The following is a 113,481-nucleotide window of genomic DNA, read 5'->3' as shown; positions in this document are numbered from 1 at the left end:
CGGCCCTGGTAGTCAGACGCTGATGTCGGATTCTCGCCAGCCTCGTCCCCTCGGCTGAGGAATCCTTGAGGGCATGCACACCGACACCGAGCGCTGTCTGCGCGCCGTGCAGTCCAAGGACGCCCGATTCGACGGCTGGTTCTACACCGCCGTGCTCACGACCGGAATCTACTGCCGGCCCAGCTGCCCCGTGGTGCCGCCGAAGCCCGAGAACATGTGCTTCTACCCGAGCGCGGCCGCCGCCCAGCAGGCCGGGTTCCGGGCCTGCAAGCGCTGCCGCCCGGACGCCAGCCCGGGGTCGCCGCAGTGGGACGAACGGGCCGACCTCGTCGCCCGCGCCATGCGGCTGATCGCGGACGGCGTCGTCGACCGCGAGGGCGTCCCCGGACTCGCCGCCCGCCTCGGCTACAGCACCCGTCAGATCGAGCGCCAGCTGCTTGCCGAGCTCGGCGCGGGACCGCTCGCGCTGGCCCGCGCGCAACGCGCCCAGACCGCCCGGCTCCTGGTGGAGACCACCGCGGTGCCGATGGCCGACGTCGCGTTCGCCGCAGGATTCGCCAGCATCCGCACCTTCAACGAGACGGTACGGGAGGTCTTCGCGCTCTCCCCGACCGAGCTGCGCGGCCGCGCCCGGCCCGGCCACGAGGCCGCCGCGGTCCCCGGCACCCTCTCCCTGCGGCTGCCCTTCCGCCGGCCCCTGAACCCGGACAACCTCTTCGGGCATCTCGCGGCCACTGCCGTCCCCGGTGTCGAGGAGTGGCTCGACGGCGCCTACCGCCGCACCCTGAGCCTCCCGTACGGGCACGGCATCGTCGCCCTGTCACCCCGCCCCGAACACATCGACTGCCGGCTCGCCCTCACCGACCTGCGCGATCTCGCGGGTGCCATCGCCCGCTGCCGGCGGATGCTGGACCTCGACGCGGACCCGGAAGCCGTCGACGGGCTGCTCCGGGAGGATCCGCAGCTGGCCCCGCTGGTCGACAAGGCGCCCGGCCGCCGGGTGCCGCGCACCGTCGACGCCGACGAGTTCGCGGTCCGCGCCGTACTGGGCCAGCAGGTCTCCACCGCCGCGGCCCGTACCCATGCCGGACGCCTCGTCGTCGCGCACGGCGAGCGGATCGACGACCCGGGCGGCGGCCTCAGCCACCTCTTCCCGTCCGCCGCCGCGCTCGCCGGACTCGACCCGGAGTCCCTGGCGATGCCCCGTAGCCGCCGCGCCACCCTCACCGGCGTCATCGACGCCCTCTCCTCCGGCGCGCTGCAACTGGGCGTCGGCAGCGACCGGGAGGCGGCCCGCGCCGGGCTCGCGGCGCTGCCCGGCATCGGCCCCTGGACCGTCGAGGTCATCGCCATGCGCGCGCTCGGCGACCCCGACGCCTTCACACCCACCGATCTCGGCCTGCGCCGCGCCGCCGCCGGCCTCGGCCTGCCCGCGACCCCCGCGGCCCTCATCCGCCACTCGTCGGTCTGGCGCCCCTGGCGCGCCTACGCCGTCCAGTACCTCTGGGCCACCGACGACCACCCCATCAACCACCTCCCCACGAACTGAGCTCACAGCCATGACCGTTGACCCCACCGCCGCCCGGCAGACCGCCCCCCTCACCCACACCGTCCTGGCCGACACCCCGATGGGACCGCTCACCCTCGTGGCCCTCGGCGACGCCCTCACCGGCCTCTACATGTCCGGTCAGCGCCACCGCCCGCCGCAGGAAACCTTCGGCACCCCGGCCGACCCCGACGATCCTCCGTTCGCCGAGACCATCGCCCAGCTCCAGGCGTACTTCCGCGGCGGACTGACCGCCTTCGACCTCCCCCTGGAACTCCGCGGCACGCCCTTCCAGCGGCGCGTCTGGGCGGCGTTGTGCGCCATCCCGTACGGCGAGACGGTCAGTTACGGCCGGCTCGCCGAACAGCTCGGCGTACCCTCGGCGGCCCGCGCCGTCGGCCTGGCGAACGGACGCAATCCGGTCGGCATCATCGTCCCCTGCCACCGTGTCGTCGGTGCCAACGGCAGCCTCACCGGTTACGGCGGCGGACTGGACCGCAAGCGCCTGCTGCTGGCCTTCGAGCGGACGGACAGCGCGCTGTTCCCGGTGGAGGACTGCGGCTGACGCCGGATCAGGGGTCGGGGCAGCAGGCGCCCGACGCGACGACCTTCGGCCACGCGGTCGGCATCAGCCGCTGAGCACACAGCTGCCGGTCGGGTGCTATCCGAAGAGCGCGGTCAGCTTCTGGAACAGCTTGGCGAGCGGGCGTCGGCGGACGGTGGAGGTGTGCGCCACGGCGGGCGCCGACGAACCGGTCTCGGTGACCGTTGGATCGCTCGGCGACTCCGGCTCGGGGGTGTCGGCCCGCGCGCCGGCGGGCTTCGATACGGTGCGTGCGGCCTCGGCGCGTACGAGTGCGCCAAGCGCGGCAAAAATGTCGATGGGCATGCCGATCTCCTGCAGTGTGGAAGTCCCGAGAGCTGATGACGGCAGGCCGCGAACGCCCCATGCGCCGACTGCGGGCGCGGGTACGCGAAGGCGGCGGCGGGTCGGATCAGCAGCGCAGGACGACCGTTCGCGAGGGAGATTCGGCAGCGGCGATCGTGACGGCGGCTCCGCGGGCGGCATCTCCCGATGCCGCGATGGCGGTGTGGAGGGAGGAGCCCCCGATCGCCTTGCCGCAGGTGCCGGTGGGTGCCTGAGGGCGCAGCTGGCAGCCCGACGCCTGGCTGGTGCGCCGTACGCCGCCACCCGGGTGATGCTTCTTGCCGCCTGCCGTCGACGTCAGTTCGGGCCCCGCCGTGACGCAGTGCCCCACGGCCGTGCCGGACATGGCGGAAGCGCCGGCAGGGATGCGGCAGCTGTCGGCGTGGGAGGACGGCAGATGGCAGGTGCCGACGATGAGCGCGGAGTACAGCAGCGCCAGCAACGCGACGCACAGCAGAACGCGCGCGTCACCATCGTCCGCAGAGCGGCTTCGGCTCACGGTGGCGCGCATGCAGATCTCCCAACGCTCTTCCACGAGGGGCTCCCCGGAAAGAGGTCGAGGCACTCCAGTGACAGCAAAAGAGGCGATATTTCCACCTGATCCGGGCATGAGATCGCACATATGTCTCTATCGGATACGTTCTCCCCGCCGGTAACGGTCCCGGGCCAGGGGTCAGGGGCCCGCGCTGCTCCGCTCCCCCCCGGAGTTCTCCGCGGCGTTCCCCACGCCAGGCCCGGCCACGGTCTGCCGCCCCGCCCCGCCCCGCCACCCCCTCCCCACCCCTCCGTCCGGCTCCGCTCATGACCGGCGGCACGGCCCCTAGGCCTCGACGACCGCGCGCACCTCCTCCACCAGCCGCTCCATCTCCGCCAGCGAGAGCCCCAACTCCTCCCCGCTGGAGCCCAGTTGACCGAGCAGGGCGGTGGCCCGGGGGCCGAAGTCCGCCGGGGTTTCCGGCAGGGCGGAGGCCGCAGCGAGGGCGCCCTTTTCGTTGAGGCACCAGACGCCGTGGTGGGCGTGCAGGGCCTGGACGAGGTTGCCGACGGCCCGGGAGAGGCACAGGGCGGAGTGCAGCACGTCGCCCGTCGCGTACGACTTGCTTGCCATGGCCGCCGAGAATCCCGCATCCCACACCGCGCCGCCGGTCAGCGACTTCCGCAGCGCCTCGGGGTAGTGCCGGGTCTCCTCCCTGAGCCGGGCCAGCTCCCCGTCGGTGTCGGCGAGTATGTGCCCCAGTGCCACCTCGCCCGGATAGGCGGGGGACCAGAAGCCCAGCGGATGACCGGCCTGTATCCCGGTCTCGAAGCGGCCCGCGCGGCAGTCTTCCCACACCCCTCGCACCCGGTCCACGTCCCGCAGGATCCAGTCCACATGGCTCCCGTCGGGCAGCACGAGCCAGGCTCCGCCGTTCACCCACGCGCCCCAGGCCCCCGGCCCGTACACCTCCACGGGACCGCCAGTCACCTCCGCGGCCAGTGCCTCCAGCGCCGGCAGGTCCAGCTCGCCCCGGTAGTAGACCCCCAGATCCCAGTCGGAGTCCGCCCGGTGCGTCCCCCGCGCCCGGCTCCCGCCGAGCATCACCCCCACAACTCCCGCCACCCGCACGGTCCTTGCCGCGATAGCCGCCATTCCTTGGAGATCATTCATGGCAGCCACACTAAAACGTCCGGGCGCCCGGCGAATCAACCCACGGTTCTCAACCCGACGTACTACGCCGCGCGGTCCCCTCCGGCGGCAGCCCGTCCTCCAGTTCCGCCGGTCCGCGGCCGTCGGTCAGCGCATCCAGCGCGGCGCGGATACGCAGCCGCATCCCCTCGTTCACCATCGTCGCGGCCTCGTCCCAGTGCACCAGCCGCCAGGACAGCAGCTCCTCCTCCTGGAGCCGGATCGCGGCGAGCTGGGCCTCGTCCAGTACCCCGCCGTCGTAGAGGTACGACACCAGCGGTGGGCGCGCCTTCCCGCGTACCCAGTCGACGGCGAGCAGCGCGCCCAGCTCCACGTCCAGGCCGATCTCCTCGGCGGTCTCGCGGCGGGCGGCCTGGCGGGGCGACTCGCCGGTGTCCGACTCGACCGTGCCGCCGGGCAGGATCCAGGTGTCGCGGTAGTTGGGCTCCACCAGCAGGAGGCGGCCCTCCGCGTCGCGGAAGACGGCGCCCGCGCCCGCGAGAACGCGGGGCAGGCCGGCGATGTAAGCGGCGTAATCCGTGGTTGTCACGGCGCGAGCCTATGGGGTGGGCGGGCCGCCGCTGAAGGGCGCCGGCCGGGTCCTGCGGAGCGAGATGCCCTGTTCGCCGGGCCTCTCGCCGGATAAGGTCACAGCGGCGCGACTGCCAGTTCGAAAGCAAGGGGAAACACGGTGGCGGACGCAGCAAGGACACACACCGCACGGGTGCTGATCGCCGCGGACAAGTTCAAGGGTTCGCTCACGGCCGTAGAGGTCGCCGAGCACGTCACGGCCGGTCTGCGGCGTGTGGTCCCCGAGCTGGACGTGGCGGCCATCCCGGTCGCGGACGGCGGCGACGGCACGGTCGCCGCGGCGCTGGCGGCCGGTTTCGCGCGCCATGAGGCGCGGGTCATGGGCCCCACCGGCGAGCCGGTGACGGCCACCTTCGCGCTGCGCGAGGACGGCACGGCCGTGGTGGAGATGGCGGAGGCGTCCGGCCTTCAGCACCTCCCGAAGGGCGTTTTCGCGCCCCTGACGGCCACCACGTACGGCACCGGGGAGCTGCTGCTCGCGGCCCTCGACGCGGGCGCGACCTCGATCGTCTTCGGTGTCGGCGGCAGCGCCACGACCGACGGCGGCGCGGGCATGCTGGCGGCGCTGGGGGCGCGGTTCCTGGACGCGGACGGCAAGCCGGTCGCCCCCGGCGGCGGCCCGCTGGCGGACCTCGCCACGGCCGACCTGTCGGGTCTGGACCCGCGGCTGGCCCGTACGGACATCGTGCTCGCGAGTGACGTCGACAATCCGCTCACCGGCCCCAAGGGCGCGCCCGCGGTGTACGGGCCCCAGAAGGGCGCGAGTGCGGCCGACGTGGCCGCCCTGGACGCCGCCCTGGCGCACTTCGCCGAGGTGCTTCAGACCGCGGTCGGCCCCAAGGCCGCCGAACACGCCCTGGCGCCCGGTGCGGGCGCGGCGGGCGGCATCGGATACGGCGCGCTGGTCGGCCTGGACGCGGCGTTCCGGCCCGGCATCGACGTGATGCTCGATGTGCTGGGCTTCGCGCCGGCGCTGGCGAAGGCCACGTTCGTGATCACCGGCGAGGGCTCGCTGGACGCGCAGACGCTGCACGGCAAGGCGCCGGCCGGTGTCGCCGCCGCGGCCCGTACGGCGGGCATCGACGTGGCCGCGGTCTGCGGGCGGCTCCAGCTGCCGCAGGAGGCCCTGAGCGCGGCCGGTATCCAGCGCGCGTACGCCCTGACGGACCTGGAGCCCGACCCGGCCCGCTGTATGGCCGAGGCGGGCCCGCTGCTGGAGCGGGCGGCGGAGAGCCTGGCCCGCGACTTCCTGGTCTGAGCGGCCAGGGCGCCGGAACAACGCCGAGGGCCCCGAGCGAACGTTCGCTCGGGGCCCTCGGCGTTGTCGTACGAAGGGTTACGGCAGCTGCGCGGCGCGTCCCTCGGCCCGCGACTCGCGGCGGTTGTCGCGGAAGGTGTTGACCCTCCGGGCCGTCGCGAACAGCGGGATCATCGCCCCCAGAACCACCTGCAGCGAGCAGCCGGTCTGCAGCAGCAGCTGACCGCCGGGGGCGTCCAGCGCCCAGGCCGCCAGCATGCCCATGCTGAGCACGATCCAGCTGAGCATCGCCACCGCGAGGCGGCCCCGCGGCTTGGGGTACTCGACCCGGCTCACCATCAGCCAGGCCACCCCGATGATCGCCAGCAGCGTCGGCAGGAACGGCAGCTCCAGCAGCACGATGGCGACGACGGTCAGGGCACCGAACGGGCTCGGCATGCCCTGGAAGATGCCGTCGCGCAGCGTGACACAGGAGAACCGGGCCAGCCGCAGCACCACCGCCAGCAGCACCACCACCGCCGCGACCACCGAAACCCGCTGGTTGGCGTCCTGGGCGACCATGCCCCAGGTCACCACGAAGTACGCGGGCGCCAGGCCGAAGCTGATCAGGTCGGAGAGGTTGTCGAGCTCGGCCCCCATTGCCGAGGCCCGGAGCTTGCGGGCGACCAGCCCGTCGAAGAGATCGAAGACCGACGCCATCAGCATCAGGATCACGGCCACCGCGGCGCTGTGCCGCGCCATGCCGCCGTCCTCGGTGCCCGTCAGATGCGGGATGAGGACGCCGGTGGTCGTGAAGTACACGGCCATGAAGCCACAGATGGCGTTACCGAGAGTGAGGGTGTCCGCTATTGACAGCCGCGTGGACAGCGGCATGTCATCCCCGTCCTCTTCGGTCTCGGGTGCCCAGCCCGCCTGTGTCTCGGGATCAATCACGGTCAAGACGAGTCACCCCCGCGGTGGTGGCCTGGCCGACCTCGACCGCGGCCTCGACGCCCTCGGGGAGGTATACGTCGACGCGCGAGCCGAAGCGGATCAGGCCGATGCGCTCGCCCTGCTCGACCTTGGTGCCCTGCGGCACGTACGGGACGATGCGGCGGGCCACCGCGCCGGCGATCTGCACCATCTCGATGTCGCCGAGCTCGGTGTCGAAGTGCCAGACCACCCGCTCGTTGTTCTCGCTCTCCTTGTTGAACGCCGGAACGAAGCCACCGGGGATGTGCTCCACGGACGTCACCGTGCCGGCCAGCGGCGCGCGGTTGACATGGACATTCAGCGGGCTCATGAAGATCGCGACGCGGGTACGCCCGTCCTTCCACGGCATGATGCTCTGCACCACACCGTCGGCCGGGGAGATGACGCGGCCCTGGGCGATCTCTCGCTCGGGGTCGCGGAAGAACCACAGCATGCCCGCCGCGAGTGCGGTGGTGGGCACGGCGACGGCGGCCCAGCGTCCCGAGCGACGGGAGCGGGCCAGGCTGACCGCTGCCGTAGCCACGGTCGGGAGGAGCCACGGCGACGCTCCGCGCGCGAGGCGGACGCGACCGCGTGGTGCAGAGGATTGGCTGTGGGGCATGGATGACCTTCGTAGCGGAGGATGCCGCGTATGGATACGGGGGACGGCGGCTTTCCGGGGATGCTATCGGGTGCGGGCGGCAACTGGCCAAGAGCCAGCGCCAATCCGTGGCCGAAGAGCGATGACGGGGTGTGATCTTTGTCTAGACGAAAACGCCCCAAACGGGGCGTTCACCCCTGGATTCGGTACTCCTCCAGTAGCCGTCGACCAATGATCATTTTCTGGATCTCGGCGGTACCTTCACCGATCAGGAGCATCGGGGCCTCGCGGTAGAGACGCTCGATCTCGTACTCCTTGGAGAAGCCGTAGCCGCCGTGGATACGGAAAGCGTCTTCGACCACCTCCTTGCAGTACTCGGAGGCCAGATACTTCGCCATGCCCGCTTCGAGGTCGTTTCGCTGGCCGGAGTCCTTTTTGCGAGCAGCGTTAACCATCATCGCATGGGCCGCTTCGACCTTTGTTGCCATTTCGGCCAGTTTGAACTGGATGGCCTGATGCTGGGCGATCGGCTTGCCGAAGGTGTGTCGCTGCTGGGCGTACGAAACGCCCAGTTCGAACGCGCGCTGGGCGACGCCGCAGCCGCGTGCGGCGACATTGACCCGGCCGACCTCGACGCCGTCCATCATGTGATAGAAGCCACGTCCGGTCTGGCCGCCGAGCACCCGGTCGGCCGGGATCCGGAGGCCGTCCATGATCAGCTCGGTGGTGTCGACGCCCTTGTAGCCCATCTTGTCGATCTTGCCCGGAATGGTGAGTCCGGGGCGGACCTCGCCGAAGCCCGCCTCCTTCTCCACCAGGAAGGTCGTCATCGACTTGTGCGGCGCGGTGCCCTCCGGATGGCCCTCGTCCGTACGGCACAGCACCGCCACGAGCGTGGACGAGCCGCCGTTCGTGAGCCACATCTTCTGGCCGTTGAGGACGTAATCGTCGCCCTCCCGCACGCCCTTGGAGGAGATGGCCGACACGTCCGAGCCCAGCGCCGGCTCCGACATCGAGAAGGCGCCGCGGATTTCACCGGCCGCCATCTTCGGCAGGAAATAGTCCTTCTGCTCCTGTGTGCCGTGCTGCTTGAGCATGTACGCCACGATGAAGTGGGTGTTGATGATGCCCGACACGCTCATCCAGCCGCGGGCGATTTCCTCGACGGTGAGCGCGTACGTGAGAAGAGACTCACCCAGGCCGCCGTACTCCTCGGGGATCATCAGCCCGAACACGCCGAGTTCCTTCAGGCCCTCGACGATCTGCGTCGGGTATTCGTCGCGGTGTTCCAGCTCCGTGGCGACCGGCAGGATCTCCTTGTCCACGAAGTCGCGGACGGTGGAGAGAATCTCCCGCTGAATGTCGGTCAGGCCCTCGGTCTGCGCGAGACGCGTCATGGCTACTTCTCCTTCTTGGCCGGGGCCTGCAGCTCCGGGCGGCCGGGCTGTTCGCCGCCGCGCTCCTTGATGTACGTGGCCGTGGGGACCATCACCTTGCGCCGGAAGACGCAGACCAGCGTGCCGTCCTGCTTGTAGCCCTTGGTCTCGACATACACGATTCCGCGGTCCGACTTGGACTTCGACGGCGTCTTGTCGAGCACGGTCGTCTCGCCGTAGAGCGTGTCGCCGTGGAAGGTCGGCGCCACATGCTTCAGCGACTCGATCTCCAGATTGGCGATGGCCTTTCCGGAGACATCGGGTACCGACATGCCCAGCAGCAGCGAGTAGATGTAGTTGCCGACGACGACATTCTTTCCGAAGTCGGTGGTCTGCTCCGCGTAGTTGCTGTCCATGTGCAGCGGGTGATGATTCATGGTGAGCAGACAGAAGAGGTGGTCGTCGTATTCCGTGACGGTTTTCCCGGGCCAGTGCTTGTACACATCGCCGACGGTGAACTCTTCATAGGTACGGCCGAACTGCATCGCGCTTACGCCTCCGGGGCCTCGAACTTGGACGTACGGGTCATGCCGGCGGCCCGGCCCTTGCCGGCGATGACCAGGGCCATCTTCCGGCTCGCCTCATCGATCATTTCGTCGCCGAGCATCGCGGAACCCTTCTTCCCACCCGCCTCCGAGGTGCACCACTCGTAGGCGTCCAGGATCAGTTCCGCGTGGTCGTAATCTTCCTGCGAGGGCGAGAAGACCTCGTTGGCGGCCTCGACCTGGCCCGGGTGCAGCACCCACTTGCCGTCGAAGCCGAGAGCGGCCGCGCGCCCGGCGACCTCGCGATAGCCGTCGACGTTCTTGATCTGAAGGTAGGGGCCGTCGATGGCCTGGAGGTCGTGCGTACGGGCGGCCATCAGGATCCGCATGAGGATGTAGTGGTAGGCATCCGCCGGGTAGCCCGGGGGCTGCTCGCCGACCACCAGCGACTTCATGTTGATGGACGCCATGAAGTCGGCCGGGCCGAAGATGATGGTCTCCAGGCGCGGCGAGGCACCGGCGATGTCATCGACGTTCACCAGGCCCTTGGCGTTCTCGATCTGCGCCTCGATACCGATCCTGCCGACCTCGAAGCCCATCGTCTTCTCGATCTGGGTCAGCAGGAGGTCGAGCGCCACGATCTGCTGGGCGTCCTGCACCTTCGGCAGCATGATGCAGTCGAGGTTGGGGCCCGCGCCCTCGACGACCGTGATGACGTCCCGGTACGTCCAGTGCGTCGTCCAGTCGTTGACCCGCACGACCCGCGTCTTGCCGGTCCAGTCGCCGTTGTTCAGCGCGTCGACGATGTGGTGCCGGGCGCCCTCCTTGGCGAGCGGCGCGCAGGCGTCCTCCAGGTCCAGGAAGACCTGGTCGGCCGGCAGGCCCTGGGCCTTCTCCAGAAAGCGGGGGTTGCTGCCGGGGACCGCCAGACAGGAGCGGCGCGGGCGCAGCCGATTGACGGGCGCGGTCATGCGGGGACCTCCAGAGGGTCGAGCTGGTTCGCTTTACGGATCTCGTCGACGATACGGCCGATGATCTCCGTGATACCGAAGTCCTTGGGGGTGAAGACGGCCGCCACTCCGGCTTCACGGAGGGCGGTGGCATCGGCGGAGGGGATGATTCCGCCGACGATGACGGGGACGTCGTCCACGCCGGTACGGCGCAGCCTGGTCAGTACGTCCGGAACCAGTTCGGCGTGCGAACCGGAGAGGATCGACAGCCCCACGCAGTGCACGTCCTCGGCGACGGCCGCCGAGACGATCTGCTCCGGAGTCAGCCGGATGCCCTGGTAGACGACCTCGAAGCCCGCGTCCCGGGCCCGTACCGCTATCTGCTCGGCGCCGTTGCTGTGCCCGTCCAGGCCGGGCTTGCCGACCAGCAGGCGCAGCTTGCCGCTGCCGAGATCGGCCGCGGTCTTGGCGACCTTCTCGCGGACCACTGCGAGCGGCGTGCCCGCCTCGGCCGTGACGGCGAGCGGCGCGCCGGAGACACCCGTGGGCGCCCGGAACTCACCGAAGACATCCCGCAGCGCCCAGGACCACTCGCCGGTCGTCACGCCGGCCCGCACGCACTCCAGCGTCGCCGGGAAGAGGTTGGCGTCGCCCGCCGCGGTCTTCTTCAGGACCGACAGCGCCTCCTGCGCCCGCGTCTCGTCACGGTTGTCCCGCCAGCCGTGCAGCGCCTTGACGACCCGCGCCTCGTTGGCCGGGTCCACCGTCATGATCGCCGTATCGAGGTCGGCGGTGAGCGGGTTCGGCTCGGTGGACTCGTAGCAGTTGACGCCGATGATCTTCTCCTCACCGGCCTCGATACGGGCCCGCCGCTCGGCGTGCGAGGAGACCAGCTGCGACTTGAGGTAGCCGGACTCGACGGCCGCCATCGCGCCGCCCATCTCCTGGATGCGCTCGATCTCGGCCAGACACTCGTCGACGAGGGCGTCCACCTTGGCCTCGATGACGTGCGAGCCGGCGAAGATGTCCTCGTACTCCAGCAGATCGCTCTCGTGTGCCAGCACCTGCTGGATGCGCAGCGACCACTGCTGGTCCCAGGGCCGCGGCAGCCCCAACGCCTCGTTCCAGGCCGGGAGTTGGACGGCGCGGGCGCGGGCGTCCTTGGAGAGGGTGACGGCCAGCATCTCCAGCACGATCCGCTGGACGTTGTTCTCCGGCTGCGCCTCGGTCAGCCCCAGCGAGTTGACCTGGACGCCGTAGCGGAAGCGGCGGTGCTTGGGGTTCTCGATGCCGTAGCGCTCGCGGGTCACCTGGTCCCAGATGCGGGAGAACGCCCGCATCTTGCACATCTCCTCGACGAACCGGACGCCGGCATTCACGAAGAACGAGATCCGGGCCACGACATCGCCCTTGCGGTCCTCGGGGACCTGGCCCGACGCGAACACGGCATCCAGCACCGCGATCGCCGTGGACATCGCGTACGAGATCTCCTGGACCGGCGTGGCCCCCGCCTCCTGCAGGTGGTAGCTGCAGATGTTGATCGGGTTCCACTTCGGGATGTTGTTGACCGTGTACGCGATCATGTCGGTGGTCAGGCGGAGGCTCGGCCCCGGAGGAAAGACATGCGTCCCCCGCGACAGGTACTCCTTGACGATGTCGTTCTGCGTCGTGCCCGACAGCTTGGTGATGTCGGCGCCCTGCTCCTCGGCCACCACCTGGTACATGGCCAGCAGCCACATGGCGGTGGCGTTGATGGTCATCGAGGTGTTCATCTGGTCCAGCGGGATGTCCTGGAACAGCCGCCGCATATCGCCGAGATGGGACACCGGGACCCCGACCCGGCCGACCTCGCCGCGGGCGAGGATGTGGTCGGGGTCGTAACCGGTCTGCGTCGGGAGGTCGAACGCGACCGACAGGCCGGTCTGGCCCTTGGCGAGGTTGCGCCGGTACAGCTCATTGGACGCCTCGGCGGTGGAGTGCCCGGCGTACGTCCGCATCAGCCACGGACGATCCTTCTGACGCTCAGTCATGTGTGACCCGTATCTTCGTCGTTCAGCCGCTTGGCTGCGTCAGACGTTGCGGAAGCGGTTGATGGCGTCGAGGTGCTTCGCGCGCATTTCCTCGTCGCGCACTCCCATGCCCTCCTCGGGCGCCAGCGCCAGCACGCCGACCTTGCCCTGGTGCAGATTGCGGTGCACGTCGTACGCCGCTTGCCCGGTCTCCTCAAGGGTGTACGTCTTCGACAGCGTCGGGTGGATCTTCCCCTTGGCTATCAGGCGGTTGGCCTCCCACGCCTCGCGGTAGTTCGCGAAGTGCGAGCCCACGATCCGCTTGAGCGACATCCACAGGTAGCGGTTGTCGTACTCGTGGTTGTAACCGGAGGTCGAGGCGCAGGTGACGATGGTGCCGCCCTTGCGCGTCACGTAGACGGAGGCGCCGAACGTCTCGCGGCCCGGGTGCTCGAAGACGATGTCGACGTCCTCGCCGCCCGTCAGCTCGCGGATCCGCTTCCCGAAGCGCTTCCACTCCCTGGGGTCCTGGTTGTGCTCGTCCTTCCAGAACTTGTAGTCCTCGGCGTTGCGGTCGATGATCGCCTCGGCGCCCATCTTCCGGCAGATCTCCGCCTTCTTGTCGCTGGAGACCACGCAGATCGGGTTGGCGCCGCCGGCCAGTGCGAACTGGGTCGCGTACGAGCCGAGCCCGCCGCTCGCGCCCCAGATCAGGACGTTGTCGCCCTGCTTCATCCCCGCGCCGTTCTGCGAGACCAGCTGGCGGTACGCGGTCGAGTTGACCAGACCGGGCGCCGCCGCCTCCTCCCAGCTCAGGTGCTTCGGCTTGGGCATCAGCTGGTTGGACTTGACCAAGGCGATCTCGGCGAGGCCGCCGAAGTTGGTCTCGAAGCCCCAGATGCGCTGCTCGGGGTCGAGCATGGTGTCGTTGTGGCCGTCGGAGGACTCCAGCTCGACGGACAGACAGTGCGCGACGACCTCGTCGCCGGGGCCCCAGGCGTTGACGCCGGGCCCGGTCCGCAGGACGACGCCGGCCAGGTCGGAGCCGATGACGTGGTACGGGAGGTCGTGCCGCTTGGTGAGCGGCGAGAGGCGGCCGTAGCGCTCCAGGAAACCGAACGTCGACACGGGCTCGAAGATCGAGGTCCAGACGCTGTTGTAGTTCACGGAGGAGGCCATCACGGCCACCAGGGCCTCGCCGGGCCCCAGCTCGGGCACCGGCACGTCCTCGACGTGCAGCGACTTGCGGGGGTCCTTCTCCTTGCTGGGGACGCCGGCGAACATCTCGGCCTCGTCCTTGTGCACGGTCACCGCGCGGTAGGACTCGGGGAGGGTCAGCGCGGCGAAGTCGTCGCGGGTGGTGTCGGGCGCGAGGATCGCGTCCAGGATTTCATTCACGGATTGCCTCCGGCGGAAGGGGTCTCCCCTGCTCGAACGGAGTTGAGAGCTTGGGGAAGCGCTTGAAGAACGGCTTGAGGGAACGTCGGGGGTGGTGCGGGTGGTGCCGTCGGTTCGGCCGGGGTGGCGCCGTGTCCTCGTCCGCCGCGGTGTTGCGGAGGCCTCGGTCGCGATGCCTGGCAGCGCTGGTGAGCGCGGTGTGATGCCTGTGACGCAGGCGTCCGGGCGGGCAGCCGCGAAGGGTTGCTGGGACAGCCGGTGCACGAGGTGTGCCGTGCGCCGGTCGACCGGACACTCTCAACGTATGACACCGCGTGCCATCTGACAAGACACTGAGTGCCATGAATTTCTCGGTTGAGTGGCACGGGGTTCAGATGAGCGGGATGAGCGATGATCGTTCAAATGGAGCGGTGGGCCGAGGCCGGTACCGGACGAGGGGTGGCGGCCCCGGCGTCGGTGCGGATACCCGTGTGCGGCCCGAGCGGCAGCATCATCCGGGCGTCTTCGGGCGCCGGCGCGCCCAGGGAGGATTCGAATGTCACGCCCATCCCCAACTCCGTTGTGCGGTCAGCGCGTTGGCGCAGGGCCGCCAGGGTGGGCAGCGGGCCGCCGCCGTCCTCCTCGATCCGGGCGGCGGCCAGGGCGAGTGCCAGGGGTAAGTGCCCGCAGAGAGCGGCGAGTTCATCGAGGAGCGGCTCGGCGTCCGGGAGGTCCGGCGCCACTTTCGCGCCGAGCACCCGCCGCGACTCGGTCTTTCCCTGTGCCGCCCTGGCTGCAGAGGGCCAAGGCGGCGGCCGTACCACCGGATGCGGGCCGCCGCCGTGGGCGCCCGCTACCGCTTCTTCAGCGCCCGTTCGATCGTCCGCATGACCTCATCCAGCGGCGCATCCGTGCGGGCCACCGCCACCAGCACCTCACCCTGCCGCGAAACCGTCGCGGGCGCCGCGGCCTCCCCGGTGGCGGTGCGGCCCGCGCCGATGCCCGTGCCGAAGGTCTCGCGGACGATCCCGAAAGCGTGGTCCAGCTGGGCCTCGACATCGCCCTCCGCGCCCGCGCGCAGCCAGCGGCGCAGGACGTGGTTGTGTGCGGTGACCACGGCCGATGCGGCGACCTCGGCGAGCAGGGGGTCGTCGTCGCCCTCGTGGTGGGCACCCTCGTCGAAGTGGCCGAGGAGGTAGCGGGTGAAGAGCCGTTCGTAGCGGGCGACCGAGGCGATCTCGGCCTCGCGGAGGGTGGGGACTTCGCGGGTGAGGCGGTAGCGGGCGACGGAGACGGCCGGGGAGGCCGCGTACATCCGCATGACTTCCTTGATGCCGCGGCAGACCGTGTCGAGGGGGTTCTCGTGCGGCGGGGCGGCGTCCAGGACCGCCTCGGCGCGGACGAGGGTGTCGTCGTGATCCGGGAAGATCGCCTCTTCCTTGGAGCGGAAGTGGCGGAAGAACGTGCGGCGGGCGACGCCGGCGGCGGCCGCGATCTCGTCGACCGTGGTCGCTTCATAGCCCTTGGTCGCGAACAGCTCCATTGCCGCCGCCGACAGTTCGCGGCGCATTTTGAGCCGTTGAGCGGCCGCGCGGCGGGTGCCTGGAGTGCTGGTGTCGGATGCGTCGGAGGTCGGCGTACGAGCGGGCTGGGACATGTGGGGACGGTACTGCATATTTACTCGGCCCGCGGCATCAGGTACCGGCCGCGCCCCCGTGACCTGGGACGGACCGCCGGCCGAAGGCTCCAGCAGTCCGCCCCACGTTCCCCCGGCGCGTGGCCGGGAGTGCCCCCGCCCGTCAGCGCTTGGCGTACTCACGGAAGCCGCGGCCGGTCTTGCGGCCGAGGCAGCCCGCCGCGACGAGATGCTCCAGCAGCGGCGCCGGAGCGAGCCCCGGGTCGCGGAACTCCGCGTGCAGCACCTTCTCGATGGCCAGGGAGACGTCCAGGCCGACGACGTCGAGGAGTTCGAACGGGCCCATCGGGTAGCCGCCGCCCAGCTTCATGGCGGCGTCGATGTCGTCCAGGGAGGCGTAGTGCTCCTGGACCATCTTGATCGCGTTGTTCAGGTACGGGAAGAGCAGCGCGTTGACGATGAAACCGGCGCGGTCGCCGCAGTCCACCGGGTGCTTGCGGACCTTGGTGCACACCGAACGGACCGTGGCGTGCACGTCGTCGGCCGTGAGGACCGTACGGACGATCTCGACCAGCTTCATGGCCGGGGCCGGGTTGAAGAAGTGCATGCCGATGACGTCCTGCGGGCGCGAGGTGGCGCGGGCGCAGGCGACGACCGGCAGCGAGGAGGTGGTCGTCGCGAGCACCGCACCCGGCTTGCAGACCTTGTCCAGGGTCGCGAACAGCTGCTGCTTGACCTCGAGGTCCTCGGCCACGGCCTCGACCGCGAGGTCGACGTCCGCGAAGGCGTCGAGCGAACCGGCCGGGGTGATCGCGGCCAGCGCGGCATCGCGGGCCTCGGCGGTCAGCCGGCCCTTGTCCACCGACCGGCCAAGAGACTTGGCGATCCGGGCCTTCGCCGTCTCCGCCTTCGCCAGGCTGCGGGCGGCCAGCACCACATCGAAGCCCGCCTTGGCGAAGACCTCGGCGATGCCGCTCGCCATCGTTCCGGAACCGGCGACGCCGACGCTGGAGACCGTACGGCCGGCAGCCGACGCATCGGCGGCGGCCGGGCTCTCGGCGTCCGGGACGGCCGTGGCACTGCCGGGCGCCTCGTAGGTGTAGAAGCCGCGGCCCGCCTTGCGGCCGGTCAGCCCCGCCTCGGCCAGCTGGCCCAGGATCGGCGCGGGGGCGTGCAGCCGGTCGTGGGATTCGGCGTACATCGCCTCAAGGACCGTACGGGCGGTGTCCACGCCGATCAGGTCGAGCAGGGCGAGCGGGCCCATCGGCAGGCCGCAGCCGAGCCGCATGGCGGCGTCGATGTCCTCGCGGGTCGCGTACTTGGACTCGTACATCGCGGCGGCCTGGTTGAGGTAGCCGAAGAGCAGGCCGTCGGCGACGAATCCGGGGCGGTCGCCCACCGCGATGGGGTCCTTGCCCAGGTCGCGGGCGAGAGCGGTGACGGCCGCGACCGCGGTCGGGGCGGTGAGCACCGAGGAGACCACCTCGACCAGCTTCATGGCCGGTGCGGGGTTGAAGAAGTGCACGCCGAGCACCCGCTCGGGGCGCTGGGAGTCGGCGGCCAGCCGGGTCACCGAGAGGGCGTTGGTGCCGGTGGCCAGGATGGTGTCCGGGCGGACGATGGCGTCGAGCGCGCCGAAGACCTGCCGCTTGAGCTCGTAGTCCTCGGGCACCACCTCGATGACGAGGTCGGCGTCCGCGGCGGCCTGCAGATCGGTGAAGGTACGGAAACGGGACAGAATGTCCTGCCGCTCCCGCTCGGTGATCCGCTCGCGCTGCACACCGCGGGCGGTGGCGGCCTCGAGGGTGGCGACGGCGTGCCGGGCCGCGGCCTCGTCGGTGTCGATGCCGATGACCTCGCGGCCGGCCCGGGTGAGGACCTCGGCGATGCCGGTGCCCATGGTGCCGAGGCCGACGACGGCCACGGTGGAGAGGGACAGCGGAGAAACGTCGGGTGAGAGATCTGGGGTGGACTGAGGGCCCATCGCGAGACTCCAGAGGGTGTTCCCCTGAGGGCAGGGGAGAAGTGACGACTGAGGGGTATCCGCGCGGTCGCGGCCGTACGCAGCGCGCAGCGGCTTGGGGATACGGCGGGTGAGCCGCGGAAAGCCGCAGCACTGCGGGCAGTGCCGGCGGAGCGGGAGCCGTGGCGGGCCCTGTCCCGGGGCCGTGCCGTGTGCTTCCCGAAATGTCGTGCTGTGCGGTGCCGAACCGACTTCGAACCGACTTCACTTGCTGGCGGCTGCGTCACCGGCCGCCCGAGCAGGGGTGCTGCTCGTTCCAGCAGGTTAACCGGTGGGTAACCGGAGCGCCAGGGGTAGTGCGGGTCATTAGGCTGTGGCGCAGGCCACGTCGGCGGAACCGGGGCGGCCCGGCGGGAGGGGTGCAACAAATGGAAGAGGAATTCCACGAGTTGACGGACCGGGTGCGGGCCGAGCTCCGCTCCCCACAGGATCTGGTCGCCTACGAGCGGCTGCTGGGCCTTGCCCGGAAGAACACCCAGGCCGGACGCGAGGAACTGGCCCGGATACTCGTCGCCGTCGAACGCCCCCTGTGGGCCCGGGAGATCGCGGCCTTCATCCTCGGCTGCGCCGGCGACAAGCGCGCCTTCGAGACCCTGGTGCTGCTGCTGAACTACCGCGAACCCGTCCGCTGCGCCACCGCCGCGCACGCCCTGGGCCGCCTGGGCGACCCGCGCACCGCCCGCGCCGCGGCCGCCCTCGCCACCAACCCGCTGCGCACCGCCTACGCCCTGCACCCCGTACGGCTCCTCGCCGAACTCCGCGCCCCGCAGTCCGTACCGGCCCTGATCTCGACCCTGGAGCGGCTGCTCACCCCGCACAACCCCTACTGGCGGGTGGCCCTCGCCTGCGTCGAGGGCCTGGGCGCCCTGGGCGACCGCCGCGCGGTCCCCACCCTCACCGCCGCCCTCCCGCATCCCCGCCTGGCGGCCGCCGCGGCGGCGTCGCTGGCGCGGCTGGGGGTGCATGAGGAGGCGCCCGGGAGCGATGGCGCCGGCCGTCGGGAAGGCGGGGCTTGACCCTGACCCTGGGGGCAGGGTTCGAGACTCCCGGCATGGAACACGCAACGCGCAAGATGCAGGACCCCGCGCCCGCCCGGGTCGTGATCGTCACCGGTGCCGGTACGGGCATCGGCCGGGCCACCGCCCGCGCCTTCGCGGCCGAAGGCGCGCGGGTGGTGGCGGTCGGGCGGCGCAGCGCTCCCCTGGAGGAGACGGCACAGGAGTGCCCCGACGGCGGCGCGATCATGCCGTACGCCGCCGATATCACCGAGGACGGTGCGCCCGAGGAGATCGTGCGCTACGCGGCCGAGACCTACGGCCGGGTGGATGTGCTGGTCAACAACGCCGCAACGGTGGGCGAGGGCGCGCTCGGCAGGTACACCAAGGAACTGATGGCACCGCAGCTCGCGACCAACCTTGTCGCACCGGTGCTGCTGACCCAGGCGGCGGTGCCGCATCTGGAGCGGACCGGTGGGGTGGTGGTGAACCTCAGCACCTCGGTCGGGCAGCGGGGCTGGCCGGGCAACTCGGTGTATGCCGCGACCAAGACGGCGCTCGAACTGCTCACCCGCAGCTGGGCGGTGGAGCTCGCGCCGCGCGGCGTACGGGTCGTCGCCGTCGCACCCGGCGCGATCGAGACCCCGATCGCACTGCACCAGGGCTGGTCCCCGGAGCGGCGCGAGGCCGTCCGTCAGTGGCAGATCGAGCACACCCCGATGGGGCGGGTCGGGCGGCCCGAGGAGGTGGCCTGGGCGATCACCGGCCTGGCCGCCCCGTCCGCATCGTTCGTGACCGGGGTCGTGCTGCCCGTCGACGGGGGCGCGGTGGTCGGCTGACCGGTGCCGGGTGCCGGGTGCCCGGCTGCCGCCTGGTAGAACGGCCGCGGAGGTGGTCCGGTGCGGATCGGGGAACTAACACGGCTGACGGGGGCGTCGCCGCGGGCGCTGCGCAACTATGAGCGCGAGGGCCTGATCGGCTCGGAGCGGGCGGCCAACGGCTATCGCGACTACGACGAGCGGGCGGCCGTCCGGGTCCGCAACATCCGGCATCTCCTCGACGCCGGCCTCACGCTCGCGGACGTACGGTGCTTCGCGCACTGCCTGGACGGCGATATGTCCACCGCGCCGCCCTCACCCGAGGGTCTGCGGATCGCCCGCGAGCGGCTCGCCGTCATCGATGCGCGGATCGCCGCCCAGGCGGCGGCCCGCGACCGTCTGGCGCGCGCCCTGGCGGCCGTGCCCGAGGCTCACAACAGCGTCAACTGCGTGGGCGCGGACGGCTGATCGGCCGGGCCTGCGGGCGCTGCGGCGGGCGTGGACGGGACGTTGCGGTGCTCGCCGGGGCGGTACGGGCCGATGCCGAACTCCCGGGCGAGTTCGTGGACCTGGCGGGTGATGCGGCGCTGATACCAGGTCGGAGCGTACGAGCCTCCTGCGTACATCCGCTCGTAGCGGTGAACCAGATGCGGGTGGTGGTGGCCCAGCCACGCCATGAACCACTCGCGGGCGCCGGGCCGCAGATGCAGCACGAGCGGGGTGACCGACCCGGCGCCGGCCTCCGCGACGGCCCGGACCGTGGCCCGTAGCTGGTCCGGGGCGTCGCCCAGGAAGGGGATCACCGGCGCCATCAGGACGCCGCACGCGATGCCGTGCGCGGTGAGCGTGCGCACCACGTCGAGGCGGCGTTCGGGCGCGGGCGTGCCCGGCTCGACCGTGCGCCACAGCTCGCTGTCCAGAAACCCGACGGAGACGGAGATGCCGACGTCGGTGACCTCGGCCGCCTGTTGCAGCAGTTCCAGGTCACGCAGGATCAGCGTGCCCTTGGTGAGGATGGAGAACGGGTTGGCGTGGTCGCGCAGCGCCGCGATGATGCCGGGCATGAGGCCGTAGCGTCCCTCTGCCCGCTGATAGCAGTCGACGTTCGTCCCCATGGCTATGTGCTCCCCGCGCCGGCGCCGGGCGGTCAGCTCGCGGCGCAGCAGCTCGGGGGCGTTGACCTTCACCACGATCTGGGAGTCGAAGCCGAGCCCGGTGTCCAGGTCGAGATAGCTGTGCGTTTTGCGCGCGAAGCAGTAGACGCAGGCATGGCTGCAGCCGCGGTACGGGTTCACGGTCCATTCGAACGGCATCCGGGAGGCGCCCGGGACGCGGTTCACGATCGAGCGGGCGCGTACCTCATGGAAGGTGATGCCACGGAATTCGGGGGTGTCGATCGTCCGGCTGACGACGTCCGTACCGAACAGCGCGGCAGGGCTTTCACCCAGATTGTCCCAGCGCATCGGGCCTCCTTCAGGGTCCTGTCGAGCCCCCGTTCTCGATAATAGAACATATGTTCCCTTGTTGGTTGTCACCCCGGATTTTGGGCGTGCCGCCCAGTGGTGGTTGGCTTGGCGGCGCACCGCAGGATGTGCAGCCGACTACTGGAGGAAGACACACATGGGTCAGGTCGAGGCCACCACGCAGCGCGAGATCGCGGCGGACCCGGAGGACGTGTTCGACGCGCTCGCCGACTACAGCGGCACGCGCCAGAAGCTGCTGCCCGAGCACTTCAGCGAGTACGAGGTCCGCGAGGGCGGCGACGGCAAGGGCACCCTCGTCCACTGGAAGCTCCAGGCCACCAGCAAGCGGGTGCGTGACTGCCTGCTGGAGGTCGACGAGCCCACCGACGGCCAGCTCGTCGAGAAGGACCGCAACTCCTCCATGGTGACCACCTGGGTCGTCACTCCGGCGGGCGAGGGTCGCGCCAATGTCGTCGTCACCACGACCTGGCAGGGCGCGGGCGGTATCGGCGGCTTCTTCGAGCGGACCTTCGCCCCCAAGGGTCTCGGCCGGATCTACGACGCGATCCTCGCCAACCTCGCCAAGGAGACCGAGAAGTAGCGCGGTCACCGGTTCGGGTGGTTTCCGTGGCGCCACGGTGTCCGGCCCTTTGGGTCGGCGCCGTACGGAAACCCCTGATGGGAGCCCAATAGGCGCCCCGGGCAACGTACTTGACGCCCTCTCCCGCCCCGCACGCCCCCTTTCGTCGTACTTGTTCGCCGTTGTCGCCTGATGCGAGAAATGGGCGGTGGTGCAGGTGTGACGAGGGAGGCAGTACGTGGGCGGGACCACCCTGACGGACCGGGGCGAACGGACCGAGGCGCCGGCAACTCCTGTTGCCGGCCCGGATTTTGCCGGTCCGGATGACGTCGAAACGGTCCCCCTCGGGCCCGGCCGGGTACGGATGATCTTCGTCGGGCTGCTGCTGACGCTGCTGCTCGCGGCCCTCGACCAGACCATCGTCGCCACCGCGCTCCCGAAGATCGTCGGCGAGCTGCACGGCCTGCCCAAGATGTCCTGGGCGGTCACCGCCTACTTGCTCGCCTCCACCATCGGCCTGCCCGTCTACGGCAAGCTCGGCGACCTCTTCGGCCGCAAGCCCGTCTTCCTCTTCGCGATCCTGGTCTTCGTCGCCGGCTCGGCGCTGTCCGGCTGGTCGCGTTCCATGGACGAACTGATCGCGTTCCGGGCCGTCCAGGGCGTCGGCGGCGGCGGCCTCATGATCGGCGTCCAGGCGATCATCGCCGATGTCGTGCCGCCGCGGGCCCGCGGCCGCTACATGGGCCTGATCGGCGCGGCCTTCGGACTCGCCTCCGTGGCCGGGCCGTTGCTCGGCGGCTTCTTCACCGATCACGCCTCCTGGCGCTGGTGCTTCTACATCAACGTCCCCTTCGGCGTGCTGACGTTCCTCGTCATCGCCCTTGTCCTCAGGCTCCCCAGGCCCCGGGGCCGCGCCAAGCTGGACATCGCGGGCGCGCTGCTCCTCGCCGCCTTCTCCACCTGCCTCGTTCTGCTGACCAGTTGGGGCGGCACCGAGTACGCCTGGGACTCGCGGGTCATCATCGGGCTCGGCGCCGGGGCGCTCGGCACCGCGCTGCTGTTCCTCGCCGTCGAGCACTTCGCCGCCGAACCGCTGATGCCGCTCCGGCTGTTCCGCGACTCCATCTTCAACATCACCGGGCTCGTCGGCGCGGTCGTCGGCATCGCGCTCTTCGGCGCCGCAAGCTATCTGCCGACCTTTCTGCAGATGGTCGACGGCGCGACGGCCACCGAGTCCGGGCTGCTGATGCTGCCCCTGATGGGCGGCATCGTCCTCGCCTCTCTCGTCTCCGGCCGGCTCATCAGCCGTACCGGCCACTACAAGATCTTCCCGATCCTCGGTTGCGCGGCGGCCGCGGAGGGAATGTGGCTGCTGTCCCGGATGGAACGCGACACCCCGCGCGGCGTCTACAGCCTCTGGATGGGCATCCTCGGCCTCGGCATCGGCTTCGTCATGCCGGTGCTGGTGCTCGCCGTGCAGAACTCCGTACGCCGCCGCGACCTCGGCACCGCGACCGGTGCCAACAACTACTTCCGGCAGATCGGCGGCAGCGTCGGCGCGGCCATCTTCGGCACCCTCTTCGCCAACCGGCTCGCCGGTCAACTCGCCCATCAACTACCGGAGTCGGCGCACCTGCCCGACCCGGATTCCCTCACGCCGCAGCTGGTGCGCGCCCTGCCCGCCGGACTGCGGGACGGCTACATCGCCGCGTACGCGAACGCCATGCCGGGGATCTTCCTCTACCTCGTGCCGGTGCTCGTCGTGGGCTTCCTGCTCGCCATCTTCCTGAAAGAGAAACCACTGGTGTCCCACGCCTCTCATGCATCGCAGGCCCCCCAGACCTCGCACGCGCCGTACGGCGATGCCGAGGACCCCTCGACCGGCGTGCCCCGGGCGCGTTCCGCCGCCAACGGCTATGGCTCCGCCGCCGGTTACCCCGCGACCTCGGCCGGCGTCCCGGTGTGCGGCACGGTCCAGCACCACGACGGCAGCATCGTGCCGCGCGCCGCGCTCACCCTCATCGACGTCGCCGGGCGGCAGATCGGGCGCGGCGCCACCGGCGAGGACGGGCGGTACGCGCTGAGCACACCCGGCGCCGGCTCGTATGTGCTGATCGCGGCCGCGGGCGGGCACCAGCCGCAGGCCGTCACCGTCACCGTCGGCGAGCGGCCGGTCGACCTGGATGTGGTGCTCGGCGGCGCCGGGCGCCTCGCGGGCACCGTCACGACGGGCGACGGCACGCCGGTACGCGACGCCATGGTCACCCTCACCGACGTACGCGGCGAGGTCGTCGCCACCACCCGCAGTGGTCGCGAAGGCGCCTATGTCATCGGGGAGTTGGTGGCCGGCGAGTACACCCTCGCCTCCAGCGCCCCGGCCTTCCGCCCCGCCGCGCTGCCGGTCACCGTCCAGGCGTCCCGCGAGACCCGCCAGGACATCGAGCTCGCCGGCGGTGCGGTGCTGCGCGGGACCGTACGGGCCGGCGGCGGCCGCCCGGTGGAGGACGCGCGGGTGACTCTCCTGGACGCGGCGGGCAATGTCGTCGACACCGCGACCACCGGACCCGACGGCCTGTTCCGCTTCGTGGATCTCTCGGCCGGCGAGTACACCGTGATCGCCGCCGGATATCCGCCGGTGGCCACCGTCCTCCAGGTGGCCGGCGGCGGCCGCACCGAACGCGACCTCCAGCTGGGCCACGAGGACTGAGCCCGCCGCCCGGCCGGATTTCCGGTGCGCGGGCGCACGTCAGCCCCCCGCTGCCCCGGACAGGTCCTGGCGGCCCTCCGTCGCCCCGAACCGCAGCCGTGTGATGAGCGGCCGGTCGCCGCGCAGCAGGGGTACGGCCGCGGCACGCGGGGCGAGGAAGCCGAGGAGGCCGCGGCCGGCGGGGAGAGGGATATCGGTGACCTCGGTGACGGCCGGATGGGCGGTGCGCAGCTGCTGTCGCTGGGCTGCGTCCATGCCCCACGGCATCGGCGGCAGGCGATGGCCGCCCGGCCCCCGTACCCCGTTGCGGGAGCGCGCGCTGAAGCGCCGTGACACGCTGTCGAACACCATCGTGCCGCCGGGGAACGCCGCCGCGCAGGCGCCGATCAGGCCCTGCGCCTGGGCGGGCTGCAGATACATCAGCAGGCCCTGGGCGGTCACCAGCACCCCGCGGGAGGTGTCGATGCCCGCCATCCAGCGGTTGTCGCGGGCATCGCAGGCAACCAGACGCTGGCGCGCGCCGTGCGGGAGGAGGCGCTTGCGCAGCGTCAGCGGATCGGTCAGATCGACGGTGATCCAGCGGACCCGGCCGTTGTCCACCCGCCAGAACTGCGTCTCCAGGCCTTCCCCGAGCGCGATCACGGTGCCGTCGGGGTGCAGGGTGAGGAAGGTGCGCACCGCGCCGTCGAAGGCCAGAGCGCGCAGCGCCATGGCCTGTGCCACCCACGGCCGGGCGGCGCCGAGCCGTTCCCGGAAGGGGAAGTCCACCTCGGCGACCAGCTGGACCGCGCGGGGGTCGGGCAGCACGGTGTCCGGCCGGGCGGCCTCGGCGGCCCGGTGATAGACGGTCCACAGGGCCGTTTCGGGGATTCCCCGGAGGTCTGCCGCGATGCGGCCTGACACCGGCTGGTGGCGCACGTCCTCGATCATGTGGTGTTGATATCGGGGGATCGGTCCCGTATGAGGGCGATCGGGGCGCCGGTCACCCGGGGGAGTGCAAAGTCGTACCGGCGGTCAGCGGGGCGGCGGGGCGGCGGGGCAGCGGGTCCGCGCAGACGAGGCGGACACGTACGCGGCCGCCGAGCGGACCACCGGGTCGTCGCCGCGCCCCAGCGCCTCGGCGGCCCGTAACACCTCCGCCAGCACGGCCAGGTCGCGTGCCTGGACGCAGAGCACCAGCAGCGGAGTGAGGTGCGCCGCCCAGGCCTCGCGCACCGAAGGCGGGGCCGCGGCCGCTTCCCGGGCCCATCGCCGGACCTCCTCGGGCGCCGCGCACGGGAGTTGGGGGCCGCCGGCCACATGCCGCCCGCCGCCCCGTTCCGCCCGTACCGCCGCGGCCAGGCCCGAGGCCAGAGTCGTGTGATAGCAGGTGCCGAAGAGATAGGCCGCGGCCTTGTCGCCGGTGAGTTGGGCCAGGACATCGGGCCGGTGTACGGGGCTGGGCACCGCGCCGTCCGGTCGCTGGGCGCGGGCCGGCGCGGTCCAGCCGTAGTGCGTCGGCGTGTCCGGGCCGGGCCCCAGCGCCGTGGCGCACAGCAGCAGTTCCGCCACCAGGTCCAGGCTCCCGCGGGCGAGATGGACGGCCAGCAGCACCCGTACGGTCTCGCGCAGCCCGGCTCGCTCGTCCGGGAGGTCCACGAGAGGGCGGCCGCCGAAGTCCGTGGCGTAGAACAGCACATGGGTGAGGGCGTAGGTCTCGCTCTCGGTGAGATGGAGGACGTCCGGGCGCAGGGCGGGCAGGCTCTCGCGGTAGAGGGTGGCTACGTCGGGCAGCGGGGCGGGAGCGGGGAAGCCGCCACGGTCGAGGAAGTAGCGCAGCTCGATCCGGCCGAGCACCGGCTTGTACGGCCGGGCATGGCCCCCGGCGCCCGCCGCCAGCAGCCCCTCGCCGAGCGACCGCAGGGCGGGCTGTGGGCGGCCGAGCAGCTCGAGCAGGGCGATGAGGTTGAGGTGATACGGGAAGAGGTCGTCGGCGCGGCGCAGGCCGCGGGAGAAGTCCGGGTCGGACGCGGCGTGTTCGGCGAGATCCAGGGCGCGCGACGGCAGCGGTGCGTCCTTGGGGAGGCGGCCCGAGCGATCCAACAGACGTACCAGACCCAGGAGTTCGAGCAGCGGGCCGGGGCGGAAGGGGCGGCGCGGCAGAAATTCCTCCCAGCGGTGCGGCGCGAACCACTCCAGATGGGCGTCGAGCCACCGCAGCGCCCCGGACAGTACGCGGTCCGCCGCCTCGTCCTCGTCCAGGGGCGCCCCGAACGGCCGGGCGTGCGCGGGTAGCGGCGCCCAGGAGGCCGCCGGGCCGTCCGTCGCGCTCACCGCCCGCTCCGTACCCGCAGCAGCACCAGCACCGCCGCCAGGATCGCGCCCAGCGCGGCCAGATCCGCCCACCACGCCAGCAGTCCGCCGCCTCCGAGCAGGGTCTGCCGGGCCAGATCGACCGCGTACGTCATCGGGTTGAGGCGCATGATCAGCGCCAGCCAGCCCGGCGCGTCCTGGGGGCTGAAGACCGAGCCGGACAGGAACAGCATCGGAAACATGGCCAGTTGGACGGTGGCCTGGAGGGTCTGGACCCGGGTGATGACCGTGGCCAGACAGAGGCCGATGACGCTGAAGACCGTGGCGGCCAGTGCGTAGCAGCCGACCGCGGCCGCGAACCGTACCGCCGTCAGATCCACTCCCATCAGCGGCGAGAAGGCCAGCATGATGACGCTCTGTACGGTCACCATGCCGGCGCCCGCCGCCACCTTCCCCAGCGGCAGACAGATCCGCGGCACCGGGGCGACCAGGAGTTCGCGCAGCACGCCGTACTCCCGGTCCCAGGCGTAGGTCTGCCCGGAGGCGACACCGATGGAGACGACCTGGATGGCGATGATGCCGGGGAAGACGTAGGCGCTGAAGGGGACCGCGCCCACGGCGGGGATCATGCCGTCGAAGCCGACGGCGTAGACCAGGACGAAGAAGACGATCTGTACGCCCTGACTGAAGAGCACGCCCGGCCGCTTGACCTGGCGGAGCAGATCGCGGTGCGCGATCACGGAGATGGCGCGGAGCGCGACGGACAGCCGTCCTTCGGTCCCGGCCGGGACGGGGGCGCTGGGGGCGCTCACTGCGGTCACGGTGTCCGCACCTCCTCCCGCGCGCTCCCGTACGGCTCGCGCGGCCCGTCCTGCCCGGCGGCGGCCAAGTAGACGTCGTTCATGGACGGATGGCGTACGGACACGGTCAGGCCCGGCACATCCAGCGCCCGCACCACCTCCGCGATCCGGGCCTCGGGCTCGGCGCAGTGCACGGTGACCCCGTCGGCCCCGAGCAGCGGCTCGAAGCCCACGGCGCGCAGCTGACGGGCGGCGGCGTCGTTGTCCGCGCAGCACACCACGATCCGGGACGAGTCCAGGCTGCTCTTGAGCCGGTCGACGCTGCCCTGCCGGACCACCCGGCCCTTCCGCAGGATGACGATGTCGTCGGCGTACTCCGCCTCGTCCATGTAGTGGGTGGAATACAGGACCGTGACGCCCAGCTCGTCGCGCAGTCGCAGCAGATCGGCCCATACGGCGCTGCGCGCGGCCGGATCCAGGCCGTTGGTGGGCTCGTCGAGGATGAGCAGACCGGGGCGGTGCAGGAGGGCGCGGGCGATCTCCACCCGCCGGGACAGCCCGCCGGACAGCTCTTCGACGGGGTCCCGGCGGCGGTCGGTGAGGCCGAACAGATCCAGCATCAGGCCGATCCGGGCGCGGGCGTCCGCGCGCTGCATGCCGAACAGCCGGGCGTGGAACCACAGATTGCGCTCGACGGACAGCTCCTTGTCGAGGGTGCGCTCCTGGAAGACCAGCCCCAGGCGCGTACGGGCGGCCATCGGCGCCTCACGGACGTCATGCCCGAAGATCCGTACGCTGCCGCCGTCCGGCCGTGCCGCGGTCGAGAGCACCCTGAGCAGGCTGGACTTCCCGGCGCCGTTGGGGCCGAGGAGCGCGGTGATCCGGCCGGGGGCCGAGCTGAGGGACACCTCCTGGACGGCGGTCAGCTTGCCGTAGCGCACGACGAGACCGGTCACCTCGAAGGCCGGCGTCGGGGACATGGCAACTCCCTTCGTTGGCTCCCGGCTCATGCGAGCCCCAGGCAGCGGTCCCAGGGCAGCGGATCGCCGCCGACCGGCAGCAGGGCGAGGGCGACGCCGGCGGCGCCCTCCAGCATGCCCGCGACGTTCACCGCCCGGTGCGGGACGCGCGAGCGGGCGGCGGCCGGGAAGCGCATGAGGTGGCGGAAGGCGAAGGGCGCCGCGTCGTCGGCGCACCCCAGCACCTTGCCGGCCAACCGTTCGCGTCCGGCGTACAGTCCCGGGTCTCCGGAGGCCGACGCGACCCGGGCCAGGACCCGCAGCAGGCCCGCGTACCCGTGGCAGACGGTCGGGCCCTCGATCGCCCACCGGGACTCGTCCCGGCGCAGTGCGGCGCGCAGCGCCTCGACGGCGGCATCGCGCCAGCGCGGCCGGCCCAGGGCGGTGCCCGCGCGGTACAGGGCGGCGGCCACGCCAGGGGTGCCGTAACACCAGGCGGTACGGGTGAACAGCGCGCGCGGCCGGTGCGCCGCCAGCTCCTCGTCCCAGCCCGCGCGGGCGGGCCAGTACGTGCCCGCCTCGTCCCGCAGCGTCCAGCCCAGCAGCCACTCGGCGATGCGCTCGACGGCCTCGCGCATGCCGGGCACCTCGCGGCCCGCCTCGTACGCCGAGCAGAGCACCGCCAGCGGGCCGCTGATCCCGTGGGCCATCCCGAGATTGAAATCTCCGCGCGGGTACTCCGCCCGGTCGCGGTCGCTGATCTGGAGCTCGGGGGGCACCCACCAGCCGGGGATGCGGTGGCCGTCGACCCGGATGGGCTCGCTCAGCGCGACGAGATGCTCCAGCGATGCGGTGAGCGCCGACTCCACCGCCGGGCTGCGCTCCGCCGGGTCGGCCGCCGAGTCCAGCAGCAGACGGGCCGTCCCCGACAGCCCGTTGACCAGGTCGTACGCGGCCCAGTCGACGCCGGCGCCGCCCTCCAGGGCGCGGATACCCAAGGCCCGCAGCCGCTGCGTCTGGTCCTCGGCGATCCAGGTGGCCAGCCCGCGCCGCAGTGAGCCGTAGTGCCCCTCGCCCCCGGCGCAGGTCTGCGCGGCGGCCAGCAGTGCGGCCGGCCCGGAGAACAGGCCCCGGCCGGGCGCCGACGCCATGACCTGGCCGGCGGCCGCCAGGTGGCGGTGGGCCACCGGACGCCAGGAGTCGTCGGTACGGGCCAGTTCGCCGTAGAGGAGGGCGGTGCCCGGCAGGCCGTTGGCGAGCGTGAGCGGGCCCCACATCACGGCGTCGTACACGGGGTCGCGGTTGTCCTCGTGGGAGGCCACGGCGGCGGTGTGCTCGGGGTCGGCGAGCCGCTCGGCGACCAGGGCGATGGTCCCCTCCGTCAGGGTGGCTGTGGTCACAGCTGGTGCCTCCGGCGGTTGAGATGGTCCTGTACGGCGCCGCGGGCGATGCCCAGCACGGTCAGCTCCCGGGCGCCGGAGCCGCCGAACAGCCGGTTGCAGACCATGTGCAGCAGGCTGCCGACGACCCGGCCTTCCGGTGTGGCGCCCGACTGCCTTACGTGGTCGGCGAGTTGGCATACCGCCTCGTCCCGCGGGCGCAGCGCGGCCAGGACCCGGGCGCCGGCCGGGTCCGCAAGGAGGCCGGGCCAGCCGCCGTACGGGTCGATGATGCGGCGCCACCGGGCGGCGTTCGTCCGGAACTCGGCGGGCAGGTCGCGCCGCGATCCGGTCATCGACAGCCAGGCCGCGGCGCCGTCCCCGTCGCAGTCGTCGGTGGCCGGCGGACTGCCGGGTGCGGGCGGCCCGAAGGCGTGCGCGAGGGCGGCGCAGGAGATGACGGCCAGATCGTCGACGTCGTAGTCGTTGTCCGGGGCCTTGGCCAGCCGCAGCAGTTCGAGAGCGGCCTCGCTGTCGAGCCGGAAGACCCGCTCGGCCGGCTGCTGGGCGGCCGGGCCGCCGTACCGCTCGGTCTCCGGGTCGTACTGGGCGAGGCTGTGGCTGCGCAGCAGTCCCGTTCGCTGCCACCGCTGGAGGAGGCGGCCGACCTCGGGGGTCAGCGTGCCCCACACCTCGCGCGGGTCCGCGCCGTGCAGCCGCAGCCGCAGATGGTGACCGCCGTCGTCCGTATAGCGGATGAAGAACCAATCGTCGGCACCCAACTCGCCTGCCAGAGCGATGAGTTGGGGCAGATGGTCGCGCAGCAGGTCGTCCTGGGCGCGGGCGGAGCCGTGCAGTTTGAGGTAGAGCCAGTTGCCGCCGAGGCCGTGCGCGGCGCGGCCGGACTGGAGGCGGCCGGTGTACGGGCGGCGGCGCGGTACGCCGCTTTCCCGGCGGACCAGCGGGACCACCAGCTCGCAGACATGACCGGCGAGCGGGCCGGCCGGCCGGCCTTCGTACTCACCGGGCACCTCCTGCGCCATCAGGTCGGGATGGCGCAGCACCTGGTCGAGGAGCAGCTCGCGGTGCCAGGTGAGGTCGAGGTCGAGCAGCAGGCGCTGGTCGGCGGTGACGGCGAGGATCTGGCGCGGCACGTCCCAGGCCTCCCGCCAGTCCGCGACCACCCGCGCCCACCTGGCCCCGCCCGCGTCGCCCCCCGCCGTACGGAGCCGCTCGGCCGCCGTACGGACCTCGTCCAGCCGCCAGACGGCGCAGGCCAGCACGAACCGGCCGTGGCGTACCCGTGGCACGAACGGTGCATCCGCGAGCGGGCCCCAGTTCCACGGCTCCCACAGCCGCTGGCCCTCGAGCCCGATCTCCCACAGCAGCCGGATGGCGTTGGGGGCCTGGGCGGGGGCGCTGACCATGTTGCCGAGCACCGGGGCCAGTTCGCGGCCGGTGGGCAGGTGGACGGCGGTCAGCCGGTCCAAGGTGGCGCCGATGCCGATGTCGGACAGGCGCAGCTCCTCGATGCCGGGGGCGTCGGGCACACCGACGCTGATCCGGCGGCCGGTGGCCGGGATGGTGTGGGCGAGGTTGGCGGCCCGCCCGGAACGGGTGCGGAAGGCGAGGTCGACCGGGAGGGCGTCCTCGATGTGCACCGGGTTGTCGCGGTGCAGCGCGGCGAACGCGTCCCGCCGGCCGGGGTGGTGGTCGGCGAACCGGGCGAAGGTGGCGCCCGCCCGGTGCGAGCCGGGCGACGGCGAGAGGAAGACCCGGAAGTCCCCGCCGGCCAGCGCGTCCGTCGAGGGCGCGACGACCTGCACCGTCACCTCGCAGCAGTTGGGCAGGTCCGCGGGGTCGGCGCGGTCATGGCACAGCTCCTCCAGGTCGGCGTCCTGGAGGACGACCTCGCGCCGCCCGTCCCGTTGCGCGGCGGCCGCCAGCCGGGCCATCGCGCGGTCGCGGCGGGCGGTACGCGGATCGTCGGGCGGCACCGGCGCGGCCTCGCTGTTGGGCCAGCCGTAACCCGCCGGTGCCCCCAACCCCCGGGAGTCGTCGAGGAGTTGGAGGATCGGCACAAGCCGGTCGGCCCCGTAGGCATCGAGGAAGCGGCGGTGGTAGTCGCGCAGCGCGAACAGTCCGAGCTTGGGGCGCGAGAGCCGCCACATCATGCCGGTCGCCGCCTCGACCACCTCGCGCACCGCGTACGGCAGACGCAGCTCGGTGTCCAGCCGGGTGTCGATGTGCAGCGGCGTGTCGTCGGGCTCGAGGGACCGGGCGGACGCCAGCAGGCGGCGCAGCGCGGCGCGGCCGTCGCCGACGGGCAGGTCGTCGTACGCCCGTCGCTCACGATCGAGGGCCAGCAGCGCCTCGCGGATCCGGCGGGTCTCCTCGCGGGGCCCGGCAACCGGGGCGAGCAGCCCGAGGAGATGCCGCAGCGGGTCGCCGCCGTCCAGGGGCGGTCGCAGGTCGGTGATCAGGATCTCCTGGCGTACGAGTTCCGCGAGCAGGGCACGGATCCGGTCCACCGGGGCCGTGGGGAAGGCCGCGGCGGTACGGCGGACCAACTCCTCGTACGGCAGCGGCTCGACGGCCTCGGCGACCGCCCGCGCCACGACCGGAGTCCTGCGTACGGACACCGAGGAACGTCCCTCGCCGCTCTCGCCGGGGGCGACGCCCTGCGTGGAGGGCGAGACGAGCACCAGCCGGTCCCCGGCGCAGACCAGAGCCTGGTGGGCCTGCACGGTGAGCGCGGCCAGTACGGCCGGATCGCGCTCGAGGCGGTGGCCGACCCTGGTGAGCCACTGCATATCGGCGTGCGTGCGGGTGCGGTGCGCACGTCCGCGTTCGACCTTGGCGGTGGCGTCGAACCTGCCCGTCGCCACACCGGCGAACAGGCCGAAGGGCGTGGGCCGGGTCCGCATCCGGATGTCGTAGCGCAGCACGGCGAGCGCGCCGCGGCGCAGCTGACCGGCCTTGATTCCGCCGGCGCCGCGCTCGGCGACCCGGCGGACCAGGGCGCTGAGGCTGGGGGAGGCGAGGTCGAGCGCCTCGCTCAGCGCCGGGTTCTCGGTGACCGAGATGAGCAGCGCGGCACAGGCGTCGAGGTCCTGGGGGCCGCCCTCCTGGGGGAGGGGCAGGCCCGGCGCGCCCGGCGCCAACGGCGCGCGCAGCAAGAAGATGTCCCGCGCCGCGAACGGCGCGTGCGGTGTGTGTGCTTCCCCCATGGCTCCCCCGTATCTCGCTGGCCCTGCACCGACGCGAACGGCCGGTGGGGCCGGGCGAGCGCCCGCCCGCCCCACCGGCCGGTGAGGTCAGCAGCAGTGGCTGCAGCCGGAGCCGCCGCCGTCGCTGGTGCACCCGGGGGTGCAGTAGGAGATGCTCGTGACGGCGGGGCCGGCGACGGACTTCTCCACGCCGATCTCCAGGTCGAGGTCGAACAGGCCGTCGTCCTGCGGCTGAGCGGGGCCGTTGATTCCCATCGTGTCCTCCGTTGAAATCGAATGGACGTTCATGGATCGCGATCCGGGCTTTACGCAATCACGGACATTCGCGGCTGTTCAACCGATCTGATCAGGCTTGGCAGTCTTGGCAGTTCCGCGGCAGAAGAGCGGGAGCGCGGCAGTCGTGGCCGAATTCGGTCGTACACCAGATCATCTTGGTGAATCCGTGAACCGATCCCGGATTCCTGGATACGTACCTGGTGTGTGTTCGGACGAAGCTCTGCTGACCGCCGTCGCCCGCGGCGACCAGACAGCCCTGCGGACCCTCTACGAGAGGCATGCCGCCGCCATGCTCCGCCTCATCCGCAGACTCACCTCGGACCAGGGGGTCGCGGAAGAGGTCCTGCAGGAGACGTGGCTGGCCGTGTGGCGCTCGGCGGGCGGCTTCCGCGGTGATTCCTCGGTACGGGGCTGGCTGCTGGGCGTGGCAAGACGGCAGGCCCACAATCAGCTGCGGAAATCGCGGCCGCAGCTGACGGATCTCGCCGAGGCGCACGATGTGCCGGACCCGGCGCCGAGCGTCGAGGACCAGATCGTGCGGGACGCCGACCGCACGGCCCTGTTGACAGCGGTGCGGGCGCTTCCCGAACATCTGCGCGAGGTCCTTGTGCTGGTGCTGGTCGAGGACCTGGCCTACCCGGAAGTGGCCACCGTGCTGGCCATCCCGGTGGGCACCGTCAAAAGCCGGATGTCCCATGCGCGACGGCGGCTGGGCACCATGCTCGCCGCCACGCGGCTGGAAGGATCGGGACGACGATGACACCTCACCTCGCGGACGACGCCCTGGCGCGTCTCTCCCGCCCCGGAGCGCTCCCCGCGCAGCATCAGCGGCACCTCGACGACTGCCTCGACTGCCGTACGCGGATGGCAGTGTGGCAGGACATCGGTGAAGCGGCGCGGACGGATGCCATGGAACAGTCCGTCGCGGTCCCCTCGTTCGACGTCCTCATGGGGCCTGCGCCGGCAGCGGCCGACCAGGAGGGGGCCGCCCCGCAGACCGTGGCGGCCCCACGGCCCGCCCGCGGCTTCCGGCCGGCCCGCGGCTTCGCCGCGCCCTGGCGGCTGGCCGGACTGCTGGCGCTGCGCCAGGCCGCCCTGCTGCCCCGGATCTGGGCGCCGCTGAGCGCCTTCGGCATCGTCGGCGCGGCGCTGCTCGCCTCGACCTTCACCCAGGAACGCCTCGTACTCCGGGTGTTCGGCGGCGTCGTCGTCCTGCTGATGCTGTTCGGCGCACTGCTGGTGGCCTCGCCCCGCCGCGACCCCCGGCGCGAGCTGCTGTTCACCCTGCCGGTGCCGCCCGCGGCGGTGTTCCTGGCCCGGCTGACGGTGGTGCTCTGCGTCGACATGGCGCTGGCCCTGGCCTGTTCGGCGCTGGTGGAGGGGCCGGGATGGGGGACGGTGGTGGCGAGCTGGCTCGGCGAATCGCTGCTGGCCGCGTCCCTCGCGCTCGCGCTGTCCGTACGGTTCGCCCCGGCCGTGGGCGCGGCCGCCGGCGGAACGCTGTGGATCCTCGGCGTGCTCAGCGGGCCGCAGGGCATGTTCACCACACCGCTCCAGAGCGTGCTCGGCACACTGCTGTCGACCACACCATGGACGCTGGTGGCCGCTCTTGCGCTCCTGGCATGGGCCGCCACGGCCATGCGCCCGTCCGGCGGCCCGGCCTCCGCAAAATAGCCGGGTCCCCTGCTCCTCCGCGCACAGGTGAACCGCAGCGGGCCGGGACGCTACGTACTGTCCGTACCGCCCGCTTGCCGCGGGACCGCATGGGAGGAAGTGTGCAATGACCGCTGCGACTTGGTGGCCCCACGAGGTCCGCCGCTGTGGGCGGCAGGCATCCGTGCTGCCGGTCCTGGCGGCCCTCGTGGCCTACGCGGCGACGGCCGCGCGCACGGGCGACGGAATGCTGCTCGGCCGCGCGCTGGTGACCTGCGCGCCGCCCACCGCCGCGGCCCTGGCCTGCGCGGCCGTGGTCGCCCGGGAGCCGATGGCCGAGCTCCATCTGTCGCTGCCCACCGCCTACGCCCGCACCGTAGCCCGTCGCCTGGCCTGGCCCGCCGTCGTCACCGCGGCCGCCATCCTGGCCGTGACCGCCGCGCTGGCGGCCACCGGCCATCGCCCCGACCTCGCCGTCACCCTCGTCGAGCCGGCCGGGCTGACCGTGCTGCTCGCCGGCTGCGCGGTCTGGGCAACGGTACGGTTCGGCTCGGCCGCGCCCGCCACCGGACTGGTCGTCGCGACCGTACTGGCCAAGCTCCTGCTGATCGACCGGGTGGTCCCGGAAGGGGCCGCGCAGGCGGTGCCCGCGATAGTGGCCGGCGGCTGGCTGACCGCGCTGGCGCTGCGCGCCCTGGGGCCCGGCGGCCGCCAGGGCGCACGGCTGGGCACCGCAGGCGGCTTCGGCCCCGGGGAGGCCTGATGACCGCCCTGATCTGGACCCTTCGCTACGAAGCCCTGATGGCTGCCCGGCGTAAAGCCGTCTGGGCCGCCGTCCTGCCACTGGCCCTGCTGAGCCTGCTGCTCGCCGCCACCTCACCCGTCGTCACCGGACACAGCGACCCGGCGGCCCGATGCGGCGCGGCCGCAGTCCTGGTCAACACCCTCTGCACCCTGGGCGTGGGCCTCGCGCTCACCGACCGGCTGCGCCGCTCCCTCGAGGCGCGCGGCATGCCCGAGCTGCTGACCGCCACCCCCGCCGGCCTGCTGCCGCGCACGGCCGGCACCCTGATCGGCCCCCTGCTCACCGCTCTCGCACCGGTCGTCGTCCTCTTCCTCCTCTACGGAGCGGTGATCTCGGCGATGGCCGGCTCGGCGGCCCCGCTGGCCTCGGCGGCGGTCGCCCTGGTGGTGGCCGTACTGCCCGCCGCGCTCCTGGTGACCGCGTTCGCCGGCCTGCTCGGGGTGCTGATGCCGGTCGCCGCGGCGCGCGCCGTCACGGTCGTGGTGTGGCTGTGGGCCCTGCACTTCCCGCCGCGGTTCTCCCCGCTGCCCACCGCCACCGGCACGGTCCTGTCCCCGCTCGGCGGCTATCCGCTGGTCGCCTGGGCGCACGCCCCCGAGGTCTGGGCCAACCGGCAGGGCACCGGCCCGCTGCGCCCCGACGCCACCGACGCCACCGCGCTGCTGAACCTCGTCCTCGTCCTGGCCATGGCCGCGGCCTGCTACGCCCTCGGCCATCTCGTCGCCCGACTACGCCGACACGGAGCATCATGAACATCACCACTGAGCGACTGACGAAGGTCCACCCCGGTGGCCGCCGCGCGCTGGACGCCGTGGATCTGCATATCGAGCGCGGCACCGTCGGACTCCTGGGCGCCAACGGCGCGGGCAAGACCACGCTGCTGCGCATCCTCACCGGCGTACTGCGGCCCACTTCCGGGCGGGTGACCGTCGCCGGTCACGACCTGTCCACCAGCCACGGCCTCACCGCCGTCAAACGCACCCTCGGCTACCTCCCGCAGGAGCTCTCCCTCTACCCCGATCTGACGACCCGTGAGTTCCTCGACTACATCGGCGTTCTCAAGGGCATCCGCGACAAGCGCACCCGCCGCGCCCAGGTCGAGGCCAAGATCGCCGAGGTCGCTCTGGAGGAGCGCGCGGACGAGCGGCTGGCCGGGTTCTCCGGCGGGATGAAGCGCCGGGTCGGCATCGCTCAGGCGCTGATGGGCGACCCGTCCGTACTGATCGTCGACGAGCCCACCACCGGACTCGACCCGCACGAACGGATGCGTTTTCGCGCCCTGCTGGCCGGTCTCGGCGGCGGCCGTACCGTGCTGCTGTCCACCCACATCCTCGACGACGTCGCCCAGACCTGCCCCGAGGTGGCCGTTCTCACCACGGGCCGGCTGGTCTTCCACGACACCACGGCCGCGCTGGTCAGCCAGGCCGCGGGGTGCACCTACGTCATCAAGGCGGCCGGACCGCCGCCCGGCGCCGAGGTGGTGAGCGCGCTGACCACCGCCGAGGGACCCGAATACCGCATCGTCACCACCAACCCGCCCGCGGGGGCGCGCCCGGTCGAGCCGTCGCTCGAAGACGGCTATGCCGCGCTTCTGTGCGCCGACGGAAAGACCAACACTCCAGAACGCGCCGATTCTTCACATTCGGCCAGTTCGGCCAGTTCAGCCATTTCAGACAGCTCGGACAGCGAGGTAGCCAACAAGTGAGCGCATACACCCGACGATCCCGGCACACCCCGCGGGGCCCGCACGCCCGGTCCGCCGTGGTCTCGGCCCTGGCCGGGCTGGCGTTGCTGGGCCTGACCGCCTGCGGGGGCGGCGGCCGTAGCGAACCGCACACCACCGACCCCGTCCCGCTTCCCAGCCCGACCGCCGCCAAGCAGAAGATGAGCGAGAAGAACCTCGGCTACACCTGGCCGCTCAAGGTCGACCACGGTACTGCCGAATGCAGAAAGGACAACCAGGCGGTCTTCACCGCCCCCGACGGCACCACCTACGCTCTCAACGACCGTGCCCGTAATGCCGGATACCGTGACATCGGTCCGTTGCGTGCCTCCGGCGACGACGGCGACCAAGTGAGCCTCGGCTCCCTGCTCAGCAAGACCCTCAAGCTCTGCCGCGCCGCTCACTGACCCGAGCCGCCCGGCCCACGCACCACCAAAGGAAACACCGCACGAACGCAACAAACGGGGGGCACCACCATGCAACAGCATCAGCACGCCTCGTCAGCCACCGGCCTCCATCTCCTGGCCCAGTGCGGCCTGCGCGCACAATTCGAATCGCCACACTCCCCGCTCAGCGGACTCCGTCCCGGACTGGACCGTGTCGACTTCGTCGAGGACGCGGATCTCACCGCCCCCGGCATCGCCCTCGATCTGCCCGTCCTGATGCCCGTCACCAGCGAATTCCAGGCCGAGGGGCTGCGCGCCGTACGGATCCGGCATCCCCTCGCGCTGCTCGTCGCCGTCACCAACGATGTCTCGGGCCACCAGACGTACTACGCCATCCGCTCCGGCGCGAACTTTGTGCTCAACCTCGCCATCCCCGGGGAACGCCAGATCGACATGCTGTACGCGCAATGCCGGGCGCACCGCGTGGCAAGCTCCGTCGACGGCTCCGCCACCTGGCTCCGGTCCGTCCCGGGCGACCACGGCGGTCACGGCGGCCATCATGGTGTGCACGACCGCGGCCACCCCGGCTGGGAATCCCCCCTCGCACCGGGCGCCCGGTCGCACGGTTTACGGCTCCCGGCTCCCGCCCTGGCCGATCCCGTCGCCAGGGCCCGGTCGGCGCTCGACACGGCCTGTGAACCGGCTCGTGGCACCGCCCCCGATCCGGCTTCCGTTCCCGAACAGCTCCGCACCCCCCGGCCACCGCACGATCCGCCGGCACCGCACGATCCGCCACCGCCGCACGAACCGCCATCGCCCCAGCTGCCGGACTGCGACCGGGAACTGCTGCACGTCCTCTGTACGTCGGCGACCGTGTCCGAGATCGCGCGGCGCCATTACTGTTCCGAGCGGTCCATGTACCGCCGCATCCGACGTCTTTACGACGACCTCGGCGTCGCCGGCCGGGCGGAGCTGCTCACGCTGGCCGCCGGCTGGGGCCTGGCGCATCCGGTCCCGGCACGCGCCTGCTGACGCCCTGCCCGACGGCCCTGCGGAGGGCCGTCCGGGCGGCCCGGGTGGCGCTCGCCACCGGGGCCGCCGGGCAGGGGCCATCGCGGATCCCGCATCAGCGGATCGCCGTATCCGCGGTCTCCAGCAGCCGGAAGAATCCGGCCTCCACATCCCCGTCGAGGGCCAGCCCCGCCAGCGGTCCTTCGAAGCGGGTGCGCCCGGCGACCAGCACCTGCACCCGGTCGCAGACCTGGGCGACCTCTGCCAGCTGATGGCTGGCGATCAGCACCGCCACGCCCTCCCCGGCCAGGGAGCGGATGATTTTGCGCATCTCTCGGATACCCACCGGGTCCAGACCGTTGGTGGGCTCGTCCAGCACGATCAGCCGCGGCTTGGCCAGCAGTGCGACGGCGATCCCCAGCCGCCAGCGCATACCGAGGGAGTACGCCCCGACCTTGCGGCTGCGTGCATCGGTCATCTTGACCAGACGCAGCGCCGGCTCGATCCATTCCTGCGGCACCCCGCGCAGCTTGGCATGGATCTTCAGCGTCTCGTCGGCCGTCAACGTCGGCCACAGGCCCGGGACTTCGATCAGCGCGCCGACATCGGCCAGCGACTGCCGTCCCACCGGCCGGTCGAAGATCTCGATGCTGCCCGAGGTCGGCCGCTGCAGCCCCAGCAGCGCCTTCATCAGGGTCGTCTTGCCGGCGCCGTTCGGCCCGAGCAGGCCGTAGACCTCGCCGACCTGGACCGTCAGATCCACGCCGTCCAGGGCGCGGTGCGCGCCGTAATGCTTGTGCAGCTGACGGATCTTGAGTGCCGTCGGCATCTGGCCGGTCGGCATGCCGGAGTATCCCGGTGTCATCGCGGTCAGTCGGGTAGCCGGGGCATGTTGCCATGCCCCGGCCCCCTCAGAACCGGACGTGCGGCTGTTCACCGCATCCGGCTCAAGCGGGCCCCTTGGGCTGCGATCAGCGTTCATACTTGCTCGACCTTCCTGTGATCTCCAGCGTGATGCTGACGGTGACATTCAGCGTGTACGAGGCGAAGATTGGTCCCATCGTCCGATCCGCCATTCCGCCTATACACGAAGTGATGCTTGTGAAGCAGCTTCATGGATGCCGAGAACCAGGTTGCCCATTCACGGGGACTGTCAGGTTCGTACTCGGCACCAGAGATCAGTGGCTGTTTACACAGAGCACAAACCCCTTTTTGGCGGGCTGCCAGCGTGACCGACATTCTGTCCGATACGGCTGCCAGTTTTTTTACGTGCGCGGTTCGCCCAGTAGATCTCTAGACTTGGATCGTCTCGGGAGTTAGCCCCCTTGACGGCCACATGCCTTTCAACTCTGGTCCAGTTGAACTTGTGGAGGTAGCTCCCGGTTACCCGGTCGCCAAACACACTTGTCTTTCCGGGACGGATGGAACTCGCCGAGGGTATTTGAGCGTGATCGCATCATGAGTTTCTGCAAGTTTCGGACCTTCTTCAGGTCCCCCGCCTGCGCTGCCGTGAAGATTCGCTGTCGAAGTCGCCGTACGGACGCTTCGGCCTGGGACCAGTCAATACTGCTCCATGCCTGCGCGTAGTCTTCGGGTCCGTTCACCGGAGAGGCGGACGTGGTCGCCTGAACGTCTACGGTCATACCTTCCTCCGGCATCTAACTTTTCCCTCAGTTCTGGTTTCCAGACAGTTCTTCTTCACAGGCCTACCTGATCCGCGTGGGCTCCCTTTCGGGCCGGGCACAAGTCCCGTATCCGGCGGGTTATGCAGCGGTACTCCGCTGCTTTCCCCCGGGCTTTCGCCCTGCCGGCATTCGCTTCTCGGATCATCCTGTCCCGCTGGAGAGTTGGGCCTTCGTTGCCTCCGGCTTACCGGGCGTCGCCCGGACTCCAACGGGGTTTCCACGTTCCACTCCTCTGAGATACGGATGGGGTGGGCGCCCTCTTAATCCCGGGGCCTGCGGTGTCCGCTCCCCTCCTGACCAACTGAGGGGGTCGCATCGCGCTCTTCCGCGCCAGGCCCTATGACCGCCGATTACGTCGCCATCTGCGCGGCGTGGAGATAACGGGACGTCATCAAGGGTTCACTCGCGTTCGCCCGTCCATCCTTCCCCTTCACCTGTGGCTGTCCGATGGCCTGGACCGCTCTTGGGCTTTCCCGCTCGGCTTCACACCCCGCCGTTGCCAGCGACGCATGCGAGCGTGGGGACGGGCCTGGACACTGGCCCGGGACGATCTGTTCACTCCAACTCCTCACAGATCGCCCGCTCTTCGGGAGCGACTTCGTGTCGCACTGGTCAGATCTCCTTACGGCTCACGTGGTTCAGGTGGCTCACGTGGTTCAGGTGGTTCAGGTGAGTCAGGTGGCTCATGCGTCAGATCTCTTTACGGCTCATGTGCAGGCTGCCGACGAACAGCAGGACCACCGTCAGGACGGCGGCGAGGCCGATGGCAAGGGGGATGGCCGACGGGTCGGTGACCGGACTGTCCTTCGGCAGCGGTACGCCGTTGGGCCCGATCCCGGCCAGCGGCAGCACCACCCGCATCGGCCAGGCGAACGGCACCGCGTACCAGAAGACCTTGTCCGAGATGAGCGCCCCGGACAGCAGGCCCGCAACGCCCACTCCGATGCTGGGCCCCATGCCCCACATCACCGCGACCAGCACCGCCAGCGCCGTCATGGACAGCCCCACCAGCCACGGCAGATAGACCGCGGCGACGACCGTGCCCATGGCGTCGGGGAACTTGCCGCTGAGCATCGCGCCGAGCGACAGCATCACCAGCAGCACCGTGGACGAGAGGAAGCCGAGCACTCCCAGCGCGGCCACCTTGCCGACGAAGTAGCGTCCGCGCGGCACGCCGTACGAAAGGAGCAGCCGCCAGGCGTCCTGGTCGGCGCGGACGGACAGCGCCGCCGCCAGACCCGCCGTCATCGGCACCAGCACGCCCCAGAACTCCAGCGTCACATTCCGGAACACCTCGAAGGTCTGGCCCGCCTTGGCCTCGGAGGAGCCGAGCGACCCGAGGAAGAGCGGGACGGTGATGATGACCGGCGCGAGGAGGTGGTACCAGGGCACGAACCCCCGGCGGTTCCGGGCGAGCTCGGTGCCCAGCACCGTGGCCGGCGAGGGGTTGTCGCGCTTCCCCGCGGGAGGCGGGGCAATCGTGTCGTGTGTCATGCGTTCTCCCACAGATGGCATCCGGTGACGCCCTGTACGTAGCGGCCGCCGGCGACTCGGTTCACCGTGCGTTGCACCCGATCTCCGCCACGTGAGCCCAGCCACCTGAACGGGCCATTCGCGCAGCCGCATACGGGAAGTGGCCCGTCCCGGCAAGGCGGGGCGGGCCACTTGGGTGGGCGGCGAGGGTCGGGCCGGGCGTGGGCCGGCTCAGATCTCCTCACCGGAGAGCAGCGGCTCGAACCTCTCGTAGGACGCGTAGTCGCGGAAGTGCCGGGTGTAGAGATCGGCGTCTTCGGTCAGATCGGTGTCCTCGGCCTCCTTGACGTCGACGATCGTCCGCAGCCGCCAGGTGAGGGTCTCGCCGCGGTCGTTGCGATAACTGGTCTCGGCCTCCTGGGCCCGCCGCTCGACCCGCTCCCGCGCGGTCTTCTCGTCCGGCGCATGCACCAGCAGGAAATTCTCCTGGAACAGCGGCGGCCGGCCGGCCGCGTCGGAGTGTGCCTCCATCAGCACGATCGCCACATGGGGAATGTTCCTGCCGGTCATGGCGGACTCCTTGCCCGGTCGGTGTCGGCTTCGCGCCGTCGCGGTCGGTTCGTACGGCCGCAGGGCTCGCAGCTATCCGTTCCCCGCGGCCGGCCGATTTCTCACCGGTTGCTCATTTGTCGAACCGGCGGTCGTTCAGCAGCTTCCATGCCTTGACGTCGTCCTGGTCACCCCTCAGCTTCCCGTCGTAGATCTGGCCGAGGGAACGGGACAGCCGGTCGCTGGGGAATTCCCTGCGGATCGACCCCTTCTTGCAGCGGGAGATGAACTTCGCGGCGATCTCGCTGTGGTTGTCGGCGGCACGGCAGCTCAGCGCGGCCGACACCGTGGTGGCCCGGGTGCCCGCGACACCGGCCGGGGCGGCGGAGGCGGCGGGCGCCACCAGGCCGCCCAGGGCGAGCGTGAGAACTCCGGCGATGAACGCACGGCACAGCGTCTTCATGGTCTTCCTCCCAGAGCGCGATGGCGACTGACGCACCGGACCGCACGAGCCACGGGGGGAGACCCGGGCGGCCCGGCGCTGACAAAGACCCTTGCACCTCATACGGCCAGGTAGCCGCGTTGGCAGGGAGGTTGGCAGTCGGGTGTCAGGCCCCCGCCACGCAGCGGCGGTCGTGCGCTGAAGTGCGCTCCAGCGCATAGCGTCTGCCGTACGGACCGCCACTGCAGCTTGATCACCGGACAGAGCACTCGATCCGGGGCACGGCCTGACCGAAGGGGAACACGGTGCGCTACACACTGTTCGGCAAGACCGGCCTGCGGGTGAGCGAGTTGAGTCTGGGCACCATGACCTTCGGCGAGGACTGGGGCTGGGGCACCGCCAAGGACACCAGCGCCCGCATTCTCCAGGCCTACGCGGATGCGGGCGGCAATTTCCTCGACACCGCCAATATCTACACCGGCGGCAGCTCGGAAACGATTCTCGGTGAACTGCTCGAGGGCCGCCGGGAGCAATTCGTCCTGGCCACCAAGTACACCTGCGCGACCCGTGACGGCGATGTGAACTCGGCGGGAAATCACCGCAAGAACCTCTTCCGGTCACTGGAGACCAGCCTTCGCCGGCTGCGTACCGACCATGTCGACATCCTCTGGGTGCACGCGCGGGACCATTTCAGCCCGGTCGAGGAAGTCATGCGGGCGCTCGATGACGTGGTACGCGCCGGCAAGGTGCTCTACGTCGGGGTCTCCGACTGGCCCGCCTGGGAGATCGCGCAGGCCAACACACTCGCCGAACTCCGTGGCTGGACCGTCTTCGCCGGTTCGCAGCTGCGCTACAACCTGCTGCAGCGGGAACCGGAGCGCGACCTGCTCCCGCAGGCCCGCGCCTTCGATCAGGCGGTGCTGGCGTGGAGCCCGCTCGCGGCCGGCAAGCTCACCGGCAAGTACCGGCGCGGCGAGACGGGCCGGCTGGACAGCCCCGACTGGACCAACCGCGCGGACCACAACGAGGACGAGACCATCACCGCGGTCCTGGAGGTCGCCGAGAAGGGCGGCTGGCGCCCGGCCCAGGTGGCGCTGGCCTGGCTGCGCAGCCGCCCCGGCAACATCATTCCGATCATCGGCGCCACGAAGGAGGCCCAGCTCGCCGACAACCTCGCTTCCGTGGACATCGAGCTCGACGCCGACGCCCTGACCCGCCTCGACGCGGCGAGCGCCGTCCCGCTCGGCTTCCCGCACGACTTCCTGCGCGATCCGGGAATCCAGCAGACCGTCTACGGCGACCTCCGGGCGGAGATCGACGACCGGCGGTCCACGTACCGGCGGACGACGATGGGGATGTGCTGACGGATGCCGTGCGGCCGGGCGGCACCGGTCGAACGAACGGTGGCGGCCCGCCTTTCTACTTCAGGCGCTGGATACGGCGCGCCACGCGCGCATGTTCCCTCAACTTCTCCTCCAATTCCGGGAGTTGAGGCTCACCCTGCTCGACCAGAACGCGTCCGCCGACGATCGTGGTCCAGGCGCGGGACGGCCCGCAGCGCAGCCAGGCCTCGACCGGATCGGTGAACGAACCCGCGAGCGCCACCTCATGGGTGTTCCATACGACGAGGTCGCCGCAGGCGCCGGGCCGCAGATGTCCGAGCTCGTCCTCGCGGCCCAGGCAGCGGGCGGAGCCTCTGGTTGCCATGTCGAGGGCGTCGCGGGCGGCCATCGCCCCGGGTCCGCCGCGGTAGCGGGCGAGCAGCAGGGCCCCGCGGGTCTCCATCCACAGCGAGGCGTGGTCGGTCGAGGCGGAGCCGTCGCAGCCGATCCCCACCGGCATGCCGAGCTCGCGCATCTCCCGGATGGCGGCGGTGCCGCCGCCGATCAGCATGTTGGAGCTGGGGCAGTGCGCGACGCCCACGCCGGCCGCGGCGAGCCGGGCGCGCTCGTCGTCGTCCGGGTAGATGCAGTGGGCGACCCACGTACGGTCGCTCATCCAGCCGACGGAATCGAAGTACTCGACGGGGCGGCAGCCGTGGGTCTCCAGGCAGAAAGCGTCCTCGTCCCGGTCCTCGGCGAGGTGGGTGTGCAGCCGTACGTCGAGCCGCTCGGCGAGCTCGGCGGTCTCGGTCATCAGCTCCTTGGTCACCGAGAACGGTGAGCAGGGGGCCAGCGCGACGCGGATCAGCGCGCCGGGGGAGGGGTCGTGATAGGCCGTCACCACACGTTCGCTGTCGGCCAGTACCTCGTCATCGGTCTGGGTGACGGAGCGGGGCGGCAGCCCGCCGTCCTCGACGGAGCGGGTCATGGAGCCGCGGGTGGCGTGGAAGCGGAAGCCGATGTCCTGGGCCGTGCGGATCTCGGCGTCGACCAGGCGCGGGCGCGGATGGACGTAGAGGTGGTCCATCGAGGTCGTACAGCCGCCCATCAGCAGCTCGGCGATGCCCACGTAGGTGGAGAGGTGGACGGCCTCCGCGTCGAGGGCGGACCACAGGGGGTAGAGCGTGGTGAGCCAGTTGAAGAGGGTGCCGTTGACCGCCGGGGCGAAGGAGCGGGTGAGGTTCTGGTAGAGGTGGTGATGCGTGTTGATCAGGCCGGGTGTGACGAGACGGCCCGCGGCGGAGACCGTACGTGCCACGCTGTCCGGTTCGGTGCCGGGCCCGCCGACCGCGGCGACGCGGCCGTCGCGGAGCGCGATCCAGCCACCGGCGATCTCGGTGGCGTCGTCGACGACGAGCAGTTGGGAATCCTTGACGAGCAGGTCGTAGTCGTACATGGGCTTGGGCATGCGGATTTCTCCCGTGAATCGGTGTGCCGACGTGGCACAAGGACTGCATCGAGCGCGCAGTTGCCCTGTACCGGTGTCATGCGCCGACCCCGGATCGTCACCACTCGCGGACGCGGGCGGACGGGCGTTGTTCCCCTGGTCTCCCGTCGTCTGCCCGCTATCCGCCTCCCCTATCCCGCCTCCGCCGGCTGGATATCGTGATTCACAGTCACGGCGGGATCCAACAGGAGGCACGGGCACGGCAGTTGAAGAGACCGTGGTCGTCGGAGCCGGAGCGGTGGGGGCCTCGGTCGCCCACCACCTGACCGGGTGACCGCCCTGGCTGCCGAAGCCGGCGTCCGGCTCCCGATGGTGGGCGTCCAGCATCCCTCACCCGACGTGATCCACCGTCCGAGATCACTCCGAGGACGGACCCTGGGCCTCACGGGCTGCGGAGGTGAGGGACATGTCCGCGTAGCGGTCACCCGCTACCTGGCCGGCGATCGGCTCCAGCAGCGCCAGCTCTTCGGAGGTCAGCGTGATCCGGGTGGCCGCGGCGTTCTCCAGGAGGCGGCCGCGCTTGCGGGTCCCGGGGATCGGTACGACGGTCAGGCCGTGCACCTGGGCCCGCTGCTGCAGCCAGGCCAGGGCGATCTGCGCCGTGGTGGCGCCGCGCCCGGCCGCGATCTTGTGCAGGGGCTCCAGGAGCGCGGCGTTCACCTTGGCGTTGTCGCCGGAGTAGCGCGGCATCAGCTTCCGGAAGTCGTCGTCGGAGAGGTCCTTGCCCGCGTCGGTGAAGGCACCGGTCAGAAAGCCCCTGCCGAGCGGCGAGTACGGCACGAAGGCGACCCCGAGCTCGGCGGCCGCGCCGACCACGCTGCGCTCGACGTCCCGGCTGAAGACCGACCACTCCGTCTGCAGGGCGGTGATCGGGTGCACGGCGTGCGCCTCGCGCAGCTCGGCACCGGTGACCTCGCTCAGGCCGAGGTGCTTGACCTTGCCCTCCCGCACCAGTTCGGCCATGGCGCCGACGGACTCGGCGAGCGGGACGGCGGGGTCGCGGCGGTGCATGTAGTAGAGGTCGATGACATCGACGTTCAAGCGGCGCAGACTCGCCTCAACGGCCTTCTTCACGTAGGCGGGGTCGTTGCGGATGGACCGCCGGCTCGGATCGTCGTCCTGCCACGCGAAGCCGAACTTGGTGGCCAGCGTGACCTCGTCGCGGTGCGCGGCGACGAACGGAGCGAGGAACTCCTCGTTGGCACCGACGCCGTACATGTCGGCGGTGTCGATGAGGGTGACGCCCGCCTCGACGGTGGCCTCCAGGGTGTCGCGGGCCGCCGCGTCGTCCGTCTGTCCGTAGGCGGCGCTGATGCCCATGGCGCCGAAGCCCTGGACGCCGACGAGGGGGCCGCCGTGGCCCAGCTCGACCTTGCTGATCTGTTCGATGGTGTTGCTCATGATGGCTCTCAGGCCCTTTCCGACGCCCGGGGGGCGCCCGCATAAAAGTCGATCTTGGCGTCGAGTACGGCGACGGTGTCCTGCAGCTCCGCGATGCGCGTGACGACCTCGCGTCGGGTCTGTTCCAGAATCTCCCGGCGTTCGTCGAAGGTGGCCTCGCCCTGGCGCACCAGATCCGCGAAGCGGACCATGTCGGCGACCGGCATCCCGGTCAGCCTCAGCCTGCGCACGAAGGTGAGCCAGTCCAGATCCCTGTTGCCGAAGAGACGCTGGCCGTTGTGCGAGCGCTCCACGTGCGGCATCAGCCCGATCTCCTCGTACCAGCGCAGGGTGTGAGCCCTGAGCCCGGTGAACGCCGCGACCTCGCTGATCGTGTAGCGGTCCTGGCCGTCGGGTCGCGGATGCGCCGTCCCCGCGGACACACAGACGTCCACGGGCGGGGACTTCACGGGGGTGCTGTCGATCGCCGTCATGCCGCAGACGCTAGAGCGTTCAAGTGCACTTGAAGCAAGTGGGCTCCGCGCGGCGCCTCCTGGGTCGGCCGCGTCCTCGACGCCGTCGCCGTGGTCGTCGCCGCCGGCCGCGGTCAGAGCCCTTTTCGGGGAGCGCCAACAAGGGCCCGTGCCGGTGCCATTCCGCTGCTGAGGTGAAGGGCTGGAAGTCTGCCCGGACTGTGTGGGGCATCTCCTTCTTGCTGCCGGTCACGGTATCGGGAGCTCCGGTGTGTGACCCGGGTCCTCACCTGGCCATGAGCTTCACGGAATCACGGTCAGTGCCTTCCAAGTCCCCACCTCTCACCGCGTATACGGACCTGCTCATGTTGGCTCCGCACTCGCCGGTTGTCCTGACCGGCGATGAGAGGATCGCCGCCTGCCCGGATCAGGGCGTTGGTGAGGTCGGGCACGGGAGCGTGCAGTGGGGCTGGGAGCAGTGGTCGTCACCGGGGTCCTGGTCGACGGGATACCGATCGCGACGACCAGGCGGCCGGCTCACCGGCTACGGCACAACCTTCAGGCGCGGTGCACCGGGAACGGCGCGAAACTCTGCGCGACCGGCATCAGTTCCAGGCTGTTGACGTTCACATGCGCCGGCTGTGACGCGACCCAGTGCACCGACTCCGCGATGTCCGTGGCGTCCAGGGGCTGCATCCCCGCGTAAACGGCCGCGGCCTTCTCCGTATCGCCCTCGAACCGCACCGTGGAGAATTCCGTCCCGCCGCAGATCCCCGGCTCGATACAGGTCACGCGCACGCCGGTGCCGTGCAGGTCGGCGCGCAGATTGAGGCTGAATTGCCGTACGAATGCCTTGGTGGCGCCGTAGGCGTTACCGCCGGGATAGGGATAGGAACCGGCAACGGATCCCATAGTGATCACATGTCCACGGCCCCGGCCGACCATTCCCGGCAGCAGTGCCCGGGTGCAGTACAGCACCCCCTTGCAGTTGGTATCGAGCATCCGCTCCCAGTCGTCGAGATCGGCCCGCTGCGCCGGTTCAAGGCCCATCGCGAGGCCGGCGTTGTTGACCAGGACGTCGACCTCGCCGAATTCCGCCGGCAGGGAGCCGAGGGCCTGCTCGACCGCCGCTCTGTCCCGTACATCGAGGGCCAGGGGGAGGAGAGAGGGGCCCAGTTCCGCGGCGAGTTCCGTCAGCCTGTCCGCCCTTCGCGCCGCGGCGATGACGCGCGCGCCCGATGCGGCGAATCGCCGCGCTATCGCCGCCCCGAATCCGCTGCTGGCGCCCGTCACGAGCACGGTGTTCCGATGATCCGGCACGGTGTTCACTGATTCACCGTGGTTTCGGCCGGCAGGGACTCGAGGAATTCCTGGAGCGCCGCATTGAAGGCATCCGGCCGTTCCAGGTTCGGCATGTGTGCCGCCTGCGCAATGACCTTGAGCGTGGCGTGCGGTACGCGGTCGGCGATGAGCTCGGCGTCGCTGACGGGCGTGAACTCGTCCTCCTCGCCCACGACGACCAGCGTGGGAACCGCGATGCGGGCCAGCAAGTCGGTGTAGTCGCGCCGCTCGGCGCGGCCGCGCAGTGCGGCGGCCGCACCCGCGGGGGACGTGCCCGCCATCATTTCCAGAACGTGGTGGGCCATGGCCGGCCGGCTCTCGATGTTCCGCGGCGAGACCATCTTGGGCAGCACCTCGTGTGCGTAGCCGGACATTCCCTCGCGGAGCAGGCGTTCAGCCGTGTCCCGGCGGACCGCCTTGCCCTTCTCGGTATCCGCGGCGGCGAATGTGTCGGCGAGCAGCATTCCCCGGATACGGTCCGGGAAAAGCCGGTGGAACTCCATCGCGATCTGTCCGCCCATGGACAGCCCGCCCAGGACGAAGCGCTCGACGCCGAGCTCATCGAGCAGGCCGACGATGTCCCGTACGAAGATGTCGAGTGTGGTTTTTTCCGGCGCCGGTGATTCCGCTGCGGGCGTTCCGAAGGCCGAATTCTCGCCGTAGCCGCGAAGGTCCGGGGCGATCACCCGCCATCCGGCCCGGCGGAAATGCTCGATCTGTGGGCGCCACATGGAGCGATCGAAAGGATGCCCGTGGATGAGGACGAGTGCCTCACCGGAGCCCTCGTCCTCGTATCCGCCATCGGTCATGGTGCCTTCCCCCTTCTGCGGCGACTGCCGCTGACTTGACGCTTCGATGCTATAGAGGGCAATCTCTCGGTGCAATGAAAACAATGTGCTCGGTGCAATATTTTCTGGGCGTCCACGCGAGCAACGCGGGCGCCGCAGGGAATGGGCGAACCGCGGGGAATGGTCGCCCCGTTGGGAATGGTGGGAAGGGGGGACCGCACGGTGGACGACTATCGCGTGATCGCCGATGAGCTCGCGGCCGACATCGCGTCGGGGCGGCTGGGGCCGGGGGACCGGCTGCCGCCGCTGCGCCGGTACGCCCGTCAGCGCGGCATCGCGAGTTCGACCGCAGGGCGGGTCTACCGGGAACTGACCCGGCGCGGGCTGACGGTGGGTGAGGTCGGACGGGGGACCTTCGTACGGACATCGGCGCCGGCCGCCGAGCCCGCGCTGGCCGAGCCGGGGGAGGCGCGGATCGATCTGGAGCTGAACTTCCCGGTGCTGCCCGAGCAGCCGGCGAAACTTGCCGCGAGCCTCCAACACCTGCTGCGTGCCGAGGCGTTGATCCCGGCGCTACGGCCCGTCGGCGCGGCGGGCACCACGGCCGCCCGCCAAGCCGCCGCCGCCCACCTGGCACGGGGCGACTGGAGGCCGGACCCACGGCAGCTCCTCTTCGCGGGCAACGGCAGGCAGGCCATCGCCGCGGCCATCGCCACCCTCGTCCCGGCCGGCGAACGCCTGGGTGTCGAGTCACTCACCTACCCGGTGGTGAAGGGCATCGCCGCCCGTCTCGGCGTCACACTCGTCCCGCTGGCGATGGACGAACACGGTCTCGTCCCCGAGGCGATCGACGCCGCCCCGCCGCTCCGCGCCGTCTACCTCCAGCCCGCCCTGCACAACCCGCTGGGCATCACGATGCCGGGCGCACGGCGCGGGCAACTCGCCGAAACCCTCCGCCGGCACGACATCTTCGCCATCGAGGACGCCATCTACGGCTTCCTCCGCAACGACCTCGGCCCCCTCGCGGCTCTCGCCCCCGAGCGCACCGTTGTCGTCGACAGCCTGTCCAAACGCCTCGCCCCCGGCCTGACCCTGGGCTTCTTGATGACACCCGCAGGCCGGACGCAGGACTTCGCGGCGGCCCTGCGGTCGGGGACCTGGGCGGCCGGCCACTTCGCCCTCGACGCGGCGACGCGCTGGTTGGCCGACGGTACCGCCGCCGCCATCGAGGAGGAGAAGCGCGGCGACGCCGCGGCCCGCCAGCGGCTCGCCGCCGAACTCCTCGCCCCGTACGCCGTCCAGGCCGACCCGCACGCCTACCACCTCTGGTGGCAACTCCCCGACCCCTGGCGAGCCGACACCTTCGTCGCGGCCGCCGCCCGCCGCGGCATCGCCGTCACCCCCTCGGGCGCATTCGCCGTCGGCCAGGGCCATGTCCCCAACGCCGTACGCCTGGCCCTGGCCTCCCCGCCCCTCGACGCCCTGGCCGACGCCCTCGGCGTACTGGCCCAACTGGCCCATGGCACGCCGGAGGACGCGGGGGCGGAATAGCGGTTGGCGGCGCTCGGCTGTCGGCGGTGGTTGGCGCGGTCGTCCGACGAGCTCAGTCGGCGTGCGGGTGGTGGTGACCGAGGACATACAGCTCGGGCAGGTTGACCACGATGGCTTCCTGGGTGCTGCGGGCGATCACCACGACGGCCTCTTCGTCGGGGCTCGGGTTCTCCTCGCGGTGTGGGACGTACGGCGGAACGAAGAGGTAGTCACCGGGAGACGTACGGAGCCGGATTTCCTCGGGGGTGCCGTTGGAGTCGTCGAGGAAGACGAATTCCGGGTGTCCCTTGACGACATGGATCGCCGTTTCGGACGCTCCGTGGTGGTGATTGGCGGAGGCGGTCTCCGGCGCGACATGGGTCTGCCCCATCCACAGGCGCTCGGCGCCGACGGTCCGGCCGCTGATCGCGGCGAGACGCCGCATACCGCCGGTCTGAGCGGTGTCGCCGTCGAGCGCATCGGCGCGGATGTGGTGCAGCCGGGCGCGCAACGGCAGCGAGCTGCCGCCGGCGCCTGGGTCATGGTCCGGGAGGTCGGGGTGGAATGCGTCGTGCGAGGTCATGGGGATTCCTGCTCGTCGGCGTCGGTCAGGGGCGGCGTCGTGCCCTTCGTGTCCATTGTCCGCCTCGCCCGCCCTGTGCCCGCCGGCCCGGCCGGCCCCGCGGCGTGCCGCCAGGCGGGCCACGGTACGGAGCGGAGCGGTGCGCCGACCGACCGCGCACCGCTCCGCTCCGTACCGTCACCCGCAACCTCCCGCCGACGGCCGACTGCCATCGCCGGTGGTCCGACCGGTCCCGGCTACTTCACCGAACCGGCCATGATCCCCTGCACGAACTGCCGTTGGAACGCGAAGAACACGATCAGCGGCACGATCAGGGAGAGGAACGCGCCCGGCGCCAGCACGCCGATGTTGCTGCCGAACTGCCGCATCTGCGACTGCAGGGCCACCGTCAGCGGCTGGGACTCGTTGTCGGCGAAGAGCAGGGCGACGAGCATGTCGTTCCACACCCACAGGAACTGGAAGATGGCCAGGCTGGCGATGGCCGGCCGGCCCAGCGGCAGGACGAGCTGGGAGAAGATCCGCCACTCGCCGCCGCCGTCCATCCGGGCCGCCTCCAGCATCTCCTTGGGGATCTCCGCGAAGAAGTTGCGGAGAAGGAAGATGGCGAAGGGAAGACCGTAGGCGGTGTGGAAGAGGACGACACCGGGGATGGAGCCGAACAGCCCGAGCGCGCCGAACATCTTGGCCACCGGCAGCAGCCCGATCTGGACCGGCACCACCAGCATCGCGACGACCAGCAGGAAGATCCAGTCCCGGCCGGGGAAGTCCAGCCAGGCGAAGGCGTATCCGGCCAGCGCGGCGATCACCACCACGGCGACGGTCGTGGGCACCGAGATCAGTACGGTGTTCCAGAAGGCCTGGACGATGCCCGAGTCCTTCAGCAGCGCCGAGTAGTTGTCGAACGACAGCTGGCCGGGGGCGGTGAACGCCTGCCACCAGCCGCTGCTCGCGTTCGCCTCCTCCGTACGCAGGGAGGAGAGGAAGAGCCCGGCGGCGGGGGTGAGCCAGACCAGGCCGACGATGAGCAGCAGCGCCTGGATCAGGCTGGTGCTCAGCCGCTTCGCCGGCCGCGCCGGCTTCCGCCCGCGGCGCGCGGCGGCTTGCTGGACGGTGGTCATGACTGGCTCCTGCGGAAACGTCGGATGTTGAGGGCCATGGCCGGGACCACCAGGAGCAGCAGCAGGACACCGAGGGCGCTGCCCAGGCCCTGGTTGTTGCCGCCGCCGAAGGAGACCAGCCACATCTGCAGGGCCAGCACATTGGCGTCCTGCTGCACGGGGCCGGGGGCGATGATGTAGACGAGGTCGAAGACCTTCATCACGTTGATGACCATGGTCACGAACACCACGCCCAGGGCGGGCGCGAGCAGCGGGACGGTGATCCTGCGGAACACCTGCCACTCGTTCGCGCCGTCCATCCGGGCGGCCTCCAGGATGTCCCGGGGCATCGCGGAGAGTCCCGCGCCGATCAGGACGAGGGAGAAGCCGGTCCAGATCCACATGTAGGCGCCGATGATGGCCGGCGTGATGAGGGCCGGGCCGAGCCAGGAGATGCCCTCGTACGGCGGGGCGAAGTCCGCGGCGGGGAGCCGCAGGGCGTACGAACTGGGCTTGAGGCCGGTCAGCCTGTAGGAGCCGTCCGCTGCGGTGGTGGTGTGGGCCACCACCTTGCCGTGCGGATCGACGGCCTCGACGGCGAGCTTGGGCAGGCCGCGCTCGCTGCCGTCCACGACGCCGGGCCTTCCGCCACCGCCAGGGGTGAAGTCGAGGAAGACCACGCCGCGCAGTTCGCCGTCGGCGCCCGGGGCCTTGGCGGCCTTCGCGGCGAGTGCGGCGCCCTTGGGCATGTCCTTGGGCGCTACGCCCACCAGACCGAGGTTGACGGTGCTGCCCGGTCCCGTGCGGCGGGCCGTGCTGTACGAGCCGTCGCGCCCCTTTGCCAGCTGCTTGTCGCCGATGCGTGTCTTGGCGGTCGGGAAGGAGGCGCCGCCGTCCTGGAAGCTGTCGTGGATGCCGACGGTGACGGCATTGAGCACGCCGCGCTGCGGGTCCTGCTCGTAGGCGAGGCGGAAGATGATGCCGGCGGCGAGGAAGGAGATCGCCATCGGCATGAACATCAGCAGCTTGAACGCGGTCTTCCAGCGGATCTTCTCGGTCAGCACGGCGAGGACCAGGCCGAGTCCGGTCAGCAGCGCGGGGGCGAAGACGACCCAGACGGCGCTGTTGCGGATGGCGCGGAGGGTGGCCGGGTCCTGGAACATCTCGGTGTAGTTGTCGGCACCGACGAAGGTGTTGCCCGAGGCGTCGTACAGGCTGCGGACGACGGAGAACACAATGGGGTACGCGACGAGCGCGCCCAGCAGCAACAGCGCGGGCAGCAGGAATACGGCCGCGATCCGCCGGCGGCGGCCTGCGGCGCGCCGCCCGGGGGCCCCGGCCCGGCCGGACTTGCCGGCCGGGCCGGGCCGGGCGCCGCGCGTCTTGGCGGGCGGCGCCGCGGGAGTGGTGACAGGCATGACGGTCCCTTAGTTGCGGTAGGCCTTGGCCGCGGCGGCCTCGAGCTTGTCGGCCGTGGCCTTGGGGTCCGAGGGGTCGCGCAGGAAGTCCTGCAGCAGCTTCCATTCGCCGGCGCCCTGGGTGCCGCCGAAGGCCGCGGGGGCCTGGTCGGACATGTCGAACCGCACGGAGTTCCCGGCGGACGTCAGCGACTCGGCCGCCTTGCGGGTGACCTGGTCGTGGTAGTCGCCCGCGGGCACATTCTTGTTGGGCGAGATGTAGCCTCCGGCCTTGGCCCAGATGCCGGCCGCCTCCGGAGTGCCCAGGTACTTCACCAGCTCCATCGCGGCCTTCTTGTTCTTCCCGGCCTTGAGCACGACGGCCGCGTCACCGCCGCTGACCACCGGCGCCTTGCCGCCGTCGACCGAGGGGAAGGGGAAGAACTTGGCGTCCTTGCCGACCTCCTTGTTGAGTTCGTCCTTCACCAGCGCGCCGACGAAGTCGCCCTCGTAGACCATGGCCGCCTGCGGCTGCGGGCCGAAGACCTGCTGGACGGACTCGGGGAAGTCGGTGCGCAGCGCGCCCGAGCCGCCGCCGGCCACCAGGTTCTTGTCGCCGAAGAGCTTGCCGAGGGTGGTCAGCGCCTTGACCACGCTGGGGTCCGTCCACGGGATCTTGTGGGCGGCGAGCTGGTCGTATTTCTCGGCCCCGGCCTGCGAGAGGTAGATGTTCTCGAACCAGTCGGTGAGCGGCCAGCCCGCCTCACCCGCGACGGCGAACGCCGGCACACCCGAATCGGAGAGCGTACGGCCGGACTTGAGCATGTCCTCGTACGTCTTCGCGGGCTTGACGCCGGCCTGGGTGAACGCCTCCGGGCTGTACCAGACCGTCGACTTGTGGGAGGCCTTGAAGTAGAGGCCGTAGTAGGTCTTGTCGACCGTGCCGTAGTCCTTCCACACCTGCGCGAAGTTCTTCTTGGCCTGGGCGCCGATCTCCGCCGAGAGGGGCTCCAGCCAGCCCTTCTTGGCGAACTGCTGGAGCACGCCGACCTGCGGGACCATCACCACGTCGGGGGCGTTGCCGCCTTCGATCTGGCTGCCGACGACGGTCGAGACGTTGTCGCCGGTGGAGGAGAACGAGACCTTGGCGCCGGTCTTCTCGGTGAACGCGTCCAGTACCTGCTTGAAGTTCTTCTGCTCCACGCCGGTCCAGACGCCGGCCACGGTCAGCGTCTGGCCGCTGAGCTCCTGGTTGCCGCCTCCGGGGGAGACGTTGCCGCCGCAGGCGGTCGCGGTGAGCGCGAGGCCGAGCACGGCGGCGCCGGATATGGCGGTGCGGGCGGTGCGCAGGTGACGTACCGGGGTGTGTCTCATCGGGGGATTCCCATCGGTCGGTGCGGTCGGTGCGGTCGGTGCGGTCGGAGTGGTGGGAGTGGTGGGCTATCGGGCATCGGGCGTGTGCATCCACCAGGCCGCGGTGGAGCCGGGGAGGGTGCCCGCGGGGCAGTCGCCGCTTGCCAGGAGCGGGGTGCCGGGTACGGGGGCGGGCACCGGCTCGGTGCCGAAGTTGACGGCACACACCAGTCCGTCCCCGCGGACAAAGGCCAGCACCTGCGGCGAGGACTCCAGCCAGCGCAGCGTGCCCTCGCCGAGCTGGGGGAGCGTACGGCGCAGCTGCAGCCCCTCGCGGTACAGGTGCCAGAACGACCCGGTGTCGGCCACCGCCCGGTCCGCGGTGTGCCCGGCGAACCACGCGGGCTGCGGCAGCCAGGTCTCGCCGCACCCGTCCGCCGCGCCGGCCGTCTCCGTACTGAAGCCGAACGGGGCGGCCGCACCGGACCAGGGCAGGGGCACCCGGCACCCGTCGCGGACGTGCTGGCGGCTGCCCGTGCGGTGGAAGATCGGGTCGGTGAGGACCTCGTCCGGCAGATCGACGACCTCGGGCAGGCCCAACTCCTCGCCCTGGTACACATAGGCGGCCCCGGGGAGCGCCAGCATCAGCAGCGCGGCGGCGCGGGCCCGCGCCGGGCCCACCTCGCTCGCCCGGCCGTCGGGCCCGGTCGCATACCGGGTGACGGTCCTGACCTGGTCGTGGTTGTTGAGCACCCAGGTGACGGTGGAGCCGGTGGCGGCGATGTCGGTCAGCGCCTCGGAGATGACCTTGCGGAAGACGTCGATGTCCCAGGGCGCGGTCAGCAGATGGAAGAAGAACGCCTGGTGCAGCTCGTCGGGCCGGACATAAGCGGCCTGTTCGCTGGGCGTGCGGACCGAGACCTCGCCGACCAGCAGCCGGTCGTGGCCGTCCCGGGCCGTGTACTCCTCGCACAGCGCCCGCCACTCGCGCCACACCTCGTGGACCTCGGGCTGGTTCCAGGCCAGCGGGTTGACCGAGTCGCGGGTCCGCTCGTCGGCCGACGGGTCGGGGGAGTCGGGGAGTTCGGGGTGCTTGAACAGCCCCGCGGCCACATCGATACGGAACCCGTCGACCCCACGGTCCAGCCAGAAGCGCAGCACCTTCTCGAAGTCCGCGCCGACCTCGGGATTGCGCCAGTTCAGATCGGGCTGCTCGGGCGTGAACATGTGGAGGTACCACTGGCCCGGCGTCCCGCTGCGCTTCGCTCCGCCTCCGCTCTCTTCCGAGTCCTCGGATGCAGAGCCCGCCTCCGTGACGCGGGACCAGGCGGGCCCGCCGAACATCGCGCGCCAGTTGTTGGGCGGCAGCTCACCGTCCGGCCCGCGCCCCTGCGCGAAGTGGAAGAGCGACCGGGCCGGGCTGTCGGGCCCTTCCTCCAGGGCGGCGCGGAACCACGGGTGCTCGCTGGAGCAGTGGTTGGGCACGATGTCCAGCAGCACCTTGAGGCCCAGCCGGTGGGCTTCGGCCACCAGGAGGTCGAATTCCGCGAGATCCCCGTAGGCGGGGTCCACGTCGCGGTAGTCGGCGACGTCGTAGCCGTGGTCGTGCTGCGGGGAGGGGAAGAACGGGCTGAGCCACACGCCGTCCACCCCGAGCTTCTTGAGGTACGGCAGCCCGGTGCGGACGCCCGCCAGATCACCGACGCCGTCGCCGGTGGTATCGCGGAAGCTGCGCACATACACCTGGTAGATGACCGCGTCCCGCCACCAGCGCTGCGACGCGTCCGGTGCGGTGTCAGGTGCCAGCAAGGGAGAAGGTGCGAGTCCGACCGAGGGGCCGTTCCCTGCCGAGGTGATGAGCATCTGCCGTGATCCCGTTCTTGCCTGAGCATGCCGAAGCGGCCTGCAGTTCGCCGGTCAGTTCGTTGGTGTGCATGCATGTTAAGTAGGTGTGTCATTTGGGTGTCAACGAAACTGTCGAAAATGACAGAGAGATGCCCGGGTATGGCCGGATATGTGACAAGGTCGAGCTACTTAACAAGTAACTAGAAGAGAGAAGTTGATCAACTACGACCGACGATGGCCCGCAGTTCCCGGCTCAACCGCGCGACCGTCGCGTCGGCGCTCCGCCCGTGCGTGAGCGCGTCATGCAACACGGCCTGTACCGCCAGGCTCACCTGGTCGTACCGGGGGCTCTTCAGGCGCGGCCGGGCCGTCAGCAGGCTGCGCTTGAGCGTCGGCAGGTACGGGAAGCGCCGTACCAGCTCCGGCTCCTCGTACAGACTCGCCCATACCGGCGGCAGCGCCCCCTCGGTGAGCACCCGGCGCTGCACCGGCTCGGACGTCAGATACGAGATCAGTTCCGCGGCCGTCTTCCGGTGCCGCGAGTGCGCGTTGACCGCCAGGTTGGAGCCGCCCAGCACGCTGGAGCCCTGGCCGTCGGGGCCCGGCAGCGGCACCGTGCCGACCTTTCCCGCTGTCTTCGACGAGCCCGGGGCGGCGAGTGCGCCGGCATACGGCCAGTTCCGCAGGAACAGCAGCTTGCCGTCCTGGAAGGCTCGCCGCGACTCCTCCTCCTTGAACGCCAGTGCCCGCCGAGGGATCCATCCCTCGCGCACCCCGTCAAGCAGGAAGGCCAGCCCCCGCCGTGCCGCCGCGGAGTCCACCGTGACCCGCGCACCCTCGCCCGCGAGCACCGTGCCGCCGGCCGACTGCACGGCCTCGACGACATTGGCGGTCAGCCCCTCGTACGGCAGGAACTGCCCCGCGTAACCGTCCAGCCCGTACTTGGGCGCGACCGTCTTCGCCAGCCGCGCCAACTCGGCCCAGGTGCGCGGTGGCCGCACCCCTTCCCGGTCGAGCACGTCCTTGCGGTAGTAGAGGAGTCCGGCATTTGTGACATAAGGGACGGCGTACAGCCGTCCCCGGAAGGTGGCTGTGTCCACCACCGGGGGCAGGAAGTGACGCAGCGGGAACCGCCGCCCGTCCACCGGCGTGATCCATCCCGCGGCCGCGAACTCCGACGTCCAGGCCACGTCGATGTTCAGCACGTCGAAGCGGTCGCTGTCGGAGCGCAGCTCCGTGACCATCTGGGCCCGGACCTCGTCGGCGGCGTCCGGCAGCTCGACCAGCGTGACCTTCTCCCGGGGATGCCGGGCGTTCCAGCCGTCGAGGACCCCGCGCAGATAGCCGGTGAGGTCGCCGCCGGTCACCAGGGTGATCGGGCCGCGGCCGTCCGCATCACCGCGCGGCTCGCCGGCCTGGGCCCCGGTCATGCCCGCGAACAGCAGCGAGCAGACGAGCAGAGCCCGGCCCGCGGCACGCTTCCACCGCATGGGCTCCTCCTCGCGCCGGTGCCGACGGGTCAGTGGCCCGGCGGTAGGCCCCCTGTATACCTGTTAGCCATGCGGGGATACTAGGTCCCGCAGGAAGGCTGCAGGAATGCAGGAAGAGCTGCAGGAATCCACGGCTGTGCAGGAATATACGACGGCGAACCGGCACACAGCCGGACGAGTGCGGCCGGCCCACAGCGACGGAACGACCACCACGGGCGGAGAGGGGGAGGGAAAGCGTGCGGCTGCCACTCCTGGCGCTGTTGGTCAGCGGACCCGCACACGGCTATGAACTCAAGCAGGCTCTTGAGAACCTCCTGGGCGCGGCATACCCTCAGCCGAACGTCGGCCAGATCTACGTCACCCTGAGCAGGCTCGAGAAAGCGGGCCTGATCGAAGGGGAGGACGTCGAGCAGACGGATCGCCCGAACAAACGCATCTACCGGATCACCGCGGCGGGCCGCGAGACGGTGGACGCGTGGTTCGAGGAATCCACCGCCGAACCGCGGGTGCGGGACGAGTTCTTCATGAAACTCGCCCTGGCCCCGCACACCGGGACCGCCCAGCAGATAGACCTCATCAACAAGCAGCGCCGCCACTACCTCAACACCATGCGCGACCTCTCGAAGCTCGCCGCGGCCGAGGACCGGGACAACCGGATCGCACAGCTGCTGATCGAGGGCGCCATGCTGCATCTGCAGGCGGATCTCGACTGGCTGGAGCGCTGCCAAGAGGAGTTGGAATGAACCGGGACGAGCCGTCCGGCCCGATATCCGGGCCGATCGTGCGGGCATCCGGCCTGGTCAAGACCCACCGGCCGGAGGGCGCCGCCCCGGTCCACGCGGTACGGGGCGTCGACCTGTCCATCGAACGCGGCGAATTCGTCGCCGTCACCGGGCCCTCCGGGGCCGGCAAATCCACCCTCCTCCATCTTCTCGGCGGCCTCGACCGGCCGGACAGCGGCTCCATCTGGCTCGACGGCCGCCGGGTCGACTCCCTGAGCGAGGCGCGCTGGGCCGTGCTGCGCCGTAACCACATCGGCATCGTCTTCCAGTTCTTCAACCTCGTCTCCAACCTCACCGTCGCCGACAACGTCGAACTCCCCGCGCTGCTGGCCGGCCGCTCCCCGAAGAAGGCCCGCGCCGACCGCACCGAACTGCTCGAAGAGCTGGGCCTGACGGGCAAGGCGAACTGCACGCCGGGCGAACTGTCCGGCGGCGAGCAGCAGCGCGTCGCGCTGGCCCGCGCCCTGGTCAACGCCCCCAGCCTGCTGCTCGCCGACGAACCCGCCGGAAGCCTCGACAGCAAGGGCACCCGAGAGGTGCTGCGGCTGCTGGCCCGCTTCCACCGGCGCGGCCAGACCATCCTGCTGGTCACCCACGACGCCAGGATGGCGAGCGCCGCGGACCGGGTGATCAGCTTCTTCGACGGTCAGGTGGCCGATGACGTACAGCTGGGCGGCGGCCGCGGCGGGGCCGATGTGACCGACGTACTCAAGCTGCAGGGCTGAGGCGTGCGAGCGGCGGCCCGCTGGACCCAGGCCCACCTGCGAGCACACCGCGCCGCGGCCGTGCTCATCGTGCTGGCTACCGCCGGGATCACCATCTCGCTGCTGCTCGCCACCGCCCTCTTCGCGTACGCCGCCGACCCCTGGCAGCGGGTCTTCACCCAGTCCGCCGGCGCCCACGTCTGGATCCACACCCAGGCCGGTGCCCCCGCCGCCTCGCTGGCCCGCCTGGACGAGGTACGGTCCGCCTCCGGCCCGTTCCGCACCGTCCGCACCACCGCAAGCCTCCGACTCGGCGGTTCGAAGGCCACGTTGGAGTTGCGCGGCGCACCGGCGCTGCCCACCACCGCCGTCCCCCAGATCGCCGCGGGCCGGTGGCTCGACCCGGGTGCCGATACGGGGACCGGTACGGGCGCAGACCGGGGCATCGTCCTGGACAGCTCGGTGGCCCGCGCGATGTGGGCCAAGCCGGGCGACTTCCTCGCACTGAGCGGCTTCGCCAAGCCCCTGCGGGTGGTGGGCGTCGCGGACACCGCCGAGGTCGCGTTCCGTTCCGGCGAGACCCCGGGCGTGGCCTGGGTGCTGCCCAGGACGCTCGCCGCCTCGCACGCGGGCCCCGACCAGCGCGGCCGGACCATCGGGCTGCGCCTCGCCGACCCGGGAGACACCGACTACGTCGTCCAGCGGGCCGTCACCCGGCTCGGTGCCGACCAGATCACCGACGTCTCCACCTGGCGGCAGGCCGAGGCCGACGCCGCGGGCGACAATCAGCTCCTGGGCCGGCTGCTCGTCCTGTTCGGGCTGGGCGCGCTGGTCGCCGCGGCCCTTGCGGTGGGCGGCGCCATCAGCACGCGGGTCCACGGGCACCTACGGGACATCTCCATCCTCAAGGCCATCGGCTTCACCCCCAGCCAAGTGGTCCGCATGTTCCTCGCCCTGCACCTGGGCTTCGCGCTGCTCGGCGTCACCCTCGGCGCGCTGCTGACCCAGGCGCTCGGCCCGCTCGCCCCCGGCCGGATCGGGGAGGCGCTGGCCCTGTGGGGGGAGCTCCCCGAGCACACCTGGCTTCCGTTCGCCGTCCCCGCCGGTGTGGTGGTCTTCATCGGGTCGGCGACGTGCCTGGCGGCGTGGCGGGCCGGGCGGGTGCCGCCGGTGCCCGTCGCCCGCGCCGCGGCGTCGCCGGGCCGCCGGACATTCGGCACGACCCGCCGCGCGCTCGGCCTGCGTATCCCGCCGGCCCTGGTGCTCGGCTGGCACAGCGCCTTCCACCGCCCGCAGCGCTCCTGCGCGGCCGTGGCCCGGCTGGCGGTCCCGCTCCTCCTGATCACCATCGCCCTCGGCGCCTGGTCCACCCTGGACCGCTTCACCGCCCACCCCGAGAGCGTCGGGCTGCCCGCCGCCCTCACCGCACGCTCCGACAGCCTCGGCGAACGGGAGCTGCGCCAACTTCTGACCGACCGGCCCCAGGTGACCGCCTACCCGGGCGCCGAGGTCCAGGCCCTCGTACCGGGCCAGACCGGCACGATCACGCTGCGCGGCCTGGGCACCGACGCCCACCCCTACCCGTTCACCATCGCGCAGGGCCGCGCCGCCCACGGCCCCGACGAGGCGATCGCCGGACAGGGCCTCCTCGATCTCCTCGACGCCCACGTCGGCGACTGGGTACGGATGACCGTCGCGGGACAGCCGCACGTCCTGCACATCGTCGGCCGCAGCATCGAACCGGCCGACGGCGGCCGGGTGATCTCCACCGCCCTGGACACCCTCCGCGACGGCGCCTCGGCGCTGCACCCCGACTTCTACAACCTGGTCCTGCGCCACGGCACCGATCCGGCAGCGGTCCGCGACGCGCTGACCCACGCGTCCGCCGGCCGCCTGGAAGTACGCGAGATCCCCAACCCCGCCGACCAGCTCTCCGCGGTCCGGGCCGTCATCATCGGCCTGATCGCGGTGCTCGTACTGATCGGCCTGGCGGAACTCTCGACCACGGTCGCCGCCGGAGTACGCGAGCGCGGCCGCGATCTGCTCGCCCTCAGGGCCGTCGGCCTGACCCCCCGCCAGATCGCCGCGGTGATCGTCGCCGCCACCGTCTTCACCGCGCTGGCCGCCGTTCTCCTCGGCACCGTACTCGGCGTCGCCGCCGCCGAGTGGCTCATCAACCTCCAGGGCCACACCAGCGGCTGGGGAACGGGCATCGCCCAGCGCCCGGCCCTGCGCATCCTGCTGCCGGCCGACGCCCTCGCGGTGACGGTCGCGGGTGCGGTCTCGCTCCTGCCGGCCGTGCGGGCGGCGCGCCGGAAGCTTGCGGATTCGGCGAGTGCGGTGGCGTAGGGGGCGGCTCTGCGCCACCCGGGTGCACCTTCACTGGTCTGGACCTCCGGAGTTATCCACAGGCCTGGCCCGGGTGTTCGGGGCCGCGTAACGTGACGAGGCATGAAGATCCTGATCAGCGCGGACATGGAAGGCGCCACCGGCGTGACCTGGCCCGCCGATGTGCTGCCGGGTACGCCGCAGTGGGAGCGCTGTAGGAACATGTTCACCTCCGACGTGAATGCGGCGATCGCCGGATTCCTCGATGGCGGGGCCGATGAGGTGCTCGTCAACGAAGCGCACTGGACGATGCGGAATCTGCTGCTGGAGCAGCTCGACGAGCGGGCGCAGATGCTCACCGGACGGCATAAATCGCTGAGCATGGTCGAGGGCGTCCAGCACGGCGATGTCGACGGGATCGCCTTCGTCGGCTACCACACCGGCGCGGGCACCGAAGGAGTCCTCGCGCACACCTATCTGGCGAACTCCCTCACCGGCGTCTGGGTCGACGGCACCCGGGCGAGCGAGGGATATCTCAATTCCCTTGTGGTCGCCGAGTACGGCGTGCCGGTGGTGCTGGTCACCGGGGACGACCGGACCTGTCAGGACGCGCTGGGGTATGCGCCCCAGGCGCCCGGGGTGGCGGTCAAGGACTATGTGTCGCGCTATGCGGCGGTGTGCCGGCCCCCGGCCCGTACGGCGGCCGATATCCGGGCCGCGGCGTGTGAGGGCGCGGCGCTCGCGGTGCGTCATGAGCCGGTGCGGCGCGGGCCGTACCGCTTCGAGATGGAATTCGATGCCGAGCATCTGGTGGGCGCGGCGACGTGCGTGCCCGGCGTGGAGCGCAGCGGAGAGCGCCGCGTCGCGTATACCAGTCAGAACATGTATGAAGCCATCCGGTGCTTCAAGGCGGTCACCACCGTCGTCTCGTCCGCCGTGGAGGAACAATATGGCTGACCGTCAGACCGACCACACCAGACCCGCCGGCCCCACCACGCCCGGGAATCCGGTCGATCAGCAGGCCCTGGACGAGGTGGTGCGGTTCACCTCCGAGCTGATCCGCATCGATACGAGCAACGCCGGTGACGGCGCGTGCCAGGAGCGCCCGGCCGCCGAGTATGTCGCCGAGCGGCTGGCCGACGCCGGTCTCGAGCCGACGCTGCTGGAGCGCACCAGGGGCCGTACGAACGTCGTCGCCCGGATCCCCGGTGCGGACCCAGGGGCCGGTGCCCTGCTGGTGCACGGCCATCTGGACGTGGTGCCCGCCGAGCCCGACGACTGGAGCGTGCACCCGTTCTCCGGGGAGGTCCGCGACGGTGTGGTCTGGGGCCGGGGCGCCATCGACATGAAGAACATGGACGCGATGGTCCTCGCCGTCGCCCGGCAGTGGGCCCGCGCGGGCGTCCGGCCGCGCCGCGACATCGTGCTGGCCTTCACCGCCGACGAGGAGGCCAGCGCCGACGACGGCTCGGGATTTCTCGCCGACCACCACGCCGGCCTCTTCGAGGGCTGCACCGAAGGCATCAGCGAGTCCGGGGCGTTCACCTTCCACGCGGGCGGCGGTATGCGGCTGTACCCGATCGCGGCCGGGGAGCGCGGTACGGCCTGGCTGAAGCTGACCGCCCACGGGCAGGCCGGCCACGGCTCGAAGGTCAATCACGCCAACGCCGTCAGCCGGCTGGCCGCCGCCGTGGCCCGGATCGGCGAGCACACCTGGCCGGTCCGGCTCACCCCGACCGTCCGGGCGGCGCTTCGCGAGCTGGCCGCGCTGCACGACATCGACGTCGATGTCACCGCACCCGACTTCGATGTCGACGCCCTGCTGAGCAAGCTCGGCCCGTGCGCCAAGCTGGTGGAGCCGACGGTCCGCAACAGCGCCAACCCGACGATGCTGGATGCCGGGTACAAGGTCAATGTGATCCCGGGCAGCGCCGTCGCCTATGTGGACGGCCGGGTCGTCCCCGGTGGCGAGGCGGAGTTCCGTACGACCCTGGACGTCCTCACCGGGCCCGAGGTGACCTGGGACTACCACCACGGTCAGGTCGCGCTCGAGGCGCCGCTCGACTCCCCGACGTATGCCGCGATGCGGGCTTCGCTCGAGCGGTTCGACCCGCAGGGCCATGTCGTCCCGTACTGCATGTCCGGCGGCACGGACGCCAAGCAGTTCTCCCGGCTGGGCATCGTCGGCTACGGCTTCTCGCCGCTCAAGCTGCCCGAGGGCTTCGACTACCAGGCGCTGTTCCACGGCGTGGACGAGCGGGTGCCGGTCGAGGCGCTGCACTTCGGCGTCCGCGTCCTCGACGATTTCCTCAGACAGGCATAGGACAGGAATAGGGCAGGCACAGAGCAGCAACCGAGCAGCAACCGAGCGGGAACAGAGCAGCAACCGAGCAGGAACAGAGCAGGCCTGCGGCAGGCTTGGTATGGGCAGGCACCGGGGTGGTGTCCGGCGAAGGAGGAACATCAGCATGGTGACCACGGCTCCCTATGGCGCCTGGCCGTCCCCGGTGGACGCCGGGACGGTTGCCGCCCATGACGGCCGCCCGGCGTTCGTCGGTGTGGTGGGTGACGAGGTCTGGTGGACGGAGCCGCGGCCCGCCGAGGGCGGCCGCCGGGCGCTGGTCCGCAGACGCCCGGACGGCACCGTGGAATCGCTGCTGCCCGCGCCCTGGAACATCCGCAGCCGGGTGCTGGAGTACGGCGGCCAGCCCTGGGCCGGTACGGTCACCGACCGCGGCCCCCTCGTCGTCTTCAGCGACTTCGCCGACCAGCGCCTGTACGCCTACGAGCCGGACAGCGGCGCCGCCCCGCGCCCGCTGACCCCGCTCTCCGAGGTCGGCGACGGCCTGCGCTGGGCCGACCCCGTACTGCGCCCGGAGCTCGGCGAGGTGTGGTGCGTCCTGGAGGAGTTCACCGGCGACCGGCCGACGGATGTGCGCCGGGTGATCGCCGCCGTGCCCCTGGACGGCTCGGCATCCGAATACCGCGATGCGGTAAGGGAGTTGAGCGACGACCGGCATCGGTTCGTCACCGGGCCGCGGATCTCACCGGACGGGCAGCGGGCCGCCTGGATCGCCTGGGACCACCCCCATATGCCCTGGGACGGGACGCTGGTGATGCTCGCCGGGATCACCGCCAAGGGGGAGTTCGACGACATCAGGCCGCTCGTCGGCGATCTCGGCCCCACCGGGCCGGGCGACGGCGAGAGGGGCGAATCCATCCCGCAGGTCGAATGGGCCGCCGACGGCTCGCTGCTCTTCGTCTCCGACCTGAGCGGCTGGTGGGAGCTGCAGCGCATCGACCCGGATGCGGCCGACGGTGGCGCGGTGGCGCGCCGCGGCCTGTGCCCGGCCCGGCAGGAGGAGTTCGGCGGCCCGCTGTGGAACGTCGGCCAGCGCTGGTTCCTGCCCCTGGAGAACGGCACCCTCGCCGTCATCCACGGCCGCGGCACCACGGCCCTGGGCATCCTCGACCCGGTCTCCGGCGAGCTGGTCGACTCGGCCGGCCCCTGGACGGAATGGGCCCCCACCCTCGCCGTACACGGCAGCCGCGTCATCGGCATCGCCGCCGGGCCGCACAGCGCGTACGAGATCGTCGAGCTGGACGCCTGCACCGGCCGCTCCCGGGCGATCGCCGCCGAGCATGTCGACGTACTGGACCGGGCCTACTACCCCACGCCGCGGATCCGCACCTTCACCGGCCCCGACGGCCGGGACATCCACGCCCACGTCTATCCGCCGCACCATCCCGAACACATCGCTCCCGAGGGCGAGTTGCCGCCGTACGTGATGTGGGCGCACGGCGGCCCGACCGGCCATGCCCCGCTGGTGCTCGACCTGGAGATCGCCTACTTCACCTCCCGCGGCATCGGCGTCGCCGTCGTCAACTACGGCGGCTCGACCGGCTACGGCAGGGAGTACCGCGAGCGGCTGCGCGGCCAGTGGGGCGTGGTGGACGTCGAGGACTGCGCGGCCGCCGCCCGCGCACTGGCCGACGAGGGCACCGCCGACCCCGCCCGGCTGGCGATCCGCGGCGGCAGCGCCGGCGGCTGGACCACCGCCGCCTCGCTCACCTCCACCGACCTCTACGCCTGCGGCACGATCAGCTACCCGATTCTGGACCTGGCCGGCTGGGCGACCGGCGAGACCCATGACTTTGAATCGCGATATCTGGAGTCGCTGGTCGGCCCGTACGCCGAGGTCCCCGACCGCTACCGCGAGCGCTCCCCGCTGCACCGCGCGGACCGGATCGCCGCGCCGTTCCTGCTGCTCCAGGGCCTGGACGATGTGATCTGCCCGCCCGTCCAGTGCGACCGGTTCCTCGCCGAGGTCGCCGGGCGCGGCATACCGCACGCCTATCTCGCCTTCGCCGGCGAGGGCCACGGCTTCCGCCGCGCGGAGACCATCGTCCGCGCCGTGGAGGCCGAACTCTCCCTCTATGTCCAGACCTTCGGCATCGCCCGTGACGACATCCCGGCCCTGGAGCTGCGCACATGACGGCGGCGACGGCGGTCCGGCCGCCACGCCTGCGGCCCGGCGACAGGGTGGCGGTCATCGCGCCCAGCGGTCCCCTCGTGCCGGAGCGGCTGGACTGCGGGCTGGATGTGCTCCGTGGCTGGGGCCTCGACCCGGTTGCCGCGCCCCATGCCCGCGGCGGCCCTACGGCCTTGCGCTATCTCGCCGCCTCCGACGAGGACCGCGCCCGCGACCTCCAGGAGGCCTGGTGCGATCCGTCCGTCAAGGCGGTGTTCGCGGCCCGTGGTGGCTACGGCGCCCAGCGGATGGTCGATCTGCTGGACTGGGACGCCATCCGGGCCGCCGCCCCCAAACCGCTGATCGGCTTCAGCGATGTGACCGTGCTGCACGAGGCGTTCGCGGTGCGCGCCGGGGTGGTGACGCTGCACGGCCCGGCCGTCGCGGGCGAGGTCTTCCTCAAGGACGACGCCACGCGCGAGGGGCTGCGGCGCACGCTCTTCGCACCGGAGACGGTCCGTACCGTGGCCTCGGCGTCGGCCCGGCCGCTGGTGCCGGGGCGGGCCCGCGGGGTCACCCTGGGCGGCTGTCTGGCGATGCTCGCCGCCGAGCTGGGCACCCCGCACGCCAGGCCCGGCGCGGCCGGCGGCCTGCTTCTGCTGGAGGACGTGGGGGAGCCGCCCTACCGCATCGACCGGGCGCTGACCCAGCTGCTCCGCGCCGGCTGGCTGGCGGGCGTAGCCGGGGTCGTCCTCGGGTCCTGGGCGCGCTGCGGTCCGTACGAGCGGGTGCGGGAGGTGCTGGCCGACCGGCTGGGCGGGCTCGGGGTGCCGGTGGCCGAGGAGTTCGGGTTCGGGCACGGCGACTCCGCTCTGACGCTGCCGCTCGGCGTCCGCGCGGAGCTGGATGCGACGGCCGGCACCCTGGCCTTCGAGATATCGCCGCTGACCTGAATTCCCGCCGGATCGCATGGAATCGACGCGGAATGGCGCGGACTGACGAGGCGAGATGTGCCGTGAACATGTCGCGAACTCGCCCCGGACCGCGCTGAACTGACGTCCTATCAATAACTCCTGTCACGAGCGTTGACACGTCCGTTACTCGTGTCACAACATGAGGCGCCGTTACCGACTGGTCGGTACGGCCGTCATTGTGGAGGTCATTCGTGCCCAGCGTGTCCCCAGTCGTGTCTCGCCCTGTGCTCCGCAATTCCCTGGCCCTGCTGGCCGGCACCGTCCTCGCCGCGCCCCTCGTTCTGACCGCCCCTGCGCGCGCGTCCGCCGCCGGCCCGTACGCCGTCACCGCACTCAAGGTGACCGTCCGCGCCGGTGACCGTCACTGCACCCTGGACGCGGACCTCTACCGCCCCGCCGGCGTCGACGCCGCGCACCCGGCGCCCGCCGTACTGACCACCAACGGCTTCGGCGGCAGCAAGGCGGACGGGTCGACCGATGCCATCGCCAAGGCCTTCGCCGCCCGCGGCTATGTCGCGCTGGCCTATTCCGGCCTCGGCTTCGGCAAGACCGGCTGCCCGATCTCCCTCGACGACCCCAAGGCAGACGGCCGGGCCGCGAGCCGGCTCGTCGACCTTCTGGCCGGAACCCGAACTGCCGACGACGGCAACCGAGTTGACTACGTCACCAAGGACGGCAGGGGCGACCCGCGGGTCGGCATGATCGGGGGCTCGTACGGCGGGGCGATCCAGATGGCCACCGCGTCCGTGGACCACCGCGTCGACGCCCTGGTCCCGCTGATCACCTGGAACGACCTGGCCTACTCCCTCGACCCCAACACCGCGGACCGGACGCGCGGGGCCGGCGGGCCGGTGCCCGGCGCGTACAAGCACGAGTGGACGAACGGGTTCTTCCTGCTCGGCGAGGCGCAGGGACTGATCAACCCGAGCCTGGATCCGTCGCGGCTGGGCGGCGCGGGCTGTCTGCACTTCGTCGCGCCGGCCTGTGAGACCAAGCGGCTGCTGGATTCCCGGAGGTACCCGGCCCGGAAGACCGCCACCATGCTCGCGTATGTGCGCAGCGTCTCCCCGGTCTCCTATCTGAAGTCGGTCAAGGCTCCAACGCTGCTGGTGCAGGGCCAGGCCGACACCCTCTTCAACCTCAACGAGGCCACCGCCACCTACCGCACCCTCGCCGCCCAGGGCACCCCGACCAAGATGATCTGGCAGGCCTGGGGCCACAGCGGCGGCATGCAGAACCCGGCCAAGGGTGAACTCAACCTGGGGCAGGGGAACTTGGAGACCAGCTACGTCGGACAGCGGATCCTCGCCTGGTTCGACCGCTATCTCCACCACCGCAGCGGCACCGACACCGGCCCGGCCTTCGCGTACTACCGGGACTGGGTGACCGAGGGGCCCACCTACGCCACCGCGCGCACCGTTCCCGAGAGCGGCGGCCAGAAGCTGTATCTCTCAGGGGACGGCAAGCTCGTCGACAGCCGCAAGAAGGTGGTGCGCGGCAGCCGGGAGTACCGCAACCTACGGGTGCCCACCAGCCACTCGGAGAGTTCGCTGGCCGGACTGCTCGGCCTGCCGGACCCCGCCCCGTACGACATCAAGGGCACCCATCTGGACTGGACGTCGGCCCCGGTGGCGGGCCGGCCGGTGGATGTGGTGGGTGCGCCCAAGGTGACGCTGAGAGTTGTCTCGCCGGTGACCGAGCGGGTGCAGAACTCCTCGGACGCGGCCAACAAGCTCGTGCTCTTCGCGAAGCTCTATGACGTGGCGCCGGACGGGACGAAGACGCTGGTGCACCGGTTGGTGGCCCCGGCCAGGGTGCCCGATGTGACCCGGAAGTTCACCGTCGAGCTTCCGGGCATCGTGCACCGCTACCAGCCGGGGCATCGTCTGCGCTTCGTCATCGCCGCGAGCGATAGCGCCTACGCGGGCAATCGCGGCGTGAAGCCCGTGATGGTCACCAGCGCGCCCGAGGACACGGGTGTCCTCGAACTTCCCGTCATCCAGGGGACGTTGAGGTAAGCCGTCGGAGGGCGCTCAGGCGTCCTCGACGGTGATGGCCTGCACCGGGCAGGCGCGGGCGGCCTCTCGTACGAGCGGGTCGCCCGCGCCGTCCTCACGGCCGGGCCGCACCTGGCCGAAGCCGTCGTCGTCCTGGGTGAACACCCCGGGCGTCGTTAGGGCGCACTGGCCGGCGCCGATACAGATGTCCTGGTCAATGTCGATCCGCATGCCGGACCCCTTTCGATTGTCCGCAGTCACCGGCGTTGCCTACCAGGCCACCGGCAGCTCGATCATGCCTTGCAGCGTGTCACCCGGCTTGAACGGAATCTCGGCGGCGGGCACGGCGAGTCGCAGGTCCGGGATCCTGGCGAAGAGCGAACGCAGCGCGATCTCCATCTCCGCACGGGCGAGGTTCTGCCCCAGGCACTGGTGAATGCCGAAGCCGAACGCCACGTGGTGCCGCGCGGAACGGCCCCAGTCGAGGTCGTCCGGCGCCGGGTAGGCCGTGCCGTCGCGGTTGATCAGGGAGGTGGAGAACACCACACCGTCATCGGCGCGAATTGTCACGCCGCCGATCTCGATGTCCTCCGTCGCCACCCGCAGCAGGCCGTCGGCGATGGACAGAAAGCGCAGCAGCTCCTCGACCGCGGCCGGCAACAGGGCGTCGTGGTTGCGCAACTGCGCCAGCTGTTCGGGGTGTTCCAGCAGTGCGAAGGTGCCCAGCGAGATCATGTTGGCGGTGGTCTCATGGCCCGCGACCAGCAGGATCATGGCCATCCGGACCAGTTCCTCATGTGCGAGGGACCCGGCCCGCAGCCGGTCGGCGATCAGCTCGTCCAGCAGTCCGTCGCCCGGCTCCCGCTCCTTACGGGCGATCAGGCCGGTGAAGTACTCCTCCAGTTTGCCGCGGGCCTCCTCCGCCTCCTGGCCCGTACGGCTGCGCAGGATCCGCCGGGACTCCTCCTCGAAGAACTCGTGGTCGGCGTACGGGACACCGAGCAGCGAGCAGATCACCATCGAGGGAACCGGCAGCGCGAACGCGGAGACCAGCTCCGCCGGCGGGCCCTGTGCCAGCATCCGGTCCAGGAGATCATCGACGATCCGCTGGATCTGCGGCCGCAGCGCGGCGGTCTTCTTGACGCTGAAGCTGGGGATCAGCATCCGGCGCTGGGCGTTGTGCTCCGGGTCGTCCACGCCGATCAGGGGAGTCTTGACCCGCCGGATCGCCTCGAAGCGCGCGACGGGGGCCGGGAACGCCGGGTTCTGCCGGTCGGATGAGAGCCGGGGATCGGTCAGCAGCGCCCGCGCCTCGGCGTGGCCGGTCACCGCCCATACCTGGCGGCCGTCGTAGAAGGCGACGCGGGAGAGCGGGCCCTGTTCGCGCAGTGGCTGATAGCTGGTCGGTGGGTGGTAGGGACAGGTGCGGTCCTGAGGAAAGGAGATTGCCTCGGCCGTTGCCTCGGTCATCGAACTGCCTCCCGTGCGAGGGGCGTGAGGTGCTCGTGGGGTGGGATGGAGGGAATGTCGACCGAGAGGCCGACGCCGAAGCGAGCCGGGTTCGGTCCGCCGATTCCCACTTCATGCCTCTGTACGGTGTATGTCTACGCGCAGTTCGGCCAACTTGGGACTCCCGGCACTCTCACCCCTGGCGCAGCAGCGTGTCGACCACCGAGTCCAGGTAGCGGGTGCGCGCGGCACCGGTGGGCAGCGTCTGCGGGACCGCATGACCCAGCTGGGTGTGTCCGAGATAGGCGGTGTAGGCGAGCAGGCCGCGACGCCGCGCCTCGGCCTCCGCAAACCCCAGCTCCGTGAAGAGCGTGGCGATATAGCCGATCCGCCGGTCGGTGACCCGGGCCAGCGCGGCCGCCACCCGGGGGTCCGCGGCGGTGGCCAGCAGCGACACCTCCAGAGGGTCCTCGGCGGCCGCGGCGGTGGCCCGCTGGAGCAGTCCGCGCAGCCGCTGTTCGGGGTCGGGCTCCGCCGTCATCTCGCCGATCACGGCCTCTGTGGCGACCTCTTCCCAGCGCTCCAGCGCGGCCTCGACCAGGGCGTCGCGGTTGGCGAAGTGCCAGTAGAAGCTGCCTTTTGTGGTGCCCAGCCGGGTCGCCAGCGGTTCGACGGCGACCGCCGCCAGGCCGCCCTTGCCGATGGCCGTCAGGGCGGCATCCGCCCAGTCCTGCGCGGTCAGTCGCTGCCGCGGGCCGTCGCCGCGGGGGTGCTTCGCTCGCTGTTGCGCCATGACCATACGCTACCGTACGGTCAAACATACGCCACCGTATGGAGGTGCCGTTCCATGTGCCCGACACGTGCTGCTCACAGCGTCCCCGCCCCTGCCACCCGCGACGTCCGCACCCGCAACGTCCGCGATGTTCATGTCCGCACCGTCGCCGCCCCGGCCGACGCCGTCGGCGCCCTGATCGACCGGCTCGGCAGCCAGACGGATCCGGTCTTCCCGACGCCCGTCTGGCCGCCGGCACGCTTCGACCGGCCGCTGGGCGTCGGCGCCGACGGCGGGCACGGCTTCGTCCGCTACCGCGTCGCCGCGTATGAGCCCGGCCGCCGTATCCGCTTCGATTTCACCCCGGGCCCGGCCGGCTTCCACGAGGTCACCGTGCGGCCCCTGGGCCCCGACAGCTGTCGCGTCGAACACGTCCTGGAGGGGCAACTCCGCGGCGTGCGCCGCCTGTTGTGGTCGATAGCCATAGGTGTCGTCCACGCCGCCGTCGTCGAAGAACTCCTCGACAACATCGAACGGGCCGCCACGGGCCACCTCCGCGCTCCCGTCCGCCGCTCACCCCGCGTACGGCTCCTCAACCGCCTGCTGTGGGCCCGGCCGAAACCCGCCGCCCTCCCCGCCGAAGCACGGCTGGCACGCAGTGCCTTCCCGCGTACGGACTTCGAGGACGCCTGGCAGATGGAGCTGCCGCCGGGCATGCCCACGGACCCGGCGGCCTGGCAAGACGTCCTGAGCGGATCGGCCTTCCCGGTGCTGGAGCGGTCGGACGGCGAGATCCTGCTCGGCAAGGACGCCCGCCATCTGGACTTCCGTGCCTCGCTCGTCATCGCGAACGGCCAGGTCACACTCGGCACGGTGGTCCGCACCCACCACCTCTGCGGCCGGCTCTACTTCGCCCTCGTACGGCCCCTGCACCCCTTCATGGCCCGTCTGATGCTGCGCCGTACGCACCGCCGCCTGGCGCTGGCGGCACCGAGTGCGGGGGAGCGGGAACGGGGACGGACGGGGGCATAGCGACGGCCGCCGGACGGTGAGTGGCACCCAGTGCCACACTGTCGTCATGGAGCGACGACAGTACAGCGGTACGGACCTGGCCTGGGCGGTTCTCGGTGGCGACCCGGGCCTCACGGAGCGCATCGAGTACGGCGGGCCGCCCGGTCTGCCGGCCCGGCTCCCGGTCATGGCGCTGGCCCGTACCACGGTCGCCGTCTGCGCGCTGGCCGCGGCGGAGCTGACGGCCGAGCGCGACGGCGGCCCGGTGCCCGCCGTGCGGGTCGACGACGGCGCGGTGGCCACCGCCTTCGTCAGCGAGCGCCGGCTGCGGATCGACGGCCGGGCACCCTCGGCGTTCGCCCCGCTCTCCCGCTTCTGGCGCACCGCCGACGGCTGGGTGCGCACCCACGCCAACTACCCGCACCACCGCGCCCGGTTGCTGAACGCGCTGGGCCTCCCGGAGGCCGCCGGAGTGGCGGAGGCCGAGGCCGAGCTCGCCGGCCGCCGGGCCGAGGAGATCGAGGAGACGGTCTACTCCGCGGGCGGGCTGGCGATCGCCGCCCGCACCCCCGCGCAATGGGCCGCGCACCAACAGGGCGCCACCGTGGCCACACACCCTCTGATGACCCTCGACACCCTCGACAGCGGCCGGCCGCCCCGCGCTCTGCCGCGGCTCGCCGGTGATCGGTCGCTGCCCGCCGCCGGGCTGCGGGTACTGGACCTGACGCGGGTGCTCGCCGGGCCGGTCGCCACCCGTACCCTCGCGCTGCTGGGCGCGGACGTGCTGCGCCTCGATGCCCCGCATCTGCCGGAGACTCAGGACGCCCACAGCGACACCGGCTTCGGCAAGCGCTCCGCCGCCCTCGACCTGGGCTCGCGGTCCGGCCGCGCGGCCTTCGAGGAGCTGCTGACCGCCGCGGACGTGGTGGTGACCGGCTATCGTCCGGGCGCCCTGGACCGCTTCGGGCTCGCCCCGCAGGCCCTGGTGGAACGCCGCCCGGGACTGATCGTCGCCCGCCTCTCCGCCTGGGGCGACGACGGCCCCTGGGGCGGCCGGCGGGGATTCGACAGCCTGGTGCAGGTGGCCACCGGGATCGCCGCCATCGAGGCAGACGCGGAGGGCACCCCGGGGGCGCTGCCCGCGCAGGCGCTGGACCACGGGACCGGATATCTGCTGGCGGCGGCGGTGCTGCGGGGGCTGACGGAGCAGGCGCGGGTGGGGGGTTCCCACGTGGCGACGCTGGCGCTCGCCCGTACCGCTCGGTGGCTGGTGCAGGGGCCGGCCGGAGAGGACACTCCGGGGGCACCGGCCGACTCCGGCTACGACGCCGAACGGTACCTCCGCGACATCGACAGCCCGATGGGGCGGCTGCGTTACGCCCTGCCGCCCGTCACCTTCGACGGCGGTCCGGCCACGTGGGCGACGCCGCCGGGGCGCTGCGGGGCGGATGCGCCGGTGTGGCGGTGAGGAGCGAGGGAACGGCCGGGGAGCGGCGCTGCGCGGCGGCGGACGTTCCGGATGCGCCGGTCCGCAGGGGCTGGCCCGCCGCCGCCGCCGCTCCGTACGATCTCCCGATGACGTCCAACGATCACTACCTCGCGCGCGGGCCTCGGGTGGGCATCCGGCCCTTCACCGCTGCCGACCGGGAAGAATTCACGGCGCTGGCGCGGGAGAGCACCCAGCTGCATCACCCCTGGCTGTTCCCGCCGGGCACCGACGCCGACTACGACAGCTATCTGCTGAGGCTGCAGGAGCCGGTGCGCGAAGGCTTCTTGATCTGTGAGCACGAAAGCGGCCGGATCGCGGGCTTCTTGACGATCAACAACATCGTGCACGGCGCCTTCCGCTGCGGCGCCATCGGCTACGGCGCCTTTGCCCACGCCGCCGGTCGCGGACTGATGAGCGAGGGCCTGCGGCTCGTACTGCGCCATGCCTTCGAGGAGTTGGGGCTGCACCGGCTGGAGGTCAACATCCAGCCGGCCAACACCGCCTCCCTCGCCCTGGTGCGGCGCGCCGGATTCCGGCTGGAGGGGTTCTCCCCGGACTTCCTCTTCATCGACGGCGCCTGGCGGGACCACGAGCGCTGGGCGATCACCAGTGGCGACGTCAAGAGAGCCGTCCTCGGCCGTGCCGTGCCCGTCTTCCGGATCTTCGATGTCGCCAAGGCCCACGAGTTCTACGTCGACCACCTCGGCTGCACCGTCGACTGGGAGCACCGCTTCGAGCCCGGTATGCCGCTGTACACGCAGGTCTCGCGCGGCGCTCTCGTACTGCATCTGTCGGAGCACCACGGCGACGCCACACCCGGCTCCACGGTCTACACGGAACTGACCGGGGTACGCGAACTGCACGCCGAGCTGGCGGCCAAGAACTACCCGTATCTGCGCCCCGGTCTGGAGCACGACGAGATCGGCACCTCACTCACCCTGACCGACCCCTTCGGCAACCGCCTGCGTTTCAACGAGCCGCCGGGCCCCGAAGCGAAGAGCTCCTGCGACAGCTCGTACGGGGGTCAGTGAGCCGACGCGACAGGGTGTTTCGGCAGATCTTCCGAGGTCTCCTCTTTTCCTCGTACGCCTGTGTGACGATCGCGGTATGCGCCGTACCGTACTCATCGATGCCCCCTCCAACCTCGGACTCCGCCCGCCCGTGCCCGGCACCGTCCCCGGCTGCTACAAGCTCGCCGGCGCGCTGCGCGAGCAGGGGCTGCTGCGGCGGCTCGGCGCGCTGGAGGGCGGTGTGGTGGTGGTGCCGCGCTACGACCTGGGGACGTGGCGGGAGGGCGACGGCGACTTCAACGCCGCCGCCATCGCCGCCTACACCCGCAAGCTGGCGACGCGGGTCGAGGACCACGTCCGCAGCGGCGACTTCCCGGTGGTGCTCGGCGGGGACTGCAGCATTCTGCTCGGCGCGGTGCTCGCGCTGCGGCGGCTGGGGCGCTACGGCGTGGCCTATCTCGACGGGCACGGCGACTTCCGGCACCCGGGCAATGCGGCGGTGTCCGGCCCGGTCGGTGCCGCGGCCGGGGAGGGCGTCGCGCAGATCACCGGGCGCGGGCAGCCGGACCTCACGGACCTCGAGGGGCTGCGGCCGTACGTCCGTGACGAGGATGTGAGCCTGCTGGGGATCCGGGACGCGGACGAGGACCAGGCGGAGCTGACCGGCCTCGGCATCAGTCACACGCCGGTCGGCGAGATCCGGCGGTGCGGCCCCGGCGCGGTGGCCCGCGCGACCCTCGCCCGCTTCCAGCAGTCCCCGCTGGACGGCTTCTGGATCCACCTCGACGCGGATGTCCTCGACCCGTCCGTCATGCCGGCCGTCGACAGCCCCGACCCCGACGGCCTGCTCACCGACGAACTCCACGCACTCCTCGCCCCGTTGGCCGCCTCGCCCCGCTGCGTCGGCATCAACGTCACCATCTACGACCCGGACCGCGACCCGGAAGGGACCGGCGCGGCGCTGCTCGCCGGACTCCTGGAGCGCGTCTTTGCGCAACCCTGACCGCACCTGCCGGAAGAAGCCCTGTTCACAAGGGCGCTGACGTTGTTCCATGGTCAACAGGAGGCCGCCGGAGCCGAGGTGGCCCGGTTCAATCCTGCGAGGCAGCCGTGGCCACGAGTGTGCGACGCACCACCCTGACCCTTCCCGCCGCCCCCATCGGTCCGGACAACCCGCTCCCGGCGCTGCGTGCCGGCCGCGACCCGCACCGTATCGAGATCCCCCAGGATGCCGGGCTGCCCGGCGACATGGCCCGCCAGATCGGCTACCGCCCGCTGCGCTCGATCCTGCCCGCCCGGCTGCGCGACGGCTACGGCCGCGACCGCCGCGACACCGACCTCGACGCGCTGGTCCTCGAGAACGACCGGCTGCGCGTCACGGTCCTGCCCGGCCTCGGTGGCCGGGTGTCCTCCCTGTTCCACAAGCCGACCGGCCGCGAACTGCTCTACCGCAATCCCGTACTGCAGCCCGCCGCCTTCGCCCTCAACGGTGCCTGGTTCTCCGGCGGGATCGAATGGAACATCGGCGCCACCGGCCACACCGCCCTCTCCTGCGCCCCGCTGCACGCCGCCCGCGTCCCGGCGCCGGGCGGCGGGGAGATGCTCCGCCTGTGGGAGTGGGAGCGGCTGCGCGACCTGCCTTTCCAGGTGGACCTGTGGCTGCCCGAGGGCTCCGACTTCCTCCACGTGGGCGTCCGGATCCGTAATCCGCACCACCACACCGTGCCGGTCTACTGGTGGTCCAACACCGCCGTCCCGGAGAGCGGCCGCAGCCGCGTGCTGGCACCCGCCGACGAGGCCTGGTACTTCGGCTACGAGCGGACCCTGCGGCGGGTCCCGGTACCGGACTTCGAGGGCGCCGACCGCACCTACCCGCTGCGCAGCGAGTTCCCGGCGGACTACTTCTACGAGGTGCCCGACGGTGCCCGCCGATGGGTCACCTCGCTCGGCGAGGACGGCCGCGGCCTGGTGCAGACCTCCACCGACACGCTGCGCGGCCGCAAGCTCTTCCTGTGGGGCGCGGGGCGGGCCGGACGGCGCTGGCAGGAATGGCTCACCGAGCCGGACACCGGCGGCTATGCCGAGATCCAGGCCGGTCTGGCCCGTACGCAGCTGGAGCATGTCCCGCTCGACGCCGGCGGCGAGTTCGCGTGGCTGGAGGCGTACGGGCCGCTGGCCGCCGATCCCGCGACGGTGCACGGCGACGACTGGGGCGCGGCGCGAGGCGAGGTCGAGGCCCGGCTGGAGGCGGCCCTGCCACGGGCGGACATCGATGCCGCCTATGCCGCCTGGCTGCCGTATGCCGACCAGGAACCGAAGGAGTCGCTGGCCACCGGCTCCGGCTGGGGTGCGCTCGAAGTCGCCCGCGCGGGGCTCGATCTGCCGGGTACGCCGTTCGACGCGGCGACCCTCGGCGCGGCACAGCAGCCCTGGCTGACGCTGCTCAAGACCGGCGATCTGCCGCCTGTGGGCCCGCTGCCCGGCCCGGCGCTGGTCGCCCCGGCCTGGCGTGACCTGCTGGAGTCGGCGCTGCCCGGTCCGGCCACCGACTACCACCTCGGCCTCGCGCAGTGGCATGCCGGTGACCGCGCCCAGGCCGTGCGCAGCTGGGAGCGGGCGCTGGCGGCCGGCGGCGGCCGGCTGTCGCTGGACGCACTGCCGCTGTACTGCCTGGCAGTCGCCGAGTCCGAGGCGGGCGATGCGGAGCGGGCCGCCGAGCGGTACGCGGAGGCGTTCGGCTGCGCGGCCCGGTTCGCCGAGACGCTGGCGTCGGAGGGCTCGGCCACCCGCATCTGGCGGTCCGTGCTGCCCGCGCTCGCCCGGGAGGCGGTCCCGGCGCTGCTGGCCGTCGGGCGGGCCGACGAGGCCTGCGATCTGCTGGCGCAGCTGCGTCAGGAGGACCTGGCCGCCGGCCGGTTCCGGCTGCTGACCGCTCAGGTTCTGCTCGCCCAGGGCGAACCGGCCGCGGCCCGCGGGGTCTTCGACGCCGGCTTCGAGATCGCCGACCTGCGCGAGGGCGACGAGACCCTCGGCGACACCTGGTACGCCATCGCCGAACGCCTCGTCGCGGGCCCCGGGCCGGTCACGGACGACGTACGCGCCGAGGCCCGCGTCCGGCACCCGCTGCCGGAGCGGTACGAGTTCCGGATGCGGCCGGTGTGACGGGGCTGGCGGTGAAGAGGCCGGGCCGCCGTCACCCCAGCGGCTTGTCCAGCACCGCCTTGGTGTGGCTGAACGTATCGATGGAGTACTCGCCGTGGTACCGCCCCATCCCGCTCTCGCCGACGCCGCCGAACGGCAGGTCGGGGGCGGTGAGATGGGCGACCGGGAGGCCGAAGGCCAGGGCGCCGGAGGAGGTTTCGGTCAGCAGCCGCCGCTTGGTGGCGGCGGACTCGGTGAACGCGTAGAGGGCCAGCGGCTTGTCGCGTTCGTTGATGAAGGCGATGGCGGCGTCCAGGTCGGGTACGGAGACGATCGGCAGGACCGGGCCGAAGATCTCCTCCCGCATCACCGGGGCGTCGGGCGGGACATCGGCGAGGACGGTGGGCGCCAGGTAGCGGGTGGCGCGGTCGTGCTGACCGCCGACGACGGTGCGGCCGCTGTCCAGGAGGGCGGTGAGCCGGTCGAAGTGCCGCTCGTTGACGATGCGCCCGTACTCCTCGGCCGCCGCCGGATCGGCCCCGTAGGCGGCGCGCACGGCGTCGGCGAGATGCGGCTCGACGGCCTGCGCGGTGTCGCCGATCGCCAGGATGTAGTCGGGCGCCACACAGGTCTGCCCGGCGTTGAGGAACTTGCCGGTCGCGATCCGCCGGGCCGCGGCGGCCAGATCGGTGTCCACGTCGAGGACGACCGGGCTCTTGCCGCCGAGCTCCAGCGTGACCGGCGTCAGATGCCGCGCGGCGGCCGCCATCACGATGCGGCCGACGGTGCCGTTGCCGGTGTAGAAGATGTGGTCGAAGCGCTGCTCCAGCAGGGCCGTGGTCTCCGGTACGGCGCCCTCGACGACGGCCACCGCCTCGTCGTCCAGATAGCGCGGCAGCAGCCGGGCAAGGGCGGCGGAGGTCTGCGGGGCCAGTTCGCTGGGCTTGACGACGGCGCAGTTGCCCGCGGCCAGCGCGCCGACCAGCGGCGCGAGCGCCAGCTGCAGCGGGTAGTTCCAGGGGGCGATCACCAGGACGACGCCGAGCGGTTCCCGTACGACCTGGGCGGCGGCGGGGAGCAGGCGGTCGGGGAGCTGCGCGGGCCGGGGGGCCAGCCAGTCGTCGAGGTGGGCGAGGGTGTGGTCGATCTCGTTGAGGGTGAAGCCGATCTCGGTGCGATAGGCCTCCTGCGGGCCCTTGCCGAGGTCGGCGGCGAGTGCGGTGAGGAGAGCGTCGCTCTGCTCGGTGAGCAGTGTGCGCAGCGCTTCGAGTTGGCCGCGCCGCCAGGCGGGGGAGGCGGTGCGGCGGGTGGCGAAGGTGGTGCGGAGCCGGGCGATGACGGCGGCGGTATCCAGGTCGGTGCTGGGCGGGGTGTGAGAAGCCATGTCCCCGACCGTACACGAAACGAAAATATTTCGTTTCGTATTGGGTGGCCGGTAGACTCCCGGTGTGGCCGAACGCACCGAGAGCAACCAGAGCGCACCCGCCGGGCGGCAGCCCGCCCGGGGGCGGCCCCGTGACGCCGGCCGCGACCGCGCCCTGCTGGAGGCCACGGTCCAGGTCCTCCAGGAGAGCGGCTACGGCGGCCTGACCACGGCGGCGGTCGCCAAGCGGGCAGGGGTGTCCACCGCGACGCTCTACCGCCGGTGGCGTTCCAAGGAAGACCTGGTCGTGGGCACCGCCGTCCGCTGGGCGAGCGACCTCGGCCCGCAGCCGGACACGGGCAGCCTTGAAGGCGACCTGGCCTCGCTGCTGCGGGACAAGGCCGAAACGCTGGAGGGGCCCGGCGGCCGGCTGCTGCACGTACTGATCGGCGAGGCCGCGCACAACGAAGCGCTGGCCCGGGTCCTGGACACCGCCATCATCCAGCCGGTCCGCGACCGGGCCGCGACCGTGGTCCGCCGGGCCGTCGAACGCGGCGACATCGCACCGCTCGACGACGCCCACGTCCTGGCCGACCTGGTCGTCGGTTCGATGGTCAGCCGCCTCTTCCTGACCCCGGACGCGGCGCACCGCCCGCCGTCGGCCACCCCCACGTCGGGTACGGCGGTGACCCGCGAGCTGCTCCCGTTCCTGCTGCGCGCCCTGGGGGCCCAGCCCGGCTGACGGGCCGGGCCGGGCCGGGCCATAGGCCATTCGGAGATTGTTCGCGAGACCGCGGAATGATCCCCCGCCGTTACTCGTTGTGACGACCATGAAGGCAATCAGCGTGAACAGCTACGGCGGCCCCTCGGTCCTGGAGTACACCGATCAGCCCGACCCGAAGGTGGCCCCCGACTCGGTCCTGATCCGGGTCAGGGCCGCCGGCGTCAATCCCGTGGACTGGAAGATCGTCGAGGGCTATCTGGATGCGATGATGCATACCCATTTCCCGCTGATCCCCGGCTGGGACGTGTCGGGCGTGGTCGAGGCGGTCGGCGCGGACGCCACCGAGTTCGAGGTCGGGGACGAGGTCATCGGCTATGTCCGCAAGGACGAGGTGCAGCACGGCACTTACGCCGAGCTGGTCGCGGCCCCGGTGCGGACCCTGGCGCGCAAGCCCGCCTCGCTCAGCTGGCAGCAGGCCGCGGGGCTGCCGCTCGCCGGACTGACGGCCCATCAGGCGCTCGGCCGGGTCGGCACGAAGCAGGGCGAGACGGCCCTGGTGCATGCCGCCGCGGGCGGCGTCGGCTCGCTCGCCGTACAGATCGCGGTGGCCCGGGGCGTCCGTGTCATCGGCACGGCCAGCGAGCGCAACCACAACTTCCTGCGGTCCCTGGGCGCCGAGCCGGTGACGTACGGTGACGGACTCGCCGACCGGGTGCGGGCGCTGGCGCCCGAGGGCGTGGACGTGGCACTGGACTTCGTCGGCGACGGCGTCCTGGATGTCTCGCAGCAGCTGCTCAAGGACCGGAGCCGGCTGGTGTCCGTCGCCGACGGTGAGGTCAAGGAGAAGGGCGGCCATCTGGTGTGGGTGCGGCCGGACACCGCCGGTCTGACGGAGCTCGGCGAGCTCGCGGATGCCGGGAAGCTCGTGGTGCCGGTCGAGGCGGTGTTCCCGCTGGCCGAGGCGGCCGAGGCGGTCAAGCGCAGCATGTCGGGGCGGGCCCGCGGCAAGATCGTGCTGGAGGTGTCTTCCTGACGCGGGGGCTGTCGCTGCCCGACGGGCCCCGGGCCTGCCGACGGGCCGCGGGCCTGCCGACGGGCCCCGGGCAACCGGCCGTCGCCCGGCCGCCCGGGGCGCGTCCCGTCCTGCTAGGCGCCCGATCCGGCCGCCTCGCCGCCCTGCTTCCGGTCGACGTATTCGAAGATCGACCCGTCCGGATGGCGGGCCACGAGGTTGCGGCCGATCGGGGTCGGCAGCGGACCGGCGATGATGTCCGCGCCGACCGCCGACAGATCGGCGACCGCATCGTCCACGTCCTTGACGGCGAGGGTCGCCGTGATCTTCCGCAGCACCGACAACTCCGCCTCGGGGCCGCTCATCAGGAAGAAGCACCCGACGGCCGCGACCGCCACGCCGCCGCGCTGGAAGCGGATGGCCTCGGCGCCGGTGAGCCGTTCATAGACACCGATCGCGGCATCGAGATCGCCGACACATACCCGCAGTGAGGTCCCCAGAATGTCCATACGGACCAGCCTAGTTGGGCATCGTGCCGGCGCGCAGCATGGTCACACCCGGCACAGGATCTCGCCGTGCAGGATGCCGAACCAGCCGTCCTCCTGCGCTCCCCACTCGCGCCAGGCGCGGGCGATCCGGTCCAGTTCCTCCGTCGTGGCGTGGCCGCCGTCCACCGCGAGGCGGGCGTACCCCGACGACACCGTGCGGTCCGCCCACAGTTCGCTCCACCAGGACCGCTCCTCGGGACTGCTGTAGCACCACGTACCTGCGGTGACGGTGACCGCCGACGGGTCGAAACCGGCCTGGCGCGCCCAGGCGTGCAGCCTGCGCCCGGCGTCCGGCTCGCCGCCGTTGGCGCGCGCCACCCGCAGATACAGCCGCTGCCAGTCGGCCATCCCCTCGACCTCCGGGTGCCAGATCATTCCCGAGTAGTCCGAATCGCGGACGGCGACGATCCCGCCCGGCTTGGTGACCCGCCGCATCTCGCGCAGCGCCTGCACGGGATCGCCCACGTGCTGCAGGACCTGATGGGCGTGCACCACACAGAAGGTGTCGTCCGGGTAGTCCAGTGCGTGGACATCGCCGACCGCGAAGCGGACGTTCGTCAGCTCGCGAGCGGCGGCCGTGGCGCGCGCCAGGTCCAGCACCTCGGGTGCGTGCTCCAGGCCGGTGACCTCCCCCTCCGGCACCAGCGCGGCCAGGTCGGCGGTGATGGTCCCGGGACCGCAGCCGATGTCCAGCACCTTCATGTGCGGCAGCAGTGAATCCAGCAGATATCCGGCCGAGTTGGCGGCGGTGCGCCAGGTGTGGGAGCGCAGTACGGACTCGTGGTGGCCGTGTGTGTAGACGGCGGATTCCTGCGGCATGGTCGGCTCCTTCGCGTGACCGGGTGCATACGGGTCGGCGGTACGGCGACGCCCTTCGGCGTGCTGATCACACCGTACGCTTCGGTCTCGCATCATGAGAGTCCCATCTCACTATCCGGGCGGCAGGCGGTAGACGGTCAATGCCTCGTTCACCTTCTCCAGCGTCAACTCGCCATGAGAGGTGGTGACTTCACCGTCGAATGCCAGCGCCGTCCCGTCGGGGAGGCCGCCGATCCGCAGGCTGCGCAGCCGGGCCTCGCCGAGGACCGGGGAGGCGCGCGGGGTGCCGGTCAGGGCCCCGGCGAGCAGCTGCGTACGGGCCAGCCGGCCACCGTGCACCACCCGGACGTCGAGCACCCCGTCCGCCAGGTCGTGCCGCCGTACCGGCGCCAGCCCCAGCCCCCGGTACTGGCAGTTGCCGGCGAACAGCAGCCACACCGCGCGCCGCTTGCCGTTGATCTCGACGGTCAACGGCTCGGCGGTGCGCAGCACTTCCCACGCCGCGAGCACCCCGGCCGGCCAGGCCCCGATCCGGCCCGCCCACTTCTCACGGATCCGTACCAGCTCCGGATACGCCCCGATGGAGAAGGTGTTGAGGAAGTACTGCCCCTCGCGGTGCGGCCCGGCCCGGAAGCGCGCCAGGTCGACGGCGACCGCCTCGCCGCTCTCCACGGCGCGCGCCGCCTCCGCGTAGGTCTCGATCCCCAGGTCGTACGCGAAATGGTTGTGGGTGCCGCCGGGCAGCACCGCCAGCGGCAGGCCGTGCCGTACCGCAACCGTCGCCGCCGCGTTGACGGTGCCGTCCCCGCCGAGCACCCCCAGTGCGCCGCCTCGCTGCCTGGCGAGCTCCGCGGCCTCCTCCATGACCTCGCCCAGCGGCCGTGCGCCGGGCCCGCCGTGCTGCACGATCTCGGCGTGCGGCAGTACCCCGTGCACCTCCCGGGCCCGGTCGGCGCGCGGCCCGGCGCGCTGCCCCGAGCCCTGGTTCGCCACCACCACCAGGCCGCGCCCGCCGGGCAGCGCGGGCGCGTCGGCGCGCGGCCGGGCGGGCGGCGCCAACTGGGCGCGGGTCGGCGCCAAGCCGCGCACGGCGAACGCCGCACCGGCGCCCAGCGCCGCCCCGGCCAGCACATCGCCGGGATAGTGCACCCCCGTATACACACGGGAGAACGCCACCGACGCGGCGACCGGCGCCAGCGCCAGTCCCCACCACTTGTTCTCGAACGCGACTCCGGTGGCGAAGGCCACCGCCGAGGCCGAGTGCCCGGAGGGGAAGGAGGAGGTGAAGGGCTGGCGGTGCAGCTGCCGTATCACCGGTACTGCGTCCAGCAGCGGGCGCTCGCGCCGTACGGCACGTTTGCCGAGGGTGTTCACCGTCGCCGACGCCACCGCCAGCGAGGCCAGGCCGCGCAGCGCGGCCCGCCGGCCGGGCCTGCCTCCCAGTGCGGCGACACCCGCCCCGATACCGAACCACAGCAGCCCGTGGTTGGCGCTCCGGGACAGCCGCGGAAGCACTCGCCGAGCGCCCGGCCACTCGCGTGCGGCGATTCGGCCGAAGGCCAGCCGGTCGAGGTTGGTCAGCACTTTTCGCATGCGGCACCTTGTACCCCGGGCGAGCCGTAACAGACCGGCCCGCCGCCGAACGGCGGCGCCCGGCCTGGTTCCCTGTACCGGTGATCAGGAAACGCGACGATGCCGACCTGGACGCCTGCGCGGCCGTCCTGGCCGAGGTGCACCGCCACAGCGGCTACCCCTACCACTGGCCCGCCGATCCGGTCGGCTGGCTGACGCCCGACGCCCTGACCGGCGCCTGGGTCGCGGAGACGGACGGCCGGATCGTCGGCCATGCGGCGCTCCGCGGCCCCGAGATCAGCCGCCTCTTCGTCGCCCCCACGGCCCGCGGCCAGGGCCTCGGCGAGCGGCTGCTGTGCACCGCCGTGCGGGCGGCGGCGGACCGCGGACGGCGTCCCGTACTGGAGGTGAAGACCACGGATACGTCCGCCGTCGCCCTGTACGAGCGGCTGGGCTGGCTGCGCAGCGGCAGTGAGCGGCAGGACTGGGGCGCGGGGGATCCGGTGGAGGTGTACCGCTACGAGTGGCCGGGTGCCGCCGGGCCCGCGGGGGACTGACCGCCCGAACCGGATGCCACCCATTTGGCGCAACGCGCCCCTCGCCCGCTCATCGCCGTAAGCCGCTGCGGACAGGCGGGGGCGACCGCATCCGCCGCCCCCGCACGCCCAAGCCGTCCCGCACCCGGCTGGCTACCATGCTTGCGAGCTACGAAAGGGCGCTTTTGCGGCATTTGTCGAATATGCGCAGCGCCGTATATGCGCATGTGCGGCGCCGTATATACGCGCCCCCGCATGTGTACGCCCCGGCCTGCCGGCGCAGGCCGCGCATCCGCTCGTCCCCTCTCACCCCGGGAGCTCAGCATGGAATCCGGCCCGAACGTCTGGAACTGCCCATTCGACTACGCCGAAGCCCTTGAGTTCGACCCGACGCTCAAGCGCCTGCTGACCGAGGAACCGGTCGCCCGCATCCGGCTGCCCTACGGGGAAGGCGAGGCATGGCTCGTCACCCGCTACGAGGATGTGCGCACGGTGACCACCGACCGGCGCTTCAGCCGCCACGCCGTCATCGGCCGCGACTTCCCCCGTATGACGCCGGAGCCGATCGTCCAGGACGAGGCGATCAATGTGATGGACCCGCCCGCCAGCAGCCGCTTGCGGAGCCTGGTCTCCAAGGCGTTCGCGCCGCGTCACGTCGCCCGGATGCGGACCCGTACCCAGCACGTCGTGGACGAACTGCTGGACCGCATGACCGAGTACGGCTCTCCGGGCGACCTGATGGAGGGCCTGGCGAGCCCGCTGCCCCTGACGACGATCTGCGAGGTCCTCGACATCCCCGAGGCCGACCGTGCACAGCTGCGCGGCTACGCCCGCACCATGATGAACACCAGCCTCGACAACAAGGAAAACGCCGTCCGGGCCAAGGCCGACATGCGCGCGTACTTCGGCACGCTGACCGCCCACCGGCGCGAGAACCCGGGAGACGACCTGATCAGCGCGCTCGCCACGGCCCGCGACGGGGACGAGATCCTCGACGAGCGGGAACTGACCGTCATGGCCATGGTCCTGCTCATCACCGGCCAGGACACCACCACCTACCAGATCGCCAACCTCTCCTACACCCTGCTCACGCGGCCGAAGGAGCTCGCCATGCTGCGGGCCCATCCCGAGAGACTCCCGCAGGCGCTCGAGGAGATGCTGCGGTTCATCCCGTTCCGCAAGGGCGTCGGCATTCCCCGCGTCGCCCTCGAGGACGTGGAACTCAGCGGGGTCACGATCCGGGAAGGGGACATCGTCCATGTCTCCTACCTGACGGCAAACCGGGACAGCCGTAAGTTCGACCGGCCCGACGAGCTGGATCTGGACCGCGAGAAGCCGTCCCATATGACCTTCGGCTGGGGCGGGCATCACTGCCTGGGCGCCCCGCTCGCGCTCATCGAGATGGAAGTTGCGCTCGGTACCCTCCTGGACCGCTTCCCCGACCTGAAACTGGCGAAGCCGGCCGAGGAGGTGCGCTGGAACGAAACCTCGATCTGGCGCTATCCGGTCGCGCTGCCGGTCAACTGGTGACGGGCCGAACGAGGCAGCGGCATGCAGACTTCACCCGCCTGCCGTACCGTTGCTCGTACAGATGACCCATCTGAACAGGGAGAGTTCACTCTTCGACGGCTGGCCCGCCGGCGTCCCGCCCAGGGGCACTCGACTCGGGCCGCCGGAACCGTCAGTGGTCTCAGTCGCCTCTCTCCATCTGCGCACTGCGCCGTGACGGATCCCGTCGGCCCCCAAGACCCGTGACCAGAGCAGGGATCGCACCGAGCGGACCACAGTCTGCTAGGAGCACACATGGCGGTTCTGTGTAAACCGGCAATCGCGGTCCCTGAATACATCATCACCCAAGAAGACACTCTCGAGCTGGCGCGTCAGCTGCACTTCGACCATCTGCAGCTGAAGAAGGTACTCCGGCTGATCGAGCACACCGGCGTGGTCAGACGGCATTTGATCCAGCCGATCGACAAGGTGCTGGAACATCCCGGGCTCGACACCCGTAGCGCCATCTACGAAGAGGAATCCAAGGCCCGCGTGCCCGCCGTGGTGCGCAAGGCACTTGACCAGGCCGAGCTGGAACCACGGGAGATCGACCTGATCATCTACGTGTCCTGCACCGGCTTCACGATGCCGGCACTGACCGCGTGGCTCATCAACACCATGGGCTTCCGGTCGGACACCAGACAGATCCCGATCGCCCAACTCGGCTGTGCGGCAGGGGGCGCCGCGATCAACCGGGCGCATGACTTCTGCCGGGCATACCCCGACGCCAACGTGCTCATCGTCGCGTGCGAATTCTGCTCGCTGTGCTACCAGCCCACGGACATGGACGTGGGAACCCTGCTGTCCAACGGCCTGTTCGGTGACGCGGTCGCCTCCGCCGTGGTCCGCGGGAACGGCGGCACCGGCGTCCACCTGGAACGCAACGGCTCCTATCTCATCCCGAACACCGAGGACTGGATCTCGTACGCGGTGCGGTCCACCGGATTCCACTTCCAGCTGGACAAGCGCGTGCCAGGCACCATGGAACCCCTCGCCCCCGCCTTGCGTGCCGTCGCGGAGCAGGAGCACTGGAACGCGGGCAAGCTGGACTTCTACATCATCCACGCCGGCGGCCCGCGCATTCTGGACGACCTGTGCTACTTCCTCGACGTGCCTCCCGAGGCGTTCCGCTTCAGCCGCGCGACGCTCACCGAATACGGCAACATCGCCAGCGCGGTGGTGCTGGACGCCCTGGCCCGTCTGTTCGACGAGGGGTCGGCCCTGGACGGTCAGCGGGGGATGATGGCGGGCTTCGGGCCCGGTATCACCGCCGAGATGTCGCTGGGCACGTGGACGTCAAGTCCGGTGGGGGAGGGGTGACTTCCCAGGGTGCCGGGCGCGCCTGCCCGGCACCCTGGCGGGTACTTCCCGGCCGGCTCCGCGGCCGTGCTCCGGCGCGGGTCCGCCCGATGCCGGTGACAGGGAATCCTCGGGGCTGATACCTGCCGCCACCGCCAGCCACCGCCAGCCACCGCCACCACCGCCACCACCGCCGCCGCCCGCCGTGCGTTCGCCGTGGGAAGCGGCGGTAGCGGGGCGGGGGCGAGGGGGCGAGGCAGGCGGTGGAGGCCATATGGGCCTTCTCGGGGGCCGGCCTCGTACCCCGGCTTGCACCCCGGCTTCGTCCCCGGCCTCGTCCCCCGCTTTGCACGGAAGAGTGAGCCGTTGCCCCATACGGCCGCACCCCGCCCGCCCGGCCGCCCCCTCCCGCCCGCCGCTGACGTGTCGCCCCGGTTGCCACCCGCGCCATCTGCCAAGGTGGTCGGAGCCGTCAATCATGTGATGGGCCCACGATTGCTGCCGTCGCGGAGTGTGGAGGTACGGATGCAGCGGACCGCCCCGGATCCGGTCCCGGACCCGCCGGTGGGCCTCCCCGTGCTCCCGGACCTCGCCGCGCACCTGGCCGCGGCCGCCGGCCGCAGCGAACCGGAACCCCCCGGCGGCTCCCGGCCGCTGCGCGCCGCCGCCTGCGGCTACTGGGAACGCCGCGGCCTGGTCACCGCCCCCGGACGGACACTCGCCGCCCCGGGCGCACCCGCCCTGCTCCTCGCGCTGTACGCCGCGGCCGAGGGGGCCGTGGTGCTGCCGCGGCCCTGTTCCGAGTGGTACGCACCGCCCGCCCGGCTGCTCGGCCGGCCGGTGCACCTCGCGCCCGTACCGGCCGAATCGGGCGGCGTGCCCGACCCGTTCGCGCTGCTGGAGACCGTCCGCCGGGCCCGGATGCACGGCGAGGAGCCGCGCGTCCTCGTCCTGTCCGTCGCCGACGACCCGACCGGCACCTGCCCGGCGCCCGAGCAGCTGCACGAGGTGTGCGAGGCGGCGGCGGGGGAGGGGCTGTGGGTCATCAGCGACGAGTCGCACCGCGATCTGCTGCACGATCCGCACGACACCGTGGTGCTCAGCCCCGCCGAGATGCTTCCCGACGAGGTCGTGGTGCTGACCGATCTGCGCACCACCCTCGTCCCCGCCTCCTGGCCCGCGGCGCTGGCCCGCTTCCCGGACACCGGCCGCGGCGCCGCCCTGCGGACCGCGGCCCTCGAAGCGCTGGCCGCGCTGCGCACCCCGCTCCCCGGACCCCTCGCCTGCGCCGTCACCCACGCACTCGGCGAGCCCGAGCCCGTACGCACCAGAACCGCCGACGCCGCCCGGCTGCACGGCACACTCACCGCAGCGCTCCACCGCGCCCTCACCGCGGTCGGCGCCGTCTGCCGCCCGCCGCACGCCGGTAGTCATCTCTACGCCGACCTCGAGCCGCTGCGCCGGTCCCTCACCGCCCACGGAATCACTGAATCGGCCACGCTGGAAAGGGAGTTGGCGCCCTGGGCGGCCCGCGGCGGACACCGCTTCGGCGACGATCCGGGTGCGTTACGGGTGCGGCTGGGCTCCGAGTCGCTGCTCGGCGCCGACGCGGAGCTGTGCGGGCGCGGCCTGGACGCGCCCGATCCTCTCCAACTCCCTTCCATCGCCGACTCGTTGACCGCCCTGTCGCGGGCGCTGGCCGCGCTCACCGCCCCGGCCGGCGGCTGATTTGCCGGCCACCGGTCGCCTCCGTGCCGTCCCCGACGCTCTCCCCCGATGTCCTCCCTCGATGCGCCCCCGCACGTGTCCCGCACGCGCGTCCCCCGAATGGAGCCCCTCGATGACCGAACAGACCGAGCGCTCGGTCGCCGAAGCCCACGAAGCAGCCACCGCACCCGCCCCGCCCCTCACGCCGGGCGCCCCCGTCCTTCCCCACGCCACCCCGCCACCACTCGTCGAGCCGCGCCCCCTGGGGGAACCCCGCACCTGGCCCCGGGACTTCACCGACCGGCTGACCGCGCCGCTGCCCGGCGTCCGCGCGCTCGCCCGGATCGCCCGGGAAGGCAAGCTGCGCCCGGCCCCCGAATCGCTGCGGGAGATCCAGGAACTCCCCTTCGAACCGGGCCCGATGCCCGTCGCCGGACCCGCCACCCTCGCCCTCACCTGGGCCGGGCACGCCAGTTGGGTGATCCGGATCGGCGGGCTGACCGTACTGACCGACCCGGTCTGGTCCCGCAAGATCCTCGGCACCCCCGCGCGGGTCACCCCCGTGGGCGTCCGCTGGGAGGACCTCCCGGCCGTCGACGCGGTCGTCATCAGCCACAACCACTACGACCACCTGGACGCCCCGACCCTCAAGCGGCTGCCGCGCCACACCCCGCTGCTGCTCCCCGCCGGCCTGGCGCCCTGGGCCCGCCGCCGCGGCTTCACCCATGTCACCGACCTCGACTGGTGGGAGGCCGTCGAACTGCCCGCCGCCGGCGGCCCCGTGCGCTTCGACTTCGTCCCCGCCCACCACTGGAGCAAGCGCAGCCTGACCGACACCTGCCGCACCCTCTGGGGCGGCTGGATGCTCACCGCGCCGGACGGGCGGCGGCTGCACTTCGCGGGGGACACCGGTTACGGCCACTGGTTCGAGGAGATCGGCCGCCGCTATCCCGGTATCGACCTGGCGATGCTGCCCATCGGCGCGTACGACCCGCGCTGGATGCTGCGCCCCGTGCACACCGACCCGGAGGAGGCCGTACGGGCCTGCCAGGACCTGGGCGCGCGGGCGTTGGCACCGATGCACTGGTCCACCTTCCTGCTCTCCGCCGAACGGCCCCTGGAACCCCTGCACCGGGTCCGCGCCGCCTGGGCCGCCACCGGCCGCCCGCGTGCGGACCTGTGGGATCTGCCGGTCGGCGCGTCACGGGTGCTCGCCGAAGCCTGAGTATGGATCCGGGCACCGGGCCTACCGCGTCTCGGGCCGTGAACTTCCGCACGCAGACGCCCGGTTGGCGCTGCCGGAGCATTGTCAGTGGTTCATGTCACGATCGATCGAGTACGGGACGACACGTACGGACCGCTGCCATCGACCGCTGCCATCGACCGCTGCCATCAACCCCTCCGCGAAAGGGCCCCGCCCCGTGACCGACAGCTCCCGCTCCGCGCTCCGCCTCGCGCTGAGCCTCGCCGACCCGGACACCGCCGACGCGCTCGCCGAGCGGCAGCTGCCGCAGCTGCTGGGCATCCTCGCCGACCGGTTCGGACTTCCGGAGGAGATGGTGGAGGAGCTGTTGGGTGCGGACGCCGTGCAGATGCGGGCGGCGCTGGCCATAGACCCCAAGGAATGGCTCCTGGGGGCGGCGGAGACCGGCGACCCGGTGGTCGGTCTGGCGCTGTGGCGCGCGAAGTACCGCAACGACGCGGGCTACCAAGAGCATGCGATGGAGGAGATCCCCGGCCTGCTGTCGACTCTTCTGTACGCCGCCGACCTCGCGGACCCCCGCTGGTATGACGACGACGGCTTGTTCCCGCTCCTTTACGAGGTGACCACAAGCCCCCTCCTCGTCACTATCCTGACCAGCGGGTTCCCCGGGGTGACCGCGGGCTCCCTCGCCGTGTTCGCCGCGCACCTCCCGCCGCCGGTCGTGGTGGACACCTGCCTCGGCCTCCTGGAGCTCTGGGGCAGCACCGAACCGTTCACCCTGGCCCTTCGCCTGTTCGAGGACATACCGGATCTTGTGGACCCCTGGCACCCGTGGCTGCCCGGTCTCTTGCGGCAGGCCCTCGATGCCCCCGATCCGGAAGCGTTCCTGAGGGAGCACCGGCCCGCCGGGGAGTGGGACGACCCGGAGCACCTCCGCGCACTGCTGGCGCTCCGTTACGGTGACGCCCGTGACGTCCCCGCGGCGAAGCCCGACGGCCTCGACTGGGACCTGATCCGCCGTGAGCACCAGCGCATCCCCTTCGGCCAGGACAACCACCACAGCTTCCGGACCGACACCTCGCTGCACCGGCTCGCCCGGTGGGAGGGCTGCCCCGCCGACCTGCTGAGCGAGAGCTCCCGCAACCACCCCGCCGCGACCACGGCGGACGACGACGCGCTGCCCTTCGAGGCGATCGCCGGGCCCCAGGCACGGACGAGCGAGATATACCTCCCGGACGTCCTCAAGCGCGGCATCGTCGAGGGCCGGTACTCCGCGGACCGGGTCCTGGCCGAAGTGTGCCCGGCGGCGTCGGTGCTCGACTCGCTGCCCTACGACCACGAACCGACCCGCAAGGCCGTCGCCGGGCTGCTCGTCCGCCTCGGCACGGACCCCGTCAACTGGCTGACGTGCTACGCCCGCATCGGGCGCGCCCGCGGCAGCGTCGCCGACCTGATCGCGGACGTCACCTCGCCGGCCTCCCGCAAGAAGCGCCGCACCAGCTGGCCGTGGGCACAGGAAGCGACGTTCCCGGCCGCCTACCCCGAGAACTCCCGGGCGGCGTTCCTCGCCATGATCCGGTGCGTTCCCCAAGAGGTCCAGAAGGCCGTCGTCCCGCACCTCGACGCACGGGCCGTGCAGCATTTCCTGGTGTACGGCGCACCGTCCCCGGCGGTCCGCGACGCGGTGGTGGCCGCCCACGGCGTCCCGGCCCAGGCCGCGATGGCGGCCTCGCATCACCTCTCGGACGCGCAAAAGGACTACCTCCTGGCTCTCGACGAACCGGCCGTGGACGCCCAGCTGTTCCACCACGCCCACCCCGACCGGCGCGAACGGGAGCGGCTGCTCGCCGGACGGCTTCGGGGCGGCGGCATCCGCCCGGTCCCCGCGGAGCTGCTCGCGGTGCTGAGGGACGTCAGGGTCAACGACTACCGCGACTGGTTCATCGCCGGCCTGGGCTCCGGCGACCTCGGCGTGGCCCGTACGGTCGTCGGCCGGCTGCGGCTCTACGTCCCGGCCGCCCGGACCCGGCTGCTGACCGCCGTGTGGGAGCGCGGCGGCCCGGACGCCGTACGGGAGATCCTGGCCATGGACCGCCTCCCGGCCCTGCTGCAGCGGTGGACCGAGCGGGCCCTCGACGCCCCGGACGGCCTGGAGCGGCTGCGCGCCCGGCTCGCCGAGGAGGAGTCCCCGGCCGGGCTCATGGAGTTCCTCACCGCGACCACCGATCCCGGTACGCGATTGCGTCAGCTCCTCGCCGAGGGCTACGAGTGGCCCTGGCCCGCGCTCGTGGCGGCCCACCAGGCCGACGGCCTCTCCGCCCCGCTGCTGAACGAGCTGGCGCAGCACCCGGAGTGCCCCCGCGCACTGCTGCCGGCCGCCCTGGCGACCACTCCCGAGTCGGGAGCGGACTGGATACGTGACGCGCTCCGGAGCGGCCGGCTGGCCCTCGAAGACGTCGTGACCTGCGCCGCCCCCGCTCGCGCCGCTTTCGCCTGTCTGCGGCGGTACGCCGACGACCGGACCGATGCGGCGGCCCGGCAGCCGGTGCGCGACCGCGCCGCGGCCCTGACCCGGGAGCATCTGGGGACGGACGTCGAGGCCTGGTCCGTCTGTCTCCAGCTGCTGCCGACCTTTGCCGGGACGCTTCCCGAACTCGTCGCGACAGCGGGGGCGATGACGCGGCTTCCTGCGTGAACCGGGTGATGCCCCCGAGCGCGGTGCGGCAGGCCACGGTCCGGAACGGCCGCTCGCCTCCCGAGCGCAACGAAGGCCGGTAGGGGCGGCCGAAGCCGTCGGGCTCCGCGATCGGGGCGGTCGGGGGGATTGCTGTCGTTGGTCTGCCGGGCCGAAGATCCTTCGCCCGGAGGTGGCTGCGACCGGAGCATTCCCGGCGATTTGAAGCGTGCCCCTCAGGCGGTGACCATGTGCCAAGCCCGGCGACCTCGGGCACCTGGCAAGACGAGAGACGCACAATCCATGCACCGCAGCCCTGCCACTCAGCACCCCGAGACCGGCTCTGACCTGCACAGTCAAGACAAGCCGCCGTTTCGGATGAGTTTGCTTACCTCAACCGCCCTGGTCATGGGGAACATCATCGGCGGCGGCATCTTTCTGCTGCCGGCCTCGGTCGCCCCGTTCGGCACCGTCAGCCTGCTCGCCTTCGGCGTCCTGACCATCGGGGCCGTCGCCCTCGCCCTGGTCTTCGGCCGGCTGGCCCAGCGCCACCCGGACACCGGAGGCCCGTACGTCTACGCCCGCGAGGCGTTCGGCGACTTCGCCGGGTTCCTGTCCGCCTGGTCGTACTGGACCATGACCTGGGTCAGCAACGCGGCGCTCGCGGTGGCCGCCGTCGGTTACGTCCATGTCCTCGTCCCCGGCCATGCGTCCGCCGGCACCGACCTCGCCGTCGCGCTCGGCGCGCTCTGGCTCCCGGCCCTCGCCAACTTCGCGGGCACCCGCTACGTAGGCGCCGTCCAGCTGATCTCCACCGTCCTCAAGTTCATCCCGCTCCTCTTCATCGCCGTCGTGGGCCTGTTCTTCTTCGACCCGGACAACCTCGGCTCGTTCCACGAGGGCGGCGGCAGCGCGGCCGGCGGTCTGTCCGCGGCGGCCGCGATCCTCCTCTACAGCTATGTGGGCGTGGAGTCCGCGGCGATGAGCGCGGGCGAGGTCCGCGACCCGGAACGCAACGTCGGCCGGGCCACCGTCCTGGGCACCGTCGGTGCCGCCGTCGTCTACCTCCTGGGCACCGTCGCCGTCTTCGGCACCGTCGCGCACAACAAGCTGGTGCACTCCACGGCGCCGTTCTCGGACGCGGTGAACGCCATGTTCGGCGGCCACTGGGGCGGCACGCTCGTCGCCGGCGCGGCCGTCATCTCGATCATCGGCGCCCTCAACGGCTGGACCCTGATGAGCGCCCAGTCCCCGTACGCCGCTGCCAAGGACGGCCTCTTCCCGGCACCCTTCCTGACCAAGCGGCGCGGCGTCCCGACCTTCGGCGTCCTCGCCGCCGCGCTGCTGGCCAGCGCCCTGACCGTGATCAACTACCTGACCGGCGTGGGCGGCGTCTTCGAGATCCTCGTCCTGATCACCACCTTCTCGGCGACGGTGCCGTATCTGCTGGCGGCCGGCGCCCAGATCTACTTCCTGCTGACCGGCCGGCGCGAGGAGGTCCGCCCGGCCCGTTTCGCCCGCGATCTGACCCTCGCCCTGGTGGCGTTCGGGTTCACGTTCTGGCTGGTGGCGGGGGCCGGCTATGCCGCGATCTACCAGGGCGTGCTGTTCCTCTTCGCGGGGATTTTGGTGTACGCGGTGATGGCGGCACGGAAGGCCGGGCGAGAGCGCGGCGGTGCGGCGGACGGTGCGGCGGCGGAAGCCGATGCGACCGACGCCCCGGTGGCTTCCCCGCGGACTGCGCCGGCGGCCGCCTCGGCGGAGGTGCGGTAGCCGTTCCCCGGCGGGCGGCCGCGCGGGTGCCTCACCCTCCAGCGGCCGTCCGAAGCGTAGGGCGCCGGCGCAGATACGGCGTCGGCATCTGCGGGCGGCGGCCCGGACCAGTTCACCGGGGCGAGCCCGCCGATTACCTGGCACGTCATCGACCCCCGCCCCGCCGCGCGCCAGAGTGAGGGCAGCGGTTCACGGGCCGGCGCACTCCGGCCCGTGAACCGGTATCCGACAACGACCGTGCCACCGCACTCGGACCTCACAAGGAGCGCGCCGCCATGACCACTCAGCACGTACAGCAGCAGGCAACCGCCCAGTCGGCCCCGGCCCCGCAGGGGAACGACGGATACGCGGCCGCCGTCAGCCGGTACTTCGAGGCGTGGAACGCGACCGGCGAGGCGGCCCTCGCCAAGGCCGTCGCCGCCGCGTTCGCCGACGACGCGACCTACACCGACCCGCTGGCCGACGTCGCCGGCCACGACGGGCTCGCGGCCGTGATCACCGGAGCGCATGCGCAGTTCCCGGGTTTTGTGTTCCGGCTGTTGGGGGGCGTGGACGGGCACCACGACACGGCACGGTTCGGTTGGGAGCTGATCAGCGAGGACGGGGGAGGCGCGGCGCCGGTCGCCGGGTTCGATGTGGTGCGGCTGGCCGAGGACGGGCGGATCCGGTCGGTGTGCGGGTTCCTGGACCGGGTGCCCTCCTCGGCGGGATGAGTCGCGGGGCGTCCCGTTACGGGGCCGGCTTCCGCAGATGGGCGGCCGTCTCCGGGTCGGCGGGCAGGAAGGTTTCCACCGCCAGTTCGGAGACGGTCACATCCATCGGGGTGTTGAACGTGGCGATGGTGGAGATGAAGGTCAGCACGGTGCCGTCGTGCTCGATCATCATGGGCAGCGCGAACGGCGGGTGATCGCCGAAGGACGCCACCTCCCGCCCGCCCTCGGGCAGCGGATATTCCCGAACCTCGTCGTAGAGGGCCCGCAGCGGCGCGGACCGCAGCAGCGCCAACTGCCGCTCCATCTGGGCGAAGAGATGACCGCGCCACTCCAGGAAATTGCGGATGCGGGGCGCCAGTCCGCCCGGATGCAGGGTGATCCGCATGGCGTTCAGCGGCGGCCGCAGCAGGGACTCGTCGACGCCCTCCAGCAGCATGGCGATGCCCCGGTTCGCCGCCTGGACGTTGTACATACCGTCCATCACCAGAGCGGGGAACGGCTCGTAGCCGGTCAGCAATCGCTCCATGCCCGCGCGCAGGGTCTCCATCGAGGGGGCGTCCAGCGGCGTCTCCGTAAAGGTCGGCGCGTAACCCGCCGCAATCAGCAGGGCGTTGCGCTCCCGTACGGGGACATCGAGGTGTTCGGCGAGCCGCAGCACCATCTCCTGGCTGGGACGGGAGCGGCCGGTCTCGATGAAGCTGATGTGCCGGGCGGAGGAATCGGCGCGCAGGGCCAGTTCCAGCTGGCTGATCTTGCGGCGGTCGCGCCATTCGCGCAGCAGTATCCCCACACCCGTGGTCGTCGGCGCGGGCGCCGCGGCAGTCGTCATGGGAGGGACGCTAGCCGACGCGCACCGCGAAGGCGGGTGATCTCCCGGACTCGTGCTACCCGCCGGTTATGGTCCACGCTGGAACTGCCACAGTGGCCACGCAACAGCGCATACGGTGACGAGGTGAGCGCCATGAACGCCCAGGTGGAACCGCTCAGCGGCGAGGAGATCGAGGACCGGCTCGGGGAGCTGCCCGACTGGTTCGTCGGGGGGGAGCTGCTGCGCCGCCGCTACGCCTTCGACCGGCACCTTCCCGCCGCCGTGATGGTCATCCATATCGCGCAGATCCAGGAGGAGTTGGGCCATCACGCCGCGCTGACCCTGACCTACAACCGGCTGGCCGTCGCGGTGAACACCCACAGCGCCGACGGCCGGATCACCGACCTCGACTTCGCTCTCGCGCGCCGGATCGAGGAGATCGCCCCCAGCCACAACGCACGCTGAGCCCCCGCCCCCGCCCGCGCCGGCGTCAGGTGTGTTCGGGCACCTTCACAGAGCGGCCCGCGCGGACCAGCTCCACGTTGAACTGGGCCCCGGACAGCAGTGACAGATGCGAGAACCACAGCCAGATGAGGAACACCAGCGGGCCCGCGAGCGAGCCGTAGAGGCGGTTGAAGGTGCCGACGTACGACACATAGGCCGAAAAGCCCGCGGAGGACACCAGCCACAGCAGAACCGCCACTATTCCGCCGGGCGCCGCACGCCGTACGCCACGTGAGGTCGGCGGCCCGGAGCGGAACAACACCATGGCCAGTACGGCGGCCAGAAGCAGCAGCAGCGGCCACTTCAGCAGGTTCCAGGTGGCCTCGCCCGCCTCGCCCAGGCCGAGCGCCCGGCCGAGGGCGCGCGCGATCGGCCCGCTCACCAGCAACACCACCGCGCTGCTGATCAGCAACGCCATCAGCAGCAGCGCGGTCGCGAGAATGCGCGGCGCCTTGCGCCACGGCGGCCGGTCGTCCTTCGTACGGTGCATGGCATGCAGCGCCCGCCGGAACACCGCGAGATAGCTGCACGACGACCACAGCGCACTGACCAGCGCGCCGCCCACCACGACCCAGGCCGCGGTGCGCTGATGGGCCATGACGATCAGCGCATGACGCACGGCCGCGCCGGTGCCGGCCGGTGCGATGGAGCTGATCTGCTGGATGAGCTGCTCGGTGGCCGAGGGGTCGGCGAGGCCGATCAGCGACACCGTGACGATGATCGACGGGAGCAGCGCCAGCACCGAGTAGTAGGTGAGGCTGGCCGCCCAGTCCGTCACATCGTCGCGCCAGACGGAGAGCGGCGTACGGCGCAGCGCGGTACGGCACTGCGCCCAGGTCGGCAGGGCCGTGTGGGCCGGCGGGCCGGCGGGAGGGGCGGAGGTTACCGGCGGAGCGGCGTCAGTGCCCATGGCGGTCTCCCGGTGTCACGATCCGCGGTGACCGTGACCGTGACCGTGACCGTGACCGTGACGGCGACAGCCGCACCCGCAGCCGCAGTCCACCGCGCGGCCGGGCCCGGCCGGTGCGCCCGTGGCGCATAGCGCTCCCGCCCATGTCGTGTCGTCCTCTCTGTCGGTCCGTCCGTCCGTTGAGCCGGCCGGTCGGGTCCGTGGTTCCTGCCCTTGCTCCCTGCCCTGTCGGCCGTGATGTGTGCCGGGCGTTTTGGTCCGCATCATCCCCCGGCTCCGCGGCCGTCCCCCGGACAACCGCCGGCCCCCTGATCCCGGCTCGGCCCCGCCGCGTCACCCGTACGGATGACCAGCCGGTGGCCGCGGTGGGGCGGGGCGGCGGGGGCGTCAGGCGAAGGGGAGGCCCCGCCACGGCGAAGCCGGGTCCTGGGCGAGGACGCGGTGGATGTGCAGGGTCTCGGCGTACTGCGGGCCGAACCAGCCGTTGTCGTACGCCAGCAGGCGGCCCAGCGCATAGCCGGCGGCGAACTCCTCCCACGAGCCGTAGACCTCCCTGGCCTGCGCGCCGACCTGCAGCACGGCCTGCTCGGCCTGCGGCGGCGCGCACAGCCGGGCGCTCAGGCCCCAGCGGGCGAGGTTCACCGCGTGGACGTGGTCGAGGGCGACCAGGGACACCACCTGGCCGTCGGGCGGCAGCACCCCGTCCGTACGGAAGCGTTCCTCGTAGCGGGTGACGAGTTCGGGGAGGCCAGGGGCCGCCGTGTCACCGGACTTCCCGGAGCCCGCCGCATCCGCCGCATCCGCCGCGTCCTGTGTGTCCTCTGCGTCCTGTGTATCCGGTGTGCCCGGCGGCAGACGGGCCGCGGCCCGCTCGCGCAGCCCCGCCTCCGTCTCGGCCGGTACGAACTGGGCGCCGAGCAGCTGGTCAAGCCGCTGCTGCCAGCTCGCCGGGTCGGTCACCGACCACTGTTCGCGCAGCGTCCCGGCGTCCGTGGCAGGGTCGAGGAAGGCCGTGCCGAGCTCGTTCCACGGGACGCTGTGGTGCACCGCGAGGGGCGCGCCGCAGGCCAGCCCCTGGGCGAGCGGACCGTGCAGCGGGCCGCCGTAGTGCGTGGCGAGCAGCCCGCCGGGCCGTACGCCCACCTGGGCCCGGATCCGCATCCAGGCGGCGCGGTGGCCGGGCGTCGCGGCCAGGTACGCGGCGGACGGCGTTCCCGGGTTGACCGCCAGGCGCCACTTGTCGTTGGGCCAGTCCTGGGCCAGTTCCTCGACCGAAACCCGGTCGAAAAACTGCTGCGGCTGCCAGGGCGGCAGCATGCCGCGCGTCAGGACGGGAATGCACTTACCGCCCGCCGCGGGATCGTCGTAGACGGGCAGTGGGTCCTGACCCTGCTGTGGCGCCGCCAAATACAGATCCTCGCCGGCGATCGCCGCGACCTGTCCGTCCCAGTCACCGCGTGCCGTCGCTTCGCACAGCCGCCGCTCCGTGTCGGTCGGCGGCATCCATCCCGGAGTAGCCACGGGCCAGACCCTACGGTGAGCCGGTGGTCCGGCGGGAACCGGGGGTTGCCGAACCGGCAAGGAAGGTTGCCCGGGAACGATCCGTATCGGAGGCTCGACCGCATGAGCAATCCACCTCTCGCCGGCAGTCACCACCACCCCGGACACGGCCACGACCAGGACACCACCCACGTGGACTGGGCGGTGCTCGGCCCGCACCTCGAACGGGGCGCCGAGGTACACACGCCGGTCTACGAGCAGACGGCGGGGTGGCTGCGCGAGCTGCTCACCGCCGCCGGCGGGCCCGGCCCCGACGCGGTGCGCCGGGTGCTCGACATCGGCAGCGGACCGGGCGTCGCCGGCTGCGTCCTCGCGCAGGCCTTTCCCGCCGCCGAGGTGGTCGCGGTGGACGCGACCGAAGCCCTCCTGGAGCGGGCCCGCGACCGCGCCGACCGGCTCGGTCTCGGCGACCGCTTCCACACTCATGTCGCCGAGGTCCCGGACGGGCTGGACGCGCTCGGCGGCGCCGATCTCATCTGGTCCAGCCGGGCGCTGCACCACGTCGGTGACCAGCGGGGCGCGGTGGCCGCCCTCGCCGGGCATCTGCGGCCCGGCGGTCTGCTGGCCATCGCCGAGGGCGGTCTGGCGCCCCGCTTTCTGCCGCGCGACTTCGGCATCGGCCGCCCGGGGCTGCAGTCCCGCCTCGACGCGGCCGGTGAGGAGTGGTTCACGCAGATGCGGACGGCGCTGCCGGACGCCGAGGCGGCCATCGAGGACTGGCCCGCCTTCCTGGCCGACGCCGGTCTGCGCACCCCGCGCTCCCGCGGCTTCCTCCTGGACCTGCCGGCCCCGCTGTCCACCGCCGCACGTGACTATGTCGTCGCCAATCTCTCCCAGGTCATCGAGGCGTACGGCGACCAGCTGGACGAGGACGATCTGACCACCCTCGCCCGCCTCACCGATCCGCACGACGCGGCCGGTCTCGCCCGCCGTCCGGACGCCTTTCTGCTGGCGGTCCAGACGGTGCACACCGCCCGCGCGCAGTAACCCGGCCCGCTACGGCGCCACTTGGCGGATAGCGGTGACCAGCCACCCCGTGCCGCGCAGCCGCACCCCGCCTCCGTCGCCGTCCTCGTGCGCACGCAGGGCAGCGGTCAGCGCCTTGCGGGCGCAGTCCCCTGCCTCCGGCGTGACCTGGCTGGTCAGGTGGCGTCCGGGGCCGGAGTCCAGCAGAAGCGAGGCCGCGTCCTCGGCGTCCCGGCCCCAGGTTCCGTACCCCGTCGCATGGGTTGCGGTGATGTCCGTGAACCCGGCCGCGGACAGCACCTCGCGGATGCGCTCCGGGTCGGCGAGGGAGAACATCCCCGCGCCGCCCGGGGCGCCGAAGGCCCCGATGGGCAGATAGGCGCGCAGCGCCGTCATGGCCCCCAGCCACTCATTGCCCTCGGGGCCCGCGCCGCAGACGAACGCCATCCGGCCGCCGGGGCGCAGCGCGCCGCGGATGTGGGCGAAGGCGGCGACGGGATCGGTGAAGAACATCACCCCGAAGCGGCTGATCGCGACGTCGAAGGTGTCCGGTGGGAGCGGGTGGGTCTGTGCGTCGCCCTGCTCGAAGGTCACGTTCGCGAGATTCTCCCGTGCCGTGGTGGCACGGGCGCGCTCCAGCATCGGACCGGAGAGATCCAGCCCCAGGACCCGCCCGTCGATCGCCTGGCGCGCGGCCAGCCGGGTCGTGTATCCGGCGCCGCAGCCCACATCGAGGACGCGATCACGCGCCCCGATCGCGGCGGCCGTGAACAGGGTCTCGTTGAAGCCCGCGTTCACCGCGTCCCAGCGGTCCTGATGGCGGGCCCAGTGGGTGCCTTCGTAACCGTTCCATGCCTTCTCCTGCTCGGTGTCGGCGATCTGCCGCATGCCGTCGACCTCCTGCGGGCGCGGGCCGTCCACGCCTAGTATGGGCAAGTGCCCAAACAGTATGGGCACATGCCCAAACTGGCAACCCCCGTCGTACGCAATCCGGTTGACCAACGGCGACGCCGGAGGGGCCATGAGCCCGTACGGGAAGAGAGGTCCTATGTCACCGCGTGGAGTGGCGATCCCCGACGTCCGCGAGCGGCTGTTCGCCGCCGCCGAGCGGCTGCTGGCGCGCGAAGGTCCCGGGGCCCTGACGGGGCGGGCGATCACCGGTGAGGCCGGCTGCGCCAAGGGCCTGCTGAACGCCCACTTCGCCGGGCTGGACGAGTTCATCGCGGAGCTCTGCCTGGACCGCTTCGCCCGCACCGCGCGGACGGCCGCGGAACTCCCCGCGCGCGCAGGTCAGGACACCATCGCCGAGAACCTCGGCACCGTCGCGCACGTGCTGCTGGATTCCGCGGGCCCCACGGTCGCGGCCCTCGCCCTCACCCGGCCCGCCGCCTTCCTGCGCGTACGCCAGGAGCTGGAGGCCGGAGCCCCGGGCTTCGCCGCCGTGGAGGAGTCGATCGCCACCTACCTGCGTGCCGAACAGCGCCTCGGCCGCCTGGCGGAGGGCACCGACACCGGCGCGGTCGCGCTCGCGCTGGTCGGCACCGTCCACCATCTGCTCATGACCGGCTGGTCCGGCGCACCGGACTCCCGCGCGCAGGCGGAGCGGTTGGTCGCCATGCTGGTCACCACCGCCGGGTCCGCCGCCACCGGGACCGCGGGCCCGCCGTGAGGCGGTTAGCGGCCTTGAGTACGCAGTGCAACCGCGGTGGCCGGCCCGGATGCCACGTGCCGGGCGGCGCGGGCACATACGCTGGGGCGGTTCGCGGTGGGGGAACCTCCGGCGTCCTGGGCGCGTTGGGGGAGATGCGGAGGGGGGAACGGTGGACAGCGACAGCATCGAGGGCGCGGGCGAAAGCGTCCGTAACGTTGTATCGGGGGACGCGGTCGCCCATGGTGCACTCATCCAGGCCGCACGGATCGGAACCATCGCCATCGGCGGCGCGCAGCGGCCGGTACTGATCCCCCGTCAGGTCCCTCCGCCACGAGGAGGTTTCGTCAACCGGACGCAGGAGTTCGCCGATCTGAGCGCGGCGGCCGACTCCTACGGCGAAGGCGGCCCGCCGGGCACGATCGTGATCACCGGACTGGGCGGCGTCGGCAAGACGGAACTGGTCTCCCAGTGGGTCTGGCGCGACCTCGCCGACCGCTTCCCCGACGGACAGCTCTACGTCGACCTCGCCGAGGTGCGCCGCGACGGCGGTATCGACGTGGGCGGCGTCATCGGGACCTTCCTGCGCGCCCTGGACATCGACGAGAGCTTCATTCCCGCGGGGCTGTCCGACCGGGCGAAGCTCTTCCGTACGGCCACGGCCGGCCGCCGGCTGCTGGTGGTCATCGACAACGCCCAGCATGCCGCCGAGGTCCGGCCGATTCTGCCCAGCCGCGGCCTGGCCGTCGTGCTCAGCCGCACCCGGCTGACCTCCCTGGAGCTGGACGGAGCGGCGCCGGTCGTCGTGGATCCGCTCGACATCGCGGCCGGTCTCCAACTGGTGGGACGCTGGCGGGACTCCACGGCGGACACGGGTGCCGCACAGCGGCTCGTCGAGGTGTGCGGCGGACTGCCGCTGGCCCTGCGAGCGGCCGGTGAGTGGCTCATCGAGCGCCCGCACCAGAGCCTGCAGGCCGTGGTCCGCGAGCTGGCCGACGAGCACCGGCAGTCGATGGGGGTACGGGAGTCGGCGACGGCCGTCTTCGACGCCGTCACCGAGACCTTCCCCGAGCACACCCGGGCCCTCTACCGCTTCCTGGGATGCTTCCCCGGCACGACCTTCACCGCCGCCGTCGCCGAGGCCGCCCGCGTACCGCGGTTCGAGGACGGGCTGCGCGATCTGCGCACCGCGCATATGGCGGTGGGCGCGGGGGAGCCGGACCGGTTCCGGCTGCACGATGTGGTGGCGGCGCACGCCCGCGCCCGTAGCCGCACCGAGCCCCAGGCCGACCTGCGGCCGGTCCGACGCCGGGTGACCGACTTCTACGTCGCCACCGCCGCCCGCGCCGACCAGCTCGTGATGGGACAGCGCCTCCGCCTCCAGGAGCCTCCCGGCGAAGCGGACCGGCGGCTGTTCACCACCAAGGCCGAGGCCCTGGAATGGCTCAACGCCGAACGCGCCAACCTCCTGGCCGTGCTGCGGGCCGCCTCCGACGAGGGCCGGCACGACGCCGTCTGGCGGCTGTGCGAATCGCTCTGGGCGCTCTACCACAACCGCAAGCACTATGCGGACTGGATCGAGTCCCACCGGCTGGGCATTGCGGCGGCGCAGGCGGCGGGCCGGACCGACGCACAGGTCAGGATGCACAACCAACTGGCCCGCGCACACTACTCGTTGGGCGAGTACGACGTCGCCGAGACGGAGCTGAGCCGCGCCGAGAAGCTCCTGGGAGCGGTCGCCGACGCACGGCTCCCCGGCATCATCTGGGAGACCCAGGGCCTGCTGCGGCTCGCCGTGGACCGGCCCGACGACGCCATCGAGCTGTTCCAACGGGCCCTGCGCGCCAACGAGGGCGACACCCACGGCATCGTGGTGCAGAGCTACAACCTCGGCCAGGCGATCCTTGCCGCCGGCCGCCCTCAGGAGGCCCTGGACCTGCTCACCGAGGCGCTGGCCACGGCCGAGGCCGAGGGCGACGACTCCATGCGGCTGCGCGTCGGCATCGTCCGCGGCCGGGCACTGCAGGCCCTCGGGCTCACCGCCCCCGCACTCGAGGCCGTCACCGATGCGGCGCTGCTGGCGGGCGAACTGGCCCAGCTCGCCAAACTCGAGCAGGCGCTGGAGCTCGCCGAGGAGCTCGGCAAGCAGATACACAACGCCCAGGTGCGGCAGGCGAGCCGGGGCAAGGTACGGGAGCTGCGGCAGCGCGTCGGCCTCGGTGAGAGGGCGGCCTGACCCGTGCCCCTCCCGCCCCGCCGCCGGGCCTGGCGCCGGCGGTCGCGCTGGAACACCGTGCGCGAGGACGCCCAGGTGCTCGGCGTCGCCCGCACGCTCACCTCGGCGACCCGGCTGATGGACGTGATGCGGCTGCTGCGGCCGGAGGACGGCATCGGCGTGACGTTCACCGTCAACCCGGGGTCGGCCTTCAGCGACGGGCTGGCGGACTACTTCGGCGGGCTGGGCGCGAGCGTGCTCAGCTGGCGGGAGGCGACCCGGCGGTCCTTCGATCTGGCCGTGGCGTGTGCGGTGCATCCGTCCATGCGGCGGCTGGACGCGCCGCTGCTGGTCATGCCGCACGGCGCCGGATACAACCGGCTGGTCGTCGAGTCCACCGGGGAGCCGGGCGCCCCCGCGGGGCTCTCCCGGCGGGAGTTGACGCGGTGGGGGCGGGTGCTGCCGGCCGCGATCGGGGTCTCCCACGAGGACCAGATCGCCCGCCTCGGGCAGACCTGCCCCGAGGCCGTCCCGGTGGCCCGTCTCATCGGCGACTACTGCTGGGACCGGATCGCGCAGAGCGTGCCCCGGCGCGATCTCTACCGGGCGGCGCTCGGCGTCGCGAACGGCCGCCGACTGGTCGTCATCAACAGCACCTGGAGCGAGCATTCGCTGCTCGGGCGGTGCCCGGACCTGCCACTGAGGATGGTCACGGCGCTGCCGGCGGATGAATTCGCGGTCGCGCTCGTCCTACATCCCAATGTGTGGGCCCGGCACAGCCGGCAGCGCATCCGTGAGCGGCTGAGGAAGGAGATGGCTGCCGGGCTGCTGCTCCTGCCGCCGGAGGAGGGCTGGCGGGCCGCGATGATCGCCGGTGACTGGGTGGTGGGTGACCACGGCAGCACCACGTTCTACTCGGCGGCCCTGCGGCGCGTACTGCTGCTCGCGGCCACCGGCCTCGACGAGCTGGACCCGGCCTCGCCCACGGCGGCCTTCAGCCGCGCGGCCACCCGGCTGGACCCGGACGGTGATCTGCTCGAACAGCTCCTGACCGCCGCCGAGAAGCACAGCCCCGAGCAGCTGCAGGACGCCGTCGACCGGCAGTTGGCCGTACGGGGCGAGGCGGGGCGGCGTCATCAGGAGGTGATGTACGGATTCCTGGAGCACCGCCAGGTCCGCCGGCCCACGGATCCGCCCGCTCCGGATCCGGTCCCGGAGCCCCGCCCCGAACGGCGTCTGGGACCGACCGCATACGACGTGACGGGCGAGGTGCTGGCCGACGACTCCGTGGCGGTCCGACGGTGGCCGGTCGTCGCCCACCACCATGAGGAGTCCCGGGGCTTCTTCGCGGTGACGGCGCAGGAGACCCACCCGGTCTGGCAGGCGACCGCGGCGGTGACCGCCCGTACGGTCCTCGACGCCGAACTCGCCCCCGCGGACTGGCTGCACCGGCAGATCCAGGACCCGTCCTCGGGCCTGGACGTCGCGGTCGCCGCCCTCGCGGACGACCGCTGCCTGCTCCTGCTGCGGCGCGGCGGGACGCTGCTGGAGGCGCACGCCCCGCGCTCGTGGGGCGAGCCCCGGCCCTGCCTGGATCCGCTGCTGCTCGGCGCGGCGGTGAATGTGTGGCTGAACGCGGCGCGTACGGCGGGGGAGCTGGCCGCCCACGGGCTGGTCGTCCGTACCGGATCGCGTGCGGTGAAGGTGGCCTTCACCGCACAGCCGTAGGGGTCCGTCGGCCGTAGGGATCCTCAGCCGTACGAGCCGGTCATCCGTACGAGCCGGTCATCCGTGCGGGCCCGTCAGCGTGTGGGCCCGTCACTCGTACCGGCCCACACGCCAGGAGAGGCTCAACTCTGGTTCATCGGCTTGGGGTTGATCACGGCGAAGGGCGCGCCCTGCGGGTCCTGTACGACGGCCATCCGTCCGGCCACCATGTCGAACGGCGGCTTGAGCGTCGCCCCACCGGCCTCCTGCAGTTTGGCGACCGTCGCGTCGGTGTCCGCCACCGAGAAGTACGTCAGCCAGTGGGAAGGTGTGCCGGCGGGCACTCCGGCGGGCATCGACTGGAGCCCGCCCACCGGGCGTCCCTGCACACCGAGAGCGAAGTAGCCCTCGGCGCCTTCCATGGGATCGGTCTGGATACCGAGGATGGCCTCGTAGAAGGCGGCCGCGGCGTCCCGGTCGGTGGTGTTGAGCTCGTTCCAGATCACGGCGCCGTGCTCGTTGACGATGCCGGCGCCGGGGAAGTCGCGGGCCTGCCAGACACCGAATCCCGCACCGGTGGGGTCGGCAGCGATGCACATCCGGCCGATCGTCATGACGTCCATGACGGGCATCAGCACCGTACCGCCTGCGGAATTGACCGCTTGCTCGGTGGCATCCGCATCACCGGACGCCAGGTACGTGGTCCACACCGTCGGGGGCGCGGGCTGGCCGCCCATCGGGATCGCGGCCATGATTCCGGCCACCGGCTTGCCGTTCAGGAGGCATACGGCGTAGCCGCCGGTCTCCGGTGGCCCGATCTCTCCGGTCCACCCGAACAGGCCGGAGTAGAAGTCAATGGCGGCTTGCTGGTCGGGGGCCGCGAGATCGACCCAGCAGGGCGTCCCGGGCTCGTAGGGAGCGGTGACCTCAGGCATCGTTGCCTCCTCGGTGGGGCACCTTCCAGCCGTTGCGGCAGGGAAGAGCACGGAACGTGCCCCTGCCGCCGAGCGCAGGGACCGCCCGCTCTCCCCACACTCACCGCCGCCCGCCCGGCCCGCCACTCGGCAGCCGAACCGCCGCCGCGGACGGCCCGTACGCCGCGGTGCCGCCCGGACGGACCGGGCGGCACCGCAGCGGGTAACGCCATGACGGCGGACCGTCGGAGCGCGTGGCCCGACGGCCGGACCAGGTGGCCCGAAGCCGTATCGCGGCGGAACCTGTCGCCGCAGTTGGTGCCGCGCTCCCTATCGCCTCAGGCCATGTCGAACGTGGCCGGGTCCGGGCCGAGGCGGTTGCCCGCGTCGAGGCCGGCGACGGCGCTCAGGTCGGCGTCGTCCAGCTCGAAGCCGAAGACGTCGATGTTCTCCCGGATCCGGGACGGCGTCACGGACTTGGGAATCACGACGTTGCCGAGCTGGATGTGCCAGCGCAGCACCACCTGGGCGGGGGTCTTGCCGTGCTTCTCGGCGATCTTGCCGATGGTCGCGTCCTCGAGGAGGCCGCGGCCCTGGCCCAGCGGCGACCAGGCCTCGGTCGCGATGTGATGGCGGGCGTGCACGGCGCGCGACTCGGCCTGCTGGAACTGCGGGTGCAGCTCGATCTGATTGACCGCCGGGACGACGGAGGTCTCGCTCAGCAGCCGCTCCAGGTGGGCGGGCAGGAAGTTGGAGACGCCGATGGCCTTGGCGCGGCCCTCCGCGTAGATCTTCTCGAACGCCTTGTAGGTGTCGACGTACGCGTCCTTCGAGGGCAGCGGCCAGTGGATCAGGTAGAGATCCACGTACTCCAGGCCCAGCTTGGCCAGCGAGGTGTCGAAGGCGCGCAGGGCGGAGTCGTAGCCCTGGTCGGAGTTCCAGAGCTTCGTGGTGACGAACAGCTCGTCGCGGGCGATGCCCGAGTCGGCGAGAGCCTTACCCGTGCCTGCCTCGTTGCCGTAGACCGCGGCGGTGTCGATGCTGCGGTAGCCCGCCTCCAGGGCATGGCCGACGGCGGTCGCCGCCTCGTCGTCCGGAATCTGCCAGACGCCGAAACCGAGCTGCGGCATCGCGATGCCGTTGTTGAGCGTGATGGACGGAACCTTGCTCACGGGGGATTCGATCCTTACATCGGTCGACTTCTTCGTGCTCCGGAACGTCAACGATCATCCACCGTCGCGCATTCCCGCCGCGGGATGCGCGACGGTGAGATTTCGGCCCGGACCGGCCGGCCCGGTCGGCCGAGGCGGCGCCCGTCACCCCCGGTACAGCGCGTCCACCTCGGCGGAGTACGCCGTCTCGATCGCCTTGCGCTTGAGCTTCAGCGACGGTGTCAGCAGCCCGTGCTCCTCGCTGAACTGGTTGGCCAGTATCCGGAACGTACGGATCGACTCGGCCTGCGAGACCAGAGTGTTCGCGGCGACCACGGCACGCCGGATCTCGGTCTCCAGGTCCGGATCGCGCACCAGGTCGCCCGGCGGCATCTCCGGCTTGCCGCGCATGGTCAGCCAGTGGGCGACCGCTTCCGGGTCCAGCGTCACCAGGGCGGCGATGAACGGCCGGTCGTTGCCGACCACGATGCACTGCGCGACCAGCGGATGCGCCCGTACGCGCTCCTCCAGGGGCACCGGGGAGACCGTCTTGCCGCCGGAGGTGACCAGGATTTCCTTCTTGCGGCCGGTGATCGTCAGATAGCCGTCCTCGTCCACGGCGCCCAGGTCGCCGGTGGCGAACCAGCCGTCGTGCAGCACCGCATCGGTGGCCTTCGGGTCGTTGTGGTAGCCCTGGAAGATCTGGCCGCCGTAGATCCAGATCTCGCTGTCCTCGGCGATGTGCACGGTCGTGCCCGGTACGGGCGTGCCCACGGTGCCGAAGCGGGTCCGCTCGGGCGGATTCGCGGTGGCGGCCGCGGTGCTCTCCGTCAGGCCGTAACCCTCATAGATGATCACGCCCGCGCCGGCGAAGAACAGCCCGAGCCGGCGCTCCATCGCCGAGCCGCCCGACATCGCATGCCGCACCCGGCCGCCCATGGCGTCCCGGACCTTGCTGTAGACCAGCTTGTCGAAGATCTGATGCTGCATCCGCAGCGAGGCGCTGGGGCCCGATCCGGTGCCGAACGCCTTGTTCTCCTGCGCCTCGGCATACCGGACCGCGATCTCGACGGCCTTGTCGAACGCTCCGACCTTGCCGTCCGCCTCGGCCTTGCGCCGGGCCGCGGCGAAGACCTTCTCGAAGATGTAGGGCACCGCGAGGATGAACGTCGGCCGGAAGGTCTGCAGATCGGGCAGGAGCGCGCGGGCCGCGAGCTCGGGCTGGTGCGCCATCTTGACCCGGCCGCGGATGGCCGCGACCTGCACCATCCGCCCGAAGACATGGGCGAGCGGGAGGAAGAGCAGCGTGGCAGCCTCTTCGCCTGCCTTGGATTTGAAGACCCGCTCATAGCGCAGCACGATGTTGTCGGCCTCGGCCATGAAATTCGCATGCGTGATGACGCAGCCCTTGGGGCGGCCCGTGGTGCCCGAGGTGTAGATGATCGTCGCGGTGGCGTCCGGCGTGACGGCCATACGGTGGCGGTGCACGACGTCGTCCTCGATATGCGCACCGGCCGCGGTCAGCTCGGCCACCGGGTCGCGGTCCAGCTGCCACAGCTTCCGCAGATGCGGCAGCCGGTCGACGACCGAGCCGATCGTCATCACATGGTCCTCGTGCTCGACCAGGCACGCCGTGACGTTGGCGTTGTGCAGCATCCAGAAGACCTGCTCCGCCGACGACGTCGGATACAGCGGTATGGACTGGGCGCCGACGGACCACAGCGCGAAGTCGAACAGGGTCCACTCATAGCGGGTACGGGACATGATGCCGACCCGGTCGCCGAACCGGACGCCCTGTGCCAGCAGGCCCTTGGCGAGTGCGATGACCTCGTCCCGGAACTGACCCGCGGTGACGTTCTGCCAGCGCCCCTCGTCGTCCTTGCGTGTCAGCGCGACCTGGCCGGGATCAGCATCGGCATTGTCGTAGACGGAATCCGCCAGCCCGCCGACCCGCGGGGCGGTCGCCAAAGGGGGGACGGTGAACTCGCGCAATGACCCAGCCCTTCGTGGTGCTCCTCACAGGGCCGAGACCGTACCCCAAGGTGGCGACGTCCGGGAGGGCGGTACCACGGCGCGGACGTGCGTGCACAGGAAATGGCCAAGGTGAGAAATCGGGTTACTTCGGAGAAGCGCGGACATGATCCTGCCAATTCGTCTCCGGACTATCACCACGCCGGGACCTTTTCTGCACTAAACCTCTGCATGTACCCCGCGGCGTGGTGGGCCGGAGCGGGAGCCGTTGTGGGTTGCGGTTGTGGTTGCGCTCCCGCGGCCTATGGCATGTGCAGTCGGTCGCCGCCTGCCAGGATCGCGTCGGCCAGAGCCTCGGCCGGGCCCCGCGCCGCACGCGAGCGCTGCCCGTACAGCAGGACGAAATCCACCCCACCCAGCTCCGGCAGCCCGGCACGCGCCGGAATCCGGGCCAGACCTGGCGGGATCATGCCCATGGTGTGTGCCATAACGCCCAGTCCTGCCCGGGTTGCGGCGATCAGTCCGTTCAGGCTTCCGCTGGTGCACGCGATACGCCACTCCCGGCCCTGGCGCTCCAGCGCCTCCAGCGCACGGGCGCGGGTCACCGCGGGCGGCGGGTAGACAACCAGCGGAACCGGCCGCTGGGGATCGAGCCGCAGCCGCTCGGTGCCCACCCACACCAGCCGGTCGCGCCACACCAGCCGGCCACGCGACTCCTCCGGACCCCGCTTGGCCAGTACGAGATCGAGCCGGCCGGCCGCCAGCTGCTGGTGCAGCGTCTCCGACAGCTCGACCGTCAGTTCCAGATCGACCTCGGGGTGCTCCCGCCGGAACCCTTCGAGCACCTCCGGCATCCTGGTCAACACAAAGTCCTCCGACGCGCCGAACCGCAGCCGGCCGCGCAGCCGCGTCCCCGCGAAGAAGCTCGCGGCCCGTTCGTTGGCCTCCAGGATCGTGCGGGCGAATCCGAGCATCGCCTCGCCGTCCTCGGTCAGCTCCACGGCATGTGTATCGCGCACGAACAGCCGCCGGTCGGCGGCCTCCTCCAGCTTCCGTACGTGCTGGCTCACGGTCGACTGGCGCAGCCCCAGGCGGTGCGCGGCCTGGGTGAAGCTCAGCGTCTGCGCCACGGTGAGAAACGTGCGCAGCTGGGCGGGGTCGAACATGGCCCTCGGCCTCTCTTCCGGTCTTCGGGGTCCGCTCATCGCGTCCGTCCATCGGGGCTTGCTCATCGGGGTTTGTGATGACAGTGACCACGGTAAGAGGGGTTCCCGATCGCTGCGGCGAACGGCACCCTGGAGAGGGCTCCGTCCATGCCCCCGCCCACGCCTCCGTCCGACCCGCCGAACGATCCGAAGAGAGACCATGCGCCGCCCTTTGCTCGCCCTGCCCTCCTGGCTGCCCGTGGACGGATACATACTGGCGCTGGTGGGAACCGTCGGGCTGGCGGCGCTGCTGCCCGCGCGCGGACCGGCCGCCACCGTCGCGGAAGGCGCCTCCACCGGAGCCATCGCGCTGCTGTTCTTCCTCTACGGCGCCCGGCTCTCCACCCGCGAGGCGATGGCCGGGCTGCGCCACTGGCGGCTCCATCTCACCGTCCTGGCCTGCACCTTCGCGGTCTTCCCGCTGCTCGGCCTGGCCGCCCGCGCGCTGGTCCCCTACGTCCTGCCGCCCACCCTCTACACCGGGCTGCTGTTCCTGTGCCTGGTCCCCTCCACGGTCCAGTCCTCCATCGCCTTCACGTCCATCGCCCGGGGCAATGTGGCGGCGGCGATCTGCGCCGGATCGTTCTCCAGCATCGTCGGCATCGTCGTCACCCCGCTGCTGGCGGGCCTGGTCCTGAACGGCGGCGGCCACGGCGGTGGCTTCTCGGCCGATTCCTTGCTCTCCATCGTCTGCCAGCTGCTGCTGCCGTTCATCGCCGGGCAGCTGCTGCGCCGCTGGGTCGGCCCCTTCATCACCCGCCACAAGAAGGTCCTCGGCTATGTGGACCGCGGCTCGATACTGCTCGTCGTCTACACCGCATTCAGCGCCGGCATGGTCGAGGGCATCTGGCACCAGGTCTCGCCGCTGCGCCTGCTGTGTCTGCTGGGCGTGGAGGCCGTACTGCTGGCGCTGATGCTGACCGGCACCTCGTACGGCTCAAAGAAGCTCGGCTTCAACCGTGAGGACCGGATCGCCATCACCTTCGCCGGGTCGAAGAAGAGCCTGGCGGCCGGTCTCCCGATGGCCAGCGTGCTCTTCGGCGCACAGGCGGGGCTGGCGGTGCTGCCGCTGATGCTCTTCCACCAGATGCAGTTGATGGTGTGCGCGGTGCTGGCGAAGCGGTATGCGGCGCGGGCGGACGCGGATGCCGGGGATGCCGGAGGCGCGGCCGATCGTGATGCCGCGCCCCATACCGAGCGGACCGACTCGGGGCGGACCGATGCCGAGCGGGCCGATGCCGAGCGGACCGACACCGAGCGGACCGACGCCGTGGTGAGCGGTTCGCCGCGCTAGCCGGCCGGCCGTCGTGGTCCGGCGTGCACGGCCGCCCGGCCCGGCGGGGCGGACCCCGCCGGGTGTGAAGGCGGCACGCAGCGCCTGGAGGGGTGGTGGGGCCGGCGGGCTGCCCTCGCAGGTCCCTAGTACTGCAACCGCATGTGGCGTGACGGGTGGCGGCGGTGTTCGTTGATGTGACTGTGTGAACAGTCGCTGACGGTTGGGCAAATCGAGTC

The 113,481-nt window shown here is 71.7% G+C and carries 100 protein-coding genes and 1 pseudogene; 47 read left to right on the top strand and 54 right to left on the bottom strand.

What is annotated here, in order from left to right; translation table 11 throughout:
• Nucleotides 1–73: 73 nt before the first annotated feature.
• Nucleotides 74–1,549, top strand: a complete 1,476-nt coding sequence (locus ACZ4S3_RS31240; RefSeq protein ID WP_467940167.1) for an AlkA N-terminal domain-containing protein — start codon at nt 74–76, stop codon at nt 1,547–1,549.
• 10 nt (nt 1,550–1,559) lie between these two features.
• Complete coding sequence (locus tag ACZ4S3_RS31235) at nt 1,560–2,111, top strand: methylated-DNA--[protein]-cysteine S-methyltransferase (protein ID WP_467940165.1); 552 nt, start codon at nt 1,560–1,562, stop codon at nt 2,109–2,111.
• Between the two features lie 96 nt (nt 2,112–2,207).
• Here ACZ4S3_RS31235 and ACZ4S3_RS31230 read toward each other — a convergent pair whose 3' ends face one another.
• The 4 genes from ACZ4S3_RS31230 to ACZ4S3_RS31215 all read right to left on the bottom strand — a co-directional run bounded on the left by ACZ4S3_RS31230 (nt 2,208) and on the right by ACZ4S3_RS31215 (nt 4,690).
• Nucleotides 2,208–2,435 carry a hypothetical protein gene (locus tag ACZ4S3_RS31230; RefSeq protein ID WP_467940163.1) on the bottom strand — a complete coding sequence of 76 codons (228 nt, stop codon included), beginning with the start codon at nt 2,433–2,435 and terminating at the stop codon, nt 2,208–2,210.
• A gap of 106 nt (nt 2,436–2,541) precedes the next feature.
• Complete coding sequence (locus tag ACZ4S3_RS31225) at nt 2,542–3,009, bottom strand: hypothetical protein (RefSeq protein WP_467940161.1); 468 nt, start codon at nt 3,007–3,009, stop codon at nt 2,542–2,544.
• Between the two features lie 285 nt (nt 3,010–3,294).
• Nucleotides 3,295–4,104 (bottom strand): nucleotidyltransferase domain-containing protein, encoded by an 810-nt coding sequence (locus tag ACZ4S3_RS31220; RefSeq protein ID WP_467940434.1) that lies wholly within the window; start codon nt 4,102–4,104, stop codon nt 3,295–3,297.
• A 67-nt stretch (nt 4,105–4,171) separates the two neighbouring features.
• Nucleotides 4,172–4,690, bottom strand: a complete 519-nt coding sequence (locus ACZ4S3_RS31215) for an NUDIX domain-containing protein (RefSeq protein ID WP_467940159.1) — start codon at nt 4,688–4,690, stop codon at nt 4,172–4,174.
• 174 nt (nt 4,691–4,864) lie between these two features.
• Here ACZ4S3_RS31215 and ACZ4S3_RS31210 point away from each other — a divergent pair, with 174 nt between their 5' ends.
• Nucleotides 4,865–5,989 (top strand): glycerate kinase, encoded by a 1,125-nt coding sequence (locus ACZ4S3_RS31210; protein ID WP_467940432.1) that lies wholly within the window; start codon nt 4,865–4,867, stop codon nt 5,987–5,989.
• Nucleotides 5,990–6,067: 78 nt separating this feature from the next.
• On the opposite strand, the gene pssA is transcribed toward ACZ4S3_RS31210, so the two are convergent.
• From pssA to ACZ4S3_RS31160, 10 genes are all read right to left on the bottom strand, one after another.
• Nucleotides 6,068–6,928, bottom strand: coding sequence for a CDP-diacylglycerol--serine O-phosphatidyltransferase (pssA, locus tag ACZ4S3_RS31205; RefSeq protein ID WP_467940157.1), 861 nt, complete (start codon nt 6,926–6,928; stop codon nt 6,068–6,070).
• Entirely contained in the window at nt 6,915–7,562 is a 648-nt protein-coding gene (locus tag ACZ4S3_RS31200) for a phosphatidylserine decarboxylase (protein ID WP_127153886.1), read from the bottom strand. Before ACZ4S3_RS31200 ends, pssA begins: the two co-directional genes overlap by 14 nt.
• Before the next feature lie 170 nt (nt 7,563–7,732).
• Nucleotides 7,733–8,938, bottom strand: coding sequence for an acyl-CoA dehydrogenase family protein (locus ACZ4S3_RS31195; RefSeq protein ID WP_467940153.1), 1,206 nt, complete (start codon nt 8,936–8,938; stop codon nt 7,733–7,735).
• 2 nt (nt 8,939–8,940) lie between these two features.
• A complete protein-coding gene (locus ACZ4S3_RS31190; protein ID WP_467940151.1) occupies nt 8,941–9,462 on the bottom strand; it encodes a MaoC family dehydratase in 522 nt (173 codons plus the stop codon).
• Nucleotides 9,463–9,467: 5 nt separating this feature from the next.
• Nucleotides 9,468–10,433 carry an HpcH/HpaI aldolase/citrate lyase family protein gene (locus ACZ4S3_RS31185; protein ID WP_467940149.1) on the bottom strand — a complete coding sequence of 322 codons (966 nt, stop codon included), beginning with the start codon at nt 10,431–10,433 and terminating at the stop codon, nt 9,468–9,470.
• Entirely contained in the window at nt 10,430–12,442 is a 2,013-nt protein-coding gene (locus tag ACZ4S3_RS31180) for a protein meaA (protein WP_467940146.1), read from the bottom strand. Before ACZ4S3_RS31180 ends, ACZ4S3_RS31185 begins: the two co-directional genes overlap by 4 nt.
• A 39-nt stretch (nt 12,443–12,481) precedes the next feature.
• On the bottom strand, nt 12,482–13,819 hold the full coding sequence (ccrA, locus tag ACZ4S3_RS31175; protein ID WP_467940144.1) for a crotonyl-CoA carboxylase/reductase: 1,338 nt from the start codon (nt 13,817–13,819) through the stop codon (nt 12,482–12,484).
• Between the two features lie 398 nt (nt 13,820–14,217).
• Nucleotides 14,218–14,541, bottom strand: coding sequence for a hypothetical protein (locus tag ACZ4S3_RS31170; protein WP_467940142.1), 324 nt, complete (start codon nt 14,539–14,541; stop codon nt 14,218–14,220).
• A gap of 110 nt (nt 14,542–14,651) precedes the next feature.
• Nucleotides 14,652–15,455: a TetR family transcriptional regulator gene (locus tag ACZ4S3_RS31165; protein WP_467940140.1), complete on the bottom strand. Its 804-nt coding sequence runs from the start codon at nt 15,453–15,455 to the stop codon at nt 14,652–14,654.
• Nucleotides 15,456–15,597: 142 nt separating this feature from the next.
• Entirely contained in the window at nt 15,598–17,418 is a 1,821-nt protein-coding gene (locus tag ACZ4S3_RS31160; protein WP_467940138.1) for a 3-hydroxyacyl-CoA dehydrogenase family protein, read from the bottom strand.
• Nucleotides 17,419–17,825: 407 nt separating this feature from the next.
• Here ACZ4S3_RS31160 and ACZ4S3_RS31155 point away from each other — a divergent pair, with 407 nt between their 5' ends.
• The 3 genes from ACZ4S3_RS31155 to ACZ4S3_RS31145 are packed head-to-tail and all read left to right on the top strand — an operon-like array spanning nt 17,826 to nt 19,738.
• A complete protein-coding gene (locus ACZ4S3_RS31155; RefSeq protein WP_467940136.1) occupies nt 17,826–18,473 on the top strand; it encodes a HEAT repeat domain-containing protein in 648 nt (215 codons plus the stop codon).
• 35 nt (nt 18,474–18,508) lie between these two features.
• Nucleotides 18,509–19,291 (top strand): SDR family NAD(P)-dependent oxidoreductase, encoded by a 783-nt coding sequence (locus ACZ4S3_RS31150; protein ID WP_467940134.1) that lies wholly within the window; start codon nt 18,509–18,511, stop codon nt 19,289–19,291.
• 60 nt (nt 19,292–19,351) lie between these two features.
• A complete protein-coding gene (locus ACZ4S3_RS31145; RefSeq protein WP_467940132.1) occupies nt 19,352–19,738 on the top strand; it encodes a MerR family transcriptional regulator in 387 nt (128 codons plus the stop codon).
• On the opposite strand, the gene ACZ4S3_RS31140 is transcribed toward ACZ4S3_RS31145, so the two are convergent.
• The gene (locus ACZ4S3_RS31140) at nt 19,702–20,733 is read right to left on the bottom strand and encodes an Rv2578c family radical SAM protein (protein WP_467940130.1); all 1,032 of its coding nucleotides are present in this window, start codon (nt 20,731–20,733) and stop codon (nt 19,702–19,704) included. The genes ACZ4S3_RS31145 and ACZ4S3_RS31140 overlap by 37 nt on opposite strands.
• 157 nt (nt 20,734–20,890) lie before the next feature.
• Between ACZ4S3_RS31140 and ACZ4S3_RS31135 the strand changes: the two genes are divergently transcribed.
• Together ACZ4S3_RS31135 and ACZ4S3_RS31130 are read left to right on the top strand one after the other, a co-directional pair.
• Complete coding sequence (locus ACZ4S3_RS31135) at nt 20,891–21,334, top strand: SRPBCC family protein (RefSeq protein ID WP_467940128.1); 444 nt, start codon at nt 20,891–20,893, stop codon at nt 21,332–21,334.
• A gap of 217 nt (nt 21,335–21,551) precedes the next feature.
• Nucleotides 21,552–24,020, top strand: a complete 2,469-nt coding sequence (locus ACZ4S3_RS31130) for an MFS transporter (RefSeq protein ID WP_467940126.1) — start codon at nt 21,552–21,554, stop codon at nt 24,018–24,020.
• Between the two features lie 39 nt (nt 24,021–24,059).
• Here ACZ4S3_RS31130 and ACZ4S3_RS31125 read toward each other — a convergent pair whose 3' ends face one another.
• The 7 genes from ACZ4S3_RS31125 to ACZ4S3_RS31095 form a co-directional block, all read right to left on the bottom strand.
• Nucleotides 24,060–24,950, bottom strand: a complete 891-nt coding sequence (locus ACZ4S3_RS31125) for a class I SAM-dependent methyltransferase (RefSeq protein WP_467940124.1) — start codon at nt 24,948–24,950, stop codon at nt 24,060–24,062.
• An 84-nt stretch (nt 24,951–25,034) separates the two neighbouring features.
• On the bottom strand, nt 25,035–26,333 hold the full coding sequence (locus tag ACZ4S3_RS31120; RefSeq protein ID WP_467940122.1) for a DUF6895 family protein: 1,299 nt from the start codon (nt 26,331–26,333) through the stop codon (nt 25,035–25,037).
• Complete coding sequence (locus ACZ4S3_RS31115) at nt 26,330–27,133, bottom strand: ABC transporter permease (protein WP_467940120.1); 804 nt, start codon at nt 27,131–27,133, stop codon at nt 26,330–26,332. The genes ACZ4S3_RS31120 and ACZ4S3_RS31115 overlap by 4 nt, the downstream gene beginning before the upstream one ends.
• Complete coding sequence (locus ACZ4S3_RS31110; RefSeq protein ID WP_467940118.1) at nt 27,130–28,092, bottom strand: ABC transporter ATP-binding protein; 963 nt, start codon at nt 28,090–28,092, stop codon at nt 27,130–27,132. Before ACZ4S3_RS31110 ends, ACZ4S3_RS31115 begins: the two co-directional genes overlap by 4 nt.
• A gap of 26 nt (nt 28,093–28,118) precedes the next feature.
• A complete protein-coding gene (locus ACZ4S3_RS31105) occupies nt 28,119–29,471 on the bottom strand; it encodes a lanthionine synthetase C family protein (protein WP_467940116.1) in 1,353 nt (450 codons plus the stop codon).
• Nucleotides 29,468–32,680, bottom strand: a complete 3,213-nt coding sequence (locus tag ACZ4S3_RS31100; RefSeq protein ID WP_467940114.1) for a lantibiotic dehydratase — start codon at nt 32,678–32,680, stop codon at nt 29,468–29,470. Before ACZ4S3_RS31100 ends, ACZ4S3_RS31105 begins: the two co-directional genes overlap by 4 nt.
• A gap of 87 nt (nt 32,681–32,767) precedes the next feature.
• Nucleotides 32,768–32,935, bottom strand: coding sequence for a gallidermin/nisin family lantibiotic (locus tag ACZ4S3_RS31095; protein WP_467940112.1), 168 nt, complete (start codon nt 32,933–32,935; stop codon nt 32,768–32,770).
• A gap of 223 nt (nt 32,936–33,158) precedes the next feature.
• Between ACZ4S3_RS31095 and ACZ4S3_RS31090 the strand changes: the two genes are divergently transcribed.
• The 7 genes from ACZ4S3_RS31090 (at nt 33,159) to ACZ4S3_RS31060 (ending at nt 38,555) form a co-directional block, all read left to right on the top strand.
• A complete protein-coding gene (locus ACZ4S3_RS31090; RefSeq protein ID WP_467940110.1) occupies nt 33,159–33,716 on the top strand; it encodes an RNA polymerase sigma factor in 558 nt (185 codons plus the stop codon).
• Nucleotides 33,713–34,630 carry a hypothetical protein gene (locus ACZ4S3_RS31085; protein WP_467940107.1) on the top strand — a complete coding sequence of 306 codons (918 nt, stop codon included), beginning with the start codon at nt 33,713–33,715 and terminating at the stop codon, nt 34,628–34,630. Before ACZ4S3_RS31090 ends, ACZ4S3_RS31085 begins: the two co-directional genes overlap by 4 nt.
• A gap of 106 nt (nt 34,631–34,736) precedes the next feature.
• A complete protein-coding gene (locus tag ACZ4S3_RS31080; RefSeq protein ID WP_467940105.1) occupies nt 34,737–35,372 on the top strand; it encodes a hypothetical protein in 636 nt (211 codons plus the stop codon).
• The gene (locus ACZ4S3_RS31075) at nt 35,372–36,166 is read left to right on the top strand and encodes a hypothetical protein (protein ID WP_467940103.1); all 795 of its coding nucleotides are present in this window, start codon (nt 35,372–35,374) and stop codon (nt 36,164–36,166) included. The genes ACZ4S3_RS31080 and ACZ4S3_RS31075 overlap by 1 nt, the downstream gene beginning before the upstream one ends.
• The gene (locus ACZ4S3_RS31070) at nt 36,163–37,119 is read left to right on the top strand and encodes an ATP-binding cassette domain-containing protein (RefSeq protein WP_467940101.1); all 957 of its coding nucleotides are present in this window, start codon (nt 36,163–36,165) and stop codon (nt 37,117–37,119) included. The genes ACZ4S3_RS31075 and ACZ4S3_RS31070 overlap by 4 nt, the downstream gene beginning before the upstream one ends.
• On the top strand, nt 37,116–37,544 hold the full coding sequence (locus tag ACZ4S3_RS31065; protein ID WP_467940099.1) for a DUF2511 domain-containing protein: 429 nt from the start codon (nt 37,116–37,118) through the stop codon (nt 37,542–37,544). The genes ACZ4S3_RS31070 and ACZ4S3_RS31065 overlap by 4 nt, the downstream gene beginning before the upstream one ends.
• A 69-nt stretch (nt 37,545–37,613) precedes the next feature.
• Nucleotides 37,614–38,555 (top strand): helix-turn-helix transcriptional regulator, encoded by a 942-nt coding sequence (locus ACZ4S3_RS31060; protein WP_467940095.1) that lies wholly within the window; start codon nt 37,614–37,616, stop codon nt 38,553–38,555.
• A 94-nt stretch (nt 38,556–38,649) separates the two neighbouring features.
• Here the strand turns inward: ACZ4S3_RS31060 and ACZ4S3_RS31055 are convergent, their stop codons facing one another.
• The 6 genes from ACZ4S3_RS31055 to ACZ4S3_RS31030 all read right to left on the bottom strand — a co-directional run bounded on the left by ACZ4S3_RS31055 (nt 38,650) and on the right by ACZ4S3_RS31030 (nt 42,704).
• The gene (locus ACZ4S3_RS31055) at nt 38,650–39,399 is read right to left on the bottom strand and encodes an ABC transporter ATP-binding protein (RefSeq protein WP_467940092.1); all 750 of its coding nucleotides are present in this window, start codon (nt 39,397–39,399) and stop codon (nt 38,650–38,652) included.
• A 113-nt stretch (nt 39,400–39,512) separates the two neighbouring features.
• On the bottom strand, nt 39,513–39,650 hold the full coding sequence (locus tag ACZ4S3_RS31050) for an HNH endonuclease (RefSeq protein WP_467940430.1): 138 nt from the start codon (nt 39,648–39,650) through the stop codon (nt 39,513–39,515).
• A 227-nt stretch (nt 39,651–39,877) separates the two neighbouring features.
• Nucleotides 39,878–40,177 (bottom strand): reverse transcriptase N-terminal domain-containing protein, encoded by a 300-nt coding sequence (locus ACZ4S3_RS31045; RefSeq protein ID WP_467940088.1) that lies wholly within the window; start codon nt 40,175–40,177, stop codon nt 39,878–39,880.
• A 732-nt stretch (nt 40,178–40,909) separates the two neighbouring features.
• On the bottom strand, nt 40,910–41,713 hold the full coding sequence (locus ACZ4S3_RS31040; protein ID WP_467940085.1) for a lantibiotic immunity ABC transporter MutE/EpiE family permease subunit: 804 nt from the start codon (nt 41,711–41,713) through the stop codon (nt 40,910–40,912).
• A gap of 210 nt (nt 41,714–41,923) precedes the next feature.
• Complete coding sequence (locus tag ACZ4S3_RS31035; RefSeq protein WP_467940083.1) at nt 41,924–42,262, bottom strand: DUF4288 domain-containing protein; 339 nt, start codon at nt 42,260–42,262, stop codon at nt 41,924–41,926.
• A gap of 112 nt (nt 42,263–42,374) precedes the next feature.
• Nucleotides 42,375–42,704, bottom strand: coding sequence for a hypothetical protein (locus ACZ4S3_RS31030; protein WP_467940079.1), 330 nt, complete (start codon nt 42,702–42,704; stop codon nt 42,375–42,377).
• A gap of 284 nt (nt 42,705–42,988) precedes the next feature.
• Here ACZ4S3_RS31030 and ACZ4S3_RS31025 point away from each other — a divergent pair, with 284 nt between their 5' ends.
• The gene (locus tag ACZ4S3_RS31025; protein ID WP_467940075.1) at nt 42,989–44,047 is read left to right on the top strand and encodes an aldo/keto reductase; all 1,059 of its coding nucleotides are present in this window, start codon (nt 42,989–42,991) and stop codon (nt 44,045–44,047) included.
• 55 nt (nt 44,048–44,102) lie between these two features.
• Here the strand turns inward: ACZ4S3_RS31025 and ACZ4S3_RS31020 are convergent, their stop codons facing one another.
• The 5 genes from ACZ4S3_RS31020 to ACZ4S3_RS31000 form a co-directional block, all read right to left on the bottom strand.
• Nucleotides 44,103–45,473 carry an 8-oxoguanine deaminase gene (locus tag ACZ4S3_RS31020; protein ID WP_467940073.1) on the bottom strand — a complete coding sequence of 457 codons (1,371 nt, stop codon included), beginning with the start codon at nt 45,471–45,473 and terminating at the stop codon, nt 44,103–44,105.
• A gap of 396 nt (nt 45,474–45,869) precedes the next feature.
• Nucleotides 45,870–46,913: an aldo/keto reductase gene (locus ACZ4S3_RS31015; RefSeq protein ID WP_467940069.1), complete on the bottom strand. Its 1,044-nt coding sequence runs from the start codon at nt 46,911–46,913 to the stop codon at nt 45,870–45,872.
• An 8-nt stretch (nt 46,914–46,921) separates the two neighbouring features.
• Nucleotides 46,922–47,386: a MerR family transcriptional regulator gene (locus ACZ4S3_RS31010; protein WP_467940065.1), complete on the bottom strand. Its 465-nt coding sequence runs from the start codon at nt 47,384–47,386 to the stop codon at nt 46,922–46,924.
• A gap of 537 nt (nt 47,387–47,923) precedes the next feature.
• A complete protein-coding gene (locus ACZ4S3_RS31005) occupies nt 47,924–48,694 on the bottom strand; it encodes an SDR family NAD(P)-dependent oxidoreductase (protein ID WP_467940061.1) in 771 nt (256 codons plus the stop codon).
• On the bottom strand, nt 48,691–49,515 hold the full coding sequence (locus ACZ4S3_RS31000; protein ID WP_467940058.1) for an alpha/beta fold hydrolase: 825 nt from the start codon (nt 49,513–49,515) through the stop codon (nt 48,691–48,693). The genes ACZ4S3_RS31005 and ACZ4S3_RS31000 overlap by 4 nt, the downstream gene beginning before the upstream one ends.
• 201 nt (nt 49,516–49,716) lie before the next feature.
• Between ACZ4S3_RS31000 and ACZ4S3_RS30995 the strand changes: the two genes are divergently transcribed.
• Nucleotides 49,717–51,045: an aminotransferase-like domain-containing protein gene (locus tag ACZ4S3_RS30995; protein ID WP_467940055.1), complete on the top strand. Its 1,329-nt coding sequence runs from the start codon at nt 49,717–49,719 to the stop codon at nt 51,043–51,045.
• 52 nt (nt 51,046–51,097) lie between these two features.
• Here ACZ4S3_RS30995 and ACZ4S3_RS30990 read toward each other — a convergent pair whose 3' ends face one another.
• From ACZ4S3_RS30990 to ACZ4S3_RS30965, 6 genes are all read right to left on the bottom strand, one after another.
• Nucleotides 51,098–51,607 (bottom strand): cupin domain-containing protein, encoded by a 510-nt coding sequence (locus ACZ4S3_RS30990; RefSeq protein ID WP_467940053.1) that lies wholly within the window; start codon nt 51,605–51,607, stop codon nt 51,098–51,100.
• A gap of 236 nt (nt 51,608–51,843) precedes the next feature.
• Nucleotides 51,844–52,725, bottom strand: a complete 882-nt coding sequence (locus tag ACZ4S3_RS30985; RefSeq protein ID WP_467940048.1) for a carbohydrate ABC transporter permease — start codon at nt 52,723–52,725, stop codon at nt 51,844–51,846.
• On the bottom strand, nt 52,722–54,122 hold the full coding sequence (locus tag ACZ4S3_RS30980; RefSeq protein ID WP_467940046.1) for an ABC transporter permease subunit: 1,401 nt from the start codon (nt 54,120–54,122) through the stop codon (nt 52,722–52,724). The genes ACZ4S3_RS30985 and ACZ4S3_RS30980 overlap by 4 nt, the downstream gene beginning before the upstream one ends.
• Before the next feature lie 9 nt (nt 54,123–54,131).
• Nucleotides 54,132–55,475, bottom strand: coding sequence for an ABC transporter substrate-binding protein (locus ACZ4S3_RS30975; RefSeq protein WP_467940044.1), 1,344 nt, complete (start codon nt 55,473–55,475; stop codon nt 54,132–54,134).
• A gap of 66 nt (nt 55,476–55,541) precedes the next feature.
• Complete coding sequence (locus ACZ4S3_RS30970; protein WP_467940042.1) at nt 55,542–57,317, bottom strand: glycoside hydrolase family 13 protein; 1,776 nt, start codon at nt 57,315–57,317, stop codon at nt 55,542–55,544.
• A gap of 200 nt (nt 57,318–57,517) precedes the next feature.
• On the bottom strand, nt 57,518–58,789 hold the full coding sequence (locus ACZ4S3_RS30965) for an ABC transporter substrate-binding protein (RefSeq protein ID WP_467940040.1): 1,272 nt from the start codon (nt 58,787–58,789) through the stop codon (nt 57,518–57,520).
• Between the two features lie 236 nt (nt 58,790–59,025).
• Here ACZ4S3_RS30965 and ACZ4S3_RS30960 point away from each other — a divergent pair, with 236 nt between their 5' ends.
• The 8 genes from ACZ4S3_RS30960 (at nt 59,026) to ACZ4S3_RS30925 (ending at nt 70,067) form a co-directional block, all read left to right on the top strand.
• A complete protein-coding gene (locus ACZ4S3_RS30960; RefSeq protein ID WP_467940037.1) occupies nt 59,026–59,532 on the top strand; it encodes a PadR family transcriptional regulator in 507 nt (168 codons plus the stop codon).
• Nucleotides 59,529–60,296, top strand: a complete 768-nt coding sequence (locus ACZ4S3_RS30955; RefSeq protein ID WP_467940035.1) for an ABC transporter ATP-binding protein — start codon at nt 59,529–59,531, stop codon at nt 60,294–60,296. Before ACZ4S3_RS30960 ends, ACZ4S3_RS30955 begins: the two co-directional genes overlap by 4 nt.
• 3 nt (nt 60,297–60,299) lie before the next feature.
• Nucleotides 60,300–62,624, top strand: a complete 2,325-nt coding sequence (locus tag ACZ4S3_RS30950) for an ABC transporter permease (protein ID WP_467940033.1) — start codon at nt 60,300–60,302, stop codon at nt 62,622–62,624.
• Between the two features lie 102 nt (nt 62,625–62,726).
• Nucleotides 62,727–63,560 (top strand): M55 family metallopeptidase, encoded by an 834-nt coding sequence (locus ACZ4S3_RS30945; RefSeq protein ID WP_467940031.1) that lies wholly within the window; start codon nt 62,727–62,729, stop codon nt 63,558–63,560.
• Entirely contained in the window at nt 63,553–64,926 is a 1,374-nt protein-coding gene (locus ACZ4S3_RS30940) for a M20/M25/M40 family metallo-hydrolase (protein ID WP_467940029.1), read from the top strand. The genes ACZ4S3_RS30945 and ACZ4S3_RS30940 overlap by 8 nt, the downstream gene beginning before the upstream one ends.
• Nucleotides 64,927–65,071: 145 nt before the next feature.
• Entirely contained in the window at nt 65,072–67,099 is a 2,028-nt protein-coding gene (locus tag ACZ4S3_RS30935; RefSeq protein WP_467940027.1) for a S9 family peptidase, read from the top strand.
• Nucleotides 67,096–68,028, top strand: coding sequence for a S66 peptidase family protein (locus tag ACZ4S3_RS30930; protein WP_467940023.1), 933 nt, complete (start codon nt 67,096–67,098; stop codon nt 68,026–68,028). Before ACZ4S3_RS30935 ends, ACZ4S3_RS30930 begins: the two co-directional genes overlap by 4 nt.
• Nucleotides 68,029–68,261: 233 nt before the next feature.
• On the top strand, nt 68,262–70,067 hold the full coding sequence (locus ACZ4S3_RS30925) for a CocE/NonD family hydrolase (RefSeq protein WP_467940021.1): 1,806 nt from the start codon (nt 68,262–68,264) through the stop codon (nt 70,065–70,067).
• Nucleotides 70,068–70,082: 15 nt separating this feature from the next.
• On the opposite strand, the gene ACZ4S3_RS30920 is transcribed toward ACZ4S3_RS30925, so the two are convergent.
• The 3 genes from ACZ4S3_RS30920 to ACZ4S3_RS30910 form a co-directional block, all read right to left on the bottom strand.
• Complete coding sequence (locus ACZ4S3_RS30920) at nt 70,083–70,277, bottom strand: ferredoxin (RefSeq protein WP_467940019.1); 195 nt, start codon at nt 70,275–70,277, stop codon at nt 70,083–70,085.
• A 39-nt stretch (nt 70,278–70,316) separates the two neighbouring features.
• The gene (locus tag ACZ4S3_RS30915; RefSeq protein WP_467940017.1) at nt 70,317–71,516 is read right to left on the bottom strand and encodes a cytochrome P450; all 1,200 of its coding nucleotides are present in this window, start codon (nt 71,514–71,516) and stop codon (nt 70,317–70,319) included.
• A 172-nt stretch (nt 71,517–71,688) separates the two neighbouring features.
• A complete protein-coding gene (locus ACZ4S3_RS30910) occupies nt 71,689–72,294 on the bottom strand; it encodes a TetR/AcrR family transcriptional regulator (protein WP_467940015.1) in 606 nt (201 codons plus the stop codon).
• Nucleotides 72,295–72,342: 48 nt separating this feature from the next.
• Between ACZ4S3_RS30910 and ACZ4S3_RS30905 the strand changes: the two genes are divergently transcribed.
• From ACZ4S3_RS30905 to ACZ4S3_RS30880, 6 genes and pseudogenes are all read left to right on the top strand, one after another.
• Nucleotides 72,343–73,299: a DUF2867 domain-containing protein gene (locus tag ACZ4S3_RS30905; protein WP_467940013.1), complete on the top strand. Its 957-nt coding sequence runs from the start codon at nt 72,343–72,345 to the stop codon at nt 73,297–73,299.
• 46 nt (nt 73,300–73,345) lie between these two features.
• Entirely contained in the window at nt 73,346–74,746 is a 1,401-nt protein-coding gene (locus ACZ4S3_RS30900) for a CoA transferase (protein ID WP_467940011.1), read from the top strand.
• A gap of 107 nt (nt 74,747–74,853) precedes the next feature.
• Nucleotides 74,854–75,378, top strand: a pseudogene (locus ACZ4S3_RS30895) (GNAT family N-acetyltransferase); the annotation flags it as partial.
• On the top strand, nt 75,370–75,798 hold the full coding sequence (locus ACZ4S3_RS30890; RefSeq protein WP_467940428.1) for a glyoxalase superfamily protein: 429 nt from the start codon (nt 75,370–75,372) through the stop codon (nt 75,796–75,798). The pseudogene ACZ4S3_RS30895 and the gene ACZ4S3_RS30890, both read left to right, overlap by 9 nt.
• Before the next feature lie 76 nt (nt 75,799–75,874).
• Entirely contained in the window at nt 75,875–76,780 is a 906-nt protein-coding gene (locus ACZ4S3_RS30885) for an arginase family protein (protein WP_467940009.1), read from the top strand.
• Nucleotides 76,781–76,887: 107 nt separating this feature from the next.
• On the top strand, nt 76,888–78,939 hold the full coding sequence (locus ACZ4S3_RS30880) for a DUF5107 domain-containing protein (RefSeq protein WP_467940007.1): 2,052 nt from the start codon (nt 76,888–76,890) through the stop codon (nt 78,937–78,939).
• Between the two features lie 31 nt (nt 78,940–78,970).
• Here ACZ4S3_RS30880 and ACZ4S3_RS30875 read toward each other — a convergent pair whose 3' ends face one another.
• Nucleotides 78,971–80,302, bottom strand: coding sequence for an aldehyde dehydrogenase family protein (locus ACZ4S3_RS30875; protein WP_467940005.1), 1,332 nt, complete (start codon nt 80,300–80,302; stop codon nt 78,971–78,973).
• A gap of 64 nt (nt 80,303–80,366) precedes the next feature.
• Here ACZ4S3_RS30875 and ACZ4S3_RS30870 point away from each other — a divergent pair, with 64 nt between their 5' ends.
• Nucleotides 80,367–81,023 (top strand): TetR/AcrR family transcriptional regulator, encoded by a 657-nt coding sequence (locus tag ACZ4S3_RS30870; protein ID WP_467940003.1) that lies wholly within the window; start codon nt 80,367–80,369, stop codon nt 81,021–81,023.
• An 88-nt stretch (nt 81,024–81,111) separates the two neighbouring features.
• The gene (locus tag ACZ4S3_RS30865) at nt 81,112–82,038 is read left to right on the top strand and encodes an NADP-dependent oxidoreductase (RefSeq protein ID WP_467940001.1); all 927 of its coding nucleotides are present in this window, start codon (nt 81,112–81,114) and stop codon (nt 82,036–82,038) included.
• 113 nt (nt 82,039–82,151) lie between these two features.
• On the opposite strand, the gene ACZ4S3_RS30860 is transcribed toward ACZ4S3_RS30865, so the two are convergent.
• From ACZ4S3_RS30860 to ACZ4S3_RS30850, 3 genes are all read right to left on the bottom strand, one after another.
• Entirely contained in the window at nt 82,152–82,526 is a 375-nt protein-coding gene (locus ACZ4S3_RS30860) for a VOC family protein (RefSeq protein WP_467939998.1), read from the bottom strand.
• A gap of 42 nt (nt 82,527–82,568) precedes the next feature.
• Nucleotides 82,569–83,384: a methyltransferase domain-containing protein gene (locus tag ACZ4S3_RS30855; protein ID WP_467939995.1), complete on the bottom strand. Its 816-nt coding sequence runs from the start codon at nt 83,382–83,384 to the stop codon at nt 82,569–82,571.
• Between the two features lie 111 nt (nt 83,385–83,495).
• Nucleotides 83,496–84,977 carry a phosphatase PAP2 family protein gene (locus ACZ4S3_RS30850; protein WP_467939991.1) on the bottom strand — a complete coding sequence of 494 codons (1,482 nt, stop codon included), beginning with the start codon at nt 84,975–84,977 and terminating at the stop codon, nt 83,496–83,498.
• 80 nt (nt 84,978–85,057) lie between these two features.
• Between ACZ4S3_RS30850 and ACZ4S3_RS30845 the strand changes: the two genes are divergently transcribed.
• The 8 genes from ACZ4S3_RS30845 to ACZ4S3_RS30810 all read left to right on the top strand — a co-directional run bounded on the left by ACZ4S3_RS30845 (nt 85,058) and on the right by ACZ4S3_RS30810 (nt 96,410).
• Nucleotides 85,058–85,513: a GNAT family N-acetyltransferase gene (locus tag ACZ4S3_RS30845; RefSeq protein WP_467939988.1), complete on the top strand. Its 456-nt coding sequence runs from the start codon at nt 85,058–85,060 to the stop codon at nt 85,511–85,513.
• 303 nt (nt 85,514–85,816) lie between these two features.
• The gene (locus ACZ4S3_RS30840; RefSeq protein ID WP_467939985.1) at nt 85,817–87,022 is read left to right on the top strand and encodes a cytochrome P450; all 1,206 of its coding nucleotides are present in this window, start codon (nt 85,817–85,819) and stop codon (nt 87,020–87,022) included.
• A gap of 273 nt (nt 87,023–87,295) precedes the next feature.
• Nucleotides 87,296–88,360, top strand: a complete 1,065-nt coding sequence (locus ACZ4S3_RS30835) for a type III polyketide synthase (RefSeq protein WP_467939980.1) — start codon at nt 87,296–87,298, stop codon at nt 88,358–88,360.
• A 504-nt stretch (nt 88,361–88,864) separates the two neighbouring features.
• Nucleotides 88,865–90,067, top strand: coding sequence for an aminotransferase class I/II-fold pyridoxal phosphate-dependent enzyme (locus ACZ4S3_RS30830; RefSeq protein ID WP_467939975.1), 1,203 nt, complete (start codon nt 88,865–88,867; stop codon nt 90,065–90,067).
• A gap of 112 nt (nt 90,068–90,179) precedes the next feature.
• The gene (locus ACZ4S3_RS30825; RefSeq protein WP_467939973.1) at nt 90,180–91,271 is read left to right on the top strand and encodes an MBL fold metallo-hydrolase; all 1,092 of its coding nucleotides are present in this window, start codon (nt 90,180–90,182) and stop codon (nt 91,269–91,271) included.
• A 196-nt stretch (nt 91,272–91,467) separates the two neighbouring features.
• Entirely contained in the window at nt 91,468–93,945 is a 2,478-nt protein-coding gene (locus ACZ4S3_RS30820) for a hypothetical protein (protein ID WP_467939969.1), read from the top strand.
• A 387-nt stretch (nt 93,946–94,332) separates the two neighbouring features.
• A complete protein-coding gene (locus ACZ4S3_RS30815) occupies nt 94,333–95,697 on the top strand; it encodes an amino acid permease (RefSeq protein WP_467939966.1) in 1,365 nt (454 codons plus the stop codon).
• A 275-nt stretch (nt 95,698–95,972) separates the two neighbouring features.
• The gene (locus tag ACZ4S3_RS30810) at nt 95,973–96,410 is read left to right on the top strand and encodes a nuclear transport factor 2 family protein (protein ID WP_467939962.1); all 438 of its coding nucleotides are present in this window, start codon (nt 95,973–95,975) and stop codon (nt 96,408–96,410) included.
• Between the two features lie 16 nt (nt 96,411–96,426).
• On the opposite strand, the gene ACZ4S3_RS30805 is transcribed toward ACZ4S3_RS30810, so the two are convergent.
• Nucleotides 96,427–97,239 (bottom strand): helix-turn-helix transcriptional regulator, encoded by an 813-nt coding sequence (locus ACZ4S3_RS30805; protein WP_467939958.1) that lies wholly within the window; start codon nt 97,237–97,239, stop codon nt 96,427–96,429.
• A gap of 132 nt (nt 97,240–97,371) precedes the next feature.
• On the opposite strand from ACZ4S3_RS30805, the gene ACZ4S3_RS30800 reads away from it, so the two are divergent.
• Nucleotides 97,372–97,683 carry a 4a-hydroxytetrahydrobiopterin dehydratase gene (locus tag ACZ4S3_RS30800; RefSeq protein ID WP_467940426.1) on the top strand — a complete coding sequence of 104 codons (312 nt, stop codon included), beginning with the start codon at nt 97,372–97,374 and terminating at the stop codon, nt 97,681–97,683.
• A 25-nt stretch (nt 97,684–97,708) separates the two neighbouring features.
• On the opposite strand, the gene ACZ4S3_RS30795 is transcribed toward ACZ4S3_RS30800, so the two are convergent.
• Both ACZ4S3_RS30795 and ACZ4S3_RS30790 read right to left on the bottom strand, forming a co-directional pair.
• On the bottom strand, nt 97,709–98,632 hold the full coding sequence (locus tag ACZ4S3_RS30795) for a YihY/virulence factor BrkB family protein (protein WP_467939954.1): 924 nt from the start codon (nt 98,630–98,632) through the stop codon (nt 97,709–97,711).
• A 387-nt stretch (nt 98,633–99,019) separates the two neighbouring features.
• Nucleotides 99,020–100,135, bottom strand: a complete 1,116-nt coding sequence (locus ACZ4S3_RS30790) for a DUF1266 domain-containing protein (protein WP_467940423.1) — start codon at nt 100,133–100,135, stop codon at nt 99,020–99,022.
• Nucleotides 100,136–100,255: 120 nt separating this feature from the next.
• Here ACZ4S3_RS30790 and ACZ4S3_RS30785 point away from each other — a divergent pair, with 120 nt between their 5' ends.
• Nucleotides 100,256–101,179: a class I SAM-dependent methyltransferase gene (locus ACZ4S3_RS30785; protein WP_467939950.1), complete on the top strand. Its 924-nt coding sequence runs from the start codon at nt 100,256–100,258 to the stop codon at nt 101,177–101,179.
• A 9-nt stretch (nt 101,180–101,188) separates the two neighbouring features.
• Here ACZ4S3_RS30785 and ACZ4S3_RS30780 read toward each other — a convergent pair whose 3' ends face one another.
• Entirely contained in the window at nt 101,189–102,046 is an 858-nt protein-coding gene (locus ACZ4S3_RS30780) for a class I SAM-dependent methyltransferase (RefSeq protein ID WP_467940420.1), read from the bottom strand.
• A gap of 160 nt (nt 102,047–102,206) precedes the next feature.
• On the opposite strand from ACZ4S3_RS30780, the gene ACZ4S3_RS30775 reads away from it, so the two are divergent.
• The 3 genes from ACZ4S3_RS30775 (at nt 102,207) to ACZ4S3_RS30765 (ending at nt 106,749) form a co-directional block, all read left to right on the top strand.
• Nucleotides 102,207–102,827, top strand: a complete 621-nt coding sequence (locus ACZ4S3_RS30775) for a TetR/AcrR family transcriptional regulator (RefSeq protein WP_467939947.1) — start codon at nt 102,207–102,209, stop codon at nt 102,825–102,827.
• 151 nt (nt 102,828–102,978) lie between these two features.
• Nucleotides 102,979–105,042, top strand: a complete 2,064-nt coding sequence (locus tag ACZ4S3_RS30770) for a hypothetical protein (RefSeq protein WP_467939944.1) — start codon at nt 102,979–102,981, stop codon at nt 105,040–105,042.
• Between the two features lie 3 nt (nt 105,043–105,045).
• Entirely contained in the window at nt 105,046–106,749 is a 1,704-nt protein-coding gene (locus ACZ4S3_RS30765) for a hypothetical protein (protein ID WP_467939940.1), read from the top strand.
• A 122-nt stretch (nt 106,750–106,871) separates the two neighbouring features.
• On the opposite strand, the gene ACZ4S3_RS30760 is transcribed toward ACZ4S3_RS30765, so the two are convergent.
• The 4 genes from ACZ4S3_RS30760 to ACZ4S3_RS30745 form a co-directional block, all read right to left on the bottom strand.
• On the bottom strand, nt 106,872–107,663 hold the full coding sequence (locus tag ACZ4S3_RS30760; protein WP_467939937.1) for a VOC family protein: 792 nt from the start codon (nt 107,661–107,663) through the stop codon (nt 106,872–106,874).
• A 317-nt stretch (nt 107,664–107,980) separates the two neighbouring features.
• Nucleotides 107,981–108,814, bottom strand: coding sequence for an aldo/keto reductase (locus tag ACZ4S3_RS30755; RefSeq protein WP_467939933.1), 834 nt, complete (start codon nt 108,812–108,814; stop codon nt 107,981–107,983).
• Nucleotides 108,815–108,958: 144 nt separating this feature from the next.
• Nucleotides 108,959–110,785 (bottom strand): AMP-dependent synthetase/ligase, encoded by a 1,827-nt coding sequence (locus tag ACZ4S3_RS30750; protein ID WP_467939929.1) that lies wholly within the window; start codon nt 110,783–110,785, stop codon nt 108,959–108,961.
• Nucleotides 110,786–111,066: 281 nt separating this feature from the next.
• Nucleotides 111,067–111,930 carry a LysR family transcriptional regulator gene (locus ACZ4S3_RS30745; RefSeq protein ID WP_467939926.1) on the bottom strand — a complete coding sequence of 288 codons (864 nt, stop codon included), beginning with the start codon at nt 111,928–111,930 and terminating at the stop codon, nt 111,067–111,069.
• Between the two features lie 199 nt (nt 111,931–112,129).
• Between ACZ4S3_RS30745 and ACZ4S3_RS30740 the strand changes: the two genes are divergently transcribed.
• Entirely contained in the window at nt 112,130–113,263 is a 1,134-nt protein-coding gene (locus ACZ4S3_RS30740; RefSeq protein ID WP_467939924.1) for a bile acid:sodium symporter family protein, read from the top strand.
• The last annotated feature ends 218 nt before the right edge of the window (nt 113,264–113,481 follow it).

The sequence above is a fragment of the Streptomyces sp. NPDC028368 genome (assembly GCF_055565615.1).
The sequence above is the reverse complement of the archived record's forward strand: the minus strand, read 5'-3'. Positions and strand labels throughout refer to the sequence as shown.

Coding starts and splice junctions, on each gene's coding strand:
- ACZ4S3_RS31240 (WP_467940167.1), top strand. CDS start 74: ATGCACACCGACACCGAGCGCTGTCTGCGCGCCGTGCAGTCCAAGGAC.
- ACZ4S3_RS31235 (WP_467940165.1), top strand. CDS start 1,560: ATGACCGTTGACCCCACCGCCGCCCGGCAGACCGCCCCCCTCACCCAC.
- ACZ4S3_RS31230 (WP_467940163.1), bottom strand. CDS start 2,435: ATGCCCATCGACATTTTTGCCGCGCTTGGCGCACTCGTACGCGCCGAG.
- ACZ4S3_RS31220 (WP_467940434.1), bottom strand. CDS start 4,104: ATGGCGGCTATCGCGGCAAGGACCGTGCGGGTGGCGGGAGTTGTGGGG.
- ACZ4S3_RS31200 (WP_127153886.1), bottom strand. CDS start 7,562: ATGCCCCACAGCCAATCCTCTGCACCACGCGGTCGCGTCCGCCTCGCG.
- ACZ4S3_RS31195 (WP_467940153.1), bottom strand. CDS start 8,938: ATGACGCGTCTCGCGCAGACCGAGGGCCTGACCGACATTCAGCGGGAG.
- ACZ4S3_RS31190 (WP_467940151.1), bottom strand. CDS start 9,462: ATGCAGTTCGGCCGTACCTATGAAGAGTTCACCGTCGGCGATGTGTAC.
- ACZ4S3_RS31185 (WP_467940149.1), bottom strand. CDS start 10,433: ATGACCGCGCCCGTCAATCGGCTGCGCCCGCGCCGCTCCTGTCTGGCG.
- ACZ4S3_RS31180 (WP_467940146.1), bottom strand. CDS start 12,442: ATGACTGAGCGTCAGAAGGATCGTCCGTGGCTGATGCGGACGTACGCC.
- ACZ4S3_RS31165 (WP_467940140.1), bottom strand. CDS start 15,455: ATGTCCCAGCCCGCTCGTACGCCGACCTCCGACGCATCCGACACCAGC.
- ACZ4S3_RS31160 (WP_467940138.1), bottom strand. CDS start 17,418: ATGGGCCCTCAGTCCACCCCAGATCTCTCACCCGACGTTTCTCCGCTG.
- ACZ4S3_RS31155 (WP_467940136.1), top strand. CDS start 17,826: ATGGAAGAGGAATTCCACGAGTTGACGGACCGGGTGCGGGCCGAGCTC.
- ACZ4S3_RS31150 (WP_467940134.1), top strand. CDS start 18,509: ATGGAACACGCAACGCGCAAGATGCAGGACCCCGCGCCCGCCCGGGTC.
- ACZ4S3_RS31140 (WP_467940130.1), bottom strand. CDS start 20,733: ATGCGCTGGGACAATCTGGGTGAAAGCCCTGCCGCGCTGTTCGGTACG.
- ACZ4S3_RS31135 (WP_467940128.1), top strand. CDS start 20,891: ATGGGTCAGGTCGAGGCCACCACGCAGCGCGAGATCGCGGCGGACCCG.
- ACZ4S3_RS31125 (WP_467940124.1), bottom strand. CDS start 24,950: ATGATCGAGGACGTGCGCCACCAGCCGGTGTCAGGCCGCATCGCGGCA.
- ACZ4S3_RS31110 (WP_467940118.1), bottom strand. CDS start 28,092: ATGTCCCCGACGCCGGCCTTCGAGGTGACCGGTCTCGTCGTGCGCTAC.
- ACZ4S3_RS31100 (WP_467940114.1), bottom strand. CDS start 32,680: ATGGGGGAAGCACACACACCGCACGCGCCGTTCGCGGCGCGGGACATC.
- ACZ4S3_RS31095 (WP_467940112.1), bottom strand. CDS start 32,935: ATGGGAATCAACGGCCCCGCTCAGCCGCAGGACGACGGCCTGTTCGAC.
- ACZ4S3_RS31085 (WP_467940107.1), top strand. CDS start 33,713: ATGACACCTCACCTCGCGGACGACGCCCTGGCGCGTCTCTCCCGCCCC.
- ACZ4S3_RS31080 (WP_467940105.1), top strand. CDS start 34,737: ATGACCGCTGCGACTTGGTGGCCCCACGAGGTCCGCCGCTGTGGGCGG.
- ACZ4S3_RS31075 (WP_467940103.1), top strand. CDS start 35,372: ATGACCGCCCTGATCTGGACCCTTCGCTACGAAGCCCTGATGGCTGCC.
- ACZ4S3_RS31070 (WP_467940101.1), top strand. CDS start 36,163: ATGAACATCACCACTGAGCGACTGACGAAGGTCCACCCCGGTGGCCGC.
- ACZ4S3_RS31060 (WP_467940095.1), top strand. CDS start 37,614: ATGCAACAGCATCAGCACGCCTCGTCAGCCACCGGCCTCCATCTCCTG.
- ACZ4S3_RS31055 (WP_467940092.1), bottom strand. CDS start 39,399: ATGACACCGGGATACTCCGGCATGCCGACCGGCCAGATGCCGACGGCA.
- ACZ4S3_RS31050 (WP_467940430.1), bottom strand. CDS start 39,650: ATGAAGCTGCTTCACAAGCATCACTTCGTGTATAGGCGGAATGGCGGA.
- ACZ4S3_RS31045 (WP_467940088.1), bottom strand. CDS start 40,177: ATGACCGTAGACGTTCAGGCGACCACGTCCGCCTCTCCGGTGAACGGA.
- ACZ4S3_RS31040 (WP_467940085.1), bottom strand. CDS start 41,713: ATGACACACGACACGATTGCCCCGCCTCCCGCGGGGAAGCGCGACAAC.
- ACZ4S3_RS31035 (WP_467940083.1), bottom strand. CDS start 42,262: ATGACCGGCAGGAACATTCCCCATGTGGCGATCGTGCTGATGGAGGCA.
- ACZ4S3_RS31030 (WP_467940079.1), bottom strand. CDS start 42,704: ATGAAGACGCTGTGCCGTGCGTTCATCGCCGGAGTTCTCACGCTCGCC.
- ACZ4S3_RS31020 (WP_467940073.1), bottom strand. CDS start 45,473: ATGCCCAAGCCCATGTACGACTACGACCTGCTCGTCAAGGATTCCCAA.
- ACZ4S3_RS31015 (WP_467940069.1), bottom strand. CDS start 46,913: ATGAGCAACACCATCGAACAGATCAGCAAGGTCGAGCTGGGCCACGGC.
- ACZ4S3_RS31010 (WP_467940065.1), bottom strand. CDS start 47,386: ATGACGGCGATCGACAGCACCCCCGTGAAGTCCCCGCCCGTGGACGTC.
- ACZ4S3_RS31000 (WP_467940058.1), bottom strand. CDS start 49,515: ATGACCGATGGCGGATACGAGGACGAGGGCTCCGGTGAGGCACTCGTC.
- ACZ4S3_RS30990 (WP_467940053.1), bottom strand. CDS start 51,607: ATGACCTCGCACGACGCATTCCACCCCGACCTCCCGGACCATGACCCA.
- ACZ4S3_RS30985 (WP_467940048.1), bottom strand. CDS start 52,725: ATGACCACCGTCCAGCAAGCCGCCGCGCGCCGCGGGCGGAAGCCGGCG.
- ACZ4S3_RS30980 (WP_467940046.1), bottom strand. CDS start 54,122: ATGCCTGTCACCACTCCCGCGGCGCCGCCCGCCAAGACGCGCGGCGCC.
- ACZ4S3_RS30975 (WP_467940044.1), bottom strand. CDS start 55,475: ATGAGACACACCCCGGTACGTCACCTGCGCACCGCCCGCACCGCCATA.
- ACZ4S3_RS30970 (WP_467940042.1), bottom strand. CDS start 57,317: ATGCTCATCACCTCGGCAGGGAACGGCCCCTCGGTCGGACTCGCACCT.
- ACZ4S3_RS30965 (WP_467940040.1), bottom strand. CDS start 58,789: ATGCGGTGGAAGCGTGCCGCGGGCCGGGCTCTGCTCGTCTGCTCGCTG.
- ACZ4S3_RS30955 (WP_467940035.1), top strand. CDS start 59,529: ATGAACCGGGACGAGCCGTCCGGCCCGATATCCGGGCCGATCGTGCGG.
- ACZ4S3_RS30945 (WP_467940031.1), top strand. CDS start 62,727: ATGAAGATCCTGATCAGCGCGGACATGGAAGGCGCCACCGGCGTGACC.
- ACZ4S3_RS30940 (WP_467940029.1), top strand. CDS start 63,553: ATGGCTGACCGTCAGACCGACCACACCAGACCCGCCGGCCCCACCACG.
- ACZ4S3_RS30935 (WP_467940027.1), top strand. CDS start 65,072: ATGGTGACCACGGCTCCCTATGGCGCCTGGCCGTCCCCGGTGGACGCC.
- ACZ4S3_RS30930 (WP_467940023.1), top strand. CDS start 67,096: ATGACGGCGGCGACGGCGGTCCGGCCGCCACGCCTGCGGCCCGGCGAC.
- ACZ4S3_RS30920 (WP_467940019.1), bottom strand. CDS start 70,277: ATGCGGATCGACATTGACCAGGACATCTGTATCGGCGCCGGCCAGTGC.
- ACZ4S3_RS30915 (WP_467940017.1), bottom strand. CDS start 71,516: ATGACCGAGGCAACGGCCGAGGCAATCTCCTTTCCTCAGGACCGCACC.
- ACZ4S3_RS30910 (WP_467940015.1), bottom strand. CDS start 72,294: ATGGTCATGGCGCAACAGCGAGCGAAGCACCCCCGCGGCGACGGCCCG.
- ACZ4S3_RS30905 (WP_467940013.1), top strand. CDS start 72,343: ATGTGCCCGACACGTGCTGCTCACAGCGTCCCCGCCCCTGCCACCCGC.
- ACZ4S3_RS30900 (WP_467940011.1), top strand. CDS start 73,346: ATGGAGCGACGACAGTACAGCGGTACGGACCTGGCCTGGGCGGTTCTC.
- ACZ4S3_RS30885 (WP_467940009.1), top strand. CDS start 75,875: ATGCGCCGTACCGTACTCATCGATGCCCCCTCCAACCTCGGACTCCGC.
- ACZ4S3_RS30875 (WP_467940005.1), bottom strand. CDS start 80,302: ATGGCTTCTCACACCCCGCCCAGCACCGACCTGGATACCGCCGCCGTC.
- ACZ4S3_RS30865 (WP_467940001.1), top strand. CDS start 81,112: ATGAAGGCAATCAGCGTGAACAGCTACGGCGGCCCCTCGGTCCTGGAG.
- ACZ4S3_RS30860 (WP_467939998.1), bottom strand. CDS start 82,526: ATGGACATTCTGGGGACCTCACTGCGGGTATGTGTCGGCGATCTCGAT.
- ACZ4S3_RS30855 (WP_467939995.1), bottom strand. CDS start 83,384: ATGCCGCAGGAATCCGCCGTCTACACACACGGCCACCACGAGTCCGTA.
- ACZ4S3_RS30850 (WP_467939991.1), bottom strand. CDS start 84,977: ATGCGAAAAGTGCTGACCAACCTCGACCGGCTGGCCTTCGGCCGAATC.
- ACZ4S3_RS30840 (WP_467939985.1), top strand. CDS start 85,817: ATGGAATCCGGCCCGAACGTCTGGAACTGCCCATTCGACTACGCCGAA.
- ACZ4S3_RS30835 (WP_467939980.1), top strand. CDS start 87,296: ATGGCGGTTCTGTGTAAACCGGCAATCGCGGTCCCTGAATACATCATC.
- ACZ4S3_RS30830 (WP_467939975.1), top strand. CDS start 88,865: ATGCAGCGGACCGCCCCGGATCCGGTCCCGGACCCGCCGGTGGGCCTC.
- ACZ4S3_RS30825 (WP_467939973.1), top strand. CDS start 90,180: ATGACCGAACAGACCGAGCGCTCGGTCGCCGAAGCCCACGAAGCAGCC.
- ACZ4S3_RS30815 (WP_467939966.1), top strand. CDS start 94,333: ATGGGGAACATCATCGGCGGCGGCATCTTTCTGCTGCCGGCCTCGGTC.
- ACZ4S3_RS30810 (WP_467939962.1), top strand. CDS start 95,973: ATGACCACTCAGCACGTACAGCAGCAGGCAACCGCCCAGTCGGCCCCG.
- ACZ4S3_RS30805 (WP_467939958.1), bottom strand. CDS start 97,239: ATGACGACTGCCGCGGCGCCCGCGCCGACGACCACGGGTGTGGGGATA.
- ACZ4S3_RS30800 (WP_467940426.1), top strand. CDS start 97,372: ATGAACGCCCAGGTGGAACCGCTCAGCGGCGAGGAGATCGAGGACCGG.
- ACZ4S3_RS30795 (WP_467939954.1), bottom strand. CDS start 98,632: ATGGGCACTGACGCCGCTCCGCCGGTAACCTCCGCCCCTCCCGCCGGC.
- ACZ4S3_RS30790 (WP_467940423.1), bottom strand. CDS start 100,135: ATGCCGCCGACCGACACGGAGCGGCGGCTGTGCGAAGCGACGGCACGC.
- ACZ4S3_RS30785 (WP_467939950.1), top strand. CDS start 100,256: ATGAGCAATCCACCTCTCGCCGGCAGTCACCACCACCCCGGACACGGC.
- ACZ4S3_RS30780 (WP_467940420.1), bottom strand. CDS start 102,046: ATGCGGCAGATCGCCGACACCGAGCAGGAGAAGGCATGGAACGGTTAC.
- ACZ4S3_RS30775 (WP_467939947.1), top strand. CDS start 102,207: ATGTCACCGCGTGGAGTGGCGATCCCCGACGTCCGCGAGCGGCTGTTC.
- ACZ4S3_RS30760 (WP_467939937.1), bottom strand. CDS start 107,663: ATGCCTGAGGTCACCGCTCCCTACGAGCCCGGGACGCCCTGCTGGGTC.
- ACZ4S3_RS30745 (WP_467939926.1), bottom strand. CDS start 111,930: ATGTTCGACCCCGCCCAGCTGCGCACGTTTCTCACCGTGGCGCAGACG.
- ACZ4S3_RS30740 (WP_467939924.1), top strand. CDS start 112,130: ATGCGCCGCCCTTTGCTCGCCCTGCCCTCCTGGCTGCCCGTGGACGGA.